This is a genomic window from Clostridium sp. RTP31139st1_H3_RTP31139_211217, assembly GCF_040227035.1.
GTDB classification, from domain to species: domain Bacteria; phylum Bacillota; class Clostridia; order Clostridiales; family Clostridiaceae; genus Clostridium; species Clostridium saudiense.
Window position 1 is genome coordinate 1 of the sequence record NZ_JBCOAB010000005.1, and the last position, 115,343, is coordinate 115,343.

At 28.2% G+C, this 115,343-nt stretch carries 87 protein-coding genes, 1 other RNA gene, 1 riboswitch and 1 other annotated feature (1 of these 90 running past the window's edge); of the genes, 80 read left to right on the plus strand and 8 right to left on the minus strand.

Translation table 11 applies throughout. The features are described from left to right. Positions 1 to 258 precede the first annotated feature (258 nt). From ABUA17_RS03510 to ABUA17_RS03520, 3 genes are all read left to right on the plus strand, one after another. Positions 259 to 1,431 carry an AGE family epimerase/isomerase gene (locus ABUA17_RS03510; RefSeq protein ID WP_042398400.1) on the plus strand — a complete coding sequence of 391 codons (1,173 nt, stop codon included), beginning with the start codon at positions 259 to 261 and terminating at the stop codon, positions 1,429 to 1,431. A 3-nt stretch (positions 1,432 to 1,434) separates the two neighbouring features. Beyond that, the gene (locus tag ABUA17_RS03515; protein WP_042398397.1) at positions 1,435 to 2,613 is read left to right on the plus strand and encodes a glycoside hydrolase family 130 protein; all 1,179 of its coding nucleotides are present in this window, start codon (positions 1,435 to 1,437) and stop codon (positions 2,611 to 2,613) included. Positions 2,614 to 2,860: 247 nt separating this feature from the next. Next, on the plus strand, positions 2,861 to 3,448 hold the full coding sequence (locus ABUA17_RS03520; RefSeq protein WP_042398394.1) for a protein kinase family protein: 588 nt from the start codon (positions 2,861 to 2,863) through the stop codon (positions 3,446 to 3,448). Between the two features lie 141 nt (positions 3,449 to 3,589). Here the strand turns inward: ABUA17_RS03520 and ABUA17_RS03525 are convergent, their stop codons facing one another. Further along, a complete protein-coding gene (locus tag ABUA17_RS03525) occupies positions 3,590 to 3,904 on the minus strand; it encodes a PTS sugar transporter subunit IIA (protein WP_055276791.1) in 315 nt (104 codons plus the stop codon). A gap of 147 nt (positions 3,905 to 4,051) precedes the next feature. On the opposite strand from ABUA17_RS03525, the gene ABUA17_RS03530 reads away from it, so the two are divergent. The 15 genes from ABUA17_RS03530 (at position 4,052) to smpB (ending at position 21,655) form a co-directional block, all read left to right on the plus strand. Further along, the gene (locus tag ABUA17_RS03530) at positions 4,052 to 4,762 is read left to right on the plus strand and encodes a GntR family transcriptional regulator (RefSeq protein WP_042395671.1); all 711 of its coding nucleotides are present in this window, start codon (positions 4,052 to 4,054) and stop codon (positions 4,760 to 4,762) included. Positions 4,763 to 5,047: 285 nt separating this feature from the next. Next, positions 5,048 to 6,445, plus strand: a complete 1,398-nt coding sequence (gmuD, locus tag ABUA17_RS03535) for a 6-phospho-beta-glucosidase GmuD (protein WP_042395674.1) — start codon at positions 5,048 to 5,050, stop codon at positions 6,443 to 6,445. A gap of 87 nt (positions 6,446 to 6,532) precedes the next feature. Then, complete coding sequence (locus ABUA17_RS03540) at positions 6,533 to 7,477, plus strand: ROK family protein (RefSeq protein WP_055276788.1); 945 nt, start codon at positions 6,533 to 6,535, stop codon at positions 7,475 to 7,477. Between the two features lie 56 nt (positions 7,478 to 7,533). After that, positions 7,534 to 8,469 carry a type I phosphomannose isomerase catalytic subunit gene (locus ABUA17_RS03545; protein WP_042395678.1) on the plus strand — a complete coding sequence of 312 codons (936 nt, stop codon included), beginning with the start codon at positions 7,534 to 7,536 and terminating at the stop codon, positions 8,467 to 8,469. A gap of 175 nt (positions 8,470 to 8,644) precedes the next feature. Continuing rightward, positions 8,645 to 9,940, plus strand: a complete 1,296-nt coding sequence (eno, locus tag ABUA17_RS03550) for a phosphopyruvate hydratase (protein WP_042395681.1) — start codon at positions 8,645 to 8,647, stop codon at positions 9,938 to 9,940. Between the two features lie 250 nt (positions 9,941 to 10,190). After that, positions 10,191 to 11,297, plus strand: a complete 1,107-nt coding sequence (locus ABUA17_RS03555) for an SGNH/GDSL hydrolase family protein (RefSeq protein WP_055276784.1) — start codon at positions 10,191 to 10,193, stop codon at positions 11,295 to 11,297. Positions 11,298 to 11,504: 207 nt separating this feature from the next. After that, positions 11,505 to 12,611, plus strand: a complete 1,107-nt coding sequence (locus ABUA17_RS03560) for an SGNH/GDSL hydrolase family protein (RefSeq protein WP_055291802.1) — start codon at positions 11,505 to 11,507, stop codon at positions 12,609 to 12,611. A 10-nt stretch (positions 12,612 to 12,621) separates the two neighbouring features. Continuing rightward, positions 12,622 to 13,704, plus strand: a complete 1,083-nt coding sequence (locus ABUA17_RS03565; protein ID WP_349817910.1) for an SGNH/GDSL hydrolase family protein — start codon at positions 12,622 to 12,624, stop codon at positions 13,702 to 13,704. A gap of 272 nt (positions 13,705 to 13,976) precedes the next feature. Next, complete coding sequence (locus ABUA17_RS03570; RefSeq protein WP_042395691.1) at positions 13,977 to 14,996, plus strand: glycoside hydrolase family 130 protein; 1,020 nt, start codon at positions 13,977 to 13,979, stop codon at positions 14,994 to 14,996. Between the two features lie 419 nt (positions 14,997 to 15,415). Beyond that, positions 15,416 to 16,498, plus strand: a complete 1,083-nt coding sequence (locus ABUA17_RS03575) for an MGDG synthase family glycosyltransferase (protein WP_055291806.1) — start codon at positions 15,416 to 15,418, stop codon at positions 16,496 to 16,498. A 2-nt stretch (positions 16,499 to 16,500) separates the two neighbouring features. Further along, complete coding sequence (locus ABUA17_RS03580; protein WP_042395697.1) at positions 16,501 to 17,184, plus strand: polysaccharide deacetylase family protein; 684 nt, start codon at positions 16,501 to 16,503, stop codon at positions 17,182 to 17,184. Then, on the plus strand, positions 17,177 to 18,253 hold the full coding sequence (locus ABUA17_RS03585) for a lysylphosphatidylglycerol synthase transmembrane domain-containing protein (protein WP_042395698.1): 1,077 nt from the start codon (positions 17,177 to 17,179) through the stop codon (positions 18,251 to 18,253). Before ABUA17_RS03580 ends, ABUA17_RS03585 begins: the two co-directional genes overlap by 8 nt. 109 nt (positions 18,254 to 18,362) lie before the next feature. Next, positions 18,363 to 18,593, plus strand: coding sequence for a preprotein translocase subunit SecG (gene secG / locus ABUA17_RS03590; RefSeq protein ID WP_042395700.1), 231 nt, complete (start codon positions 18,363 to 18,365; stop codon positions 18,591 to 18,593). A gap of 229 nt (positions 18,594 to 18,822) precedes the next feature. After that, a complete protein-coding gene (rnr, locus tag ABUA17_RS03595) occupies positions 18,823 to 21,078 on the plus strand; it encodes a ribonuclease R (RefSeq protein WP_055276777.1) in 2,256 nt (751 codons plus the stop codon). 106 nt (positions 21,079 to 21,184) lie between these two features. Then, positions 21,185 to 21,655 carry an SsrA-binding protein SmpB gene (smpB, locus tag ABUA17_RS03600; RefSeq protein WP_042395960.1) on the plus strand — a complete coding sequence of 157 codons (471 nt, stop codon included), beginning with the start codon at positions 21,185 to 21,187 and terminating at the stop codon, positions 21,653 to 21,655. Positions 21,656 to 21,684: 29 nt separating this feature from the next. Here the strand turns inward: smpB and ABUA17_RS03605 are convergent, their stop codons facing one another. Continuing rightward, entirely contained in the window at positions 21,685 to 22,596 is a 912-nt protein-coding gene (locus ABUA17_RS03605; RefSeq protein WP_042395705.1) for an amidase domain-containing protein, read from the minus strand. 388 nt (positions 22,597 to 22,984) lie between these two features. Between ABUA17_RS03605 and ABUA17_RS03610 the strand changes: the two genes are divergently transcribed. The 8 genes from ABUA17_RS03610 to ssrA all read left to right on the plus strand — a co-directional run bounded on the left by ABUA17_RS03610 (position 22,985) and on the right by ssrA (position 39,902). Further along, positions 22,985 to 23,983 carry a LacI family DNA-binding transcriptional regulator gene (locus tag ABUA17_RS03610; protein WP_195958882.1) on the plus strand — a complete coding sequence of 333 codons (999 nt, stop codon included), beginning with the start codon at positions 22,985 to 22,987 and terminating at the stop codon, positions 23,981 to 23,983. A gap of 339 nt (positions 23,984 to 24,322) precedes the next feature. Next, a complete protein-coding gene (locus ABUA17_RS03615) occupies positions 24,323 to 25,702 on the plus strand; it encodes a sucrose-specific PTS transporter subunit IIBC (RefSeq protein ID WP_195958883.1) in 1,380 nt (459 codons plus the stop codon). A 145-nt stretch (positions 25,703 to 25,847) separates the two neighbouring features. Then, on the plus strand, positions 25,848 to 26,504 hold the full coding sequence (locus ABUA17_RS03620; protein ID WP_349817911.1) for a MarR family winged helix-turn-helix transcriptional regulator: 657 nt from the start codon (positions 25,848 to 25,850) through the stop codon (positions 26,502 to 26,504). A 206-nt stretch (positions 26,505 to 26,710) separates the two neighbouring features. After that, a riboswitch (cyclic di-GMP riboswitch) is annotated at positions 26,711 to 26,795 on the plus strand. A 197-nt stretch (positions 26,796 to 26,992) separates the two neighbouring features. Then, positions 26,993 to 34,342: an NPCBM/NEW2 domain-containing protein gene (locus ABUA17_RS03625; RefSeq protein ID WP_195958885.1), complete on the plus strand. Its 7,350-nt coding sequence runs from the start codon at positions 26,993 to 26,995 to the stop codon at positions 34,340 to 34,342. A gap of 258 nt (positions 34,343 to 34,600) precedes the next feature. Further along, entirely contained in the window at positions 34,601 to 35,572 is a 972-nt protein-coding gene (locus ABUA17_RS03630; protein WP_042395712.1) for a carbohydrate kinase family protein, read from the plus strand. Between the two features lie 2 nt (positions 35,573 to 35,574). Beyond that, entirely contained in the window at positions 35,575 to 37,002 is a 1,428-nt protein-coding gene (locus ABUA17_RS03635; RefSeq protein ID WP_042395714.1) for a glycoside hydrolase family 32 protein, read from the plus strand. A gap of 380 nt (positions 37,003 to 37,382) precedes the next feature. Next, positions 37,383 to 38,900, plus strand: coding sequence for a WG repeat-containing protein (locus ABUA17_RS03640; protein WP_042395715.1), 1,518 nt, complete (start codon positions 37,383 to 37,385; stop codon positions 38,898 to 38,900). A gap of 668 nt (positions 38,901 to 39,568) precedes the next feature. After that, positions 39,569 to 39,902: a transfer-messenger RNA gene (gene ssrA, locus ABUA17_RS03645) on the plus strand. Positions 39,903 to 40,218: 316 nt separating this feature from the next. On the opposite strand, the gene ABUA17_RS03650 is transcribed toward ssrA, so the two are convergent. Together ABUA17_RS03650 and ABUA17_RS03655 are read right to left on the minus strand one after the other, a co-directional pair. Continuing rightward, a complete protein-coding gene (locus tag ABUA17_RS03650) occupies positions 40,219 to 40,467 on the minus strand; it encodes a hypothetical protein (protein WP_341478662.1) in 249 nt (82 codons plus the stop codon). Next, complete coding sequence (locus ABUA17_RS03655; RefSeq protein ID WP_311776461.1) at positions 40,445 to 40,633, minus strand: hypothetical protein; 189 nt, start codon at positions 40,631 to 40,633, stop codon at positions 40,445 to 40,447. The genes ABUA17_RS03650 and ABUA17_RS03655 overlap by 23 nt, the downstream gene beginning before the upstream one ends. A gap of 756 nt (positions 40,634 to 41,389) precedes the next feature. Here ABUA17_RS03655 and pflB point away from each other — a divergent pair. The 7 genes from pflB to ABUA17_RS03690 all read left to right on the plus strand — a co-directional run bounded on the left by pflB (position 41,390) and on the right by ABUA17_RS03690 (position 51,361). Beyond that, positions 41,390 to 43,642 (plus strand): formate C-acetyltransferase, encoded by a 2,253-nt coding sequence (gene pflB, locus ABUA17_RS03660; protein ID WP_042395864.1) that lies wholly within the window; start codon positions 41,390 to 41,392, stop codon positions 43,640 to 43,642. Beyond that, positions 43,608 to 44,402: a pyruvate formate-lyase-activating protein gene (gene pflA, locus ABUA17_RS03665; protein WP_042395867.1), complete on the plus strand. Its 795-nt coding sequence runs from the start codon at positions 43,608 to 43,610 to the stop codon at positions 44,400 to 44,402. Before pflB ends, pflA begins: the two co-directional genes overlap by 35 nt. Before the next feature lie 196 nt (positions 44,403 to 44,598). After that, a complete protein-coding gene (locus ABUA17_RS03670) occupies positions 44,599 to 45,552 on the plus strand; it encodes a glycoside hydrolase family 53 protein (RefSeq protein ID WP_349817912.1) in 954 nt (317 codons plus the stop codon). Positions 45,553 to 45,813: 261 nt separating this feature from the next. After that, positions 45,814 to 46,794 (plus strand): LacI family DNA-binding transcriptional regulator, encoded by a 981-nt coding sequence (locus ABUA17_RS03675; RefSeq protein WP_055276736.1) that lies wholly within the window; start codon positions 45,814 to 45,816, stop codon positions 46,792 to 46,794. Positions 46,795 to 47,010: 216 nt separating this feature from the next. Next, entirely contained in the window at positions 47,011 to 48,468 is a 1,458-nt protein-coding gene (locus ABUA17_RS03680) for a sucrose-specific PTS transporter subunit IIBC (protein ID WP_195955420.1), read from the plus strand. 97 nt (positions 48,469 to 48,565) lie between these two features. Continuing rightward, positions 48,566 to 50,047: a glycoside hydrolase family 32 protein gene (locus ABUA17_RS03685; RefSeq protein WP_349817913.1), complete on the plus strand. Its 1,482-nt coding sequence runs from the start codon at positions 48,566 to 48,568 to the stop codon at positions 50,045 to 50,047. 417 nt (positions 50,048 to 50,464) lie between these two features. Next, a complete protein-coding gene (locus ABUA17_RS03690) occupies positions 50,465 to 51,361 on the plus strand; it encodes an MFS transporter (protein ID WP_195955435.1) in 897 nt (298 codons plus the stop codon). 157 nt (positions 51,362 to 51,518) lie between these two features. Here ABUA17_RS03690 and ABUA17_RS03695 read toward each other — a convergent pair whose 3' ends face one another. Next, positions 51,519 to 51,878 (minus strand): metal-dependent transcriptional regulator, encoded by a 360-nt coding sequence (locus tag ABUA17_RS03695; RefSeq protein WP_042395883.1) that lies wholly within the window; start codon positions 51,876 to 51,878, stop codon positions 51,519 to 51,521. Between the two features lie 18 nt (positions 51,879 to 51,896). After that, positions 51,897 to 52,691, minus strand: a complete 795-nt coding sequence (locus tag ABUA17_RS03700) for an AraC family transcriptional regulator (RefSeq protein ID WP_042395885.1) — start codon at positions 52,689 to 52,691, stop codon at positions 51,897 to 51,899. Between the two features lie 199 nt (positions 52,692 to 52,890). On the opposite strand from ABUA17_RS03700, the gene ABUA17_RS03705 reads away from it, so the two are divergent. From ABUA17_RS03705 to ABUA17_RS03805, 21 genes are all read left to right on the plus strand, one after another. Then, positions 52,891 to 53,985 carry a FecCD family ABC transporter permease gene (locus tag ABUA17_RS03705; protein WP_349817914.1) on the plus strand — a complete coding sequence of 365 codons (1,095 nt, stop codon included), beginning with the start codon at positions 52,891 to 52,893 and terminating at the stop codon, positions 53,983 to 53,985. An 18-nt stretch (positions 53,986 to 54,003) separates the two neighbouring features. After that, positions 54,004 to 54,777: an ABC transporter ATP-binding protein gene (locus tag ABUA17_RS03710; RefSeq protein WP_042395891.1), complete on the plus strand. Its 774-nt coding sequence runs from the start codon at positions 54,004 to 54,006 to the stop codon at positions 54,775 to 54,777. A gap of 25 nt (positions 54,778 to 54,802) precedes the next feature. Further along, on the plus strand, positions 54,803 to 55,831 hold the full coding sequence (locus ABUA17_RS03715) for an ABC transporter substrate-binding protein (RefSeq protein WP_349817915.1): 1,029 nt from the start codon (positions 54,803 to 54,805) through the stop codon (positions 55,829 to 55,831). Positions 55,832 to 55,855: 24 nt separating this feature from the next. Continuing rightward, positions 55,856 to 56,593, plus strand: coding sequence for an alpha/beta hydrolase (locus ABUA17_RS03720; RefSeq protein ID WP_052330610.1), 738 nt, complete (start codon positions 55,856 to 55,858; stop codon positions 56,591 to 56,593). A 256-nt stretch (positions 56,594 to 56,849) separates the two neighbouring features. Further along, positions 56,850 to 57,671: an N-acyl homoserine lactonase family protein gene (locus ABUA17_RS03725; RefSeq protein ID WP_042395898.1), complete on the plus strand. Its 822-nt coding sequence runs from the start codon at positions 56,850 to 56,852 to the stop codon at positions 57,669 to 57,671. A gap of 29 nt (positions 57,672 to 57,700) precedes the next feature. Further along, a complete protein-coding gene (locus tag ABUA17_RS03730) occupies positions 57,701 to 58,093 on the plus strand; it encodes an ArsR/SmtB family transcription factor (protein WP_042395901.1) in 393 nt (130 codons plus the stop codon). A gap of 12 nt (positions 58,094 to 58,105) precedes the next feature. Then, positions 58,106 to 58,786 (plus strand): nitroreductase family protein, encoded by a 681-nt coding sequence (locus ABUA17_RS03735; protein WP_196048561.1) that lies wholly within the window; start codon positions 58,106 to 58,108, stop codon positions 58,784 to 58,786. A gap of 193 nt (positions 58,787 to 58,979) precedes the next feature. Further along, entirely contained in the window at positions 58,980 to 60,290 is a 1,311-nt protein-coding gene (locus ABUA17_RS03740; protein WP_196048560.1) for an MATE family efflux transporter, read from the plus strand. Positions 60,291 to 60,307: 17 nt separating this feature from the next. Beyond that, complete coding sequence (locus ABUA17_RS03745; RefSeq protein ID WP_042395909.1) at positions 60,308 to 61,123, plus strand: MerR family transcriptional regulator; 816 nt, start codon at positions 60,308 to 60,310, stop codon at positions 61,121 to 61,123. Positions 61,124 to 61,317: 194 nt separating this feature from the next. Further along, on the plus strand, positions 61,318 to 61,881 hold the full coding sequence (gene ahpC, locus ABUA17_RS03750) for an alkyl hydroperoxide reductase subunit C (RefSeq protein ID WP_042395912.1): 564 nt from the start codon (positions 61,318 to 61,320) through the stop codon (positions 61,879 to 61,881). Between the two features lie 210 nt (positions 61,882 to 62,091). Beyond that, on the plus strand, positions 62,092 to 63,753 hold the full coding sequence (locus ABUA17_RS03755; RefSeq protein WP_195958887.1) for an FAD-dependent oxidoreductase: 1,662 nt from the start codon (positions 62,092 to 62,094) through the stop codon (positions 63,751 to 63,753). Positions 63,754 to 63,991: 238 nt separating this feature from the next. Then, positions 63,992 to 65,500 (plus strand): carboxypeptidase M32, encoded by a 1,509-nt coding sequence (locus ABUA17_RS03760; RefSeq protein ID WP_195958888.1) that lies wholly within the window; start codon positions 63,992 to 63,994, stop codon positions 65,498 to 65,500. A gap of 280 nt (positions 65,501 to 65,780) precedes the next feature. Continuing rightward, a complete protein-coding gene (locus ABUA17_RS03765) occupies positions 65,781 to 67,712 on the plus strand; it encodes a BglG family transcription antiterminator (protein ID WP_195948478.1) in 1,932 nt (643 codons plus the stop codon). A gap of 179 nt (positions 67,713 to 67,891) precedes the next feature. Then, complete coding sequence (locus ABUA17_RS03770; protein WP_243276511.1) at positions 67,892 to 69,340, plus strand: PTS fructose transporter subunit IIC; 1,449 nt, start codon at positions 67,892 to 67,894, stop codon at positions 69,338 to 69,340. A gap of 30 nt (positions 69,341 to 69,370) precedes the next feature. Further along, positions 69,371 to 69,817 carry a PTS sugar transporter subunit IIA gene (locus ABUA17_RS03775; protein ID WP_042395928.1) on the plus strand — a complete coding sequence of 149 codons (447 nt, stop codon included), beginning with the start codon at positions 69,371 to 69,373 and terminating at the stop codon, positions 69,815 to 69,817. Between the two features lie 202 nt (positions 69,818 to 70,019). Next, positions 70,020 to 70,871, plus strand: coding sequence for a DegV family protein (locus ABUA17_RS03780; protein ID WP_349817916.1), 852 nt, complete (start codon positions 70,020 to 70,022; stop codon positions 70,869 to 70,871). Positions 70,872 to 70,883: 12 nt separating this feature from the next. Beyond that, complete coding sequence (locus ABUA17_RS03785) at positions 70,884 to 71,378, plus strand: DUF1836 domain-containing protein (protein ID WP_055277434.1); 495 nt, start codon at positions 70,884 to 70,886, stop codon at positions 71,376 to 71,378. 301 nt (positions 71,379 to 71,679) lie between these two features. Next, positions 71,680 to 73,521 (plus strand): 1,4-alpha-glucan branching protein GlgB, encoded by a 1,842-nt coding sequence (glgB, locus tag ABUA17_RS03790; protein WP_055277436.1) that lies wholly within the window; start codon positions 71,680 to 71,682, stop codon positions 73,519 to 73,521. Positions 73,522 to 73,848: 327 nt separating this feature from the next. Next, on the plus strand, positions 73,849 to 74,025 hold the full coding sequence (locus ABUA17_RS03795; protein ID WP_156327476.1) for a hypothetical protein: 177 nt from the start codon (positions 73,849 to 73,851) through the stop codon (positions 74,023 to 74,025). 71 nt (positions 74,026 to 74,096) lie between these two features. After that, entirely contained in the window at positions 74,097 to 74,741 is a 645-nt protein-coding gene (locus ABUA17_RS03800; protein ID WP_042395940.1) for a hypothetical protein, read from the plus strand. Positions 74,742 to 74,809: 68 nt separating this feature from the next. Continuing rightward, complete coding sequence (locus ABUA17_RS03805) at positions 74,810 to 74,983, plus strand: hypothetical protein (RefSeq protein ID WP_156327477.1); 174 nt, start codon at positions 74,810 to 74,812, stop codon at positions 74,981 to 74,983. Positions 74,984 to 75,151: 168 nt separating this feature from the next. On the opposite strand, the gene ABUA17_RS03810 is transcribed toward ABUA17_RS03805, so the two are convergent. After that, on the minus strand, positions 75,152 to 76,546 hold the full coding sequence (locus ABUA17_RS03810; RefSeq protein WP_195958889.1) for an ArsB/NhaD family transporter: 1,395 nt from the start codon (positions 76,544 to 76,546) through the stop codon (positions 75,152 to 75,154). A gap of 233 nt (positions 76,547 to 76,779) precedes the next feature. On the opposite strand from ABUA17_RS03810, the gene ABUA17_RS03815 reads away from it, so the two are divergent. From ABUA17_RS03815 to ABUA17_RS03920, 22 genes are all read left to right on the plus strand, one after another. Continuing rightward, the gene (locus ABUA17_RS03815) at positions 76,780 to 77,739 is read left to right on the plus strand and encodes a hypothetical protein (protein WP_195958890.1); all 960 of its coding nucleotides are present in this window, start codon (positions 76,780 to 76,782) and stop codon (positions 77,737 to 77,739) included. 94 nt (positions 77,740 to 77,833) lie between these two features. Further along, positions 77,834 to 78,976 (plus strand): glycerate kinase family protein, encoded by a 1,143-nt coding sequence (locus ABUA17_RS03820; RefSeq protein ID WP_195955411.1) that lies wholly within the window; start codon positions 77,834 to 77,836, stop codon positions 78,974 to 78,976. A gap of 173 nt (positions 78,977 to 79,149) precedes the next feature. Beyond that, complete coding sequence (locus ABUA17_RS03825) at positions 79,150 to 80,265, plus strand: deaminase domain-containing protein (RefSeq protein ID WP_195955410.1); 1,116 nt, start codon at positions 79,150 to 79,152, stop codon at positions 80,263 to 80,265. A gap of 77 nt (positions 80,266 to 80,342) precedes the next feature. After that, positions 80,343 to 80,569: a binding site (T-box leader), on the plus strand. A 118-nt stretch (positions 80,570 to 80,687) separates the two neighbouring features. Further along, a complete protein-coding gene (gene thrS / locus ABUA17_RS03830; protein WP_195958891.1) occupies positions 80,688 to 82,592 on the plus strand; it encodes a threonine--tRNA ligase in 1,905 nt (634 codons plus the stop codon). A 212-nt stretch (positions 82,593 to 82,804) separates the two neighbouring features. After that, positions 82,805 to 83,380 carry a TetR/AcrR family transcriptional regulator gene (locus ABUA17_RS03835; protein ID WP_055277444.1) on the plus strand — a complete coding sequence of 192 codons (576 nt, stop codon included), beginning with the start codon at positions 82,805 to 82,807 and terminating at the stop codon, positions 83,378 to 83,380. Positions 83,381 to 83,568: 188 nt separating this feature from the next. Next, positions 83,569 to 85,338: an oleate hydratase gene (locus ABUA17_RS03840; RefSeq protein ID WP_195948472.1), complete on the plus strand. Its 1,770-nt coding sequence runs from the start codon at positions 83,569 to 83,571 to the stop codon at positions 85,336 to 85,338. Positions 85,339 to 85,559: 221 nt separating this feature from the next. Next, entirely contained in the window at positions 85,560 to 88,031 is a 2,472-nt protein-coding gene (locus tag ABUA17_RS03845; protein WP_195951212.1) for a DUF7948 domain-containing protein, read from the plus strand. 212 nt (positions 88,032 to 88,243) lie between these two features. Then, positions 88,244 to 88,960 (plus strand): YczE/YyaS/YitT family protein, encoded by a 717-nt coding sequence (locus ABUA17_RS03850; protein ID WP_042394671.1) that lies wholly within the window; start codon positions 88,244 to 88,246, stop codon positions 88,958 to 88,960. Positions 88,961 to 89,118: 158 nt separating this feature from the next. After that, positions 89,119 to 89,763, plus strand: coding sequence for a YczE/YyaS/YitT family protein (locus tag ABUA17_RS03855; protein ID WP_195948471.1), 645 nt, complete (start codon positions 89,119 to 89,121; stop codon positions 89,761 to 89,763). A gap of 250 nt (positions 89,764 to 90,013) precedes the next feature. Further along, a complete protein-coding gene (licT, locus tag ABUA17_RS03860) occupies positions 90,014 to 90,850 on the plus strand; it encodes a BglG family transcription antiterminator LicT (protein WP_042394664.1) in 837 nt (278 codons plus the stop codon). Between the two features lie 370 nt (positions 90,851 to 91,220). Next, positions 91,221 to 93,083: a beta-glucoside-specific PTS transporter subunit IIABC gene (locus tag ABUA17_RS03865; protein WP_349817917.1), complete on the plus strand. Its 1,863-nt coding sequence runs from the start codon at positions 91,221 to 91,223 to the stop codon at positions 93,081 to 93,083. A 22-nt stretch (positions 93,084 to 93,105) separates the two neighbouring features. After that, positions 93,106 to 94,545: a 6-phospho-beta-glucosidase gene (locus tag ABUA17_RS03870; RefSeq protein ID WP_055277454.1), complete on the plus strand. Its 1,440-nt coding sequence runs from the start codon at positions 93,106 to 93,108 to the stop codon at positions 94,543 to 94,545. 156 nt (positions 94,546 to 94,701) lie between these two features. Then, on the plus strand, positions 94,702 to 95,562 hold the full coding sequence (locus ABUA17_RS03875) for a Cof-type HAD-IIB family hydrolase (protein ID WP_042394657.1): 861 nt from the start codon (positions 94,702 to 94,704) through the stop codon (positions 95,560 to 95,562). A gap of 808 nt (positions 95,563 to 96,370) precedes the next feature. After that, a complete protein-coding gene (glmS, locus tag ABUA17_RS03880; RefSeq protein WP_042394654.1) occupies positions 96,371 to 98,197 on the plus strand; it encodes a glutamine--fructose-6-phosphate transaminase (isomerizing) in 1,827 nt (608 codons plus the stop codon). 107 nt (positions 98,198 to 98,304) lie between these two features. Further along, positions 98,305 to 99,654, plus strand: coding sequence for a glucose-6-phosphate isomerase (locus tag ABUA17_RS03885; RefSeq protein ID WP_055277455.1), 1,350 nt, complete (start codon positions 98,305 to 98,307; stop codon positions 99,652 to 99,654). A 122-nt stretch (positions 99,655 to 99,776) separates the two neighbouring features. Continuing rightward, on the plus strand, positions 99,777 to 100,052 hold the full coding sequence (locus ABUA17_RS03890; protein WP_055277457.1) for a DUF4176 domain-containing protein: 276 nt from the start codon (positions 99,777 to 99,779) through the stop codon (positions 100,050 to 100,052). Between the two features lie 239 nt (positions 100,053 to 100,291). Beyond that, a complete protein-coding gene (locus ABUA17_RS03895) occupies positions 100,292 to 102,406 on the plus strand; it encodes a BglG family transcription antiterminator (protein WP_055277459.1) in 2,115 nt (704 codons plus the stop codon). Positions 102,407 to 102,408: 2 nt separating this feature from the next. Beyond that, positions 102,409 to 104,247, plus strand: coding sequence for a PTS mannitol transporter subunit IICBA (locus ABUA17_RS03900; RefSeq protein WP_195948469.1), 1,839 nt, complete (start codon positions 102,409 to 102,411; stop codon positions 104,245 to 104,247). Positions 104,248 to 104,262: 15 nt separating this feature from the next. After that, positions 104,263 to 105,258, plus strand: coding sequence for a mannitol dehydrogenase family protein (locus ABUA17_RS03905; RefSeq protein ID WP_055277464.1), 996 nt, complete (start codon positions 104,263 to 104,265; stop codon positions 105,256 to 105,258). Then, entirely contained in the window at positions 105,258 to 106,418 is a 1,161-nt protein-coding gene (locus ABUA17_RS03910; protein WP_055277466.1) for a mannitol-1-phosphate 5-dehydrogenase, read from the plus strand. The genes ABUA17_RS03905 and ABUA17_RS03910 overlap by 1 nt, the downstream gene beginning before the upstream one ends. Before the next feature lie 214 nt (positions 106,419 to 106,632). Continuing rightward, positions 106,633 to 108,450 (plus strand): PTS mannitol transporter subunit IICBA, encoded by a 1,818-nt coding sequence (locus ABUA17_RS03915; RefSeq protein ID WP_341484941.1) that lies wholly within the window; start codon positions 106,633 to 106,635, stop codon positions 108,448 to 108,450. Positions 108,451 to 108,553: 103 nt separating this feature from the next. After that, entirely contained in the window at positions 108,554 to 109,993 is a 1,440-nt protein-coding gene (locus tag ABUA17_RS03920) for a glycoside hydrolase family 1 protein (protein ID WP_349817918.1), read from the plus strand. 241 nt (positions 109,994 to 110,234) lie between these two features. Here the strand turns inward: ABUA17_RS03920 and zupT are convergent, their stop codons facing one another. After that, positions 110,235 to 111,014, minus strand: a complete 780-nt coding sequence (gene zupT, locus ABUA17_RS03925; protein ID WP_042394642.1) for a zinc transporter ZupT — start codon at positions 111,012 to 111,014, stop codon at positions 110,235 to 110,237. Between the two features lie 119 nt (positions 111,015 to 111,133). Between zupT and ABUA17_RS03930 the strand changes: the two genes are divergently transcribed. The 4 genes from ABUA17_RS03930 to ABUA17_RS03945 all read left to right on the plus strand — a co-directional run. Beyond that, positions 111,134 to 111,817, plus strand: a complete 684-nt coding sequence (locus tag ABUA17_RS03930) for a DUF554 domain-containing protein (protein ID WP_042394638.1) — start codon at positions 111,134 to 111,136, stop codon at positions 111,815 to 111,817. Positions 111,818 to 111,874: 57 nt separating this feature from the next. Continuing rightward, entirely contained in the window at positions 111,875 to 112,582 is a 708-nt protein-coding gene (locus ABUA17_RS03935; protein WP_042394635.1) for a LiaF transmembrane domain-containing protein, read from the plus strand. Positions 112,583 to 112,772: 190 nt separating this feature from the next. Then, positions 112,773 to 114,107, plus strand: a complete 1,335-nt coding sequence (locus tag ABUA17_RS03940) for a CoA-disulfide reductase (protein WP_042394632.1) — start codon at positions 112,773 to 112,775, stop codon at positions 114,105 to 114,107. Between the two features lie 302 nt (positions 114,108 to 114,409). Beyond that, positions 114,410 to 115,343, plus strand: the 5' portion of a protein-coding gene (locus ABUA17_RS03945; RefSeq protein WP_042394629.1) for a DUF1846 domain-containing protein. 569 nt of this gene lie beyond the right edge of the window; the window shows 934 of its 1,503 coding nt (coding positions 1–934); its start codon is at positions 114,410 to 114,412; its stop codon lies off the right edge, out of view.

Genomic DNA, 115,343 nt, shown 5'->3' on the forward strand with positions numbered 1-115,343 from the left:
CTTTAACATGAACGTACCCGTATGGGTTATTTTTTTTGCAATTAATTAGTGTTGCACTTGATATTGTAATTTATCATTTATAAAAAATAAAAAACATACAAATATTATTAAAAATTAGCAATTAATAAGATTTTAATATAGATTAATTGAATAGATGAAAATGTTAACATATTATAATTGTGTAACCCACTATATAGTGAGTTTATTTTGAAAGAAAATTATTTCGAAATTAATATATAGGAAGTGGAGGATATTTAAATGATTTACGATTTAAGGAAGAAGGCAGAAGAAGAATTATTAAATAATTTAGGACCATTTTGGCTTAAGTTAATTGATAATGAAAATGGTGGATTCTACGGAGAAGTAACTTATGATCTTAAAGTTAATAAGACAAGTGAAAAAGGTGGAATTCAAACATCAAGAATATTATGGTTCTTCTCAGCGGCTTATTGTGCAACAAAAAATGAAGAATATAAAAAAGCTGCAACACATGCTTACGAATTTTTAAGAGATAAATTAATAGATAAAGAATTCAAAGGTGTGTATTGGATGGTTGATTACTTAGGAAATCCTATAGACACTAGAAAACATGTATATTGTCAATCATTTGCTATATATGCGTTAAGTGAATATTATAAAGCAACAAAAGATAAACAAGCCTTAGATTTAGCAATGAATTTATTCTCATTAGTTGAAAATATTGGGTTCAACAAAGAAAATTCAGCGTATTTAGAAGAGTTTGATAGAGAGTGGAATATAACTCCAAATGAAATGTTAAGTGAAAATGGTGTCATCGCTGAAATTACAACTAATACACATTTACATGTTTTAGAGGGTTATACTAATCTTTATTCTGTAACTAATAATAGAGTTGTAGGTGAGCGATTAAAGGAACTTATATATACTTTCTATAATAAAATTTATGATAAAGAGCAACACCTATTAAAGATATTCTTTGATAGTGAATGGAATACAATTATTGATGTTAAATCATATGGTCATGATATTGAGGCAAGCTGGCTTATAGATGATGCTTATAAGGCATTAAATTTAAAAGATGAATCTATTGAAAAAATGATAATTGACATAGCTTATAACATTAAAGCACAAATTCAAGAGGATGGTTCTTTAATTAATGAATCAGAAAATGGAGTTAAAGATTATACAAGAGTTTGGTGGGTTCAAGTTGAAGCTATGGTAGGATATTTAAATGCTTATGAAAGAACTCATGATGAATCATTCTTAAATATAGTTAATAATTTAATGACATATACTATGAAAAATATGGTTGATCCAAGAGAAGGTGGAGAATGGTATTGGTCTATAGAACCAAATGGTAAGCCAACTGAAAGAAGTGTTATTGAACCTTGGAAAACACCTTATCACAATGGAAGATTTTGTTTAGAATTTATGAAGAGAATAGGAGAATAAGAAATGATACATGAAAAATATTATGCATTAAAGGAAGAACAAGAAAAATTAATAACAAGAAAAAATGAAATAGATACAACTTGGTATAACGGTGTTTATGATAGATATAAATATCCAGTAATAACTAGACATCATGTACCAGTTGAATGGAGATTTGATTTAAATAAAGAAACTAACCCTTACTTCATGGAAAGATTAGGAGTAAATGCAACTTTAAATGCAGGAGCTATTTATTTAAATGGAAGATATTATTTAGTTGTAAGAACTGAAGGTTTAGATAGAAAATCTATTTTTGCATTAGCATCAAGTGAAAATGGTTTAGACAATTTTAGATTTGAATCATTAATACAATGGGAAGATACCTGTAAAGAAGAAACTAATATTTATGATATGAGACTTGTTAAACATGAAGATGGGTATATCTATGGAATTTACTGTTCTGAAAGGAAAGATCCAGATGCAGAACCAGGAGATACATCTTCAGCAGTGGCCCAAGCAGGTTTAGTAAGAACTACTGATTTAAAAACTTGGACAAGATTACCAGATATAAAAACTCCATCTCCACAACAAAGAAATGTTGTATTACATCCAGAATTCGTAAATGGTAAATACCTTTTATACACTAGACCACAAGATGGATTTATTTCTACAGGATCAGGTGGAGGAATTGCTTACGGATATTGTGATGATATGACTAATCCTGTTGTTAGTGAAGAAAAAATAATGCATGAGAAGAAATATCATACAGTTTATGAAGTGAAAAATGGACAAGGCCCAGCTCCAATTAAAACTGAAAAGGGATGGATACATGTAGGACATGGCGTTAGAAATACTGCTGCAGGATTAAGATATGTTCTTTATACTTTTGCAACAGATTTAGAAGATCCAACAAAGATTATTGCATTACCAGGAGGTCATTTTATTGCTCCTTATGATGATGAAAGAGTTGGCGATGTTTCTAACGTAATCTTCTGTAATGGACTTACAGTTGATGAAAATAATAATGTAAATATCTACTATGCATCAAGTGATACTAGATTACATGTTGCTACAACTACAGTAGATAAATTAATAGATTATACATTCAATACACCAGCAGATCCTTATAGAGCACTTCTTTGTACAGCACAAAGACAGGAGCTTATAAACAAAAATGAAGAGCTGCTAAAGAATGAAAAATAATATATCTAACAAAAATAAAGGCGATTACAGAAATGGAGTTGCCTTTATTTCTGTAATAAGTTAAATATGAATATATAAATAGTAATGGATAATGAAAAATAAAATTGAAAATTTTATTTAATTATTTTTACTTATTATTTATTTCGTTATAAATTTGAAAGGTGAAAATACGTAACTAGCAATAGTTGTTATAAATGCATACACTAATTAATATAATAGTATAAATATTAATAAAGGGTAGGGGACAATGGCTAGGACATATGCATATTCAGCAGACTTTGATAAAGAGTTAGAAAGTCTATTTAAAGATGCTAAGTTATTAGGTGAAGGTCATAATGGTATTGTTTATGAAGTGCCAGGAAATAAAGCAATAAAAATATTTACTGATAAAAATATTTGTAAAAGCGAAGCAGATATATTATATAAAGTCAAAAAGTCTAAGTATTTTCCTAGGATATATAAAAATGGGGAGTATTATATATTAAGAGAAATGGTAAATGGTAAAAGGCTTGACCACTACATTCAAGAAAATGGATTAAGTCAGCAATTAATCTATAATTTGTATAGATTAATTAATGAATTTAAAGCTTTAAAGTTTACAAAGCTTGATGCGAGATGTAGAGATATATATGTAAATGAAAATGAAAGAGTAAAGGTAATAGACCCAAAACAATGCTATAAAAGAAAGGTTGATTATCCAAGGCATTTAATGAAAGGGCTTGAAGGAATAGATTGTTTGGAAATATTTTTAAGTGGGATATATAGTATTGATAAAAAAACAGCACAAGAATGGAATAAAAAAATAGATCAATATTTTAAGAAAATTAGGATATAAAATTAAGGGGCTATTAATTATTAAGCCCCTTTTTCTTGTAAAAAAATATATGTAGATTAAAATTGTAAGAGTTATTAACTTTAGCTTTTTTTATATACATAAAAAAATAAACTAGCCATAAAAGCTAGTTTAAAGAATAATTTATTTAGAATATTTTTTGTGTGTCAAAATAAGTTCTTCTACTAACATTTTTAAAGTTTCAGTTGTCATTAATTGATCTTCTGCATGCATTAAAATTAGTGAGAAAGGTAATTGTTCACCATTAGCTTCTTGTTGAACTAATCCAAAATGACTATGATGAGCTTTTGATAAAAATTCTCCCGCTGTAGCAACTTTAGCATCAGCTTCATCAAACTTTTCTTCTCTAGCTAGTACTAAAGCTTCCATTAGCAAAGATTTTGCTTCTCCCACATTACTTATTAATTCAAATGATATTAATTCCATATTGTTTTCCATAATATAACCTCCTAAAAAGTATATACTTATTATACTACAAAGCATTACATTTTATAATAAAAAATATATTTTATTTAACTTGTATAAAATATAAATAATTAGTAGAATAGTGTATAAGAAATTAAATTTGAAAGCGAGTTTTTAGAAATGTTAAAATATGAAAAAATAGCTTTTGATATAAAGGAAGACATATTAAGTGAAAAATATAAACCTAATGAACAACTTCCTTTTGAAAAAGAATTATGCGAAAAATATAATGTAAGTAAAATGACAGTTAAAAAAGCTTTAGATCTATTAGTTAATGATGGTTTAATAATAAAAAGAAGAGGTTCTGGAACTTTTGTAAAAGATATAACTGAAAAAGAAATTCAAAGGATTATAGAAAAAAAACAATTTTCAGGATTAACAACTACTAGTATAGGTCATAAAGTTACTAGTAAAGTTTTAGAATTTAAGATTATTAATGCAACAAAGGAAATTGCTGATATATTAAAAATTGAAGAAGATGAATTTATTTATTTTGTACATAGGGTAAGATATGTAGATGATAAAGCTGTAGTTATTGAAAAAACATACATCCCATTAAATCTTATTCCAGGGATGAAATTAGCAGATGTAAAAAAATCTATATATGGATATATTAAAGATAAACTAGGTTTAAATATTCAAAGTGCTCATTCAACTGTGAGAGCTATGAAAAGTGATGAGTTAGATAGAAAATATTTAAATTTAGAAAAAGATGAGCCAATTTTAGAAGTTGAAAGAGTTGCATATTTAGATAATGGAAAAGTATTTGAATATTCATTTTCTAGACATAGATATGATAAATTTGAATTTAAATCAATTACAGTAATATAATAATTTAAATAAAAGATGCTTAATTAGCAAAATAAATGCTAATTAAGCATCTTTTATTTTTTTTTATAAAGTTTATAAATGAAAAAACATCATTAAATACTGATAATAAGCTGGATTAACTTTTAATATGGAAGTAAAAGGAGATACTAAAAAAATAAAAGATATAACTTGTTTTATAAAAGTATAGACGTATTAAAAAAGAAAATATATAATATAAGTGTAAAACGGCTTAAATATTAAAAATAAAATAAATTTTGAATAATGAAACTCTAAGGGGGAAAAGAAATGGACAAGAAGTATATATTTCCGAAGGATTTTTGGTGGGGCTCAGCTACATCAGGACCACAATCAGAAGGTGATTTTAATAAACCACATAAAAGTGTATTTGATTACTGGTATGAAGTAGAGCCAGAAGCATTTTTTGATAGAGTAGGACCATCAGTTACATCTAATTTCTATAATAGCTATAAAGAAGATTTAGCAATGTTAAAAGAAATAGGGTTAAACAGTTTTAGAACATCAATTCAATGGACTAGACTTGTAAAGGATTTAGAAACAGGAGAGCCAGATGAAGATGCAATAAGATTTTATAATGATGTTATAGATGAAACAATAAAAAATGGAATGATTCCAGTAATGAATTTACATCATTTTGATATCCCGGTTGAGTTATATAATAAATATGGTGGATGGGAATCAAAACATGTTGTTGATTTATTCATAAAATTTGCTGAAACAGCATTTAAATTATTTGGTGATAGAGTTAAGTATTGGACAACTTTCAATGAACCAATAGTTGTTGTTGAGGGAGAATATTTATATCAATTCCATTATCCAAAATTAGTTGATGGTAAAAAGGCTATGCAAGTTTTATTTAATTTAAATCTTGCGTCTGCAAAGGTAATCAATAAGTTTAGAGAACTTGGATGTGATAAAGATGGTGGGAAAATTGGTATAGTTCTAAACTTAACTCCAGCATATCCAAGAAGTAATAGTGAAGAAGATTTAAAAGCTGCTAAAATTGCAGATGATATATTCAATAATTCTTTCTTAGATCCAGCTGTAAAAGGACACTTCCCAGAATCATTAGTTGAATTATTAAAAGAAAATGGAGTTATGTGGGAAGCTACAGAAGAAGAAATGAAAATAATATCTGAAAACACTATTGATTTCTTAGGGGTTAACTATTATCAACCAAGAAGAATACAAGCTAAGGAAAGTGAATTTGATAACTCAAAGGGTTGGTTACCGGATAAGCATTTTGATTATTATGATATGCCAGGAAAGAGAATGAATCCTTATAGAGGATGGGAAATATATCCACAAGCTATGTATGATATAGCTATGAATATAAAGAATAATTACAATAATATTCCTTGGTACATTTCTGAAAATGGAATGGGTGTTGAAGGTGAAGAAAAATATATAGATGAAAATGGTGCAATTCAAGATGATTATAGAATTGAATTCTTTGAAGAGCATTTACAATACTTACATAAAGGTATTGTAGATGGATCTAATTGTTTTGGATATCATTCATGGACTCCAATTGATTGTTGGTCTTGGTCAAATGCATATAAAAATAGATATGGATTTATAGCTGTAGATTTAGCAACACAAAAGAAGACAATTAAAAAATCAGGTAGATGGATTAAAGAAGTAGCCCAAAATAACGGATTTTAATTTTAAATAATAGTAAATATTATAGGGGAAGATTTTAAGTATCTTTCCCTATAATAGATTTTTAAAAAGTAGAAGGGATAAAATAATATGAGTAAAGAATACGTTGTTGCTGTAGACTTAGGTGGAACAAAAATTTATACAGCATTAGTTGATTTAGATGGAAATATGGTAAACGAAAAAATTGTTGGCACTGAAGCTGATAAAGGTGTTGAAACAATAGTAAACAATATTAAATCTACTATAAATTATGTTATAAATGGAATAGATAAAAATAACATAAAAGCAATAGGAATTGGATCACCAGGTCCTCTTGATGTAAAAAAGGGGTTAATAGTAGCACCTCCAAATTTACCTTTTAAAAATTATAATATAGTTGAGGAATTGAAAAACACATATGAACTTCCAACTTTCTTAGATAATGATGCTAATGCTGCAACTCTAGCTGAGTATATGTTTGGAGTTGGTAAAGGTACAGAAAATATGGTTTACGTAACTGTAAGTACTGGAATTGGTGGCGGAGCTATATTAAACGGGAAAATATATAGAGGAAGCACTTCAAATGCACTAGAAGTAGGACATACTACTGTTTCTGAAAATGGACAAAGATGTGGATGTGGCAATAAAGGATGCTCAGAAAGAATGTCTTCAGGAACAGCTATAATGAAGAGATCAGTAGAAGCTGTTAATAGTAATGTAAAAACATCACTTAAAGATTATGAAAATGTAAGTGCTAAGGAAGTATTTATAGAAGCAGCTAAAGGTGATTATGTTGCTAATGATATCTTAAACGAATTATTATCATATTTAGGATTAGTAGTTTCTAATGTAATGAACACATTAGATCCAGATATGGTAGTCCTAGGTGGTGGAGTTATTAATGGTGGAGATATTGTAATTGAAAAAGTGAGAGAAGTTGTTAATAGTAGATGTTTAGATATAATAGCAGAGAACTGTAAGATTGAAAAATCAAATTTAGAAGGAAAATCTGGTGTTTTAGGAGCTGCTGCATTAGCTATAAGTGAATTAAAATAATAAATTTTAAATATTATGTTTATAATGTAAATTTTATATAAAAGGAGAGTAAAGAGATGTATCCAATAAGATTTGAGAATATTTATTATGATAAAATATGGGGTGGAAGAGATTTAGAAGAGTTCAGAACAAATTTACCAGAGGGGGATATTGGTGAAAGTTGGGATATAGCTTGCCATCCAAATGGAACAGGAATAGTTGCAAATGGTGAATTAAAAGGAAAATCATTTACTGAAATAATTGAAGAGTTTGGACATTCATTAGTTGGTACTAAGGTTAGCACAGAAAAATTCCCTCTATTAGTTAAATTAATTAACTCAAGAGAAAAACTTTCTGTACAAGTTCACCCTGGTGATGAATATGCTAAGAGAGTTGAAAATGAATTTGGTAAAACAGAAGCTTGGTATGTTGTAGCAGCAAAACCAGGAGCTAAATTAATTGTTGGGACAAAAAATTGCGATAAAGCTGTATTTGCTAAAGCAATTGAAGAAGGAAAATGTGAAGATTACTTAAATGTTATTGATGTTAAAAAGGGTGATTGTTTCTTAATTAATAGTGGATTAGTTCATGCTATTTGTGAAGGGTTAATAATTGCTGAAATTCAACAAAATTCAGATGTAACATATAGAGTTTATGACTATGGAAGACCAAGAGAAATTCATGTTGAAAAATCTCTTGATGTAATTAACTTTGATTTAGAAGCAGCAAATTTATCTAATAACGAAGTTGTTAAATTTGATGGATTCTCAAAAGTTGATTTCTGTGAAAATGAATATTTTGGAATGCAAAAAATTAATGTTGAAAATCAATGGAGCGATTGTAGCAATGAAGAAAAGTTCTTTATTTTAACATTTGTAGAAGGTAATGGGATTATAGAGGGAGAAGGTTTCTCAGAAGAAATCAAAATGGGAGATAGTTATTTAATTCCAGCTACTTTAGGAAAATATGTTGTAAAAGGAAATATTGAAGTAATTAAAAGCTACCCAATGTAATTATATAATCACCTCTAGGTAAAGTTCGTTATATGAACTTTATCTAGAGGTGTATTTTTTATAGAAAAAGTGATTTAGTTGAATATTATTTCTTTTCACTGTAAAAAATAATTAGGTAGATATTTTAGAAGAAAATAAAAATTTCATTTATTTCTAAAAATAAGGAGGATTTGAAATGAAAAATTTTGTTGAGATTGTAGACGTTGTTGCAAGACAAATATTAGATTCAAGATGTTTTCCAACAGTTGAAGTTGAAGTTTATCTAGAAGATGGAACAATGGGTAGAGCAGCAGTTCCATCAGGAGCATCAACTGGAATTTATGAAGCAGTTGAATTAAGGGATGGTAAAAAAGATTATTACATGGGAAAAGGTGTTTTAAAAGCTGTTGAAAATGTTAATGATACAATAGCAGAAGAATTGATAGGATGTAATGTATTTGATCAAACATACATTGATAAAATGCTAATAGAACTTGATGGATCAAATAATAAGGGAAACTTAGGAGCTAATGCTATATTAGGAGTTTCATTAGCAGTAGCACAAGCAGCTGCTAATTATTTAGGATTACCTTTATATCAATATGTTGGAGGAGTAAATGCAAAGGTACTGCCAGTTCCAATGATGAATATTATTAATGGTGGTTCACATGCAGACAATTCGGTTGACCTTCAAGAATTTATGGTTATGCCAGTTGGATTTGATAATTTTGATAAAGCAGTTCAAGCTTGTGCAGAAGTTTATCATGCATTAAAGAAAACTTTAAATGATAAAGGATATTCTACTGGTGTTGGTGATGAAGGTGGATTTGCACCAAACTTAAAGAGTAATGCAGAAGCTATTGAAGTAATTTTAGAAGCTATCAAGAAAGCTGGATATGAACCAGGAAAAGATATATTTATAGCTATAGATGCTGCATCATCTGAATATTATAAAGATGGTAAGTATGTGCTAGAAAATGAAGGTAAAACTTTAACTGCATCAGAAATGGTTGATTTCTTTGAAGATTGGGTAAATAAGTATCCTATTATATCTATTGAAGATGGAATGGCCGAAGAAGATTGGGAAGGTTGGAAGCTACTTACTGATAGATTAGGTAAGAAAGTTCAATTAGTTGGTGATGATTTATTTGTTACTAATACTCAAAGATTAGAAGAGGGAATTAAGAAAGGTGTTGCTAATTCAATTCTTATTAAGTTAAATCAAATAGGTACTTTAACAGAAACTTTAAATGCTATAGAAATGGCTAATAGAGCTGGATATACAGCAGTTATTTCTCATAGAAGTGGTGAAACTGAAGACACTACTATTGCAGATTTAGTTGTTGCTGTAAATGCTGGTCAAATTAAAACTGGTGCTCCTGCAAGATCTGAAAGAGTTGCTAAGTATAATCAATTAATTAGAATTTCTGAAGAACTTGATGATGTTGCAGAATTTAGAGGTAAAAAAGCATTCTTCAACATTAAAGAATAATAAATAAGTTGCGGTATAAGGTCGTACTTTTTAAGAGTACGACTTTTGTATTATAAATATACAAATTAATTATAAAAATTTACATACTTTTATTAAGATTTATTAGGTATTTTTAAGGTAAAGGGTATTTTATAATTATTGTATGAAGAAAGAAAGTTATACTTATACTACTGAAAACCTATGAGTTTGATTAGTTTAGATTACTCTAAGCTAAATAGTAAGCTATCTGTTAAGATGGAGGTAGATGTGAATGAATTTTACTATTACTAAAGAAATGATAAAAAATTCATTAGTGAATAAAGGAGATGTAGCTAGAATAGTAGAAGTTATTAGAAAAGCTAATAGCGGTCAAGATATAAGTATAGCATTTTTAGGTGGGTCCATAACTGAAGGATGTAATGCAACAAGTTTTGAAAAGTGTTATGCAAGTAGGGTTTATTCTTGGTTTAAAGAAAAATTTAAAAACATAAATATTAATTATATAAATGCAGGTGGAGGAGCTACAGGTTCAATAATAGGTGTTCATAGAGTTCAAAAGGAGGTATTATCTAAAAATCCAGATATTATATTTATAGATTTTGCTGTAAACGATACAGAAAGTATGTGGGATAAGATAGGATATGAGAGTTTAATTAGGAGAATATTATCAGTAAAAAAAAATCCAGCGCTTATAGAAATATTTATGAGTGATTGCAATTTTAATAATGTTCAAGAGCAGCAAATAGAAATAGGAAAAAGATATAATTTACCCATGGTTAGTTTTAGGAATGCAATTTATCAAGAAATTAAGGCTAATAAATTAGAATGGAATCAAGTTTCTGATGATGAAATTCACCCTAATGATTATGGACACTTTATAATTGCAGAATTATTAATAGATTTTATAAATAATATTATAAATAATTTAGATGGACAAGGTAAGGATAAAGTAGAATTAGGTGCTCCATTGTATGGAGATAAATATATAAGTGGTAAAATATTAAATAATAAGAATTTACAAGTAAGTTATGTTAATGATTTCTTGGAAGATAATGAAGGTTTTCAAGTATTTAAAGAGGGATGGAGGTATATTTCAGATAATGGGGGGAAAGCAACCTTAATATTTGAAGTGGAAGGGAAAAATATATTTTTATTGTATAAAAAATCAATTAAAAAAACTGCAGGTAAACTACACGTTAAGGTTGATGGAACTAAAGCTATGTTAGTAAATACTTACTTTAAAGGTGGTTGGGGAGAGTATGCAGAGACTAGGATATTAGTAAATGATTTAGAAATAGGAAAACATAAAGTAGAGATAAGAGTAGTTGATGAAGAAAAACCTGTGGAAGTAAGAGTAATGGGACTTTTGGTATCATAGATAATTAAAATATTAAGCATTAAAAACCATGTTAAAACAAACATGATTTTTTTATGAATTATTTGATGAATAAAACTATTTTTCAGATTTATAGTAAATTTTTAAGATATATAATTATATATATCAAAAAAGTATAAAATTATAATGTGAGAAATATAAACTAATTTTAAATATTGATTTTAATATAGCAGATATAGGAGGCGTATTATGGGGTTTAAAATAACTGATGAAATGATTAAAAACTCTTTAGTAAGTAAGGGGGATATTGCAAGAATTGTACAAGTAATTAAGAAAGCTAAGAGTGGACAAGATATTACAGTAGCATTCTTAGGTGGATCAATAACACAAGGATGTAATGCAAGTAATTTTGAACAATGCTATGCAAGTAGAACTTATAGATGGTTTAAAAATACATTTAGTGATATAAACGTAAAATATATAAATGCAGGAGTAGGGGCAACAGGTTCGGTAATAGGAGTTCATAGAGTTGAAAATCAAGTATTATCTTATAATCCTGATATAGTATTTATCGATTTTGCAGTTAATGATAAGAATATAATTTATGATAAAAAAGCATATGAGAGTTTAGTAAGAAGAATATTATCAATGGAAAATCCACCAGCAATAGTAGAAGTGTTTATGACAAATTTTGATGGTAGTAATGTACAAGACCAACAAATAGAAATAGGAAGAAAATATAATTTACCAATGATAAGCTTTAGAAATACTGTTTATACTGAAATGATTGAAAATAGATTAAAATGGGATGAAGTTGGAAGTGATGAAGTTCACCCAAATGATTATGGACATTTTATAATATCAGAATTATTAATAGATTTCATGAAAAATATATATAACAATTTGGAAGAGTTAAAAGTTAATAAAATAGAGCTTGGAGAACCGTTGTTTGGAGAAGATTATATAAATGGTAAAATATTAAATAATAATAATTTAATATGTAAAGAGGTATCTGGATTTAATTTAGATAATGAAGGTTTTCAAGTATTTAAAAATGGATGGAAGTTTGATTCTACACAGGGAAAAGAAGCTTTATTAAAAGCTTCAATAGAAGGTAATAATATATTTTTACTTTTTAAGAAGTCTATAAAAGATACGGCAGGAAAGTTAGAAATAAAAGTTGATGGTAATAATGTAATTACGGTAGATACATTTTTTGGAAAAGGATGGGGAGATTATTCTGCAACGCAGGTTTTAGTAGAAAAATCATTAAATACAAAACATGAAATTGAAATAAGAGTAATAAATGAGGATAAACCAGTTGAAGTAAATATAATGGGATTTTTAGTTTCTTAGGAGGATAATTATGTACTTAAATGAGTTAGATAAAGAAAAATATATATTAATAGAAGCAGATAATTCAAATTATCAATATATGGGAAGAGTGGACTTTGAAAACCCTAAATCACCAACAATTATTTATGCTGGAAGTATGATTAAGACAAAATTTACTGGGACAAGTATTAAAGTTGCTATTAAAAATATACATGCATGCTATGAGAATGCTATTGGGTTTATCATAGATGGAAATATAACAGGTAAAGCTGTTATAGAAGAACATGATAAGGATATTGTTTTAGATATTGCTGATGAATTAAGTGAAGGGCTTCATGATTTAATTTTATTTAAGAGGTCAGATGCTGCTCATTATTTTGATTTTTATGGTGTGGTGCTAGAAAAAGGATGCCATTTAGAAAAGCCAGAGGCTAAAAGTAATAGAAGAATAGAATGTTTTGGTGATTCTGTATCAGCAGGTGAGGTTTCTGAAGCTATTGATTATGTTGGGAAGGTTGATCCAGAAGGGCATGAAGGAATATATTCTAATGCATGGTATTCTTATTCTATGATGACTGCAAGAAATTTAGGGGCTGAGATTAATAATAATGCTCAAGGTGGAATTGCAGTATTAGATGGCACAGGATATTTCAATCCAAGCTTAGGTTATAGAGGATTAGAATCTACTTACGATAAATTAAGATATAGTGCAGAGCTTGGAGAGTGTAATAAGTGGGATTTTAATAGATATACTCCACATGTAGTTATTATGGCTTTAGGTCAAAATGATTCACATCCAGTTGACTATATTAATGATGATATGGAAAAAAGGGAACATTGGAAATCTAAATATAAAGAAATTATTCTTGATTTAAGAAGCAAATATTCTAATGCACTAGTTGTTGTTATTACAACTTTATTATGTCATAACGAAGGTTGGGATACTGCGTTAGATGAAATGACAAAAGATATTAATGATGAAAAAATTGTTAGATTTAAGTTTAAAAGAAATGGTATAGGAACACCAGGACATTTAAGAATTCCTGAGGCAGAAGAGATGGCAGAGGAATTGACTGGATTTATAGAAAGCTTTGGAGAAGAAATTTGGAATTAATTATCTAGTATAAATAATGTAAAAGTAAATTTTTATTATTAAATTAAAATTTTTTATACTTTTCAAACATTTTTACAGATATATATACAAAAACAAAGATAAAGTAGTAAATGTATAGAAATTAAATTTAATACATAGTAAATTAAGTATGTAATTGTTAACAAGGTTTTTGAAGAAATATTTTTTGTTAAGTAAATTATTAAACTCAGATACTTTGTATTAAGAAAAATAGTAAATAACTTTATATTTTTAGATATAAGATGGAGGGTATTATGGAAAAAGTTAAGATTTACGGTGATGCAGTAAAAAACATGCCATGGCAAGAAAAACCAGAAGGATTTGATGGAGTTGTTTGGAGACATGATAATAATCCTATAATTGATTGGAATCCAACAAAGAAGAGTGCAAGAATATTTAATAGTGCAGTACTTCCATATGAAGATGGATTTATAGGTGTATTCAGAGCAGATCATAAAAATGGTAGACCACAATTACATTTAGGAAGAAGTACAGATGCTTTAAATTGGGATATAGAAGATGAAGAAATTCATTGGGTAGATGAACAAGGAAATGATTATCAACCAAGTTATGCTTATGACCCAAGATTAGTTAAGATAGAAGATACTTATTATATTGTTTGGTGTTGTGACTTTGGTGGAGCAGCATTAGGATTAGGAATGACAAAAGATTTCAAGACATTTGTAAGACTTGAAAATCCATTTATTCCATTTAACAGAAATGGTGTTTTATTCCCAAGAAAGGTTAATGATAAATTCTTATTATTAAGCAGACCAAGTGATAGTGGACATACTCCATTTGGAGATATATTCTTAAGTGAAAGTCCAGATTTAGTTCACTGGGGAAGACACAGAAGAGTTATGACAAAAGGTGGCCAAGGTTGGTGGCAAGGAACTAAAATAGGTAGTGGTGCTACACCAATTGAAACATCTGAAGGATGGTTAATGTTCTATCATGGTGTTTCTGGAACTTGTAATGGATTTGTATACAGCATGGGTGCTGCTATATTAGATAAAGAAAATCCTTCAAAAGTTCTATATAGAACAAGAGATTACCTACTAACTCCTGAAAAAGAATATGAAACAACAGGATTCGTTCCAAATGTAGCATTCCCATGTGCAACACTTCAAGATCCTGAAACAGGAAGAATAGCAATTTACTACGGAGCAGCAGATACTTATGTTGCAGTAGCATATGCTCAAGTTGATGAGTTAGTTAAATATATAAAAGAAAATTCAGAATTAGTTGACGGTGATGATGTAGAATATAAGTAAGGTTCTAAATCTTCGATTTAGTTAATCGAACTTGCTTGAAGCTCCAAATTTTAATTTGGCTAGTTGAAAGTACACTTTAGTGTACTCAGCGACTGAAGGGAGTCGAGTTTCCTTTAATTAAGCTTAAACGATACATTTTTATAAATTTTCCTCAAGAAGGTCTGTGCACTTAGGTGTACGGCCTTTTTTCATTTCTTACGAAAATGTAATTATAATGCAATATTAATCGATGTTGCAAGCTTTCATATTTTTATAAAATTAATATTGTAAGAAAAGTTAAAATAAACTGTTTTTAAAATGTTAATAAAATTTTAATAAATAAGTAGATTTACGTAAGCAAATATTAAGATTTAGGTTTGTAAATTCTTAATATTTAAATTTTATAATGTGAATATAGTAAGAAGGTTGGGGGATAAGGTATGAATATATTAATTTTAACAGGAAAATTTGGAATGGGGCATTATTCAGCGGCGGAGGCGATAAAGCAAGAAATAGAAGAAAATTATAAAGATATCAATGTAAATATAAAAATAATTGATATTATAGATTATTCATTTCCAGCCATAAGTAGTTATGTTTATAAAAGTTTTGATACTTTAGTTAGTAAATGGGCTAACCTTTATAATTTTATAAATACTAATAATGAAGAGCGGAATATAAAGACATTTAATTATTTATTTATTAAAAAATTGGATAAATTATTTGATAAATATAATCCAGAAGTTGTTATTTCAACTTTGCCAATAAGCTCTCAATATATTTCAAAATATAAATCAATAAAAAAATCTAATGTACCATTACTAACATTTATTACTGATATATCAAGTCATAGTGAGTGGATTCATAAAAATACAAATTATTATTTTGTTGGAGATGAAAAAATAAAAGGTAGTTTAGTTAATAAAGGTATTAGTGAAGAAAAAATAATTATAACTGGAATTCCAGTGAGAAAACAATTTAGAGAAATTGATATGGATTTAAACAAAAATAATAAGAAAAAAGAAGTTCTTATTATGGGCGGAGGATTAGGATTAATATCAGTAAATGATGAATTGTTTGAAGTACTTAATAATGTAAAAGATATAAAAACAACAATTATAACAGGAAATAATAAAAGTATGTATGAATACCTTAGAGACAAATATAAAAATATTAAGGTTATAGGATATACGGAAGAAGTAAGCAAATATATGAAAAATTCAGATTTAATAATTTCAAAATCAGGGGGAATAACTTTATTTGAAGCAATTTATAGTGAAGTTCCAATGTATGTTATAAATCCATTTTTAGTTCAAGAAATTAAGAACTCAAAGTTTATAGAAAAAGAAAAAATAGGAAAAGTAATTAGAGACAAGGATTTTGATATAGTTTCAGATATTTTAAATCTTATTAATGATGATGATGAAATTACGAAGATGAAAAATAATATGAAAAATATAAAAAGCAGAATTAATCAAAATGAAATTATAAATGTTTTAGATAAATTTATGAAGGGGGCATAATCATGGGAATTATAGTTGTAATACTATTTTTAATATTATCATATAGTGTTATTCCAACTTTTTATTTTAAGATTAAGGGCACACCGATAATTAAAAATATTAATGAAGAAAAATATTTAGCATTAACCTTTGATGATGGACCAGATGAAAATTATACAAAACAATTATTAGATTTACTTAAAAAATATGATATAAAAGCTACATTTTTTTGTGTAGCAAGCTTTGCAGAGAAAAATAGTGAAATAATTAATCGTATGAAAGAAGAAGGACATACTATTGGATTACATTCCTTTGAGCATAAAAATGCCTTAATAAAGGGACCTTTATATACTAATAAGGATTTTAAGGAAAGTTCAAAGATAATGAAAGAATTAGATATAGATATTAAATCTTTTAGACCACCATGGGGGCATTTGAATTTAATGACATTATTTAATATAAGAAAATATGATTTTAAATTAGTTCTTTGGGATGTGATTATTGGCGATTGGAAATCAGATATAACTGCTGATGAAATTTCAAGACGATTATTGAAAGAGTCAAAAAATAAAAATGTTATTTGCCTTCATGATGGAAGAGGTAGCAATGGGGCTCCAGCAAGAACAATAGTAGCATTAGATAAAACAATACCAATATGGTTAGAAGAAGGGTTTAAGTTTTTAAATGTAGGAGAACTTTATGAATAGTATGAGTTTAAAAAAGATTTTAAAAAGCAGTTTGCTTTTTATTGCACTTATAGGCGTTACTTTTTTTGTAGTTTTTAAAGATAATAGTTTAAATAATATAGTTGAAACATTAAAGTCTGTAAATTTAACATATATATATGTAGGAATTTTATTTATGTTTCTTTTTATATGTTGCGAAGCTATTAATATAAGACGTATGTTAAGATTACTTTCATATGATATAAGTATTGTTAATGGATTAAAATATGCATTTGTAGGTTTTTTCTTTAGTTCAATAACTCCATCTGCTTCGGGTGGACAACCAATGCAAATTTATTATATGAAGAAAGATAATGTTGATATTTCACATTCATCACTTGTATTGTTAGTAGAGTTGGCTAGTTTCCAATTTGTTACTATAGTTATTGCATTACTAGCGTTCATAGGAAATTATAAATTTATTATAACTTTAAATCCAGCAATTAAGGTTTTAATCTGGGTAGGAATTATATCTAACACTATAGTATTTCTATTTATAGTTTTAGCTATATTTTCAAAAAAGTTTATATCAAAGACGATAGAATTAATTTTTAAGTTAGTAAGTAGGGTTAAATTTATAAATTTAAATAAGTTAATTAAGAACATTGATGAGGAAATTAATCAATATCAAGAAGGAGCTAAATTTATTAAGGAAAATAAGATGGTTATTGTAAAAGTAATTTTAACAACATTTGCACAAATATGTTTCAATTACAGTATTACCTTCTTTGTATATAAAGCTTTTAACTTATCAACATATTCATTTTTGACTGTTTTTTCTTTGCAATCTATATTGTTTATATCAGTATCAGCAATACCTCTTCCAGGTTCTGTTGGGAGTAGCGAAAGTAGTTTTTTAACACTATTTAAGACACTTTTTCCAGTAAGTACGTTAAGCTCAGCTATGTTATTAAGCAGAGGAATTAGTTTTTATTTATTTGTAATAATTAGTGGTATCGTAGTATTATTCATAGGGATATTTAAGAAGAATTTAAAAGAAAAGTATATGAATAATATGACTTTAAACGATAAAATAGCAATAAGTAAGTAAATATGTTTAATAATGGGGCTATTTGTAAATAATCTTGATATATAGTATATATTATGTTATGATGAAGTATATGAATATGCACGAAAAGTACAATATGGGAGGTGTAACCGTGAAAACTTTTTTATTTGTTTTAGAAGCGGTTTTAGGATTAATAGTTGTTATTTCAATATTAATGCAAAAAAGTAAAGCTGATGCTTTAAGCGGGTTAATTCAAGGTAGCAAAAGTGAAACGTTCTTCACTAAGAATAAATCAAAGACAAAAGAAGCAATGCTAGTTAAAGTAACAATAGTTTCAATGCTTTTATTTGCAATAAATACGATAGCATTAAATTTAGTTTAAGATATTTAGGGAGTGTATCGATAAGTAATTTGATACACTCCTTTTATTAATGTAAAAAGTAAGTTGTAAATTTGCTTTTAATATGTTTAAAGATAAAATTATTGAATAAAATTATAGTATAAGATATTTAATTCGCTGTATTGAATAAAAAAACAAACATGTGGTAGTATAATAAATAGTGTGTATAAGAAAAAAATGGAGATATTATAAGTTAGACGGAGGAAATTAAATGGGAATAAAAGAAACCCTACTTAGCTTCATGAGAGAAGAAGCATATAGACCGATGGATATTCAAGAATTGGTTACAGTTTTTGATATTAATCCAGATGAATATAAAGCTTTTAAGAGAGCTTTAAAAGTAATGGAATTAGAAGGTTCAATTGTTAGAACTAAAAAAGATAAATTTGCAGTGCCTGAAAGACTAGGATTAATAAAAGGAAAACTTCAAGCACATAAAAAAGGATTTGGATTCTTAATACCAGAAGAAGAAGGCGAAAGAGATGTCTTTATACCAAGTTCATTTATTAATGGTGCAATGAATAATGATAGAGTTCTTGTACAAATTACTAGAGATGATATCAACGGTAAGAAAAGAGAAGGGGAAGTTATAGAAATACTTGAAAGGGCAAATACTAAAATAATTGGTGTTTATGAAGATAATAGAAATTTTGGATTTGTTGTTCCAGAGGATACTAGATTAAATCAAGATATTTTTATTTCTAAAAAAGACAAAAATGGTGCAACGCATGGTGATGTAGTTATTGTTGAAGTAACTAGATGGCCAGATAAAAGAAGAAGTCCAGAAGGAATAGTTAAGGAAGTTCTAGGTAAAAAAGGTGAAAAAGGATTAGATATTTTAACTATAATTAAAAAGCATGGGCTTCCAGAAGAATTCCCTCCTAAGGTACTAGCATATGCTGAAGGTATATCTGAGGAAATAGAGGAAAAAGAAATTAAGAGAAGAAAAGATATAAGAAATCTTAGAATGGTTACAATAGATGGAGAAGATGCTAAGGATTTAGATGATGCTGTATCTATTGAAAAATTAGATAATGGTAAGTATAAATTAGGGGTTCATATAGCAGATGTAACTCATTATGTTAGAGAAAAGAATCCACTAGATAAAGAGGCTTTAAAAAGAGGTACTTCTGTTTATTTAATAGATAGAGTTATTCCTATGCTACCTAAAAAGCTTTCAAATGGAATATGTTCTCTTAACCCTAAAGTCGATAGATTGGCATTAAGTTGCTTTATGACTATTGATAGTAAAGGGAAGGTTTGTGAGCACGAAATAGCAGAAACAGTTATAAGAACTTCAGAAAGAATGACTTATACTGATGTAACTAAGATATTAAGAGATCATGATGAAGAGCTTATTAAGAAGTATGATTATTTAGTTGATGATTTTAAAACAATGGAAGAGCTTTGTTTAATTCTTAGAGAAAAAAGAATGAAAAGAGGCGCTATAGACTTTGACTTTGAAGAATCTAAGATAATATTAAATGAAAATGGTAAACCAATTGATATAAAGCCATATGAAAGAGAAATTGCTAATAGAATAATTGAAGAGTTTATGCTTGTTTGTAATGAAACTATTGCAGAGCACATGTTCTGGACTAATTTACCTTTTGTATATAGAGTTCACGAAAATCCAGATGAAGAAAAATTAGATAAATTTAGAGATTTTATATATAACTTAGGTTATACAATGAAAGTTACTCAAGATATTCATCCAAGAATTCTTCAAGAGGTATTAGAAAAGGTAAAAGGTAAGAAAGAAGAAACTGTAGTAAGTACTCTTTTATTAAGAAGTATGATGAAAGCAAAATATACGCCAGAATGTTCAAGCCACTTTGGATTAGCAGCAACTTATTACTGCCACTTTACTTCACCAATAAGAAGATATCCAGATTTACAAATTCATAGAATAATTAAGGAATATTTAAATGGTAAGATTGATGAAAAGAGAGCTACTAAACTAGCACCAATAGTAGATATAGCAGCTAAACAATCATCTGAAATGGAAAGATTAGCTGAAGAGGCAGAAAGAGAAGTTGATGATTTAAAGAAAGCTGAATATATGATGGATAGAATAGGAGAAGAATTCGAAGGAATTATTTCTTCAGTTACATCATTCGGAATATTTGTTGAACTTCCTAATACAGTAGAAGGTCTTGTTCATATTACTGACTTAGATGATGATTATTATGTTTATGATGAGCAGCATTTAATGTTATTAGGTCAAAGAAATAAAAAAGTTTATAGACTTGGAGATTCTGTAAAAGTTAAATGTTCTAGAGTTGATATAGATAATAGAGAAGTTTTCTTTGATATTTTAGATAGCGAACAAAATCTTGAAGAAATTGTACCAAGTGAAGAAACAGCATCAATAATAGCTGAAGTAAAAAAAGAATTTGGAACAAAACCTGAAGAAATAGAAAATACAGAAACTACAACTGAACCAGAAGAGGAATTTAACGAATAATATTTATTTTTTTCGTAATTACATGAGGTAACTAGATATATTGTGATTATTGGTAGTTCTTGATATAATTAAGAAAAAACGTGTAAGTAAAAAGTGGGTGAGAAGATTGGCAAGAGTTAAGAATAGTAATTCTTTAGCTGAAAATAGAAAAGCTCGTCATGATTATTTTGTTGAAGAAACAATTGAAGCAGGAATTGAGTTAGTAGGAACAGAAGTTAAATCTATTAGAGGTGGAAAGTGTAACTTAAAAGATTGTTATGCAGATGTAAGAAATGGTGAAGTATTTATCTTAAATATGCATATTAGTCCTTATGAGCAAGGTAATATATTTAATGTTGATCCTTTAAGAGCAAGAAAGCTTTTACTTCATAAAGAACAAATAGGAAGATTAGCAGGATTAGTTTCACGAGATGGTTATACATTAGTTCCGTTATCTTTATACCTTAAAAATGGTAGAGTTAAAGTAGCTCTTGGGATTTGTAAAGGTAAGAAAAATTACGATAAGAGAGATTCAATGTTAGAAAAAGCAGCTAAGAGAGATATTGAACGTCAAATGAAAGCAAGTAATAGATATTAATAAAAGGTTAGGCAGTGCCTAACCTTTTATTAATATGATAATTTTATATTTTTCTCTTTCCAACCTAAATCAAATGGCATATTGGTTATATTAAATAAATTACTATCTATTAAAGGATATCCATTTGAATCGTATCCAGATATTATAGCTTTGTGATCAGTAAATAGTGATTTATCAAATCTTATGACATCATCTTTATTAAAACTACTAGAAACATTATAATCAGGATTTATTCTTTTAGTATAAGGTAAAGAAGTTTCGGTTAGTGTGAAATCATAATCATTTAAATCATCATTGAAAATATCACTATAATAATCTTTATCAATAATAAAGTTTTCTTCACCATCTTCATTATTATAAGAATAAATAGTCATTATGTGAGGGATAGTAAAGGAAAATTTATTTGAAGTTACTTGTTTATTATGAAGATAATTAAAATTATAGTATTCATCTAAGTTGACTATTATTTTATTATCATTTCTATTTATTTTATTAATAATAACAGATGAACTAATAGAAGTAAAAATTATAGATCTTTCTATTGACCAATCTCTCAAGTAAGCTATTCTCTTAAATTCATATTCTAATGAATATTTCCCATTGGCTTCTGAAGTTCCATAATAATTGTATAATCTTGATACATTACCGTTTAAAAAGCTATTATTACGTTCATTAAAAGCTGATGAAATAAACTTAGTTAGAGCTTCTTCATCAGGGGTAGTAGTTTTAGTATAAAGGTTATTTCTTGATTCAATGCTATCAATATCAGCGCTAGCAGCAACACTACTTAAAATGTTGTTTTGTGAAATATAGTTACTAGGAGGAATCTTACCTATGCAAAAGAAGAAGTAAGCAAACAATCCAATTACTAATAAGTAATATCCTATCATTAAAATATTATTTCTAACTTTGACTTTATTGTTTTTATCTATGGGAAGCATAAAATCACTCCTTTAAGTAAAAATACATAAGCTTAATTATTATAAACAATTACCAAATATACATATATAATTAAGGTAATATAAGTACATTTAGCAAAAAGATCTATTTATAGTATTATCAATTTATAAAAGAATTATTTACCAAACAAAAAAGAACAATTATTTTAATATATAAGAATAATTTTGAAAATATTCCTATAATAAATATATATCTAAATATTAAGTTTACTTAGGTAAAGTTATATAGGTAATTTAGTAAAGTAAAGCAGAAGTAGTTTTATTTATAATTATTACTGAAGAATATTAAGAATAATGTGATAAAATTCTTAAAGAATGTTAAAATGTAATAGATAATTTATAAATATTCATTATATAGGGAGGATAGCTAATGGCGTTAAACATAATTGATATTGCAAAATTAGCAGGTGTTTCAAAATCTACAGTATCTAGATATTTAAATAATGGATATGTAAGCGTTGAATCTAGAGAAAAAATAAAAAAAGTACTTGAAGAAACAGGATTTACACCTCAAAGACAAGCAAAAGGTATGAGAACTAAAAAGACGAACTTAATAGGGGTAATAGTTCCTAAAATAAGCAGTGAAACTCCGGCAAGAGTAGTTGAAGGTATTACAGAGGTTTTGTCTCCTAATGGATATGATATTTTGATAGCAAATACAAATTTATCTATAGAAAAAGAATTAGAATACCTTAATATATTTAAATCAAATCAAGTTGATGGAATAATATTTATGGCAACGAAGGTAACAGATAAGCATATAGAAGTTATAAGAGATTTAGAGGTTCCAATAGTTGTTGTTGCACAAGATATTGAAAAATTTCCATCTGTATATTTTGATGAATTTCAAGCAACAGAAGATATAACTAATTATTTGATTGCAAAAGGTCATAAAAAAATTGGATATATTGGAGTTTATGAAGAGGATAAAGCTGTTGGGCTTTATAGAAAGCAAGCTTATATAGAGACATTAAAAAATAATAATATTGAGATAAATTATGAAAACATTAAGAGTGGTGATTTTGATGAGAAGAGTGGATATATATTAACTAGAGAGATGATGGAGAGGGAAGATGTTCCAACAGCCATTGTTGCTGTAACTGATAATTTAGCTTTAGGTGCAATAGAGTATCTAATAGACAACGATTATAAGGTTCCGGATGATGTAGCAGTGGTAGGAATGGGAGATTCTAAAATTTCTAGAGTTATAAGACCGAGACTTACAACTGTACATTATCATTATAAAACGGCTGGAAGAAAATCAGCAGAGATAATTTTAGAAGAGCTTGATAGTAAGATAGAAAAAAATAATTCTGTAGTAAAAAAAGTAAAATTGAAATGTTTACTTGTCGAAAGAAATAGTGTATAATAAAAATATGAAAAGGTTTTACAAAGGGATTATATGGGAATATTCCCCTGTAAAACTACTTTTAATTAATAATAAGGTAAAAAGTTCTAGTATAAAATTATAAATAAACTATGGACTTATACAAAATAAAATTATATAATCATATTAAATTTTGAATTAATAATAAATTTAATCACAATGCACAAGATGATATGAAAACGAGAAATATTTATTTATGGAAAGAGTGGGAACATTACCACATTTTTTTTATGAGTGTCGTGGGAACATTACCATAAAATGAATAAGGCCTTTATGGCAAGGTAAATATAAGAACATAAAAATATTTAAGAGGATTAAAAAATGGGATCTAACAAGTATTATGATGCTGCTCAAGATATATTAAAATATATCGGTGGCTCAGAAAATATTGCAAGTGCAGCACACTGTGCGACAAGATTAAGAATGGTATTAAAAGATCAAAGTTTAGCTAACAAAGAAGAGTTAGAGAAGTTAGATATCGTAAAAGGTGCATTTATTAATGGTGGACAATTTCAAGTTATTATAGGACAAGGTACTGTTAATAAAGTTTATGCTGAATTAATTAAAATTTGTGGGATAACTGAAATGAGTACTCAAGATGTTAAACATTCAGGAGCAGAAAAATTAAATCCACTTCAAAAATTAGCTAAATTATTATCAGATATATTTGTACCAATAATTCCAGCAATCGTTGCTTCAGGATTATTAATGGGAATTATGGGATTATGCTCTAAGTTTGGTATTTCTGCTGAGGGAACTTGGTGGTGGACACTACTTGATATGTTTAGTAGTGCAGCATTTAACTTCTTACCAATATTAGTTGCTATCAGTGCAGCAAAAGTATTTAAATGTAATACTTACTTAGCAGCAACTGTTGCTGGTATAATGATTCACCCAGCATTAATGAATGCTTGGGAACAACAATCAGGTGCTGTAGCTCAAACAATGTCTGTATTTGGAATTATTGATATGCCTCTAAAGGGGTATCAAGGAACTGTATTACCAATATTATTTGTAATATTCCTAATGTCTATAATAGAAAGAAATGTTAGAAAAATTGTTCCTAATATGTTAGACATATTATTAACTCCATTAATAACAGTAATACTAAGTGGATTCTTAGCTTTAGTAGTTGTTGGACCATTTGCTAACTGGATTGGTGATGGAATAAGTATATTCTTACAATATGCATTAAATAATTTTGGTATATTTGCAGGTATAATCTTTGGTGGATTATATTCAGCTATAGTTATTTCAGGTATACATCATAGCTTCCATGCTATTGAGTTAGGACTTATTGCTTCAACAGGATTTAATACATTACTTCCAATATGGGCAGTTGCTAACTTTGCACAAGGTGGAGCAGCTTTAGCAGTATACTTCAAAACTAAGAATAAGAAGATGAAAGCTATATCATTACCAGCAGCAATAAGTTGTACAATGGGTATAACAGAAGCAGCTATATTTGGAGTAAACTTAAGATATAGAAAACCATTTATTGGTGCGGCTATTGGTGGAGCAGCAGCAGGTGCTTATGTAGTATTTACACATGTTAAGATGACAGCTGTTGGTGTTACAGCTTTACCAGCTATAGCAATTACTACAGCAGATACAATGGTTAACTACTGTATTGGTTTAGTTATTGCGGGTGCAGTTGCATTTATAGCTACTTGGATAATGGGAATTAAGGAAGAAGCTTAATAAATTAATATAAATAGAGAAAGAAGAAAATGTAAAATGCATTTTCTTCTTTTTTGCTTTTAAATTAATTAGGTACCTTGATAAAAATATATAGAGGATGTATAATGAAAATAACAAGGTACCTAACTAAAAGGAGTGAATATATATGAATAAAGAAATTAAATATGAAAAATGTCAAATATGTGGTAAAGGTTGTGACGTAAATGAACTAAAATGCTGTAGGGGAAAGAAGTTCATAAGATTATTAAATAATGGAGAAATAACAGAAGAAAAGGTAAAGGAATTAAAAGAGCAGTCTAAAAAGCGTGAAGAATTTAAAAAATTACCTCAAGAAGAGAGACTTATGCTAATGATAGGGAAATGTGGCACTATTTTAAATAATAAACATTGTGGTCACCATGGAAGAGGACGTATATTAAGAGTGCTTTTGGAAAAGGGCACAATGACACAAAGTGAATTACAAAATATTATTGATATTCGTTCAGGATCTTTAAGCGAAATTTTAAGCAAGATAGAGGAAAAAGAATTAATAATAAGAGAAAAAGATGAGAATGACAAGAGAAAAGTAAATATATCAATAACTGAAAAGGGTAAAGAAAGTATTTTACTAAAGGAAGAAGAACTTAAAAATAGGTCAAAGGAATTATTCAATGCGATAAATGAAGAAGAACAACAGCAATTAGAAGTAATATTATCAAAGTTGCTAAAATCGTGGAGAGGAAACATTGCACATGGAGAACATATGAAAAGTCATGGCAGATGTAAACATAAAAAACACATGAAAGAAAAAGAAATAGAATAATTTAAAAAATAATTAATATTAGTTAAGTATGCATAGTATAAATGGAATATAAGTCGAATAAAAGGAAAATAAATATTTATTAATGAAAATTGTGTTGAAAAATATGAAAGTTAATACTTTTTAATAGATTGCTAATGAGAATGGGATATAATTTATATAGTAATTATTTTACTGTAAATAATATTAAGGATTATCAATATTATTGAAAATTTAATAGGCAAACTTAAAGAAATTTAAGGACGCAAAGCTATAGGGACTAAGGTTTAATTACTATGTCAGCCAGTTGCCAAAGAGTACATTAGACTTTTTGTTTTTAAGTAAATAAAGTTTTTATATTTCATTGAAGTGCTTTACTTTCAAGTAAATGCACCCTTACAGCATTTTCGATAAATATTAATCTTTATTAAGACTTATTTTTAGCTACTCTTTAGAGAGTAGCTTTTTTTAATGTACTTCTCTTGGGAAATAATATTTCGGGGGGAAAATAAATGTTAAAAAGAAAATTATCAACACTAATTTTAGCTGCAACAATAACAAATTTACTATCTACACCTGTTAATGTATTTGCAGAGACATTAAAACAAAATGATACTATCCAAGTTGATGGAGCGGTGGAAGAAACTGAAAGTAAGGAGGCTACTGTAACTAAATTTAGCTTATATGGTAGCGATTTATTGGAGCGTTATAATGAAGTATTTAAAATGGATAATTCTAATATTGAATCTATAACTAATAATGGTGGGAAATATGGAAGTAGCACCATAGATAAAGCTATAGATGAAAACTTCAAAACTCATTGGGAAACAGGCTCACCTAATAGTTCAAGTTTTACTAATGAGGTCATAATTAATTTAAAAGAAGCAACTACATTAAATAGAATAGTTTATGCAGCAAGACCAGATGCAGGGGGAAAAGGCTTTGCTGAAGAATTTGAAATATATGCATCTAATGATGATAGTGATGATTTTCAATTAGTAGCTACTGGTGAGTATAAAGATTCAACAAGAGATGTTGTAGAAATAAAATTTGATGCAACTGAATTTAAGAAAATAAAGTTTGTATTTAAAAAGGCTAATCAAGGTTGGGCAAGTGCATCTGAATTTATGTTTTATAAAGAAGATAACATAATAGATAAAATGAATAATATATTCACTAATAATTCAAAGAATGAGTTAAGTGAAGAATTTAATACACTAGAAAAATTAGAAGCTTTTGATTTAGAAGCAAGTACACATCCTTTATATAGTGAAATAGCAGAAGATATTAATAATGCTAGAATAATATTAGAAGGAAAGGTATTAGAATTTACAGAGGCTAAGGTATCTAACTTTAAGTCGTTTAATGATGAAAGGTTAGCAAGTTATGATGAATTATTCAAGGTACCATTAGAAAAAGTTACAAGTATAACAACTAATGGTGGACAATATGCCTCTAATGATATATCAAGAGCCATGGATGGAGATGTAAACACAAATTGGCATTCAGGTAAGCAAAATACATCTAGCCATACAAATGAAGTGGTAATAACTTTAGATGAGTTAACTACGATAGATAGAATAATGTATACAAGCCTAGTTTCGAGAGGGTTTGCACAAGAGTTTGAAATATATGGATCTAGAACTTCTGAAGGGGATACATTTGAGAAAATATCAGATGGATCTACAAGTATAACGACTAAAGATACTTTGCAAATAAAATTTAAAGAAACAGAAGTAAGAAGAATAAAGTTTGTATATAAAAAGGGATATGAAAATTGGGCATTAGCTTCTGAATTTGGTTTATATATGCCAGATGAATTAGATCAAAAAATAGATATATTATTTGTAGATGAAAAAATGAATGAAGTTAATCCTGAATTTGGAACAATTGAAGCTATTAATAATTTAATAGCAGAATCTAATGGACATCCATTTAAAGATGAATATATTGAAAAGTTAAATTTAGCTAAAGAGTTAATTGAATTTGGGCAAGTTGAAAGTGGTACTGCAAATGTATCTAAATTTGAACCATTTTATACAGATTATATAAATGAATATGATGATGTATATAGAGTTAAAAACTTAAGTATAAGTAACAATGGAGGACAATATGCTAGTTCTGCAATAAAGTATGCAATAGATGAAGATGCTAATACTCATTGGGAAACAGGAAAGCCTAATAGTGATTCATTTAAGAATGAAGTTATATTAACCTTAGAAGAAGCAGAAGTAATAAGTAGATTAACTTATAAATCAAGATCTGGTGGAAAAGGGTTTGCAGAGCAGTTTAGTATATATATATCGCCAGTTGACTCAGGAGATAATTTTCAAAAGGTGACAGAAGGTAGTTATACAGTAACTAATGATATGTTAGAAATACAATTTGATGCAACTAAAGCTAAAAGAGTAAAATTTGTATTTGATAAGGCGCGTGAAAACTGGGCATCAATTTCAGATATAAGATTATATAAAGAAGATTTAGTATCTAAAAAAATGAAAACACTATTTACAAATGGATTAATGGATACTGTTTCAAATGAATTCAATACTATAGAAAAATTAGCAGAACTTGAAAGTGATATTAGTGAACATCCATTAGCACCAGTTTATTTAAAAGATATACAAGTGGCTAAGGATATTGTAAATGGTACTTTACAAACTGTTAAAACTGTTGTCGCAGAACAGTATGGGGATAGAAATGCACATGCCAATAGTAATTTAAAGTTTGGATTTGGTAATAATAATCAGCCTACTGGAGTAGTTGCTAGAGCAGGGGAAACAATAACAGTATATGTTGATGCAGAACCAGGGCAACCATTACCACAGTTAATGTTTTCACAACAAGAAGGAAGTTTTGCAAGTTGGGGAAGGACAGTAAGTTTACATATAGGTAAAAATGTAATAACTGTACCTGCTGTTAGTCAAAATGATGGATGGTATAGACATGATGTAACTCCAGGTGGAGCTGTATATATAGTAAACCCTTATACTGAAGAACAACAAAGTAAAGCTCCAGTTATAAGATTTGCATCTGGTTGTGAACAGTTCCCTATGATGGATAAAAATACTGATGAAGAAGAGTTCTTAGAGCTTCTAAAAGATTATAAAGCAAGAATTGATGCGGACAAGGCAGAAAATCCTAATGTTATGGATAGGAAAATGATAGATGTTGTAGAGATAGTTTCAGATCATCTTGTATTTACAGGAACTGCAACAGGGGCATATGAGGCTTATATAAACCAAGAATTTGGTCCAATGAATACTGTAAATATGTATGATGATCATATGGATATGATATTTGAATATTTAGGTATGGATGGAAGTAGCATAAAGAATGATATTAAGTATACTAGAGAGAATATAAGATTAGCTCAGCCATTTGGATATATGTATGCTGCATCTGGGCATATAGGTGTTCAAAGTGATGTAATGGTATCTATGTTAACTAGTGTAGGAGGCTGGGGTGTTGATCACGAAATGGGTCATAAGCTTGATATAGGAGTAAGAACTATAGGTGAGGTTACAAATAATATGATACCTCAAAATTCTTCTTATTATTATAATAATCCAAATAAAAGAATACCTTTCGAAAGTCATGTTTTCAAAAATGTTATATCAACAGATAGTAATTATTATTATGATGGAGGATATTTTGAAAACTTAGCTGTTTATTGGCAATTAGAAATGATATATCCAGGATATTGGGGGAAATTAAATAGCCAGTACAGAGAAAACAACATAGTTTTAGATTCAACAAATTCAGCAAATGATAAGTTAAATCAGTTAGCTAAATATTCTAGTATAGCTTTAGAATTAGATTTAAGCGAGCATTTTGAAAGACATGGATTCTGGGTTTCTGACGAGACAAAAGAGTTATTAAGTCAATATCCAAAACCTGATATAAAAACTTGGTATGCTAACTATGATTATATAGAATATGATGGTGAAGGATTTACTAGTAATCCAGAGTTAAATGTTAATGTGCTTAAAGAAAATGAAAATATAAAATTATCTTTTAGCGTTAATGAAGAGTTTAAGGATGATGTATTAGGTTATGAAATATTTAAAGATGGTGAATTAATAGGATTTACTTCAACTAATAGTTTTGTTGATACAGAATCAAATATAGGAGAGTCAGTAAATTATACTGTTGTACCATATGATAAAAAACTAAATATTGGAGAAGAAGTAGTAGTAAATTCTTTAACACCAAGTTTAAGCGTAGAACAAGAGTCAATAAGTATAAAACTTAGAGAAGAATTCGATCCAATGAATTTAGTTAAAGCATTAAATTACAATGGAGAAGATATAAGCTCAAATATAGTTATAAATGGAGAAGTTAATGTAAATGAAAAAGGGACTTATCCATTAGAATATACTATTGAAGATAATGGAGTGGTTGTTACAAAAACAGTAAACGTACAAGTGGTAAGTAATTATGATTATTTATCAGATACAGCTTGGACAAGCATTACAACTCAATATGGGACTCCAAGAAGAAATAGTAGTATAAAGGGTAGAGTAAATAATGAAATAAAAACTTTTGATAAAGGGTTTGGAATACATGCAAATGGTAAGATAACTTATGATTTATCAAATGTAGATTATGACTACTTTGAAGCATTAGTTGGAATTGATATGGGCATAGAATCTCAAAGCAATTCAAGTGTAGTATTTAAAGTTATTGCTGATGGTGAAGTTCTAGCTACTACAAGTGTAATAAAACATGCAGATAATATGGTTGCTATAAATGTTCCAGTTAAGGGCGTTCAGGAATTAGTTATAGAAGTTAGTGATGGAGGAAATGGAAATACATCTGACCATGCAGTAATAGCAAATCCAAAATTAACTACTAATAATGCAAAACCAGATTTAACTGTTACAGATAAAACTTATAAGCTAGGAGAAGTAGTAGATTTTAATGAAGGTATATCTGCTACTGATATTGAAGATGGAGATTTAACTTCAAGTATCGAAATAGTTTCAAATACTTATGAAGCAGAAAAGGTTGGTAGATTTGAAGTTACTTATAGAGTTTCAGATAGTGATAATAATGTAGTTGAAAAGATTTCATATATAACAGTGTATGAAGAGCTAACTACAACTAAATCAAAGTATGGGGCATTTAATAATTTAGAAGCATATAATGAAGAATTCAAAATACCAGTAGCTTCAATTTCTAATAATGGTGGAAACTATGGAAGCAGTGTTATTGGATATGCAATAGATAATAATAGAAATACTCATTGGGAAACTGGAAATCCAAATAGTCTATCATTCCAAAATGAAGTTGTGTTTGATTTAGGTGAAGTTAATGAGATAGATAAAATTGCTTATGCAGCTAGAAATGGTGGGAAAGGATTTGCAACCAAATTTGCAATTTATGTTTCTACCGAAGCAGAAGGCAATGACTTTAGATTAGCAGGTACTGGTTCATATAATGGTAGTGTAAATGATGTTATTGAAATTGATATAACTAAAACAGAAGCAAGAAGAGTTAAGTTTAAATTCATTGAAGCAAATCAAAACTGGGCAAGTATAGGTGAAATGTCATTCTATAAAACTGATGAATTATCAGATAAAATTAAGAATGAATTATTTACTGACGATAATAAAAATGAAGTAAGTGAACAATATAATACTTTAGAAAAGTTAAATGCATTAAGAGAAGAGGTTAGTGCTCACCCAGCAGAAGAACTTTTCCAAGATGATTTAAATAGGGCTGAAGAAATTATAAGAAATAAATTCCCAAGCTTAACTGTAGGTGAAACAGAATATGTTAAGTTAAGAAGTGAATATGATTTAATGTCATCTGTAAATGCCAGCGATCAAGAAGATGGAGATATAACAAATAAAGTAGTAATTAATTCAAATAATTTTACAACTAATAAAACTGGTGACTATAAAGTATCATATACAGTAACAGATAGTGATGGAAATATTGCTACTTCAGAAAAAACTATTGTAGTTTATAGTGATTCAGAGTATTTATCTGATATCGATTGGGATTCTGCAAGAACTGACTATGGACAAGTAAGAAAAGATTTAGCATCAGGTGGAGCTAAAATTAAGTTAAGTGTAAATGGTGAAGAAAAAGTATTTGATAAGGGTATTGGAACTCATGCAAATTCAGAAATAGTTTATAACTTAGAAGGTAAAAATTATGAATACTTTGAAACTTATGTTGGTATAGATAGAAATATTGCACAACAAAATAATTCAAGTGTAATATTTAAAGTTTATGCTGATGACGTAGAAGTTTATAATAGTGGAATAATGAAATGGGCAGATGATGCTAAGTTAGTAAGAATCCCATTAGAGGGAGTATCAGAGTTAAAGATTGTTGCAGATAATGCTGGAAATGGAAATGCATCAGATCATGCTAGCTTTGGTGATGCTAAATTCTTAATATTAAATGCGGCACCAACACTTTCTATACCAAAGTCAGTGTCTACAAAGGTAGGATATCCTATAGAGTTAAATGAAGAATATTCTGCAAGTGATGCTGAAGATGGAGATTTAACAAATAATATTGAAGTAGCAGGAGAAGTTAATTTTAATAAAGCTGGAAAGTATGAATTAACTTATAAAGTAACCGATAGTGATGGGAATACAACTACAAAAACAAGAACTATTGCAGTAGTTGATATGAATGATTACACTTACTTAACAGAATATGATTGGAATTCAACTAATAACAGTTATACTGCTCCAAAGAAAGATATATCAATAAGTGGAAGAGCTTTAAGATTAACAGGTGAAAATGGACAAGAAGTATCTTATGAAAGAGGTATAGGATCACATTCAACATCTACTATAATTTATAATTTAAGTGATAAAGATTATGCATATTTCACTTCATATATTGGTGTAGATAGACAAATGTATGGAACTGTTGGGTCTGTAAGCTTTGAAGTTTGGGTTGATGGTGAAAAGAAATTTGATAGTGGATTAATGACATCAAGAGATTCACAAAAGTATGTTGAAGTAGATATTAATGGAGCTAAGGAGTTAAAACTTGTTGTAACTGATGGTGGAAATGGTAATGGTTCAGACCATGCAACATGGGGTGATACTAAATTACACTTTGCTAATAATAATGGTTTTGAAATAAATAGAGCTGAATTAGATTCATTAATTGAAACTATAAATAACTTAAATAAAGATATTTATACAGGAGAAAGTATTGATAATCTACAAGAAGTGTTAGAAGTTGTTAATGTAGAGTTAGCTAATGGATATACTCAAGAAGAAATTGATAACTTGTTCATTAAATTAAATGAAGCATATGAAAAGTTAGAAAAAGCTGTTGATTTATCAGAAGTAGTTAATATTTCAGATGAATATTTAAAAGAAGCTATTAAGTCAGAATTAAATATATCATCAAATGATATAACTATAGGGGATATGTATAACCTTACTGAATTAAATGCTATGGGTTATGGAATTTCAGATTTAGAAGGGTTACAATATGCTAAAAATTTAGAAACATTAAATTTAGATTATAATGAAATAAATGATTTATCTAAACTTAAGGGGTTAGAGAAATTATTTAATTTACAAGCTATGTACCAAAATATAGTGATAGGAAGTCTTTATAAAGAAGATAATAAAATAACTGTGAAATATGATGCTGTTAATAGAGAAGGAAAGACAGTAGAATTATCAGCTATAGTAGTTAGAAATAATATAACATTAGAAGATGTTTCTCTTCATATAGATGAGTGTGTAGATGAAAATGGAGTAGTATCATTTGATACAACTAACTTTAATAAAGCTTATCATACATTATATTTAGTATATGAAGATAAAGAAAATAATTATTTAGCTCAAGTGACATATATGTTTGACAATAGATAAATAAAAAATAGATACCTATAATTTATAGGTCTTTATAGTTAGAGTTTTATGTTTTAACTTTATACTATAAAGGTCATATAAGGATAATAGGTATCTTTTTTTATTAAATCAGGATATTTATTAGAAAAAATATATAGACTAAGAATGAATAAATGTTATAATAATATCGTAGAAAAATGATATAAAAATATTTATTTAAATTAATATATTTTTTAAATAATGAGGGAACGTTCCCGTAAGTATAGAGGAGGAAGATTTATGAAAAAAGTAATTTCAATAGGTGAAGCTTTAATTGACTTTATACCACATGAAAAAGGACAATCTTTAAATAATGTAAGTAATTTTTTAAGAGTAGCAGGAGGAGCTCCGCTTAATGTAGCAGCTGCAGTTGCAAAGTTAGGTGGTAATGCACAAATGCTTACTAAGTTAGGTGTTGATAGCTTTGGAGATCACATCTTAGAACAAGTTGAACCTTTAGGAGTAGATATATCAAAGGTTTTAAGAACAAAAGAAGCAAATACTGCATTAGCATTTGTTTCATTAAGAGAAGATGGAGAAAGAGATTTTTCATTCTACAGAAACCCAAGTGCAGATATGTTATTAAATGCAGAAGAAATAGAAGAAGAAGTATTTGCACAAGGTGGAATATTACACTTCTGTTCAGTTAGTTTAATAGATGCACCAATAAAAGAAGCCCATAGAAAAGCTATAGAATTTGCTAAAAGGAATAATTGCTTAATAAGTTTTGACCCAAATGTTAGATTACCATTATGGGAAACACCAGAAGCTTGCAGAGAGGCAATTTTAGAATTCTTACCATTTGCTAATATAGTTAAAATAAGTGATGAAGAATTAGAATTCATAACTGGAATTGCAGATGAAACTGAAGCATTAAACTTCTTATTACAAGGAGATGTTGAAGTTATAATCTACACAAAAGGAACTAATGGTGCAGAATTTATAACTAAGGAAAGAAAAGTATTTTCTCCATCATTTAAAGTTGAAGCTCAAGATACAACAGGAGCAGGAGATTCATTTATAGGATCATTCTTATATCAAGTTGCTGAAGGCGATAATACTTTAGAAAGTTTAGTTAATTTACCAGAAGAAAAGGTAAAAGAAATATTAACTTTCTCAAATGCAACAGCTGCATTAACAGTTTGTAAAAGAGGAGCTATAGGTGCTTTACCGACTAAAGAAGAAGTTTTAACATTAGCACAAGGGAGATAGTTATGTTAAGAGTTGATTTTGATAAGCAAATAAATGAATGTATGAACAAGAATTTAGATGCTGTAAATAGTGACAAATGGAGAAATAAATATCATATAATGGCTCCAATAGGATGGATAAACGATCCTAATGGATTATGTGAATTTAATGGAGAATATCATTGCTACTATCAATACTCACCATTAACGCCAATGGGAGGATTAAAGTTTTGGGGGCACGCAGTTTCTAAAGATTTAGCTAACTGGGAAGATAAAGGAGTTGCTCTTTATCCAGATATAAATGAAGATAAGGATGGAGTATATTCAGGATCAGCTTTTGTTAAGGATGATACAATTTATTTCTTCTATACAGGTAATGTAAAGCATGAAGGAAATCATGATTATATATTAACTGGAAGAGAGCAAAATGTTATTTTAGTAACTAGTAAAGATGGTATAAACTTCTCAGAAAAGAAAGTGCTTTTAAGAAATACAGATTTCCCAGATGATATGTCGCTACATGTTAGAGATCCTAAGGTTTGGGAAGAAGATGGAGTTTATTATATGGTTCTAGGAGCTAGAACTACTGATAATAAAGGTTGTATTTTATTATATAAATCAAATGATCTTTATAATTGGGAATTCCACTCTGTACCAGCAGGTAAGTTAGATGATATGGGATATATGTGGGAATGTCCAGATACATTTAAGTTAAGTGATAAAGATGTATTAATGTTTTCACCACAAGGTATGGAAGCAGAAGGATATAAATATAATAATGTATATCAATGTGGATATGCTGTAGGGAATTTTTTGAATGATAAAAAAGAACTTAAACTTGGCGAGTTTGTTGAAATAGATAGAGGATTTGATTTCTATGCTCCGCAAACTTTTGAAGATTCTAAGGGAAGAAGAATAGTTATAGGATGGATGGGAGTGCCAGATGCTGTAGAACATAAGAATCCAACTATAAATAACTTCTGGCAACATCAATTAACAATTCCAAGAGAGTTAGTTTTAAAGAATAATAAGGTATATCAAATTCCTGTTGTTGAATTAGAGGCTTTAAGAAAAGGTGATTCAATAAAAAAAGAGGTTTCTTTAAATGAAGCTAATACTTTAGAAATATTTGAAAGCAATACTTTTGAATTAAATATTGATTTTATAAACACTACAGAGTTTGAAATAGCTTTAAGAGAAGATTGTAAGCTTTCATTTAATAATAAGGTATTTAAATTAGAACTTGGAAGATCAGGCTATGGAAGAGATATGAGAGCAGTAGAAATTGAAGCTGTTACTTCAATGAGAATATTCTCTGATAATTCTTCTTTAGAAATTTTCTTGAATAATGGAGAAGAAGTATTTAGTACTAGAATCTATAATGATTTAGTTGATTCTACTTTAACATTAAAGGGGAATGGTACTGCAAGAATTGAAAAATGGAACTTCTAAAAATATATTTAGAAAAGAGATATTTTTAGAAGATATTCATAGATTAAATTAGAAAATGAATTATTTATAAAATTTATTCAGTAATTTGTACTAACTATAATGGATAGAACCTTTTAGCACTACTTAGTTCACTATATATTAAAAATAAACTTCTAAAATTTATTGAACTTTTACTACCACTATTTGTTTATTTTTTATTTTAGAACATTTACAATAAATTTGAATAGTATATATTATCTAAGAATAAGAGATGGTAAGGCTTACGAACGCATAGGTCTTATCATTTTTTATTTTGAAAGAAAATATAAATAGTATTAAAATAGCTAATTGACATATATAATATAAAATGTAATTAATTATAATAAGAAGGTGAACTGCAAATGGGCAAAAGTGATGAAACTCATCGATGTGATGTGCAGAAAATTGCAGAGGAAAAATATATAACTCAAAAAGCAGCTAGCAAAAGAGCTGTTATTATTTTTATTACTGCTTTTTTAATAGTAGGAATAGTAATAATAGGTATAGTATATTATTTACTTAGTGTGAAATTTATAAGTAGTAATATGGGGAGAACTTTAGGAAGTGTTGAAATAAAAATTGAAGATAAGCCACAAGTAGAAACTGATGGTAATAATGTTTTTGTTAATAATATAAAATTGTATCAGTATGAAGAAGAGAAGGAACTAGATTTATATCCATTTGTTGATGAAGAAGGAAGGTATGGTTATATTGACAGTAGTGGAGAAGTTATAATTGAACCACAATATGGATATGCAAACTTTTTTTCTGAGGGGATGGCCTTTGTAGTTATAGATGAAAAAGGTGCGTACATAAACGAAAAAGGTGAAGTGATTACTAGTGGTGATTATTTTTATGGAGATAGTTTTTGTAATGGATTAGCAGTTGTATACTATTATGATATTAAAGGTAATGAAGAGGATGATGAAATTAGTGCTGTTATTAATAAGGATGGAAAAGAAGTTTTAAGGGATAAATATGATTATGTTACTACAGAATATAATGGGTTTATTGTAGCTGAAAAAGATAATAAAGAAACTTTATATGATGTAAATGGTAATGAAATTTCTTTAAGTAATAAGTGCTCTATATATAGAGGATATATCGATGGATATGCTGTTATACAAGATAATGAAAGTTATGACTATTATATTTTAAACGAGGATTTAAAAATTATTAATTTTAACGAGTATAATATTACTGATATATCTAATAGTTTTTATGAATTATATAATGAAGATAAAGGAGAATATGTATATTTAAATAATAAACTAGAACCAATATATTTAAAGGATGATTATAGCTATTTAACTTGTTTTGATAATGAGAATGAAATTGCATGTGTATATTATTATGGAAGCAATGAAAGAGTATATACCTATATAGATTATTGTGGAAATAAGTTATTTGATTCTAAATATGAAATTGATAGTTCTTTTGTAGATGGAATTGCTAGTGCTTATTTAGTTAATGAGGATAATTATAGTTATGGGATAGTTGATTCAAAAGGAAATTTAATAGAAGAGGGATTTTATTATGTAGAGGTTGCAAATAAAAATAGATTAATAGTATATGATGAAAATTATACTAATGTTGGAGTAAGAGATTTAGAAGGAAATTGGATTATTGATGATGAATATGATTCAATTACAGCTTTTAATAATGTATTTATTTGCAAAACTATAGATGGTGATAATGAAAGTTATGATGTATATACTATTAATGGGAAAAAGATAAATGATAAATCTTTTGGAGCTTCTTTTTTTAGTTATTCTAAAATGATATATATTTATGATATTAATAGAGATGATTATGAAAATGACTATTATATAAACTCTGAAAATTATGATGTAATACAGTTTGAAACTAAAGATGATTAGAATTTTAAGCAATGTCTTAATGATGTTGCTTTTTTTATTTTACTAGTATGTATATGAGTATATAAAAGAGCTAGTTTTGTGCACTTATGAACAGTTAAATGGGAAAAATATGAATAAAAGTGTGAATAGTTTTTTATTTCATGTGTATAACTTTTTAAATTTTATTGTAAAAATAAAGTAGAGCCTAGCATCCGGCGAAGGACAAACTAGACTCTACGGTAATTAGCACTTTACGTACCAACTGCTAATTTAGAATAACACCTTTCGACAAAGAATGCAAGAGTTTTTATTTATAACTTAAAATTATATTGAGTATTAAGGTTATAATAATAAAAGATTAGTATATAATATAAAAAGTAATTAGTTTATAAATTCTATTTATATTTATGATCTAAATAATTAATTGTAAATTATAAAGAAGTTAAGTTTAATAATTGGAAAAGAACTATTAAATTTAAAAAATTTTATGGTAGATTTAGAAAATTTGTTTTAAGAATAAATAAAATTTCTTGTAAAAGAATAATATTATCAGTTTACCAAAGGTTTAATAGAATAGTTAAGTTGACAGTTCAAACTGTATGTTTTATAATAAAATCACGATGTTAATCATCGATTGAAAATTTAATAGGTAAAGGTGTTTATGACCTATTAACCTTACATGGGGGCGTTTTGGCTTCGACGGGGGTGTGATGGGTTTGATAAGCGGGCCGAGTAAAGCATGGACGACTCGTTAATAAGCTATGCATTAAATATAAACGCAGAAGACAATTTTGCATTAGCAGCTTAATATAGCCGCTCATCCGTCCAGGTTCCCCATGACTTGGGTAGCGGGTGTCATAGAAGTGGGAAACGAAGTTTAGCAAAGCTTTGAGCTAAAGGGGTATTTATGAAGCTAGGGAATTAGGAGTTTGTTTGTGAGCGAACTAAGGACCGAAAATTTAGTCACTAAACTACGCTCGTAGAAAGTCAGGCTGGTCTGCTTTCGGACAGGGGTTCGATTTTGAAAGAAAGTCGCCTTAAACAGTGATGTTTAAGTGATAACTTGGCTTTATCGGTGAAACCGTAACAGAGAATGCTGACGGCAATACCGAGAGGTATGTGAAGAAATTCAACAGCCTCGTATCGACTCATAGGTTCCTAAGGAGTAATCTCTATGGAATACTAGGATAGAAGATATAAACTATACTAAGCTTCTATAATATGCCAGGCTACTATTTAAGTAATAGTAGAAGATATAGTCAGTGCCATATAGAAATAATGGATGCACATGACCCCTCGCCTCCACCAAACAAAAACCGTACAAATTATTTGTACGGTTTTATTGCTTAATAGAAATAAATTCATTATAAAAATCAATCTTAGATTTAAGCATTTCTTCAGAATACCTACCATTTCTAGGGGTTAAAGCCTTATATTTTAAAAGTATTAATTGAGCTCTACTCTTTTTAGTTGGAATAATTAGATAAGGATAAATATCTTCAAGTAATTTAATGGCATCATTACGTTTTACTATGTAACTATAGCAGTTTTGATGTCTTTTAGTATCATAATTTTTTTTTCTTAACAATAACACCTTTTCCAATAGTTTCTTTTATCCATTTTAATAATTCGAGTGTAGTTGAAGCTATTGATACACAAAGTGATGGGTATTCTTTTTTGTGAAATTTTTGAAGCATTATACTTCCTTCACTATCGATTATTCCAGCTATATAGGCTTTTTCTGTTTCTGTCATAATTTATAGTTCCTTACTTGGTTTTATAATTATAATCAAAGTATTACCTAATATTAAAAAAGTATGAACTAAAATGCTAACTAGAGTAAATGATAGTAAAACTATTATAATAGAGAAAATAGGGAAAAGAAGAAAGGATGATGAGTTCCCTTTAAAATAAGTTGTTTTAAAGAGAATTTTAGATTCTAGGTACCTTTAGTAAGTTTGAGTATTTGTATACCATTTAGTTAGATCTTCGTTAGTTAGTGTACATTTTTACTGGTTAATGAACTAATGAAAAAAGGAAAGCTTTTTATATTAAATTTCACATAATTGCTATTAAGCATAGGGTTTCATGAAAAATATATACAATGTAATCGGTATAAGAGTTAATATTAATAAAAAAAATAGTAATATTTTTACAAAAAATGAAAATATAAAACTTTTATCAAAAAATTGACAATAAATATATAATAAGGTAATATATTTATTGAAATCAATTTTCCAATCATATGTTGTATAGTTTTATGAAATGCATAGGCTACAATGTTAAAAAAATAACAAAGTGAATTTGTTTTATAGCGACTCTTTTGAATCATTTTGTAATAATATTTGTACAAGTATTTTTATATGGATAATCAATTAAGAATTATTTTTAAATACTAGAGCATTTTATAAAACAATCTACATAGATTATCAAAAATTTAAGTTTACATTATACCAAATTAATAGTTAAATTGTAAAAATATATGTATATACGTACAAGGAGGAATGAACATGTTAGAAAATGAACAATGGGCTGGTTTTGAGGGCAGAATATGGAAAGAAGAAATAAATGTTAGAGATTTCATTCAAAAAAATTATAAACCATATGATGGTGATGAAAGTTTCTTAGCAGATCCAACAGATGCTACAAATAAGCTATGGGGCAGATTGCAAGAATTACAAAAAGAGGAAAGAGCTAAAGGCGGAGTACTTGATATGGAAACAGAGGTTGTTGCTGGACTTACAGCTTATGGCCCTGGATATATTGATGAATCTTTAAAGGAATTTGAAAAAGTAGTAGGTCTTCAAACAGACAAGCCTCTTAAGAGAGCTTTCATGCCATATGGTGGTATTAAAATGGCTGAGCAATCTTGTGAAAACTATGGATATACACCAAATCCAGAATTACACAAGATATTTACTGAATACCATAAGACACATAATCAAGGAGTATTCGATGCTTATACACCAGAAATGAGAAAAGCTCGTAGCAGTCATATTATAACAGGACTTCCTGATACTTATGGACGTGGACGTATAGTAGGTGACTATAGAAGAGTTGCTCTTTATGGTATTGATTACCTTATGGAAGAAAAGGCAAAAGATCTTGCTAACTGTGGTGATGGAACTATGACAGATGAAGTTATCCGTCTAAGAGAAGAAATTACAGAACAACATAGAGCACTTGGAGAAATGAAAAAAATGGCTGCAAGCTATGGCTATGATATTTCAAAACCAGCAAAGGATGCAAGAGAAGCAGTTCAATGGTTATACTTTGGATATCTTTCAGCAATCAAGACACAAAATGGTGCAGCTATGTCAATAGGACGTGTATCTACTTTCCTTGATATCTATATACAAAGAGATATTGACAACGGAGTTCTTACTGAAGAAGAAGCTCAAGAGTTAATCGACCATTTAACAATGAAATGCAGAATGGTTAAATTTGCAAGAATAACTTCTTATAATGAGTTATTCTCAGGAGATCCTTCATGGGTTACTATTGCATTAGGTGGTATAGGTGTTGATGGACGTCATATGGTAACAAAGAACGACTATCGTTTCCTTCATACATTAGAAAATATGGGACCTTCACCAGAGCCAAATCTTACTGTACTTTACTCTTCTGCACTTCCTGAAAACTTCAAGAAGTATGCAGCAAAGATTTCAGTAGATACAAGCTCTATCCAATATGAAAATGATGATGCAATGAAACCAGAATGGGGAGATGATTATTCAATATGCTGCTGTGTATCTGCTACTCAAACAGGTAAAGAAATGCAGTTCTTTGGAGCTAGAGCTAATCTTGCTAAATGTTTACTTTACGCAATTAATGGTGGTATTGATGAAAAATCAGGTAAACAAGTTGGACCTGAATATAAAGGAATTACATCAGAATATCTTGATTATGATGAAGTAATTGAAAAATATGAAAGAATGAGTGACTGGTTAGCTGGTCTTTATGTAAATATATTAAACCTTATTCAATACATGCATGATAAATATTATTATGAAGCAGCAGAAATGGCTCTTATAGATACAGATGTAAGACGTACATTTGCAACAGGTATTGCAGGCTTCTCACATGTAATTGATTCACTTTCTGCAATTAAATATGCAAAAGTTAAAACAATCCGTAATGAAGAAGGTATTGTTACAGATTACGAAATTGAAGGAGACTTCCCAAGATACGGTAATGATGATGATAGAGCTGATGAAATTGGTATATATGTTCTTAAGTCATTCCTTGACAAAATTAAAAAGAGACACACATATAGAAACTCTGAACCTACTACATCATTACTTACTATTACATCAAATGTAGTATATGGTAAGTATACAGGTAATATGCCAGATGGACGTGAAGCTTGGACACCACTTGCGCCTGGAGCTAGCCCATCTTATGGAGCAGAAAAGAATGGATTACTTGCTTCATTAAACTCTGTAGCTAAGCTTCCTTATGAATGGGCTTTAGATGGTATTTCAAATACACAAACTATTAACCCAACTGCATTAGGACAAGATAAAGAAGAACAAGTTGATAAACTTGTACAAGTATTAGATGGTTACTTCGATCAAGGACCACATCATTTAAATGTTAATATATTTGGTATTGAGAAATTAAAAGATGCTATGGAACATCCTGAAAAAGAAGAATATGCTAATTTCACTATCCGTGTATCTGGTTATGCAGTTAAGTTTATAGATTTAACAAGAGAACAACAACTTGATGTTATTTCTAGAACATGCCATGCAGAAATCTAATTTAGATAAAAATATAGCAAGAATTCATTCAATAGAGAGTTTTGGATCTGTTGATGGACCAGGAATTCGTTTTGTTGCTTTTCTTAAGGGCTGCAATATGAGATGTCAGTTTTGTCATAATCCGGATACTTGGGATATGAATGGTGGTGAGGCAAAAACTTCAGATGAGCTTTTGTCTCAAGCATTAAAATATAAAAGTTATTGGAAGAAACAGGGGGGAATCACTGTAAGTGGTGGTGAACCTCTTCTTCAAATAGATTTTCTGATTGAATTCTTTAAAAAGGCTAAAGCAAAGGGCGTTCATGTTACACTTGATACGTCTGGAAGTATATTTACAAGAGAAGAACCTTTCTTTAGTAAATTTAATGAGCTTATGAAAGTAACAGATCTTGTAATGTTAGATATTAAACAGATAGATGAAGAGAAGCATAAAAAACTTACAGGATGGAGCAATTCAAATATTCTTGATATGGCAAGATATTTATCAGAAATAAATAAACCGGTATGGATTCGTCATGTACTCGTACCAGGTGGAAGTGATAATGATGAACAATTAAGAAAACTTAATGAGTTTATCAACACTTTGAATAATGTAGATCGTGTTCAGGTACTTCCATATCATAGTCTTGGAACTTTCAAATGGGAGCAACTTGGTATTGATTATCCTTTAAAAGGGGTTGAACCTCCTACTAAAGAGAGAATAGAAAATGCCCAAAAGCTTCTTCATATAAGTGAATATAATGGATATTTATCACGATAATTTTGTGATATGTAATTAAATTATATCCATACCAATCATGTTAAGTAAAACCCGTACAAATAATTTGTACGGGTTTATTGCTTTGATAGGAATATTAACAATATTTTACTATAATCCAATAATATTACTTAAAAATTTTATTTATATAGATGTTATTATTTTAATAAAATAAAAAGTTTTATTAGGAGAGAATAGTATGTGTGGTTATAATAGAGAAATATGTTTTGCAAAAGGAGCTGATGTAGGTTGGCTTAAGCAAATGGAAGATGAAGGATATAAATTTTATAATGAGAATGGAAAAGAAGAAGATTGCCTTAAGATATTACAAAGCTATGGGATAAACTCTATAAGATTAAGAGTTTGGGTTAATCCAATAGATGGACGCTGTGGTAAAGATGAAGTGGTAGAAATGGCAGAACGAGCTATTAATATGGGCTTTAAATTAATGATAGATTTTCATTACAGTGATTATTGGGCAGATCCGGAAAAGCAATTTAAACCTAAAGCATGGGAAAGTCATAGTTTTAAAGAATTGGTTAATGATGTGAGTACTCATACTAAAGAAGTTTTAATTGCATTAAAAGAAAAAAATATATATCCAGAATGGGTACAAGTAGGTAATGAAATACCTAATGGAATGTTATGGCCAGAAGGAAAGATAGAAAACTTTGATAAACTTTCAAAACTTTTAAATAGTGGATATGATGCTGTTAAAGATGTATTACCAAGTTCAAAGGTAATAATACATTTAGACCAAGGTGATGATAGAAAAAGATTTATAGAATTTTTTGATAATCATACAGCTAATGGTGGCAAATATGATGTAATTGGAGTATCTTATTATCCATATTGGGTCAATAAAAACTACAAAGAGACAATAGATAATCTTATGAATAATTTAAATGAATATATAGATAGATATGAAAAAGAAGTTATGGTTTGTGAAATAGGTGGAGAAGATACAGAGGTAGAAGACACTTACAATATGTTAAAAGAAGTAATAGAAAGAGTAAGGGAAATTCCACAAGGAAAAGGATTGGGAGTTTTTTATTGGGAACCAGAAGGTGCATTTAGTTGGAGTAAATATAAATTAAGTGCATGGGGAAATGATGGAAAGCCTTCAAAGGCATTAGATGCATTTATAGACTAATATAGTTTATTAGAAATAAGAAGAGGGAATATATTATTTATAAGATAAAAATATGAAAAAAAGTTTATTATGAATTATTTTAGCCTAGGTTTTTATAGCCTAGGCTTTGTTAATATATAGAGAAGAGTCAAAATAAAAGTATATTTTAAGTATGTATTACGATTGAGGAAATTATTATAATTGTATATAATAAAACCAAGGATTTAAACAAAATTTAAAAAGAGAAGTTTATGATTAATAAATAGCTAAGGAGAAAAGTATATGGTAACAATTAAGGATGTTGCAAAAGAAGCTGGTGTATCCGTAGGAACAGTTTCAAATGTAATAAATAATGTACAAGTTAAACCAAGTACAAAAGAAAAAGTAGAAGAAGCTATTAAGAAATTAAATTATGAACCTAATATTTATGCAAGAGGTTTTAAGATTAATAGAACTAATACTGTTGCACTTATTTTACCTACAATATGGAATCCGTTCTTTAGTGAATTAGCATATAATATAGAGAAGAATCTTAGAAAAGCCGGAATGAAGATGATACTTTGTAATTCTAATAAAGAGGATAAGGCTGAAATAGAATATATATCTATGGCAAAGCAAAACAAAATGGATGGAGTTATTGCTATAACATATAGCGATATAGATGAATATGTTTCTGAAAAAATTCCATTTGTAAGTATTGATAGATATTTTTCTAAAGATATAACATATATATCAAGTGATAACTTTGAAGGTGGAAAGCTAGCTGCAGAAAAATTAGTTGAATTTGGATGTGAAAAAATTGCATATATAGGTAGAGGTTCAAAGATAAATAATGCAACAAGAAAAAGAAAAGATGGATTTATAAGCTACTGTAAAGAGCATAATATAGATTATGAAATATGTGAAATTTTAGGTTCATCTAAGGAATTTGATAAGTTATTAAATGAATTTATAGCTAAGAACTTTAAAGACCATATAAAAATACAAGGCGTTTTTGTTGTAACTGATGAGCAAGCATTAGATTTTATACATAAGTTAGAAGAATATGATATAGAAGTTCCGAAAGATGTTCAAGTAATTGGATTTGATGGAAGTAAGGCATCGGCTAAAGATACTATAAAAATATCAACTATAAGGCAACCAGTGGAACTTATAGCAGAAAAAGCTGTTAGATCATTAATAAATATTATAGAAAATAATAAGGTTGAAAAAGAAATAATTTTACCTATTAGTTTTATAGGGGGATATACAACAAGGAAATAGAGAATATTTATAAAACAAAAGTTATGGATTTTACATAAATGAGATTTTAGGGAAGAGATATTTGAAAAAAGAGTATCCTAAAATTCATAAACGTAAAATCCTATTTTTTTTATAAAAATATATTGACGAATTTGTGAAAACGTATTAGTATAATAAACATAGAAAATGAAACGTTTCAAAAGTGTAAAAATATAAAAACCGGGGGGTTGGACTAAAATGAGTAAGAATTATAAACAAATTAGTGAAAACATTTTACACAATATAGGTGGAAAAGAAAATGTTGTTAGTGCAGCACACTGTGCAACACGTTTAAGATTAGTACTTAAAGATGATGAGAAGATAAATGTTAAAGAAATCGAAGAAATGCCAGCGGTTAAGGGAAGCTTTAATACATCAGGTCAATTTCAAGTAATTTTAGGTTCAGGTGTTGTTGATGAAGTTTATAAAGAGTTTATAAACTTAGCTAATATTAAAGAAGGAAGTAAGGATGAACTAAAGAAAGAAGCAGATAAAAAACTAAATCCATTACAAAGATTATTAAAATCTTTAGCTGACGTTTTTGTTCCTATACTACCAATATTAGTTGCAGCAGGATTATTAATGGGAATAAATAATATATTAACATCTCAAGGATTATTTATTGAGGGACAATCTATAGTAGAAGCATATCCACAATTTAAGGATTTAGCAGAATTAATAAATACATTTGCTAATACAGGATTTGCATTTTTACCAATATTCTTAGGATTCTCAGCAGCAAAAGCTTTTGGAGGAAATCCGTATTTAGGTGCTTGTATTGGTGCACTTATGATACATTCAGATTTATTAAATGGTTATAGTTATGGTGCAGCTGTTGTAGAAGGAACTGTGCCAGTATGGAATATATTTGGATTAACTATAGCTAAGGTTGGATATCAAGGAACTGTGCTTCCAGTTTTAGCAGCAGCTTTCGTTTTAGCTAAGGTTGAAAAGACATTGCATAAGATTATACCTTCAGTACTAAATAATTTATTAACACCTTTATTTACAGTGTTTATTACTGGAATATTAACATTTGTTGTTATAGGACCTGTAATGAGAGGATTAGGTGATGGAATAACATCAGGATTACTATGGTTAATAAATACACTAGGACCAATAGGGGGAGCAATATTTGGATTCTTATATGCACCAATAGTTATTACAGGTATGCATCACAGCTTTGTAGCTATAGAAACTCAATTATTAGCAGATATAGCAACTACAGGTGGCTCATTTATATTCCCAGTTGCAGCAATGTCAAATGTAGCTCAAGGTGCAGCAGCATTATCAGTACTTCTTATTTTAAGAAAAGATAACAAGATGAAAGGAATAGCATCAGCATCAGGTATATCTGCTTTACTTGGAATAACTGAACCAGCAATATTTGGTGTTAACTTAAAGTTACGTTATCCATTCTTTGGAGCAATGATAGGATCAGCAGTTGGATCAGCTTATGTAATGCTTACAAAAGTTCTTGCAATATCTCCAGGAGCAGCTGGATTACCAGGAATTATATCAATTAGACCTACATCTATAGTAAACTATATAATTGCAATGATACTTTCAATGGTTGTAGCTGTTGTATCAACAATTGTTATAGCAAAGTTTATGAATAAAAAACAAGTAGTAAATGATGAGCAAATAGCTGCATAGAAGTGTTTTATAAAATAGGAGGAATTAGTATTATACTAATGCCTTCTATTTTGTAATTAATAAATAATTATAAGATATTAAACGAGGAGAAATAATAATGAAAGAGTGGACAAGAGAAGAAAGATATAGAACAATTTTAGACGCATCAAATGAAGAAATAACGAAATTAAAAGAAATAGTAGATAGTTGTCCATATAGACAAAAGTTTCATATTCAGCCTACTACAGGACTGTTAAATGATCCTAATGGATTTTCTTATTATAATGGTGAATATCATTTGTTTTATCAATGGTTTCCATTAGGGCCTGTTCATGGGATAAAGCATTGGTATCATGTTTCTTCAAGGGATTTAGTTAATTGGAAAGATTGTGGAGTTGGAATAATTCCTACTGAACACTTTGAAAGTCACGGAGCATTTTCAGGAAGTGGTATAGTTGAAAATAATAAACTTCATTTATTTTATACAGGAAATACAAGAAATGAAGAATGGATAAGACATCCGTATCAATGTTTAGCCATAATGGACAGTAATGGAGAAATAACAAAGAATAGTGAAGCTGTTATAAAGGATTTACCAAATGGATATACAGATAATTTTAGAGATCCTAAAGTGTTCAAAGATAATGACAAATATTATTGCTTAATTGGAGCTGAAAGAAAAGAAAATTTAGGAACTATAGTATATTATGAATCAAATAATTTATTAGATTGGAAGTTTAAAGGAGAAATAAAAACAGATTTCTTTGGTAATGGATTTATGTGGGAATGCCCAGATTATTTACGTTTTGATAATAAGGGAGTAATTATATTTTCTCCACAGGGATTAGAAGCAGATGGAGATAAATATCAAAATATATTCCAATCAGGATATTTAATAGGAGATAAAATTGATTTTTCTAATGGTGAATTTAAGCATGGGGAGTTTAATGAGTTAGATAGAGGATTTGATTTTTATGCACCTCAAACTACTGAAGATGAACAAGGAAGAAAAATATTAGTTGGTTGGATGGGGTTACCAGAAATAGATTACCCTACTGATAAAAATGGATGGGCTCATTGCTTGACTATACCTAGAGAATTAGAGTTAAAAGGCGATAAATTAATTCAAAAACCAGTAAAAGAATTAGAGCTTCTTAGAGGAGAAAAGATTGAGTGCTCATATACATTGAGTAATGAGGAAAAGGATATAGATGGATTTAATGAAAAAGTATATGAATTAATTTGTAACTTTAATAATATTACTGGTAGATATGTAGGAATAAAATTAAGAAAAGGAATGGATAGTGAAACTGTATTTTATTACGATATAGAAAATAAAAAGCTAGTATTAGATAGAAGTAAATCAGGAGAAGTATTTGCAACTGAATATGGTACAGAAAGAAAATGCGAATATAATGAAAAGAATTTAAAGGTGCAAATATTTGTAGATGTCTCCTCAGTTGAGATATTTGTTAATGATGGAGTAGAAGTATTTACTTCAAGAATATTTACAAAGGATTCAAGTAATGGGGTTGCTGTATTTGCTGATGGACAAGCAAATGTAGATATTGATTTATGGAAGATTAATTACTTAAAATAATTAATATATAGGTACTAATACAATCCATTGATTGGCTAATAGATAATATTTAGTATATAAAAGAAAAGTAAGAGGTTATCGCAAGTATATTTTTTATCTACTAATGCGAAAACCTCTATTTTTAAAAGAATAATATTATTATCTTATAGTGTAAACATACATATGATACTTTGTTATACGCTTGTGTGGATTTCTTATAGGGCATTTTTAGATAATTTATTATTTGTTTTCAGATTTACTATACTTATGATTTATATTAACACGACAGTGTACTATTAATGTCAAGTCAGTAATAAGTGTATAAAGTCCGGCATTGAAGAGTCTATTATTAGTAAATATAATATTATAGGAATATTTAAGAAATATAGATAAAATTTATGAATTAAATACTATATTTATATTAGTTGAATGCTATAAATATTATCAGTATTTGCAGGACTATCACATGCTTTTGTAGATTCTTCAAGTTATCCTTCCTTAATGGAATGTTTTCCAAAAACTCCAGGAACAGCAACTGTTGTAGTAAAGGCCTTCATAGCAATTGGTGGTATAATGTTACCAATAATAATAGCATTTTTTGTCAATAGAAATATGTTTTATGGAAATACATTTTTCTTAATTGGGATAATGTATCTTATAAATGGTTTATTTTTGTTTACTAGAAAATTTCCTAAGGCAAATCAAACAGAAGTATCTGAAGATGGAAAAATATTAAATAAAAAGAATTTTATTTCAGAACCAGTGTTAAAAAAAGAGGGAATAACTATTATAATAATAGGATTTACATCTAATGCTATATATACAGCATTTCAAATATGGATGCCTACTTATGGTCAAAATATTTTAGGGATGAGTCAAATAAATTCTTTAAAATTAATAACATATTATAGTATAGGATCTCTTATCTCAGTTTTTATATTAGCAAAACTTTTACAAAAGACAATAAAGCCGGTATTAGTACTGGTTATATATCCAATAATAGGAATAATTTCACTTGTGTTGGTATTATTAATAAGAATAGAAATAGTTACAAAAATAGGTTTTACTTTAATTGGATTATCGTCAGCCGGAGTGTTACAAATGGCTCAAACTACAATGGGTGAATTTTTTTGGGAAAATAAGGGTGCAACAATAGGGATGGTTTCTACAGCTGGAGGAATAGCATCAGCAGTTATTCCAGCATTAACAGGAATAATTCTAAAATATTATGATATCTTACATGTATTTTATTTTCTTATGATCATATTTGCAGTTGGAATATTTTGTGCTATTTTTACAAAAATAAGATATGATAAAGTTATTTCAAATAATTAAATATTATATATAAAGGAAGAAGATAATAAGATGTGTTTATAACATTTACTTATTATCTTTTGATTTTTTTATTCGATTATGGGTAAGAATATTAATTTAATTACTAGTTATAAGGAATGTAATAAATTAGCGGTTATTCAAGAATATATAAAGAAATTTATAAGTTTATAAATTTCTTTATAGCATTAAATAATTCATCACTAATTATATGTTCCATTTTACATGCATCTTTTTCAGCAATGTCATGAGGAAGTCCTAAAATTTTTACACAAAAAAGAGTAAGGACTTCATGTCTCTCATATATACTTTGAGCTTTTTTAAGACCAACTTCATTTAATATAATAGAGCCATCGTCTAGAACATCGAGGTAACCACTAGATTTTAATAGGCCTACGGCTCTACTAACACTAGGTTTACTAAAACCAAGTTCTTTAGCAATATCTATAGATCTTACTTTTCCATTTCGTTTATTTAATATAAAAATTGTTTCTAGATAATTTTCTCTTGATTCATGCATATTAAATCTCTCTTTTCACTAATAAGTTTTTGATTTGATGATCTGGCTTGGTGATAAACCAAAATGTTTTTTAAATAATCTACTAAAATAATATGGATCGTCGTAGCCAATATATGAAGCAACTTCATGAACCTTATAGCCACCTTTTAGCATCTCAAAAGATTTTTTTAGGCGACATTGGATAATATAGTCAATAGGCCTAATTCTCATATACTTATAAAAGAGATAAGAGAATTGTTCAGGACTTTTATTATATCTATCTGCTAGACTTTGTAATGTAATATGGTAACAGTAGTTTTCTTTAATATATTGAACAGAGTTTTCAATCATCTCTTTTTGTGAATTAATAGAATTGGGAGTAGAAAACATAGTAGAAATTAATGATTGAAAAACTACTTCTTTTTTTAATTGTTTCTTTAAATTAGAACTACTGCAAATTAGGTAAAATTCTTCTAGCAATGAAGTGAGTTGAATAAAGTTATCAATAAAAAATTCAAATGTAGAATTAGAATAATTACCTTTTTCAGAGTAGTTAGAATAATAAATATTTATATGATGAAAAGGATCATCTCCAATAACATTAAAGGATACCTTTTTATGTGGACATCCATGTATAATTTTACCAGGCTCTGCTATAAATTTTTGGTTAGAAAAGCAAATTTCAGATTTTCCACTAATGGGAATTATAAAAGCAGAACGCGTAGTTTCATAAGTCATGGTATCATTAGGTAACTTGATAAATTTACTTATATTAATATCATCAGAGGATAAAAATAAAAATTCTTTTGCTAATAAATGCTTATCATTAACCATCTTAAGTTCCCCTTTCTCTATATAGTTAGCATATGCTAACTGTATTAGAATTATAGATAATGTAAAAATTTTTGTCAATAAATTTAATAATTGTCCATTATATTATAGAATTATGTATTCTTTTTTTAAAAGGGTAGATATATACTAATTTAAGGTTAGCGATTGCTAACTTAAGAAAATATGTTTTGAATTGGAGGTTATGATTATAGATTATTTATATGAAAATAGTTTAAAAGACTTGAAAGGTAATAAAAGAAGATATTATTTCATATTAATCATGCTTATTATTGCCTTAGTTGTATCTGTAGTATTTGCTGTTTCAATAGGAGCATTTAAGGTAGATATAAAAACAGCATATGAAATTTTATGTTATAAAATTTTGGGTATTGGGGCAGAAAATGCTGAAATATTAACTAAAGGTTCTGCATACAATGTAATTTGGTCTATACGTTTTCCAAGAGTAATTTTAGGGGCAGTAGTAGGAGCAGGTTTAGCACTATGTGGATGTATTATGCAAGCTTGTGTTCAAAATCCGTTAGCAGAACCATATATATTAGGTATATCATCTGGAGCATCATTAGGTGCCACTTTTTCAATTATGCTGGGGGTTAGGGCTTTTTCTTTATTTAATGTATCTGGTGTGGCATTTTGGTCCTTTTTAGGAGCTATGGTAGCATCATTTATGGTGTTAAGATTAGCATCAATTAATAAAAAAACATCTTCAACTAAGCTAATTTTGGCAGGTACAGTAATAAATGCCCTTTTTACAGCTTTTTCAAACTTTATAATATCTATTGCAAGTGATGCTGAAGGAATGCAAAGTGTAAAATTTTGGACTATGGGATCTTTAGCATCGGCTAAATGGGAGTCTATAACAACTCCGTTGATAATAACTATCATTTGCTGTGCATATTTTTTAACTCAGACAAGATTATTAAATACTATGCTAGTTGGTGATGATGCAGCTATTACTTTAGGAATGAATTTAAATAAAAAAAGAAAGATATACATGGTTTTAATTTCTATACTTACAGGAGTATTGGTTTCAGCTTGTGGTGTTATTGGATTTGTAGGATTAGTTATTCCTCATATTGTACGTTCATTAGTAGGAGCAGATCATAAAAAGTTATTGCCAATTTGTATTTTATCAGGAAGTATATTTTTAGTGATAGCTGATACTGTAGCAAGAATCATTATACCAAATTCGGAAATGTCTATTGGAATAATAACATCATTAGTTGGTGCACCATTTTTTGCTTATATATTAATTAAAAAAAGTAACAGTTTTAAATAACAAATAGAGGTTGAAATTATGAATTTATCTATTGAAAATGTAACAGTAAAAATTGATAAAGTAGAAATAGTAAAGTCATTATCATTACATGCTAAAAAGGGTGATTTTATAGGATTAATAGGACCAAATGGAAGTGGTAAATCTACTTTACTGAAATCAATATATGGGGTTTTAAAGTATGATAAAGGTTCTATTAAATTTGATGATAAAGATATAAAAACTATTAGCTTATCAGAGATAGCAAAGGAAATGGCTGTAGTGGGACAATTTAATACGATTAATTTTGAACTTAGTGTATTAGAAATTGTATTAATGGGAAGAAGTCCTCATTTAGGAGGTTGGGAAAGAGAAAAGGAAGAAGACTATAAAATTGCATTAGATGCAATAAGAAAAGTTGGAATGGAGAAATCCATTAATAGAAGTTTTTCAACATTATCTGGTGGAGAAAAACAAAGAGTAATTTTAGCAAGGGCATTAACTCAAGAACCACAAATACTTATTTTAGATGAACCTACAAACCATTTAGATATTAAATATCAAATTGAAATTTTATCACTAGTGAAAAGTTTAGATATATGTGTAGTTGCAGCATTACATGATTTAGCATTAGCAGCACAGTTCTGTAATGAAATATATCTAATTAAAAATGGAGAATTAAGGGCTTGTGGAAAACCAAAAGATATAATTACTACAGAGATGGTAAAAGAAATATATGAAATAGATTGTGATATTGTATATAACGAGAGGACAAGCACTATAATGATTAGCTATTATCCTTTGGAATATAAATAAAAAAATATAGTTAGGAGATTTAACAGTGAAAAGAAAGATTATACTTCCACTAATAGTGGCAACAACACTAGCATTAGCTTTAGCAGGATGCGCTAAAACAACAAATAAAGCAGAAGAATCAGAGTCATCAACGACTGCTAATGAGCAAACAATAAATTATCCATTATCATTAGAGGTATATGATAATGAAGGGAATAAATATACAGAAACTTTTAATGAAGCACCATCGCATGTAATAACAAATAATCAATCATCATTAGAATTATTATTAAAGTTAGGATTACAAGATAGTATTATAGGAACTATAGCATTAGATAATGAAATTCCAGAAGAACTAGAAGAGGAGTTTTCAAATATTAATATAATAACTGAAAGTAAAACTGAACCGGCTAAAGAAGTAATTGTAGGTATGAGTCCAGATTTAGTTATTGGTAGAGCTGCTACATTTATAGATGATAGATATGGGACAATCGAAAGCTTAAATAGTATGAACATAAATGTTTATACACAATTAGCTAGTTTAATGAACGGAGAACAATCATTAGATAATATTTTTGAAGATATAAAAAATGTAGGAAAAATATTTAATGTAGGAGATAAAGCTAATACTTTAGCAACAGAATTATCAGAAAGCTTAAAGTCAGTAGAAGATGAAGTTTCAACATTAGAAGGAGAGCCTTTAAAAGTTTTAGTTATGACAGCTTATAATGATGGTTCGTATAATGTATTTGGAGCAAACTCTACGTTGCAAAATGAAATTTTAGAAGTTCTAGGTGGAACTAATGTAAATGAAAAAGGTGGGGCTCAATCATTAGAAAATTTAATGAGTCTTAATCCTGATGTTATATTATATGTTTATAATAATAAGAATTTAGAAACTGATTCAGTAGCAGTAGAATCATTATATAATAATAGTTTAATACAATCTGTACCAGCAATTGAAAATAAAAAGGTTTTTGAAGTTTCTTATACTGAGTTCATGGGCTATGGATATAGAACAATTGAATGTATAGAAAATCTTGCAAAGGAAATGTATCCAGAGTTATTTAAGTAAATATAAAATAGGAGATTTATATTGATGTTAGGAAGTATTAAGCATGAACATATATTAGGCAGAGAGATATTTATATATCTTCCTCCATCTTATAAAAATAATAACAAAAGATTTCCTGTATTATATGGTAATGATGGGGCAGAACTTTATAGGTATTCAGATAGACTAATTGAGAGTTTTGAAAAAGGATTTAAAGAAGGAAAGTTAAATGAATTTATTTGGATAGGAATTTATTCTGAAAAGAGAATTCATGAATATACACCGTGGCCAGCACCATCACTAGCACCTAAATTTGATGATTTTGGTGGACAAGGAAGAGAGTATATAGAGTTTGTTGTAAATGGAATAAAGCTATATATTGATAAGAATTATAACACTAAATATGATAAAAAAAATACTTGGATTATGGGATATTCATTAGGAGGATTAATTTCTGTATATTCATTATATGTAACTAATGTATTTGGTAAAATAGCTAGTGTTTGTGGATCTTTTTGGTATAAGGGTATGGTTAACTGGATTACAGAGAATAATATGTTGAATGAAGATTTTCAATTATATATTCATTATGGCAGAAAAGAAGGACAAGATAAAAAGACACTTCAACAAAATGCTGTTATTTGTACTGAAAGTATAATTGAAATTTTTAAAGATGAGCTAGGATATATAGAAGATATAGATGTATCCAGCGATGATGGTGGACATCATCAATATATGGAGCAGAGATATATTAATGCTATTTATTGGTTAGCTAAGAAATAATATTTAATATGCAAAGAATGGTAAGGTATTTACAGTAATAAGTACCTTACCATTTTTTAATTTAGGTGATTTTAAAAAGTTTATTATGATGTTTAATATTGTGTATTTAATACAATATAATGGTATCGATTTTCTTTACCATTAAACAATAAAAGAATATTAGTGATATAATTGTTTAAAAATATAAACAATTGAACCATAGAAAATATAAATAAGTGAGTAAATAAAAAAAAAGATGTTATGAGGGAGTATAGGTATGAAAGAGAAAATAAAAATTAATATACTAAATTGTGGTGAGGTTGGAGTTGATCTTGCAGTGCCTTTTAGAGATGTATCTAAAAATCCCATAGCATATACAGGAATTGGCAGGAGTAAAAAGTTGCGAGTATGGTTGCCAGTTACTTCTTATTTAATAGAGCATCCAAAAGGAAATATATTAATAGATACTGGATGGCATACAGATGTTAGAAGTAAACCTATAAAACATTTGTCACCATTATTATATATAGCAAGTAAACCTAAATTGCCTAACGGAAAAGCTGTAAATGAGCAGCTTGAAAAATTAAATATACAAACTAAAGACTTAGACTATGTATTTCTTACTCATATGGATTGTGACCATGCAAGTGGATTAGAGTTAGTTAAAGATGCTAAAAGAATTATGATATCAAAAGAAGAGTTAGAGGCAATAATAAAAGGAAATGTTAGATATTCTAAAAGGTTTTGGAGTGGAATAAATATAGAAGGTTTTACAATGGAATACTCAGAGTATGGACCATTTAATAGAGGGTATGATGTTTTTGGCGATGGAACTGTAGTATTAATAGATACAAAAGGTCATACTGAAGGTAATGTTGTAGTTATGGTGAAAAATAATAATAAATTTATATTAATTACAGGTGATTGTGGGTATGCCAAGGATTCATGGGAGAATCTACGTATACCAGGGCCATTAGTTAATAAAGAGGATATGATAACATCTTTAAAATGGATTAGGAATATGGCTAATAAAAAAGAGTGTATGGGGGTATTTGCAACACATGATTTAAAGGTTAAAGAAGGAATAATAGTTTTATAGAAAATATCAAGAAAGGTAGAGGTAAACACATGAAAAAATGCCATGAAAGAAGATTGAAGCTTGCAGAAGAGTTAAAATCATGTCAAAAGGCTTTTATAGCTTTAGGGGATGAAACTAGACAGCAAATTATAATAACATTGCTTGAAAGTGAAGTTCATGGAATAAGAGTAGGAGAAATAACAGATAAAACCCATCTTTCAAGACCAGCAGTATCACATCATTTACGAATATTAAAAGAGGCTGGAATAGTAAGTATGTATAGAGAAGGTACTAGAAATTATTATTATGTAAGTGCAGAAGAAACTATATGGAAGCAGCTTGGAAATTTGTTTTCTAGAATAAATGAAATAGTTGATGAGATATCAGAAAAGGAATGTTCAAAAAGCCAAATAGAAATAGAATCCAATAAGGATTTTATATAAGAATATATATAAATGGGGAGGTTAATTAAGAATATTATTGAGGCAATTAATAATCGTCATTCAGTTCGTAGATATACTGATAAGAAGATTGATGAAAATATTAAAAGTGAGTTATTGGAAACTATTGATGAATGCAATAGGGAAGGAAATTTAAATATTCAGTTATGTATAGAAGAACCTAAAGCCTTTGATAGTTTTATGGCTCATTACGGCAAGTTTTGCAATGTTAGAAATTACATTGCTATAGTTGGAAAGAAAGGCAATGATTTTTATGAAAAGTGTGGATATTATGGTGAAAAGGTAGTTATTAAGGCAACTCAATTAGGTTTAAATACTTGCTGGGTGGCGCTTACGTTCAGTAAGGGTAATGCAATGTGTAGGATTGAAGATGGGGAAAAGTTATGCTGTGTAATAGCTTTAGGATACGGGGAAACTCAAGGTGTTGCGCATAAAAGTAAACCTATAGAACAACTTTGCGGGGTAAAGGGAGATATGCCAGATTGGTTTAAAAGAGGAATGGAAGCGGTAGTTCTAGCCCCTACGGCTATGAATCAACAAAAGTTTCTTATTAGTTTAGATGGAAATAAAGTAAATGCTAAGGCGTTAACTGCATTTTATAGTAAGTTAGATTTAGGAATAGTTAAATATCACTTTGAAGTAGGCGCTGGAAAAGAAAACTTTGAATATATCTAAATAGGTGCTATAACTACACTAGTATATATAAACACATACATTTTTAGTATGTGTTTTTTATAATTAAATTATAGATTTGGTTATGATTTATTTAATGATGCATACATTATAAACTCATATTATAAATAACTATTGACCCTATAGTTACTATAGACTTTATTATGGTTAGAGAAACAAAAATGGAGGTAAAATCATGATAAAAGAATTTTTAAAATATGCAGTTCCTTCAGCTTTAGCCATGTTTGTTTCATCTCTATATACAATAATTGATGGAATTTTTGTTGGACAAGGTGTTGGAGATTCTGCATTGGCAGCAGTTAATATAGTTATGCCATTTACTATAATGCTATTTGGAATAGCAACTATGTTCGCGGTAGGTGGTGGAGATCTAGTATCTAAAAATATAGGTGCTAATAATAAGGAAAAGGCTGTAAAAATATTTAGGCAAGTATTTAAGTTTTTGTTAATTATAAGTATAGTTATAAGTCTAGTTGCAGTTGTATTTTCAAAATATATAGTAAGAATATTAGGAGCTACAGATACATTGGTGCCTTTAGCATCAACTTATTTAAGGTATTATAGTTTATTTTGTATTCCAAATTTAGTTGGTATTGCATTAAATAGCTTTGTTAGAAATGATGGAAGACCAAAGCTTGCCATGATATCAACATTATTAGGGGCGGTAACTAATATAATTTTAGATTATATATTTATATTCCCATTAGGGTTTGGAATAAAAGGTGCTGCAATAGCTACTGGTCTTGGTCAAATAGTTACTATAGCGATATTATTACCTCATTTTATAATGAAGAGAGGTATATTAACTTTTGGAAATATAAAATTAGAAAGTAAAATAATAAAGGAATTTATTATTATAGGATTTCCATCTTTCTTTGCGGAAGTAAGTTTTTCCATAATAATATTCTTTATGAATTTAGCATTGGTTAAAACTGGTGGAGAAATAGCTTTATCATCTTTTGCAATAATTAATTATATAACAACAAATATTTATATGGTATTACTAGGTCTATCAATAGGAGTACAGCCATTATTAAGTTATAATTATGGTGCAAAAAATTCAAAAAAAATGTTAAAATTTTATTCTATAACAATGAAATCAGCATTTATAATAAATATAGTATTTATGACTGTATGCTTTGTATTTGGAAAAAATATGATAGCTATATTTACTTCAGATATTACAATAGCTAATTCAGCATATATAGGTTTAAATTTAATAAATATTGCATTTATTATGGTTGGGTTTAATTTAACAAGTACAGTTTATTATCAAGCAATAAATATGCCTGAAATTTCTAATATTTTTTGCATTTGCAGAAGTATAATATTACTTCCTATATCATTATTTATTTTATCTAAATTGTTTGGAATCAATGGTATATGGATTAGTTTATCTATATCAGAGTTGATAACATTTATAATATTAAGTTATTCTATTAATATTAAGACGTATACTACAAAGTCTATTGCTAAGGCTAGTTAACATAGGAGATTTTTTATATGGAAACTTATTTTTCAGTTGGAGAACTATCTAAATTAACTAATGTTCCAATTCAAACATTAAGGTATTATGATAAAATGGGACTACTTAAACCAGCTTATATAAATAAGCAAAATAATTATAGGTATTATTCAATAAATCAATTTATAAAGATTGATTTATTAAAGCAATGTAAGCTTATGGGACTATCATTAAAGGAAATAGAAGATTTATTAAAAGATGAAATAACTGCAGATTCTATGATAAAAATACTTGAACAGCAAAGAGTGGTCTTAGATAAAAAGATAAAGGAACTTGAAGCTGTTAAATCATATATTGACTTTTTAGATTTTAGAATAAAAGAAAGTAAGAAAGTAGAGAAAGCAGAAATCTTCATTAAAGAAAATGATGAAAGAGTAGTTGAGAGATATAATTGTAGAATGGAGAATGTAAAAGAAATTGAGCTTAATTTGAGAAAAGTTTTACTTGAGGCAGAAAAAGATGATTGTATGTTGAATTCTGAGTTAGCATTCGAAGCTTCTTTAGAGAAATTGAAAACTGAAGATAAAGTAGTTTATACTGCAATAATGTTATATAAGCATGGAAATTTAAGTGGAAATTATGAAAAGATCATACTACCAAAAGGTAAATATTTAACAATGTATTATGATGATGGATATAGAAATAACTTAAAGTATTATAAAAAAATGCTGAATTATATTGAAAAAAATAATATAGAAATAGTCGGGGATTTTAATGAATTTTCAATATTATCAAGGATAAATACTAATGAGGCAGAAAAATCAATAATTCAACTAGAAATAAAAATTAAATAGATTTTTATTAATGAAGTAGTCTTAACCTTTAATTTACATAGGTTAAGGCTATTTTCTATTTAAGAATAAAAAAATAAAAGAGAAATTTTTTTAAAATAAGTGTTGACAAATTATTAGGTAATAATTATTATTAATTACAAGAAGTAATTGATAAAAAATATCAATTGAAATTAAATTTCAGGAGGAGAAAGAATATGTCATTAATAAATAAAAAGGTTTCAGATTTTACAGTTCAAGCTTATCATAACGGAGAATTTAAGGAAGTAACATTAGAATCAATGAAGGGCCATTGGTCAGTAGTTGTATTCTATCCAGCAGATTTTACATTTGTTTGCCCAACAGAATTAGGAGAACTAGCAGATAACTATGCTAAGTTTAAAGAAGCTGGTTGTGAAGTATACTCAGTATCTACAGATACTCATTTTGTTCACAAAGCATGGGCAGATGCTTCAGAAACAATTGCAAAAATTCAATATCCAATGTTAGCAGATCCAACAGGTAAGTTAGCTAGAGACTTTGAAGTTATGATTGAAGAAGAAGGATTAGCATTAAGAGGATCATTTGTAATCAATCCAGAAGGTGAAATCAAAGCATATGAAGTTCATGATAATGGTATTGGAAGAAATGCAGAAGAATTATTAAGAAAAGTTCAAGCAGCTCAATTTGTTGCTGAACATGGGGATCAAGTTTGCCCAGCTAAATGGCAACCAGGTGAAGAAACTTTAGTACCAAGCTTAGATTTAGTTGGTAAGCTATAAGATTTGCTATTAAGGCTTTATCTAAACTAATTGGGTTTAGATGTAGCCTTTAATATTTATAGATACTAAATATTTATATGATGATAAGTAGTAAATTTTATGCGTGTTTATTTACTGCTTATCATTATAAAAAAATTTAAAGTATTAATAAATTTTTATAAAGATAAAGCTTTATTAATGCTTTAAAAAATAAAGAAGGAGGAAATGAGTATGGAAAAAATATATGATTTACTAGTAATTGGGGCAGGTCCAGCAGGACTTTCAACAGGAATATATGCAGGTAGGGCAAAATTAAATACTTTAATTATAGAAAAGGCTGAATTTGGTGGTCAAGTAAATAAAACTTACGATATATCAAATTATCCAGGAGCTAGAAATAGTAATGGACCAAAACTTATGGAAGAAATGAGAAAACAAGCTGAAGACTTCGGGGTAAACTTCATGTCGGCTGAAGTTTTAGAAGTTGCTCTAGAAGGCGATGTGAAAACCTTAAAAACTGATAGAGGAGAAATAAAGGGAAGAAGTGTGGTTATAGCCACAGGAGCATCACCAAGAAAGTTAGGCTTTAAAGGCGAAGAAGAATTTACAGGTAGAGGTGTAGCTTATTGTTCGACTTGTGATGGTCAATTCTTCGAAGGGTTAGAAGTATTTGTTATTGGAGCTGGATTTGCAGCAGCTGAAGAAGCAATGTTCTTAACTAAGTTTGCAACTAAAGTTACAGTTATAGCTAGAGAGCCAGAGTTTACTTGTGCAAAATCAATAGCAGATAAGGTTTTAGAACATCCAAAGGTAGAAGTTAAGTTTAATACTGAAATATTAGAAGCAAGTGGAACTGAAATGATAAACTATGCTAAGTTTATCAATAATAAAACAGGTGAAACATTTGAATATCATGCTAAAAAGGAAGATGGTTCATTTGGTATATTTGTATTTGTCGGATATGCACCACAAAGCCAATTATTTAAAGGTATTTTAGAACTTGATAAGTTTGGATATATAATGAGTAATGAAAATATGGAAACTAATGTTGAAGGTGTATATGTTGCTGGTGATTTAAGACCCAAAGCTTTAAGACAAATAGTAACAGCTGTATCTGATGGTGCTATTGCAGCAACTTCTGCAGAAAGATATGTCATTGAATTAAAAGAAAGACTTGGAATCAAAGATGAATATGGACCTAAAAAGGTGGAGAAGAAGGAAGAAATTAATACTGATTTAGGAGATATACAAAAAAGAAGTAATCTTTTAAATGATGGATTAAGAACTCAATTAAAAGGGATATTAGCTAGATTAGATAAGAGTGTTACACTTGTATCTGTAGTAGATGAAAGTAATAGTAAGTCTATAGAGTTAAGAGATTTAGTATTAGATATTGCAGAGTTGGGTGAAAAAGTTTCTGCTGAAATTTATACTAAAGGTGAAAATATAGAAGTTGAAAATAAGATAAATGCAGACAAATATCCTATAGTTGCATTATTAAATTCAGAGAAAAGTTATAGTGGAGTTAAATTCCATGGGGTACCTGGGGGACATGAGTTAAATTCATTTATATTAGCTATATATAATCTTGGAAGTGAAGGTCAACAAATATCTGAAGAAACATTAAATAATATTAAGAAAATAGACAAAGGGATAAATATTAAGGTGTGTGTATCATTGGCTTGCCATTTATGCCCAGATGTAGTAGTTTCATCTCAAAGAATTGCTATAGAAAATAAAAATGTAGAAGCAGAAATGATTGATATATCTAATTTTAAAGATATAAAGGATAAATTTAAAGTAATGAGTGTACCAGCGATAATAGTGAATGATGAACAAATTTATTTTGGTGCTAAAAAGATTGATGAGATTATAAATATAATAAGTAAGTAATTATATTTATAATCTTGAGAGAAAGTAGTCTAGAAAATGTTAGATGCTAATTGTAGATTTATAATTTAGCATAAAACATTGAAAAGACTACTTTTTTATATAAAGTTAAATAATATTTGTGATACAATTATTGATATATAAATTAATAAAAAGTGAATTAATATACAAAAAAGACTAAGTATGTTATTTAATAATATATTTAATAACGAAGAGTTTTTAATATATATGGGGGTATATTATGAAAGAATTAGAAAGTAAATTAAAAGAATACGCAGAATATTTAAAGGAAATAGAGCATTATAGAACAGCAGAAAGCCTTATGTATTGGGATATGACTACAGGTATGCCTGAAAATGTGGCAGAAAGCAGAACAGAAACCATGTCATTTATGAGTTTACAACAACATAATTTACTAGTTGGGGCAAAAAAGCAAGAATTTATAAAGTTCTTTGAAGAACATATAGATGACTTAGATTTAATTCATAAAAGAATGTTAACAGAAATGAAAAAAGAATATGATAAGCAAAAGATATATCCTGAAGAGTTTGTAAAAGAATTTTCGTTAGCTGCAGCTAAAGGACAATTATCTTGGGAAAAGGCTAAAAGTGAAGATAATTTTGAAATATTTAAGCCAGATTTAGAAAAAATAGTGGAATTAACTAAGCAGTCAATAAAATATAGGGGATATAAAGGTAATAAGTACAATACATTACTTGACGATTATGAGGCTGGATTAACAGTTGAAAAATTAGATGTAGTATTTACAGAATTAAGAGATGGAATAGTCGAGATTTTAAATAAAATTAAAAATAGCAAAGTAAAAATTAATAATAAATTTGAAGGCAAGGAATTTCCAAAAGAAAATCAAGAAAGATTTTGCATAGAATTGTTAAATACTATGGGATTTGATTTTAAATCAGGAAGAATGGATGAAAGTGAGCATCCTTACACTATGGATATGACAAATAAAGATGTTAGGATCACAAATCATTATTATTTAAATGATTTTACATCAGCAATGTTTTCAGCAATACATGAAGGTGGACATGCTATATATGAGCAGGATATTCCAAATTCATTAGATGGAACAGGTATAAATAAAGCTGCATCTATGGCAATTCACGAATCTCAATCAAGATTTTATGAAAATATAATAGGAAGAAGTAAAGCTTTTTGTAACTATTTATATAAAGAAGCAAAAAAAGAATTTCATAATCAATTTAATCATGTAACAAAAGAGGATTTTTATAAAATTATCAATAAAGTAGAGCCTTCATTAATAAGAACTGAAGCAGATGAATTAACATATAGTCTTCATGTAATAATAAGATATGAAATAGAAAAACTTCTTATAAATGACAAGATAAAGGTTAGTGAGCTTCCAACAGTGTGGAATGAAAAGTATAAGGAGTATTTAGGAGTAGAGCCAAAGAGTGATAAGGAAGGGGTTCTTCAAGATGTTCACTGGTCAGATGGTTCATTTGGATATTTTCCAAGTTATGCTTTAGGAAATCTTTATGGAGCGCAAATGTTAAATAAAATGCTTAAGGATGAGCCACATATTTATGATGAAATTTCCAAGGGGAATTTAAATTCAGTACATCAATGGTTAAATAAAAATGTACATGTATATGGAAACCTTTATGATCCAAGTGATTTAATAAAGAAAATTACAGGTGAAGAGCTTAAAGCTAAGTATTTCCTAAAATATTTAGATGATAAGTATAAAGAAATTTATAAATATTAATATAAAGAAAATGCAGTAATTCTTAGAAATAAGAAGCTGCATTTTTATTTATTCAATAGATTAAAAGTATGTAAACACTGTTCAAATATGCTTTTATTGAAAAGCTAATTATAGTGAAAAAATAATTTCAATACTATAGTTAGACTTTTAGAAGAATATAGGATTAAAGATTTCCTTTAATAAAGGAAAAAATATACCTGTGAAAACATATTCATAAGCGGTAATATGAGATATGAATAATTGTATATAAAATTAGGATAAAAAGATTAGGGTGATTTAAGTGATAAAAAGTCCAAGATTACAAAAAATATTAGAATTATTATTTGAAAATACTGAAATAATTACGGGGGAGTTTTTATGCAATAACCTTGGGGTTTCATCAAGAACTGTGAGAAGTGATATAAAAGAATTAAATAAAATTCTAGAAAGAAATGGTGCAAGTATAGTTTCTGAGAAAGCAAGAGGATATAAATTAAATATAAAAAATGAAGTGTTATTTAATAGCTTAATTAATAATAACAAAAGTAAAGGTGAAGATAGCAGTACAGCATTAGGAAGAGCAGAGAGTATAATTTCACAATTTTTAATAAATAACTTAGATAATATTGAAGGAATAACACAAATTGAATTGGCAGATAGATTATTCATAAGTGTTTCTTCATTAAAAAATGATATGAAAATAGTAAAGGATATTTTAGAAAAGTATCATCTAAATATTGAGAAAATAAGTAATAAGGGTCTAAGAATTATAGGAGAAGAGGAAGATATAAGAAGTTGTATAAAGAAATATAATAAGGGTAATACAGAGCTCAGTGAAAGGATACAAGAAAGTTTAAATTTAATATTAGGAAATAATAATGAAGAGATAATAACTACTATTGTAAAAAGTAATATAGATAAATTTGATTTTAAATTATCAGATAAGGCATTAAGAGATATTATTTCATTGATTTTAATCATGATTGTTAGAAATAATAATCATAATAATGTTAAATATAGTGAAGAAACAAAGAAGAAATTAAGTGAAGCATGGAGATATGGAGTAGCAAAGGTTATTTGTGATGATATTTATGAACGCTTCGGAATTGTTTTAGAAGAAATAGAGATTCTTTATTTAACAAAATATATGGTTTCTAGCAGTTCTATTAAAATTAAAACAAAAGATGGTATGAAGCTTAATAATGAATACGAGCTAGTTAGAAAAATACTTTTAAAAATTAAGGATAAATTTAATATTAATTTATTAGAAGACAATGTTTTAATAGATTTTTTAGTACATCATTTAAAAGCTTCAATTTATAGAGCTCAATATGGAATTATTGTTGAAAATTCATTATTAAGTGCTATAAAAAATAATTATCCATTTGCTTTAGAACTATCTGTTTATTCAAATGAAATAATAAAAGAAGCTATTGGATGTGATTTAAAGGAAGACGATATTGGATTTATAGCATTACACTTTGCTGCTGCAATAGAAAGGCTTAAAGATAATTTAAATAAAAATAAGAAAAATGTAATGATTGTTTGTGAAAATGGTGTTGGAACCTCTTTATTATTAAAGGTAAAGTTAGAAGCTAAATTTAAAGATAGAATCAATATAATAGATACTATTCCAAAATATGAATTTAATGAAGAGATTTTAAATTCTTATGATTTAATAATTTCAACAATTAATCTAAAAAGTGATTCAGAGAAAATTATTTATGTTAAAAGTCTCTTAGATAATGGAGAAATAGCATTTATTGAAGATAAATTTAATGGAAATTCTTTAGGTAATAATGTTTTAGTTAGTAAATTTAAAGAATCCTTATTTTTTAATCATTTAGATGTAGATACAAGGGATGAAGCATTAGAAAACATAACAAGTAAATTAATTGATGAAGGCTATATAACACAATGCGTTAAAGAAAATATTTTTAAAAGGGAAGATTTAGCTAGCACAGAAATTGGGGAATTAGTGGCAATACCTCATGATATGAATGAAGAGATTAAGCAATCGTTTATTTCAGTATCTGTGTTTAATAAAGCTATTACATGGGATAAAGAAAAGGTGCAGGTAGTATTTTTTATTGGGATGTCTACGGTAGATAAGGAAGAGTGGAAATCTTACTTGGAGCAAATCTATAAAAATATAATAGATGGTGAAATTATAAGAAAAATAATTAAGTGCCAAAACTTTGAAGAATTAAAGATGCTAGTATCAAAATTTTAAATGCATGTAGGTAATATATTTCCTCTTAAAAAGGAAATGGAATGTCTGATATATTATTTCCTTTTTAAGAGGAAAAAGTATAACTGTGAATATGTTTACATTAACTCTATAATTAAGTCATAAGGTGAGTGAAAGAAACTCAAGAAGACGAATAAATAATTAAATGGAGGCGTTAATATATGAAATTACTAGCAATAACTTCATGCCCAGTAGGTATAGCTCATACTTACATAGCTGCAGAAAAGTTGAATAAAATGGCAAAGAAAATGGGAGTTGATATTAAAGTCGAGACTCAAGGTTCAACAGGAGCTGAAAATGTTATTACGGAGCAAGATATAAAAGAAGCAGATGGAATTATCATTGCAGCAGACAAAGCTGTTAGTTTAGAAAGATTTGAAGGAATGGCAATGATAGAATGTCCAATAGCTAGAGCAATAAAAGAGCCAGATGTTTTAATTCAAATGTTCTTAGATGGAAAAGTTGAAAAGAAAAAATCAAATATAAATTCAGCAAAAAAAATAAAAAGTGTAGAAGAAGAAAAGAAAGCAATAAAAGCTAAACAGCCAGCATTTTATAAGCATTTAATGGGTGGAGTTTCTTACATGATTCCAGTTGTAGTAGTTGCAGGATTGTTAATTGCTTTAGCATTAGCATTTGGTGGACAACCTACAGAAGCGGGCTTAGTAGTTCCAGATGATTCATTGTGGAAGAGTGTTGAACAAATTGGAGCTGCAGGCTTTACATTCATGGTACCAATTTTATCAGGATTCATTGCATATTCAATTGCAGATAGACCAGGTTTAGTACCAGGATTAATTGGCGGATATATAGCAGCAAATGGTTATTTCTATGGATCAGAAGCAAATGCAGGTTTCTTAGGTGGTATTGTAACAGGTTTCTTAGCAGGTTATATAGTTAAGGGATTAAAGTTAATAAAAGTTCCAAATATGATTAAACCAATTATGCCAATCATAATTATTCCAATCATATCAACATTAGTAACAGGTTTAGCATTTATATTCGTTTTGGGTGGACCAATTACAATTGTATTTGAAAGTTTAACTAATTTCTTAGCATGTTTATCAGGTACTAGTTCAGTAGTTTTAGCAACAATTTTAGGTGCGATGATAGCGTTTGATATGGGTGGGCCAGTTAATAAAACAGCATTTTTATTTGGTGTATCAATGATTACAGCAGGTAACCCAGAAGTAATGGGACCAATTGCAGCGGCAGTAGCAATTCCACCAATTGGTATGGGAATCGCAACATTCATAGGAAAGAAGTATTATAGCAAAGAAGAATTAGATGCTGGTAAGGCTGCTTTTGCAATGGGGCTTTGTGGAATAACAGAAGGGGCAATCCCATTTGCATCAATGGATCCATTAAGAGTTATACCATCATTAATGGTAGGTTCAATAGTTGGAGCTAACATTGCAGCACTAGCAAAAGTAACAGATATAGTACCACATGGTGGTCCGATTGTAGCGTTAATGGGTGGTATTGAAGGAATTTTAATGTTCTTTGTAGCAATTATTGCAGGATCAGCAATAACTGCAGTAATGGTAAATGTATTGAAGGCAAATAAATATAAAAAAAGTGAACAAGAAAATGAAAAAGTAGCCGCATAATAGATAATAGAAGTTTAAGGAGTGATAATTATGAATAAATTATTTGATATAAAATATGTAGATTTAGATTTAAACACAAAAGAAAAATTTGAAACAATTAGACATTTAGCAAAATTAGCACAAGATAGATTAATAGATGTTGATAAGTATGTTGAAGATGTAAAAGCTAGAGAAGCGATGTCAACAACAGGAATTGGTGATGGAGTAGCAATTCCACATGCAAAATCAGCTTATGTTAAATTTCCAACCGTAATAGTTGGGAAAAGTTCTAAAGGAATTGATTGGGAATCGCTAGATGATGAACCAGTTAACTTAGTGTTCTTAATAGCGGTGCCAGAAGGCGAAGGAAATGAACATTTAAAGATACTTCAAGTATTAGCTGTAAGTTTAATGGATGATGAATTCAAAGATGAAATTATAGCAGCAAAGGACAAAGAAACAATTTGTGAAATGCTTTTAGCTAAAACAAATAAATAGTAAAAATAGAGCTGAATCAAAGGCAGATTCAGCTCTATTTTTATGTTTTTTTATGTGAGATGAATGTGAACAATGAGTGAATAATATTGACAAAATATATTTAGGGTGATAATCTAAAACAAATAGTTTTCAAAACTATGTCTTTTAGAATGAAACTCAAAATAGTTTAGAATAATATATTAAATGATTGGAGAGAGGATTTATGATAAGAATAGTATCTGATTCATCAGCATTATATTCAAAAAAAAATGGACAAGCAAAGGGAGTTACAATTGCACCATTGATAGTAACTATTAATGGTAAAACTTATAGAGAGTATGAAGATATAAACACTGAGGAATTTATTAATATAATTAATGAAGGACATATTCCAGTTTCATCACAACCTGCTATAGGGGAAGTATTAAATATTTATGATGAAAATATAGAAGATGAGATAATTAATATTTCAATGGCAGACGGATTGTCTGGGACTTATAATTCAGCATGTGTTGCAAAAGATATGGCGACTAACCCGGATCGTATTGAAGTAATTAACTCAGAAACTTTATGTGGTCCGCAAAATTATTTAGTTGATTTAGCAGTGGAGCTTGTTAAATTAGGAAAAACTAAAAATGAAATAGTTAGTGAAATAAAAAAGGCAATGGAAGAAACAAAATCATTTTTAATACCACATGATTTTGATTATTTAGTAAGAGGGGGAAGATTATCTCCTATTGTTGGGAAAATAGGAAGTGTAATTAAATTAGTACCTGTTATGACTCTTGCTGAAGATAAAAAATCTTTAGTGAAATTTACAACAAAACGTACACTTAAAAAGGCAATACAAAAAATAAGTGAAGAAATGATTAATAATAATGTAGATTCAAATTATAAAATTTATATTTCACATGCATGTAATGAAAAATTGGCAAAAGATATAAAAAATATTATACTAGAATATATAGAAAATGCAGATATAGAAATTAAAATGTTAGGACCAGTATTTACCACTCAAGGAGGTCCAAGCTGTATTTCTGTACAATACATTAAAAAGCATGATGCATTAAAGTAGAGAGGAGGAAACATGGAGTCTTTTGATTTTTCTATACCAAGATTTAAGGAATTACCAAAGGTTCCACTTTATAAAGAACAAGTAATTACATATTTAGAGGAATTAGCAAAAACGTTAAATATTGAAAGTGATGAAAAATTATTAACACCAACTATGTTGAATAATTATGTTAAACAAAAAGTTATTTTGCCGCCTAAGGATAAAAAATATAATGAAGAACATTTAGCACACTTAATAGTTGTTTGTGTATTAAAACAGGTATTTAGTTTACATGAGATATGTGATTTAATAAATATTCAAATGGAAAGTTGTCCAATTGAAGTTGCTTATGATTATTTTTGCGATGAAACTGAGCAAGCAATTAAGTCAGTATTTTTCACAAGAGATTTTTCAAAGACTTCTAAATCAAGTAATTATACAAGGGAAAGTGAAATATTAAAATCAGCAGTTATGGCATTTGCACATAAATTATATATTAAGCAACAATTAACTTATATATATAAATGACAGAAAAAATATTAGCTTTCTGAAACTTAATGAAATCTAGTAATAAAGAATAGATAAATGGAGTACCTCTAGGAATTGTTATAATTCCTAGAAGTACTCCATTTATTTTTTACTTCTATTATAATAAATAATATTTTGTTATTAATATTTTATGAGAAGATATCTTTTATTTTATATGTCTACTAAAAACTATAATAAATTTTATTTTTGTGAGAATTTATTATAGTTTTTATTTTACAAATAATGTAAAATAAGAAGTGATTGATAAAATCACTATATTACAATAAAAGGAGATTGCAATATGGACATGTATGGATTTTACACAGGAAAAGTTTTTGATGCCTATAAATATATGGGGGCACATATCGAGGAAGATGGAGTTGTATTTAGAACTTATGCACCAAATGCTTTAAAGGTAGAATTGGTTGGGGATTTCAATAATTGGGAAGGGACAGAGATGAAAAGGATAGAAGATGGTAAATTCTTTGAATGTAGAGTCTCAAATTTAAAGGAAGGAATGTTATATAAGTATAGAATATACAGTAAAAATGGAGATTGTATTGAGCATTGTGATCCATATGGATTTGGAATGGAATTAAGACCAAACACAGCTTCAATAATTAGGGATTTAAATGAATATAAATTTGATGATGATGAATGGATTAAGAATAGAACAGATTGTAAAGATAAACCATTAAATATTTATGAGGTTCATTTAGGATCATGGAAAAAGAAAGAAGGTAATACTTGGTATAATTATAGGGAATTAGAGGACAAATTGATTCCATATGTAAAAGAGTATGGATACAATTATATTGAGATTATGCCGTTAAGTGAACATCCATGTGATGAGTCATGGGGATATCAAAATACAGGATTTTTTAGTCCGACGTCTAGGTATGGAACTGCAACAGATTTAAAAAGCTTAATAAATGCGTGTCATAAGAATAATATTGGTGTATTAATGGATTTTGTTCCAGTACATTTTGCAGTAGATAGTTTTGCATTGGCTAATTATGATGGAGAGCCTTTATATGAATATTCATATGATGATATTGCAATTAGTCAATGGGGAAGTAAGAACTTTATGCATTCAAAAGGAGAAGTAAGAAGCTTTTTACAATCAGCAGCAAATTATTGGATTGAAGAATATCATTTTGATGGATTAAGAGTTGATGCATTAAGTAATATTATTTATTGGCAAGGGGATTCAAATAGAGGAGAAAATAAAGATGCAGTAGATTTCATTAAAGGTATGAATCAGGGGTTAAAATATATGCATCCAAATATAATTTTAGCTGCAGAGGATTCAACTGCATATCCAAAAGTTACAGCTCCAATAGAAGAAGGCGGGCTTGGATTTGACTATAAATGGGATATGGGATGGATGAATGATACATTAGAATATTTTAAATTACATCCTTATGACAGAAGAAGAGCTTATCATAAGCTAACTTTTTCTATGATGTATTTTTATAGTGAACATTTTCTAATGCCTTTATCTCATGATGAAGTTGTTCATGGGAAAGCTACTATAATCCAAAAAATGCATGGAGAATATGATGATAAGTTTAAGCAGGCTAGAGCATTATATATGTATATGTATGCTCATCCAGGTAAAAAACTGAATTTTATGGGAAATGAAATTGGTCAATTTAGAGAATGGGATGAAAAGAAAGAGCAAGATTGGAATCTTCTAGAGTATCCGATGCATAATAAGTTTCATAGATTCATGCGTGATTTAAGTTTAGTTTATATTAATCATCCAGCATTATTTGAAAATGATTATGAAACAGAAGGATTTAATTGGGTAAATTGCCATGAAGAAGAGAAGTGTATATATGTTTTTGAAAGAATATGTAAAGATGAAAAGATATTAGCTTTATTTAATTTTTCAGATGCTTATCATAAAGGATTTGAAGTTCCTATTGAAGATAAAACATTAGAAATCCTTATGGATAGCAGTATAAGTGAATATGGTGGAGATGGAAAAGCAGATTATAGAATATTAATTGAAGAGTATATTAAGTATTATGAAAATGGTAATAAAAATGATTCTGCTTCAATAGTTTCAAGTAGTAATAGAAGGTTATTATCAATTGATATGAGGCCATATTCAGCAGTATACTTTATATTAAAATAGTAAAGATGAAATTTATACAGAGAATATTAAATATATGTGCTGAAGTTAGTATTGTGTAATATAACTTAATTAAATAGTATAAGTTGTATTAAAAAAGAAGTTGATATATGTAATGTAAATTACTTGTATCGACTTCTTTTTTTATAATTATTAATCATTTGTGAATACTTAAAAGTTAATATATTTTATTTTTTAAATGGATTATGAGGAACAAAAATAATTATGTTTTAATACTATGTACTATAAGAAAAAAATATATATTTGTCGTATTAAGGCGTACCTAGAAAGGTTGCTGGTATGGAGAGGAATCATTGGAGGATAAAAAATATGTATGATTTAATAACAAATAATTTTCAAGGAACAAATATAACTATAGCTCTTACAGGATTACCAATAGTGATTACAGGTGAAGTAATTGGTGGAGATGGATCTATAATAACTCTAAGATTAAGGGATGGTAGTAGCGTTTATATAGAATCAAGTCTAATTGCTTTCTTCTATTAATGATAAGAAGTTTAAGATAGATTATAGTTCTATGATAATTACTACAAAGGGTGAATAAAAGGAGGTTCAAAATGAAAGAGAAAGCAACTGGATTTGAAGCACTAAAAGGTGTAGGTGCTCCATTGAAGGAATTAATTGATAAAAAAGGCAAATCTTTTAGTGGATTTGGAGAATTAAAAGATTTAGGACCAGGTTTTCAAACTTTAAAATCATTAACAGATAGGCCAGATGATAAAGGAAAAAAGCCAGGACCACCTAAACCTATAGCAGAAATTAAAAAAGAAGAAGGATTTAGTGAATTAAAAGGACTAGGATTAGGATTTTCAACCTTAAAAGATCTTACAGATGAGCAAGATGGTAAAGATCATAAAAAAGATGATGGAAAAGGTGGAAAAGACAATAAAGACGGAAAAGACGGAAAAGACGAAAAAGACAATAAAGATGGAAAAGACAAATCAGATGAACAAGCAGAGAAAAAAAATGATAAAGAAGATCATGGCGGAAAAGAAGATAATCATAAAGAAGATCATAAAGAAAAGAATGAAAAAAATTCTGAAGATCATCATAAAGAAAATCACCATGAAGAAAAGGATAATAAAGAAGATCATCATAAAGAGGATCATGATGATGAAAAAGGACACGATAAGAGCGATCATCATAAAGAAGGTCACGATGATGAAAAAGGACATCATAAGGACGAAGAACATCATAAATAATAGTACTGTATGACAAAGGTATATTTAAAAATATTATAAAAATGAAAAACAGGGGGATAAATAAGAAAATGGAAGAATTAATTAGAAATTATACAGGAGTTACTTTAACAATAGGAATCACTGGATTACCAATATTAATTACAGGTGAAGTTGCTTATGTAAATAATGGAATAGCAGCAGTAAGATTAGAAGATAAAAGAACTGTATATGTAAATACAGCTTATATAGCTTTCTTTAATTAATAGTTATTATAAAAAAGTGGTATAGATAAATGTCTATGTCACTTTTTTTTATGTATTAGATAATTATTGTTTTTAATAATAATTACCTAATACATTTAATTAAAGGAAATTTCTCTTTTCAGTAGGATGAGTAACTTCATCTAACCAAATTAAAATTTGTAGTTTTCCTTAAAAGATGAAAACATATGATATTAAGAATAAAGCTGATATAGATAGTATTATTAGTGAAAACGGAATAGAAAAAGAAATATATTTTTTTAAATTATAAACTTGATTTATTTTAACTTTATAATTGGATTCAATAATATGGTCATTTTGATATCGTCCTACTTCACTAAGCATTATTGGTCCTCCCGTAGCTGACCAAGGTAACATACTACTGCCAGCTAATATTCCTAATGCTAAGGCAGCATATACTAAATTACTTCCTACAATAGGATTTAATTGTAAGCAAATAGGTAGTAGTGTTGCAGCTGCAGGGCCAGCAGATAAAAATGTTGCTATAATAAAAGCTGAAAAAAGTATAGCTAAAAGAATTAAAAATACGTTATCAGAAGTAAATGAGATAATATATTTAACTATACTATCAAGTACACCAGATTTTTCTAAAACACTAGATAAAATAAATAATGTTGAAATAAAAACTAATGAATCAAGTACTGGAACTGTATTTAATATATTATCAGGTTTATCTATAGTAATTAATAAAAGCAATCCTATATAAATAATAGAAATAAATGAAATAGAAATAGAATAAAAAGGTGAAATACATATAGCAATTATAAAAGAAATAAATAAAATAATTGGGCAATATATCTTTTTAAATTTACTTGCATTAATATGCCTATCATGAAGTATAGGGGGGGTAGGTGGCGGAATATGATTTGGATGATGTGGAGGTGGTGGATCAGTAAATTTATTTTTTAAATACGCATCATCGGATATATTCATAATGTCATTTTTCTTATCATACTTTTTTACCCACCAAAGTGTATATGGAATTAAAAGCCCTGCCAATAGAGCACATGGAATAAATAATTTTGTTAGAAAATCCATAAGGCTAAAACCTGAATAGAGTGTTAAAATTACTGCAGGTGTATCAGCCCAAGGAAGTGGACAGCCACCTATATTTGAAGCAATTAAGCCAGAAACTAAAATTGGTAAAGGTGAAAGTTCTAACTTTATAGATAACTCTAGGCATATAAAAGTAAATAATAGAACTACACTTAAATTATTCATGAAAAGTGAAGTAAAATACATGACTAAAGGCAAAAGAATATATATGAGTGTTTTTTTACCTTTAGAAATGCTTAGAAATTTATCGCCAATATATTTAAAGAATGAGTTATTCTCAAAAGTCTTAGAAAATAGCCCTAAAGCAAGAATAAGTGTGATTATTTCTATAGGAAAATTTGAAAGAACATCGGATAGGGTGAAGGTATTAGTTACAGTTCCATATATTAATATTACTCCTAATCCAATGCTTGTTATAGCAGTACGATACTTAATAGAAAAAATCATTGCAATATATACTATTAAGGCTACTATTATTGCAAATGTCATATTATCCCTCCTAATTTTTTCTTAGGTTGTTTTTAGATAAATACTATGGACACATATTACATAATATGATTTTTTAGTGAAAGTGTTAATTAATAATTGATTAAAAATAAGCTATAGTATGTTGTAAGGAACAAAAAGTATAATTATTAATAATATATAATATAAATTGAATCCATGATTATCTAAATAAATGAATTTGATATGAACATAGAAATTTTAAGAAGGGAGCGAAAATGGATTATATATTATTAGTTCTTCTTATTATTTTATTTTTGAATAAGCAAAATAAAGATAGATTAATAAAAGTTAATCATAAAGAAGAGTCTTATGATGAGAATAAGTTAAATAATATAATAGGAAATAAGTATAAAGAATTAAGTAATTATAAGTATTCAAAAAATGAGATAGTAAGAGCTAAAAAGTATAAAGAGAAGGAATATGGCATTGATAATTGTGATAATACAATGCAAACAAGGAGTAATAACTATAAGGGATATTATGAATCAGATAATAATATAAAAAATAATATAATAAATAAATCAGATAAAATTGAGATAAATAATAACATAGATAGTAAAAATAAACATAAGGATCTAGAAGAGATTATAGAAACAAAAGAAAATGATAGTAGGTATAATAAAGAGATATTTAGCAAAGAAGAAAAAAAGATGGATGAATTAGATGAGAGTAAAGAAGAAATTTATAGTGAAGAATCAACTTATAATTCTTATGATGCGAGTAAAAATTGTGAGAAAGAGTATATTGATTTGAATGATAATAAACAATATAGGATTGTAGATATTTCTGAAAGTAATCAGGGGCTTAAAGAAAGTCTGGAGTTATATAAGGAAAGTGTAATAAATAATATAAGTAATAAAACAATTGATAATATAAATGAAGTTATAACATATAGGGAAGATGAAGAGATTCATACACAAGATAAGCAAATAGATGAGAACGATAAAGATATACAAATAGACGAAATAAATAAGATGGGTAACGTTGAAAAGAACAAAAATAAATTTAATAAATTAAAAAAGAGGTATAAGGGGGTTAATGTTTCAGTTTTAGTATCAGGAGTAGGAATTATAGAGGGAGAAATTGTATTTGATTTTCCAAATATAATTGCAGTTAAAAACAAAGAAGATATAATTATATTTATTGATGAATCTAAAATATTAGGTATATATTAAGGGGCAAGTTTTATAGCTTGCTCTTTAAATAATTATTAATTTATATTGGAAAAAAGAGGAAATTTTAAATATGCGGTCAAATTGGGAGAAAAGAATGAAGAATGATTTTGTTATTGTATTAGCACCTGATTCTTTTAAAGAAAGTATGAGTGCAAAAGAAGTTTGTATTGCAATGGAAAAGGGAATAAAAAAAGTAGATGCTAGTATAAAATGTATACATGTTCCTATGGCAGATGGTGGAGAAGGTACAATGCAGTCTTTAATAGATGCAACTAATGGAGAAATATATGATTTAGAAGTTACTGGACCTTTAGGAAATAAAATTAACGCTAATTTTGGAATTTTAGGCGATGGAGAAGTGGGAGTATTAGAGATGGCTAGTGCAAGTGGAATACACTTAGTTCCATTAGATAAGAGGAATCCATTAGTTACTACTACTTATGGTACTGGTGAACTCATTAAGGCTTGTTTAGATAAAGGGGTAAAGAAGTTATTAATAGGTATTGGAGGAAGTGCAACAAATGATGGTGGAGCTGGGGTTATTCAAGCTTTGGGTGGAAAGCTCTTAGATAAAGAAGGAAATGAATTGGGATTTGGTGGCGGAGAGTTAGATAAATTACATACTATAGATTTAACTAATTTTGATTTTCGATTAAAGGATGTTGTTGTTGAAGTAGCATGTGATGTTAATAATCCTTTATGTGGGGAAAATGGAGCATCACATGTATTTGGACTACAAAAAGGAGCAACCTTAGAAATGGTTAGTATTTTGGATAGAAACTTGAGGCATTATGCTGATATAATTAAAGAACAACTTGGAAAGGATATTTTGGATATACCAGGTGCAGGTGCAGCAGGTGGCTTAGGTGCAGGGCTTATGACATTTTTGAATGGAACATTAAAAACGGGAATTGAAATGGTAATTGAATATACTAGTTTAGAAGAAAAGATTAAAGATGCAGATATGGTTTGGACAGGTGAAGGAAGTATAGATTTTCAAACTCAATATGGTAAAACTCCATTAGGCGTTGCAAAAATAGCTAAAAAATATAACAAACCTGTTGTAGCTTTTGCTGGAAAAATTGGAGACGATATAGATATTTTATATGAAAAAGGAATAGACTCTATATTTGGAATTATGAAAGAGGTAACATCTATTGATGAAGCACTTAAACATGGAAAGAAAAATATAGAAAAAACAGCTGAAAATGTAATACGACTTATTAGATTAATATAAGTATATTGCTTAATAGAACTATTATTTTAATCAATTTGGAAAGAGTAAAAGCAAGTAATACAGTGAACTAGTATATTACTTGTTTTTTATTATTATATAGTATTAAATAATAAATTGTTATCTTATAATATTAAAGGTAATACTGAAGTAGTCACTCGAGATAAGAGGTAAATATGCAAATAAAAGATAAGAAAAATAAAAGAATAAAAATTAGTAATATAGATGATTTAAATAAAGAACTGAAGTTAAAGGGATATAATCTTGAAATATCAGATTATGATAAATTTAAAGAAGGTTTTATAAAAACTTTTAATATAAGTAATGAATTATTTAATAAGATTTATAAAACTATAAATGAAGAAAGTATTAGTTATAAGGTAAGTGATATTAATGATTTTATAAGATATATAAAAAATATTACGATATTTGAATATGAGCATAAGAAATTATGTGAGAAAATAAGTAAAATGAAAAGACTCCATATTGATAGAGTTGAATATGATAGAATACCAAGTACTCAAGATGATGTTGAACATATATTAAAGGTAATAGAAGAAACTAAAAAGTTTATATCGAAAAGAATTAATGATGAAGGAAAGAGAAAATTAGAATTTTTAGAAGAGGAAATTAATAAAGATTATGTTTATGCAAAAGATATTGAACTGTTAAAAAGAATGTTGATTTTTAATAATGAAAATGTAAATGAAGAGTATGATGAAAATAATCAAATAAAAACTTTATTTATTGAAGTACCTGAAGAAATAGGATTTGCTTATGTAAAAGCAGAAAAGGGTACTGTTGAATATCACCAGCATATAAAAAGTTATATTCCTAGGATGAAGAGATTAATTAAAAATTTAGATAAATATATTATAGAAGAGGAGAAGGGTACATTTAAAATAAATCAAAGTATAGCAATACAGGATTCGGTAAATATGGCAGTTGCATTATTTAATGATATGGAGTTTAGAGCTGTTAGTGGGAAGAATGATATTGAAAATAGTTGTACATTAATACCGTTAGGACAAGATTATTTTAAAAGTTGTAAGGTTAATAAGCTTGGTAAATTAGGAATTGGATATAATAGAGTTAATGATAGTGAAAAAAAAATAATTGAAGAGATACATAAACTTATAACTAAGGGAAAGTTAAAAGCAGAAGGTGATTTTACTTTATATAGTAAATGGGAACCATGTCCTAGCTGTTATTATGTTATTAGTCAATTTATTGAAAAGTACCCTAAGATAAATTTAAAGGTTATGTATTATAAAGAGTATGGAGAAAAATAAAAATATTTACAAATAAATGAAAAAGTAGTAGTATTATTTTAATGTAATTGTATATAATAGTAAATGAGATTAATATTAGTTATACGTTGATAGGGAAAAGTATTATAGAATACAGTTTTAAGAGAGAAAGTGTTATAAGCTGGAAGCACTTTTAAATATGACTATAAGAAAACTACCCTGGAGTTATGGTTTAGTATCATTAAGTGAGAAATACCATCGGTGAAGATCGATAAAACTTTTAAAGATGAATTGAATTTTTTAATTCAATTTGGGTGGAACCACGGATATAGCATTCGTCCCAAGAGTTGGGATGGATGTTTTTTTTATATCAAAAAATATATATTAATAAGGAAATACCTTCTCATAAAAATGAAGGTATAAGTTAAAACTTGGAATATCAGTTAAAGGAGGTAGAAAGTTAAATGATTAACGTAAAATTAAAAGATGGATCTGTAAGAAGAATTGAAGAAAATTCGACTATTTTAGATCTAGCTAAATCAATTAGTAAAAAGTTAGGAAAGTCCGCAGTAGTAGGTGAAGTAAATGGAACCTTAGTTGACTTAGCTTATAAGCTTCAAAATAATGATGAGGTTAATATAGTAACTTATGATGATGAAGCTGGGATTGAGGTTATGAGACATACTACCTCACATGTAATGGCTCAGGCTGTAAAGAGACTTTATAAAGATGTAAAACTAGCTATAGGACCAACAATAGAAAATGGATTTTATTATGATTTTGATATAGAAACTCCATTTAATAATGAAGACTTAGTTAAAATAGAAGAAGAAATGAACAAAATAATAAAAGAAGATATTTTATTAGAAAGAATGGTAGTAAGTAGAGAAGAGGCTTTGAAATTAATGGAAGGTAGGGGAGAGCCTTATAAGGTAGAACTTATAAAAGATCTTCCAGAAGGAGAAACAATTTCACTTTATAAACAAGGTAATTTTATAGATCTTTGTAGAGGTCCACATCTTTTATCTACTAAAGGAATAAAAGATTTTAAATTAACTAGTGTTGCAGGAGCCTACTGGAGAGGTAATGAAAAAAATAAAATGCTACAAAGAGTTTATGGAGTAGCATTTGCAAATAAAGATATTTTAAAGAGTTATTTAAATAATATAGAAGAAGCAAAAAAGAGAGATCATAGAAGGTTAGGCAAAGAGTTAAAGTTATTTACTTTTGTTGATGAAGGACCTGGATTCCCATTTTTCTTACCAAAAGGGGTTATTCTTAAAAATAATTTAATTAATTATTGGAGAGAATTACATCAAAAAGCTGGATATGTTGAAGTAGAAACTCCAATAATGTTAAATAAAAAGCTATGGGAAACTTCCGGGCACTGGGATCATTATAAAGAAAATATGTATACTTCAATGATTGATGAAGAAGAATTTGCATTAAAACCTATGAATTGTCCAGGTGGAATGCTTATTTATAAAACAGAAACACATTCTTATAGGGATTTTCCAATGAGAGTTGGGGAGCTTGGAAGAGTTCATAGACATGAACTTTCTGGTGCTTTACATGGTCTTATGAGAGTAAGGGCATTTACTCAAGATGATGCTCATATATTTATGTTGCCGGATCAAATAAAATCAGAAATTAAAGGGGTTGTTGCTTTAATTGATGAAGTTTATTCAAAGTTTGGATTTAAATATAGTGTTGAGTTATCTACAAGACCAGAGGATTCAATGGGAAGTGATGAAGATTGGAATATGGCAGAAGATTCATTAAAGGCAGCTCTTGAAGAAATGAATTTACCTTATAAAATTAATGAAGGTGATGGAGCATTTTATGGACCAAAGATAGATTTTCATCTTGAAGATAGCTTAGGTAGAACATGGCAATGTGGAACTATTCAATTAGACTTTCAATTACCACAAAGGTTTGAATTAGACTATATTGGTAGTGATGGTGAAAAGCATAGGCCAATAGTTATCCATAGAGTTATCTTTGGAAGTATTGAAAGGTTTATTGGTATATTAATTGAGCATTTTGCAGGTAAATTCCCAACATGGCTTTCACCAGTTCAAGTTAAGATTTTACCTATTTCGGATAAATTTGTAGATTATGCTAGTGAGGTTAAGAGAAATCTAGAGTCAAATGGATTAAGAGTTGAAACTGATTTGCGTACTGAAAAAATAGGATATAAAATAAGGGAAGCAAGAAATGAAAGAGTACCTTATATGATTATTATTGGTGAAAAAGAAGAAAATGATAAGACTATTTCAGTAAGAAGCAGAGATAATGGTGATGAAGGAGCTGTTGATTTAAATAGCTTTATTGATAGAGTAACTAGTGAAATAAAAAATAGAAAATAAAAAATTATGTTAGGAAAAGGGGATTGAATTTATAGCAAATCTTCTTTTCCTTTTTTTATTAAATTAAAATATAGAGAAATTATGAATTTTAAATTACTATTTTTAATTTTCCTAGATAAGGAAAGTTACAGATGATATAATGACTATTAATATAAGAACGTTTAATATAAATAAAAGAGTGTACAAGAGAGATATATAAGGGGTGAAGTTATATGGCACAAACAACTAAAAAGGCATTTGCTACATCTTTAAAAAAATTATTATCACAAAAGCCATTAGATAAGATTAAAATTACGGATATAACAGAGGATTGTGAAGTAAATCGTCAAACGTTTTATTATCACTTTAAGGATATATATGATTTATTAGAATGGGTTTATACAAATGAAGCAACAAGGGCTTTAGGAGATAAAAAGACATATGATACATGGCAAGAAGGGTTTTATGAAATATTTGAATATATTTTAGAAAATAAAACTTTTGTTTTAAATACTTATAATTCTGTAAGTAGAGAATATTTAGAAAGATATTTATATAATGAAACATATTATTTGCTTTTGGGTGTAGTTGAAGAAAAATCAAAGGACATGTCTGTTAGAGAGAAAGATAAGTCATTTATTGCAGATTTCTATAAATTTGCTTTTGTTGGATTAGTAATTGATTGGATAAGAAAAGGCATGATGGAAGAACCAAAAGATATTATTAAGAGATTAAATACATTAATTTCAGGAAATATTGAAACCGCATTAGAAAGATATAGAAATGATAAACATAATAAATTAGAATAATAAAATTTGGACAAACTTAAAGGTTTGTCTTATTTTTTTACAATTTTAAAGGTTTGTTTAAAAATAGGACATAGGCATAATTTTGTCTATAGAAGATGTTATTAGAAAGTAATACTATAAGCATATAAGATAAATCTACGAAATTTAATAAAAAATAAATTGTTTTTATATAAGAGGGAGGAATTTATATGTATTATAGTAATGGTAATTATGAGGCATTTGCTCGCCCAGAAAAACCAGCAAATGTAGATAGAAAATCAGCTTATTTAGTAGGGGCAGGACTTGCATCTTTAGCAGCAGCATGTTTTTTAGTTCGTGATGGACAAATGAAGGGTGAGCATATTCACATATTAGAAGAAATGAATATTGCAGGTGGAGCTTGTGATGGAATTAATGATCCAACAAAAGGTTTTGTAATTCGTGGTGGACGTGAAATGGAAAACCATTTTGAATGTTTATGGGATTTATTTAGATCAATTCCATCATTAGAAACAGAAGGCGTATCTGTATTAGATGAATATTATTGGTTAAACAAAAAAGATCCTAACTATTCTTTAATGAGAGCTACAGTAAATAGAGGTGAAGATGCACATACAGATGGTAAATTTGGTTTATCAGATAAAGCATCTATGGAAATAATAAAATTATTCTTTACTAAGGATGAAGATTTATATGATAAAACAATAGATGATGTATTTACAGAAGAGTTTTATAAATCAAACTTTTGGTTATATTGGAGGACTATGTTTGCATTTGAAGAATGGCATAGTGCATTAGAAATGAAACTTTATATTCAAAGATTTATCCATCATATTGGTGGACTTCCAGATTTCTCAGCATTAAAGTTTACTAAGTATAATCAATATGAATCTTTAATATTACCAATGGTTAAATATTTAGAGTCACATGGGGTTAACTTCCAATACAATACACAAGTTACTAATGTAATATTTGAAAAAGAAGGTAAGAAAAAAGTAGCAAAACAAATTATTTGTATTCATGATGGAAAAGAAGAAAAAATAGACTTAGTAGAAGATGACTTAGTATTTGTTACAAATGGTAGTTGTACAGAAAATGCTACATTAGGTGATCATGATACTGCACCGGTTTTAAATACTGAAGAAGGTGGTTGCTGGAGATTATGGAGAAACATCGCAGCTCAAGATCAGGACTTTGGACATCCAGATAAGTTTTGTACAAATATTAAAGCTACAAACTGGGAATCAGCTACAGTTACAACTTTAGATGATAGAATACCACCATATATTGAAAAAGTATGTAAGCGTGATCCATTTAGCGGAAAGGTAGTTACAGGAGGAATAATAACAGCAAAAGATTCTTCATGGTTAATGAGCTATACATTAAATCGTCAGCCACATTTTAAAACACAACCTGGAGATCAATTAGTTGTGTGGGTTTATGGATTATTTACAGATGTTCCTGGTGACTTTATTAAAAAGCCTATGAAGGAATGTACAGGATATGAAATTACTCAAGAATGGTTATATCATTTAGGTGTTCCAGTAGATGAAATTCCAGAAATGGCTAGAAATTCTGCAAGAGCTATACCTTGTATGATGCCATATATAACAGCTTTCTTTATGCCAAGAACAGCTGGTGATAGACCCAAAGTTGTACCAGAGGGATGTGTTAACTTTGCATTTTTAGGTCAATTTGCAGATACAGTTCGTGATACAGTATTTACAACTGAATATTCTGTAAGAACAGCTATGGAAGCAGTATATACATTATTAAATATTGATCGTGGAGTTCCAGAAGTATTTAATTCTTGTTATGATATTAGAGTATTACTAGATTCAACTTCTAAAATGATGGATGGTAAGAAGATTACAGATATAAAACTTCCATTAAAAGCTAAGATGGTTGAAAAGAAAGTATTTAAAGAAATTCAAGGAACTGTAATTGAAGAGTTGCTAGAAAGGTATAAATTAATATAAAAAAATATTAATTATTATTAAGTAAATATATAGGTTTAACTTACTATAGAAAATTGTAATTAGAGTTATTTATTGATAAAGAAAAGAGATTATCATAATTGATAGTCTCTTTTTATGCATTTAAATCAAGTTATATATAAATAGAAATGTAGTGATAATTAAAAATTAAGGTACATAAGTTAATATATAGTAGAAATAATGTTATAAAAGGAGGAGAGATTATGAGCAATGTTAAGATAGCAAATGTATTAAATAATTTACCGTTGATATTTGAAAGAAATATAGGTCAATATGATAATAAGGTACAATTTGTATTAAACAAAAAAGAATGTACAACCTTTTTTACTGATAAGGAGATAGTATTAGCATTTAGAAGTAATGAAAAAATACAAGAGTTGAAAGAGTTAGATAGTAGTAACTTATATAATACATCACTAAGAAAAATGGAAGAGTATCAAATTAATGTTTTGAGAGTTTGTTTTAAAAGTTCAAATAAGATTCCTCAAATAATAGGTAAAAATGAATTTAATTGTACATTAAATTATTTTAAGGGAGAAGATATTTCAAATTGGAAATGTTCTATACCATTATATGAAAAGCTATTATACAAAGAAATATATAATGGAATAGATATATTATATTATGAACGTGAGGGGGTTATTAAATGGGACTTTATAGTTGAACCTAATAAAAATATAAACAACATATTATTAAATTTAAATGGAGCAAATAACATAGAGTTAGATGATAATGGAGATATAAATGTTAATATAAAAGAAAGAATATTAAAAATATCAAAACCTGAAGCTTATCAAAATAATAATGATGAAAAAATAGAAAGTAGCTTTGGAATAGATGAGGACGGTAATATAAAATTTAATATAAGTAATTATAATGAAGAAGATAGTTTAACAATTACCATATCAGTATCATTTGATAATTTTAATTCTACTTGTGTAGTTGATAGAGCAAATTCAATAGCTGTAGATGAAAAGAACTGTGTATATATTACAGGAGAAGTAGGCTTTCAAAACTTTCCAGACAAGAAGATTTATAAAAATGTTTTAAGTGGAAAGGATTATGGTGCTTTTTTGGTAAAGATAGATACTACTAAAAAGGGACAGTCGGCACTAAAGTATGCAGCTTATATTGGTGGGGAAGGCATTGATGAGGCTGTTGGAATAGCTGTGGATAATGAAAAAAATGCATATATAGTAGGAGCAACTAATTCAATATATGAATTTCCAGTAACAGAAAAATCATATGCATATAGTTATCCAGGGGGAAGTAAAACAGGTTTTTTAATTAAAATAGACACTAAAAAGGTTGGATTAAGTAGCTTAGTTTATGGAACATATTTAGGTGGGAATTCGTATGATTATGCTTATTCGGTGGCAATAGATAAGGAAAAGAATGTATATGTAGTGGGATTAACTAATTCAAATTTTGGATTTCCTATAAGTGAAAGTGCTTATGAAAAAAATAATGATGATGCTGTTGATGTTGGATTTTTATTAAAACTAGATATAAATAAAGAAAGAAAAGATGCATTGTTATATGGAACATATTTTGGTGGAAATGACTCAACTAGTTTTTCAGCATTAGCAGTAGATGACAATGGTTATGTATATGTTACAGGTGTTACTCAATCAAAGGATTTTCCTGTAACACAAAATGCTTATGAAACTAAATTTAAAGGAGGATTAAGTAGTGCTTTTATATCTAAATTTAATTTGAATAAAACAGGAAAAGAGAGCTTAATATATTCCTCATTTTTATGTGGAGATGGGGAAGAAGCTGGATATGGAATTGCAGTTGATTCAAGAGAATGTGCTTATATAACAGGAGTAACAAATTCTTTGAATAATTTTCCTATAACCCAAAATGCATTTCAAAATAGTATATCTAACATAGAGGGTTCGGGGTTTCTTATTAAGATAAATACACAATTATCAGGAGAAAAAGGACTAGCCTATGGAAGTTATATAGATGGAAATGGAAGTGATGTATGTTCAGATATAAAAATTGATTATAATAATTATGTATATATATGTGGGTTTACAACATCAACTGATTTTCCAGTGAATAGTTATGAAAATGGTTGGGTAAAAAATGGATATAATTCTTTTTTATTAAAATTAGATATAAACAAAGAAAGAAGAAAAGCTTTATTACTTGGAACATTCTTAAGAGAAAATATAAATGATTTTGCATTAGGGCTTGCATTAGATAATGAATTAAACACATATATTACTGGATATGCTCATTCAATTTCTGAAGATAGAAGTAAAGAAAAAGAAGGCTATTATGAAGAGAGTTCAATATCTATAATGAAAGTAAGCACTAGAATATGCAATTTAAGTATAGAAAAATCACAATATAATATTGATGTTGAACCCGGAGGAAAAACTCAATATGAAATAAATATTATAAATAATGGTCCAGATGTAGCAACGGATATTAGAATTACTGATGTTTTAGGAAGAGGAATAACAGTAAAAGAAATAAGTGTATCAAAAGGATCAATTCATCAACTAGGAAAGGAAATAATATGGAAAGTTAGCGAGCTAAATATTGGTGAGAGCGCTAAAGCAACTATTAAGATCAGAGTTTTAATAAATAGTGAAATATCAGAAAAAGAAACTTTTATTAATGTAAATGACAATATATATTGCTCAAAGAGTAGTATATAAAAAGTGTCCTTAGTTATCTATAAATAGTATTACGATTATCTTATTTGTTTAGATAATTAGTCAATAAGATAGTCGTAATAATATAATTGATATTTTTTTGACAATACATATAATTTCTTATAAAATGGAATATGTGCACTTAAATTACATAAATATTAAATAGTCACAGCACTTAGTCGAAGAAAAAAACATAATAGTAAAGGGTGAAAAAATTGAAAAAAGCAATTAATTTGATTAAAAGATTAGTAATGTTTTTTGTTGGAATGAGTATAATTCAATTTGGTGTAGCTTTATTTTTAAAGACAAGCATTGGATCAGATTCATTTACTGTTTTTACAGAAGGATTGGCAACGGTTCTAAATAAAACTGGATTAAAAGATTTATCAATAGTTCATATGATTACAGGAAGAGCTGAAGTTACTCCAGGTGTAGCAAATATGATAATACTAATAGTATTATTTATTGGAATACTGATAGTTGATAGAAAACGTATAAAGATAGGAACATTAATATGTGTTATTGGGGTAGGACCAATAATTGATTTAGGTGTAAAAGCAGTATCATATTTTCCTATAGAATCTGCAAATATATTTGTAAAGATGTTATTAGTATTAGGTGGATGCTTTATAATTGCAGTAGGATTTTCAATAATGTCTGAAAGTGATATAGGAGTAGCACCAAATGATATTGTTCCATTTATAATTAAAGACAAGCTAAACTGTCAATATAGATGGGTTAGAATAGCATTTGATGCAACTTTTTTAATTGTTGGATTTATTCTTGGTGGAAAGGTTGGAATCGGTACTATTATAGCAATGTTGGCGATAGGACCATTCATTCAATTCTGCTTACCTTATGGTAAAAAGTTTGTTGGAATTGTTCTTAACGGTAAAGAAAAATCAAATAATGAATCAACTGTGATTGCATAATTAAGTTGACAATTTTATGTGTAAATGATAATAAATAGATAGTAGTAATATAAGAAAATATTGGTACTATCTATTTATTTTTTTATGATCATATCTATAGGAGAATTTATAATGAGAAATTTTTTAATAAAGTAAATATAAATTTTTGGGGGATATAGATGAAGAATGCAAACAGAATAGCTATTTATATTTGTGGTATATTTTTATTGGCTTTAGGTGGAGTATTAGCAATAAAATCTAACTTAGGAGCATCACCTGTAAGTTCATTACCGCTAAGTATAAGTAAGGTTACTAGTATTAGCTTAGGGAGAGCGGCAGCAATATTATTCATTATTTATGTAGGAATACAAATACTAATATTAAGAAGGGATTTTAAAATAGTTCAATTATTACAAATAATATTTGCTATATTATTTGGTCAAATAATGAATTTTTTTAATGCAATTATTAATATAAATATTGATAGTTTTTATATTAGAATAGTAATTTGTATATTAAGCTTTTTTATCACAGCTTTTGGTGTTACATTTACTATTACAGCAAATATTGTACCAGTAGCTCCAGATGGATTAGCACAAGTTATAAGTAAAAAGGCAAAAATAGAATTTGGAAAGGCAAAAATATACTTTGATTGTGTTGTAGTAGCACTATCAGTAGGAATATTACTTATAAACAATAAAGGATTAGATGGATTAGGTATTGGAACTGTTTTATCGGCGTTATTAGTAGGAAGAATAGTAGCTTATATAAATAAAAATTTAAAGCATAAAATTGAAAATATATGCTTTGTAGAAGCTGCATAAAATTTAAATAAATATATTGACAATGTTTACATTAGTTGATAAAATTAAGACAAGTTAATAGTGGAATCCATTTTGGGATTGTTACTGAGTAAGCAGGCAAAACCTAAATTGATACCAAATATATGTATATTAATTATTTTTATATGATAATTATATGCATTATTTGATATTGATTTAGGTTTTTTGTATAACTTTAATTAAGTTTAATATCTTAAATTAGTAAATATAAAAATGAGGGGATTATACTGATATGATCATAAATAAAGTATTAAATAACAATGTTGTGACAATTATAAGTGAAAATAGTGAAGAAGCAGTTGTTATGGGAAGGGGTATAGCTTTCCAAAAGAAAAAAGGCGATGAGATTGATGAGAGTAAAATAGAAAAAATATTCGTCTTAGAAAATAAAAGTATAAATGAAAAGTTGCTTACTTTAGTGAATGATATTCCAGCAAAGTATTTAGAAGTTGCAGAAAATATAATAAAATATGCAGAAAATAAGTTGGGTACAAAGTTAAATGAAAATATTTATTTAACACTTACAGATCATATTAGTTTTGCAATTAGTAGAGCAGAAAAAAACTTAGAAATAAAAAATGCAATGCTTTGGGATATTAAGAGACTTCATAAAGTTGAATTTGAAATTGGAATCCATGCATTAAAGATTATTGAGGAGAATTTAAATTTTGAGTTACCAGAAGATGAAGCAGCATCAATAGCAATGCATATTTTAAATGGTGAACTTGATCAAGAAATGCCAGAAATAGTAGATATGATTAAATTAATTGAAGAAATATTAAAGATGGTAAAGTATCATTTTAATATTGAATTTGATGAAGAGTCGATTAATTATTATAGATTTATTACTCATTTAAAATTCTTTACTCAAAGACTATCTAGTGGAAGATATTATGAAGATAATGATAATGACTTATTTGACATGATAAAACTTAAGTATCCAAATTCTTATGAGTGTGTAAAAAGAATTGAGGGATTTGTAAAGCAAAAATATGGTACTCAATTAACTAAAGAAGAAATGCTATATTTAATAATACATACAGCTAGAGTAGTACATGAAAATTGTTAAAATTAAATATAACTTTAATACTTTCCATTAGGATTGTTACTGATTCGATCAGGCAAAACCTAAATTAATAATTAAAATTAAGCAGTAGATATGATAATTCATTAGAATGATTTATTAAAGTATTTATCATTTTATTTGAAGTATAATGCTAGAAGTAAGTATATCTGTAGTTTTAATTTTAAAAGTTAGTTTAGGTTTTTTTATATAATTTTTATTAACTGATAAGTAAATTGTGGAGGTGATGATCAGGAAAATTAATATAACCTTAGAAGTTTCATAGGATTGTTACTAGGTTAGGCTAGGCAAAACCTTAATTCTTCAAAATTTTAAATTTGAGAAAATTAAAATATTGAAAGCGAGGAATTAAGCTATGAATTATGAAAATTTAGCAAAACAAATATTAAAAAATGTCGGTGGACAAGAAAATGTATCAAATTTAACACATTGTGCAACAAGATTAAGATTTAATCTTAAAGATTTATCAAAAGCCAATACAGAAGCAATAAAGAAAACAAAAGGTGTTATGGGTGTTGTAGATAAAGGAGCCCAATATCAAATAATTATAGGTAGTGATGTTGCTAATGTATATAAGGAGTTATTAAAGATTGGTAATTTCCAAAGTTCTAGTTCTAAAAATGATGGTGAGAAGAAAGGATTGGATAAGATATTTGATATAATTGCAGGTACTTTTACTCCAATATTACCACCACTTACGGCAGCTGGAATGTTAAAGGCTGTTTTAGTATTATTAACCACTTTTGGATTAATGTCTAAAGAAAGTCAAACTTACTATATATTAAGCTTTATGGCAGATGCAATATTCTTCTTATTCCCAGTAGCACTTGGATATACTGCGGCAGTTAAATTTAAGTGTAATCCATTTATGGGTATATTGATGGGAGGAATAATGATTCATCCGAACTGGACAGCTTTAGTAAATGCAAAAGAAGCTGTAACTTTATTTGGATTACCTGTTAAGTTAGTAAGTTATACATCTTCAGTTATTCCGATTATACTAGTTGTTTGGGTAATGTCATATGTTGAAAATTTTGCAGATAAAATATCACCAAAACCAATTAAATTTTTCTCAAAACCTTTAATTACTATATTGGTTATGGGGCCATTAGCTTTAATAGCTTTAGGGCCTATAGGATCAGTTTTAGGCGAAGGTTTAGCTGATATTGTAACAGCTATAAATAATGTTGCACCTTGGTCAATACCAATGATAATTGGTGGAGTATCTCCATTGCTTGTTTTAGTTGGTATGCATTATGCATTTTTCCCATTAGCATTTAATGATTTAGCATTAAAGGGATCAGAAAATGTTTTAGGACCAGGTATGCTTGTATCTAATATAGCTCAAGGTGGCGCAGTTTTATGTGTTTCTTTAAAAACTAAAAATAGAGATTTAAAACAATTAGCAGGATCAGCAGGACTTACTGCATTGCTTGGAATTACAGAGCCAGCGATGTATGGTGTTACAATGAAGCTTAAAAAACCTCTTATAGCTGTTTGTTCAGGAGGAGCTTTAGCTGGATTATATATTGGACTTATGGGAGTTGTTCGTTATTCATCAGGAGCACCAGGATTAGCATCTATTGCTATATTTATAGGGGAAAATCCAATGAATATTGTTCATGCATTAATTGGTTGCGCTATAGCATTTGTATCTGCATTTGCTTTAACTTGGATAATTGGATTTGAAGATCCTGCAAATGAAGATGATCAAATAGAAGATGAATCTTTAGAAGAAGTTGCAGTAGATAAAGCACCATTAATGAATAAAATTACTATTGCTAGCCCATTAAAAGGAAATATAGTTCCTTTAAATGAAGTTAAGGATGAAACATTTGCATCAGAAATGATGGGGAAAGGTATTGCTATTAATCCAACAGAAGGAAAGGTAGTATCACCAATAAACGGTACAGTTCAAATGATATTTAAAACAAAGCATGCAATTGGATTAAAATCAGAATATGGAGCTGAAATTTTAATTCATATTGGTATGGATACAGTTCAATTAGATGGTAAGCATTTTACTGCACATGTTAAAGATGGAGATAAGGTTAAAGTTGGAGATACTTTAGTTGAATTTGATATGAATGCTATAAAAAATGAAGGTTATGAATTAATTACACCTGTTATTATCACAAATACTATGGAATATTTAGAAATAGTACCAAAGGACATTAAATCAGTTAATACAGGAGAAACATTGATTACAATACTTTAGTAAATAAAAGGGGAGGATAGTTATGAATAATAATTTTAATAAATTTCCAAAAGATTTTCTGTGGGGAGGAGCTTTAGCTGCAAACCAATGTGAAGGTGGATACAAAGAAGGCGGAAAAGGATTAACAACTGTTGATCTTTGTCCAGCTGGAGAAAATAGAAGAAAAGTTATGGAAGGTAAAATTGATATTTTAAGACCTATTGAAGGAGAGTATTATCCATCACATGAGTCTATAGATTTTTATCATAGATTTAGAGAGGATATAGCATTATTTGCAGAGATGGGATTTAAATGTTTAAGAATATCAATTGCTTGGTCAAGAATATTCCCTCAAGGAGATGAAGAAACTCCAAATGAAGATGGATTAAAATTCTATGATGAAATGTTTGATGAAATGATTAAACATGGAATAGAACCAGTAGTTACAATATGCCATTTTGATACTCCAATTGGAATTATCGAAAAGTTTGGTGGATGGAAAAATCGTAAATTTGTAGATTTCTATTTAAATTATTGTAAGGCTATCTTCACAAGATATAAGGATAAAGTTAAGTATTGGATGACATTTAATGAAATTAATATGATATTACACCTACCATTTATGGGTGCTGGTGTTAGATTTGAAGAAGGGGATAATGAACTTCAAATTAAGTATCAATCAGCTCATCATGAACTTATAGCAAGTGCATTAGCAACTAAAATGGCACATGAAATAATTCCAGGATCTATGGTAGGATGTATGCTTGCTGCTGGAGCAACTTATGCATATAGTTGCAATCCAGAAGATGTCCAAAAAGCTATGGATAAAGAAAGAGAAAATTTATTCTTTATAGATGTTCAATCAAGAGGAGAATATCCTGGTTATGCAAAGAGATTCTTAAGAGAAAATGGAATTGAGCTTGTATTTGGTGAAAATGATGATGAGATATTAAAGAATAATACTGTAGATTTTATTGGATTTAGTTATTATTCAAGCAGATGTGCAAGTGTTGATCCAGAAATAGTTAATGGAAAAACTTCAGGAAATGCATTTAAAACTGTTAGAAATCCATATTTAAAGGCATCAGAATGGGGATGGCAAATAGATCCCCTTGGATTAAGAATAACAGCAAATCAACTATATGATAGATATCAAAAGCCATTATTCATAGTTGAAAATGGATTAGGTGCTGTAGATATTCCAGAAGAAGATGGAACTATAAATGATGATTATAGAATTGAGTATTTAAGTGAACATGTTAAAGCAATGAAAGAAGCAATTGCAGATGGAGTTGATTTAATAGGATATACTCCATGGGGATGTATAGATTTAGTATCAGCATCAACTGGAGAAATGAAAAAGAGATATGGATTTATTTATGTCGATAAAGATAATGAAGGAAATGGTACTTTAAATAGAAGTAAAAAGAAGAGTTTCTATTGGTATAAAAAAGTTATAGCAACTAATGGTGAAGAACTTTAATAATTAGGGAAATGGACTACATTTTATTTATAATATGTAGTCCGTTTTTTTATACCACTTATAAATTTAACTTTATTATTTATATTTTATATAATAAAGTTTGGTATAATAAATAGTATAAAATAACATTAAAGATAAGGAGTAGGAGAATAAGATATGATAAAATTAATTGCAAGTGATATGGATGGGACTTTACTAAATGATGATCATATGATATCTGAAGAAAACTTAAAGGCTATAAGAAAAGCTCAAGAAATGGGAAGACACTTTACAATTGTAACAGGAAGAGATTATGGTGCTGTTAAGTCATATTTAGAAGAATGTAATTTAAAATGCGAATGTATTTTAAGTAATGGAGCAGAGTACAGAGACGTAAATGGAAATGTTATTGAAAGTGTTTATATGAATAAAGATAGCGTAAAAATAGTATTTGATATATTAAATGATGCTGGATTATGTATTCAATTAATGACTAATAAGGGATCTTATGTAACTAATAAAGAAAGTGATAAAAAAGCTATTATTGATAGATTTAAATTGTTTAACCCTAAGATGAATGAAGAAGAAGTAATAGAATTCGTTGAAAAGTTCCATACTGAAAGAGGAATGAAATATATAGATGATGTTTATGAAATTTTAGAAAGTAATGTAGAGGTATTAAAAATAGTTACTTTTGATAATGATGAGAAATTAATAGCAAATTTAAAAGAAAAATTAAAGAAAAGCACAAGTGATTTAGCAGTAGCATCAACTTTCTCTAATGATATTGAAATAAGTGATATTGAGGCCCAAAAAGGATTAATATTAGCTAAGACAATTAAAAAAATGGGAATAGATAAGAGTGAAGTAATAGTTCTTGGCGACAGCTTTAATGATTATTCAATGTTTACTGAATTTGAAAATTCTTATGCTATGGAAAATGCAATTCCAGAGATTAAGGAGATAGCTAAATATATTACTGATAGTAATAATAATGATGGAGTAGCTAAGGCAATTTATAAGTCTTTAGAAGTATAATTTAAAAAAGCAACCATTTTACAAATAAAAGTGTAAAATGGTTGTTTTTTGTTTTATGCTAAATTAGCACTTTAAATTTATGACTTATACAATTTTTTTCATATGATTGATGGATAAGTTTAAGAAGAATTGTTTTGAAACTTATCATTGTTTTTTTATATTTAATTTTGTCACTAACTCTTTAGTGACATTTATGTAATATCTATTAATTGAAGGAATAATTTTACTGGTATAAAATTAATCTTGGTTATATTTATAAAAATTAAAATTAAAATTTTAATTTTATTTGTTATACATTATACGACTAAGGACTATTACTGCTATTATAAAAATTTTATCTTTAATGATTTATAAATATAACTTAGTACTTCAAAAAAAGGAGGAATTAGTAAGAAGTTTAATTTTAAATATAAAGCGCCAGAACTCTTATGAGTTGACGAGGATGGGGAGTATCGAATTCTTCGGCGGGTGCCCCACGGTATCGCACTACCGTTAGCGACTAGTAAAACTATGAAGCGATTTGTAGGACAGGTCTAGTCTGGTGTTAAAACCTTGATTGTATTTTTTTAATGTCACAGCATTTGTATGTAGTTTTACAATGTTTGAATTAAATTATTACAATAAATTTTTTATGATGGATAGCTGTTACAACACTACTACCTCTTTAGGTAGTAGATAACAAAAGACACGCCCTTAGACTAAGTGTACTTGGGGTATAACCAATTCTAACCTAAAGGTTGAATTAAAGTTCCATCTTAAACTAATAATTCGGTTTATAAAAAATAAAAGTAAGGAAGGAAGAAAATATATGTGCGGAATAGTTGGTTATGTAGGAAAGAAGAAAGCAAGTGATTTCTTAATAGAAGGATTATCAAAATTAGAATATAGAGGATATGATTCAGCTGGAATAGCAGTTATTAATAATGGTAAAGTTGAAATAAGAAAGCATAAAGGTCGTTTATCAAATCTTGTTGAAGAATTATCAAATAACTCAGCAGAAGGAACAATAGGAATTGGACATACAAGATGGGCAACTCATGGAGAGCCTTCAGATGTAAATTCACATCCACATCAAACATCAAAAGGTGATATTACTGTAGTTCATAATGGAATTATTGAAAATTATAGTGAGCTTACCCAATGGTTAAAAAGCGAAGGGTATGAATTTAAATCTGCAACAGATACAGAGGTAATACCAAACTTAATTCATTATTATTATAATGGCAATCTTTTTGAAGCAGTAGTAAAGGCTACTGAAAAATTAGAAGGTAGTTATGCTTTAGGAGTAGTTTCTGGGCAAGAACCAGATAAGATAGTTGCTGTTAGAAAAGATAGTCCATTAATAGTTGGAATAGGACAAGGTGAAACATTTATAGCATCTGATATACCAGCAGTATTAAATTATACTAGAGATATTTATCTTTTAGAGGATAATGAATTTGTTGTATTAACAAATGAAGGTGTTGAAGTATTTGAAGCAAATGGAGATAAAATAAACAAAGAAATATATAAAGTAACATGGAATGAGGATGCAGCAGAAAAAGGTGGTTATGATTCTTTCATGTTAAAAGAAATTCATGAGCAACCAAAAGCAATTAAAGATACAATGGCAGGAAGAGTAGCTTTAAATGAAAAAGTTAATTTAGGTGATTTTAAGCTTACATCAGAAGAATTAGAAAATATGGATAGAATATATATTGTTGCATGTGGAACTGCATATAATGCAGGTCTAATGGGAAAGGTAGCTATTGAAGATTTAGCAAGAATACCTGTTGAAGTAGCAATTGCATCTGAGTTTAGATATAGAAACCCAATAGTAACTAATAAGACACTTATAGTTACATTAAGTCAGTCAGGAGAAACAGCTGATACATTAGCAGTTCTTAGAGATGCAAAGAAAATAGGAGCTAAAACATTAGCTATAACTAATGTTGTTGGAAGTAGTATTTCTAGAGAAGCAGATAGTGTAATATACACTATGGCTGGACCAGAAATTGCAGTAGCATCAACTAAAGCTTATACAACTCAAGCTGTTGTAATGAACCTATTAGGAATGTATTTAGCAGATTTAAAAGGATTATTAAAATCTGAAGAAGAAGCTGAGATTAAAAATGCATTATTAGAGTTACCAAGTAAGGTAGAAGAAGTGTTAAATCAGAAAGCTCAAATTGCTAAGATTGCTAAACTTATATCTCAAGAAAAAGATTTGTTCTATTTAGGAAGAGATGTTGATTATGCATTAGCAATAGAAGGAGCTCTTAAGATAAAAGAGATAGCTTATATTCATTCAGAAGCATATGCTGGTGGAGAGCTTAAGCATGGAACTATAGCATTAATAGAACCAGGAACAAAAATAATAGCATTATTAACTCAAAGTAATTTAAAGGATAAAATGATTAGTAATATCAGAGAAGTTAAATCTAGAGGAGCTGAAATTATTGGTATAGCATATGAAAATCAAGAAGTAGATTTATCTGTTTTTGATGAAATTATAAGAATACCACAAATTTCAACTAGAATAGCACCTATATTAGGAGCTGTTGTATTACAGTTATTAGCATACTATGTAGCAACTGAAAGAGGTTGTGATATAGACAAGCCAAGAAATCTTGCAAAGTCAGTAACTGTTGAGTAGTAAATAAAATTTAAAAGTAAATGAATGGATTATATCGAATTGTAATGTAAATTGATTTTGATATAGTCCATTTTATTAAAAATAAATTATTATGGGAGAGTGTGAGTATGAGAAGTTTATCGTTAGATGTGTCAAAATTAGAAGGATTTATTAATGAAAATGAAATTGGATATATGAAAGCAATGGTTAATAGTGCACATGAAGTTATTCATAATGGAACAGGTGCAGGAAATGACTTTTTAGGGTGGTTGGACTTACCTAAAAATTATGATAGAGAAGAATTTGAAAGAATAAAGGTTGCAGCAGAGAAAATAAGAAGTAATTCAGATGTATTGATAGTAATTGGAATTGGCGGTTCATATTTAGGATCAAGAGCAGCTATTGAAATGCTAACTAGTAATTTTAATAATATGTTGCCTAAGTCAAAAAGGAAAGCTCCAAAAGTATTTTTTGTAGGAAATAATATAAGCTCTACTTATATATCAGAATTATTTGAGGTTATTGATGGTATAGATATTTCAGTAAATGTAATATCTAAGTCAGGAACAACAACAGAACCAGCTATAGCTTTTAGATTATTTAAGAAGTATATGGAAGAGAAATATGGAGCTGATGAAGCTAGAGAAAGAATATTTGTAACAACAGATAGAGAAAGAGGAGCATTAAAGGGATTATCAAATGAAATGGGATATGAAACATTTGTTATACCTGATAATGTAGGTGGTAGATTTACTGTATTAACAGCAGTTGGATTATTACCGATTTCAGTGGCTGGTATTAACATTGATGAAATTATGAAAGGTGCAGCAGATGCAAGAGAAAAATATTCTAGTAGTTCATTAGAAGAAAATGATTGTTATAAATATGCAGCATTAAGAAATATTTTATATAATAAAGGAAAATCAATTGAGGTTTTAGTTAATTACGAACCATCATTACATTATTTTAATGAATGGTGGAAGCAATTATATGGAGAGTCAGAAGGAAAAGATAAAAAGGGAATTTTCCCAGCTGCAGTTGACTTTTCAACAGATTTACATTCAATGGGACAATTTATTCAAGATGGTAGTAGAATAATGTTTGAAACAGTTCTTAATGTTGAAAAGGTCAATAAAAATATAGTTATTGGTGAAATGGAAGGTAATGTTGATGGATTAAACTTTTTAAAAGGGAAAACTATCGACTATGTGAATAAAAAGGCATTCGAAGGAACTGTATTAGCACATAATGATGGGGGAGTGCCTAATATTATTATAAATATACCTGAATTAACTCCATATTATTTTGGGCAATTAGTTTATTTCTTTGAAAAATCATGTGGAATCAGCGGATATTTATTGGGAATAAATCCGTTCAATCAACCAGGAGTAGAAGAGTATAAAAAGAATATGTTTGCACTTTTAGGTAAACCAGGATATGAAGAACTTAAAGAACAATTAGAAAGTAGATTAAGATAAAACTTTATTATTAGATATAAAAGCTATAGATATTTATTAAATAGCTATTATAATTTAATAGAAATATGTATAATCTATAATGATGATATATAAGAAGTATTATATTATAGGGGGTACATAAATTGGAGAATAATAAACAAGAACTTTTAGCACTAGGATCTATTGTAGTTTTAAAAGGTGGGTATAAAAAGCTAATGATAGTGGGCAGAATGCAGTTACAGGGTGAGGAAGAAAAACTTTGGGATTATCTTGGGGTTTTATATCCAGAAGGCTATTTAGGGAATGATTATACGTTTTTATTTAATAATGAAGATATAGATGAAGTTATTTTTAAAGGATACTCAGATTTAGAAGATGAAGCTTTAAAATTAGCAATAAGGAAGTATAATAAGGAATAGAAGTGTTTTAGGGCACTTCTTTTTTTCTTCAATAACTATAAATAAGGGGGATAATTTAAAATATATAAAGATAAAGGTGCAATAAAGTTATATCTGTAATAAAATATAAATATTCTCAAATTTGTCACTAAGTGATGGGGACATTTATGACATATGAATAGATTGATGTAAACGAATAATAGAGATAAAATAAAATTGTAAGTAGTTGATATTTAAAAATGTCACTAATAGGAGAGCCTATGAGAAAGAAAAAATTAATGTCTAGACAAAAACAAATTATACAAATTTTAACTAAATCAACTAGTAAAAATCCTATAACTATTTCGACAATTGCTGAAAGCTTAAATATAAGTTCAAGAACTGTATTAAGAGAGATGCCTAAAATTGAAGAATGGTTAGATGAAAATGGATTTAATTTTATTAAAAAACCAGGTGTTGGTTTAATAATAGATGAAAATCTAGAGAATCAACAATTAATATTAGAACTTCTAGAAGTTGAAAGTATTCAAAAAGAATATACCAAAGATGAAAGAAAAAGAATTATTTTAGGTGAGCTATTAGTAAATAAAGAACCATTAAAATTATTTTACTTTACTAATCAATTAAAAGTTTCAGAGGGAACTTTAAGTAATGATTTAGATGGAGTTGAAGCGTGGTTAAAAGAATTTGATATAAAGCTTATTAGAAAACAAGGTTTAGGGATTTATCTAGAAGGTAATGAAAATAATTATAGAAAAGTATTAGCAGATATTTTGTACAAGACTCTAGATGAAAAAGAGTTAATAAAGCTTTTAAAAAAATCGTTGAATAATCCAAATACTGAAAATAGTATAGAGTTTTCAATAGAAAATAGAATGCTTAATTTTATTGATAAAACAATAATTAGAGATATAGAAAAAATCGTATCAGATTTAGAGGATAAATGTAATTTTAAACTTATAGATAGTGATTATATTGGATTAGTTGTTCATATATCGTTAGCAGTTCAACGAATAAAAAATGGTGAAAAAATTTCAATGGATAAAGATTCATTAAGTGAATTAGAATTATTACCTGAATTTGCAGTTGCAACTGAAATAACAAATGAATTAGAAAAAATATTTATTATTGAAATTCCTAAAGATGAAATTGGTTATATAACAATGCATTTAAAGGGAGCAAGATTAAGATTAAATAAAGTAAAAAATGATATTGATTTAGATAACTTAGATATTAAGCAAATTTCTAATTATATAATATCAGAGGTTGAAAAAGACTTTAATATTGAAATACTTAATAAGCAAAAATTAAGCAAAGATATATATAATCATTTAGTTCCTGCAGTTAGTAGAATGACTATGAAACTTAATATTAGAAATCCATTATTAGAAAATATAAAGGAACAGTATAAAGAAATTTATGATTCTTGTGAAAATGCTTGTGAAATATTAAAGAAAATTACTAAAGTAAATAAAATACCAGAATCTGAAGTTGCGTATATAGCAATGCACATTGCTGCTGCAATAGAAGAAAATATAAAAAGTGAAAACTTATCAGTTGTAATAGCATGTCCAACAGGTATTGGAACATCAAGGTTATTAGCTGTAAATATAAAAAAAGAATATCAAAACTTGGATATTAAAAGTAGTATATCAGCTATAAATATTGATACAGATAAGTTAAAAAATGAAGGTATCGACTTTATAATATCAACAGTAGAGTTAGATGTAGATTATAAGCATATTTGCTTAAATCCAATGTTTCTACAAAAGGATAAAATAAAGTTAAAAGAATTTATTCATAGATATTCTAAGGATAGAATATTTAAAAAAATAGCAAAAAAAGAAGTTAAGTGTGACAAAGATAAAATAAAAAGTATAACAAATTTGGGCACTGAAATAATTTCAATAATAGAAGAAGTAAAAGTAAGAGAAATTAACTATGTAGAATCAGTAAACGATTTGATAGGAATAGCTAGTAGTATTTTTGCTAATAATGTAAATCATTCAAAGCAAATAAAAAAGTCATTGATTGAAAGAGAAATGAAATCTAGCACCTATTTAAAAGGATTCAATATGATGTTACTACATTGTAAAGATGAAAATATTACTTCTTGTAAATTTGGAGTTGTAAGATTAAAAGAAAAGTTAATAGAGAATAATAAAGAAATTGATTTTGCAATTGTTTCTTTAATTCCTGAAAAAAATACACAAACTCAGATAAATATAATGAGCTACATAAATGGAGAAATAATAGAGAAGGAAAGCTTTAGGGAATCCATTAAAAAAAGTAGTGAAGAAGAGTTAACTAATATTATAGAAAAGGTTTTAGGTGATTTATATAGGAAGGAATTAAAGAGTATTATGGAGGAGTAGAGATGATCAAGGAGAAAGTTCAAAAATTTGGTAAGTTCTTAAGCGGAATGGTAATGCCTAATATAGGAGCGTTTATAGCTTGGGGATTAATTACTGCATTATTCATCGAAACAGGGTGGTTTCCTAACGAGCAATTAGCGAGTTTAGTTGATCCAATGTTAAAGTATTTACTTCCATTATTGGTTGGATATACTGGTGGTAGAGTAGTTGGAGATGTAAGAGGTGGAGTAATAGGTGCAATTGCAACTGCAGGTGTTATAGTAGGTGCAGATATTCCAATGTTTATTGGAGCTATGATAATGGGTCCACTAGCTGGATATACTATTAAGAAATTTGATAAAGCTATTGAAGGTAAAGCTCCAGCAGGATTTGAGATGTTAATTAACAATTTTTCAGTTGGAATCATTGGTTTAATACTTGCAATAGTTGGATTTTATGCTATAGGACCAGTAGTTGTAATTTTAACTGAAGGTCTTAAGTTAGGGGTTGAAGTAATAATTTCTAAAGGATTACTTCCTTTAGTAGCAATATTTATTGAGCCAGCTAAGGTATTATTTTTAAATAATGCAATAAATCATGGTATTATTGGTCCAATTGGTATTGAGCAGACGAAAGAACTTGGGCAATCTATAATGTACTTATTAGAAGCAAACCCAGGTCCAGGTCTTGGAGTATTATTAGCATATTGTTTCTATAGTAAAGGTGGAATGAAACAATCGGCACCAGGTGCAGCAATTATACATGCACTAGGTGGAATTCATGAAATTTACTTCCCTTATGTATTAATGAATCCATTATTAATAATAGCACCAATAGTTGGTAGTGCTGCAGGTATATTAGTATTTTCAATTTTTAATGCTGGATTAGTAGCAACTCCATCACCAGGAAGTATATTTGCTTTAATGGCATTAGCACCAAAGGGTGGAATGATTGGAATCCTAGCAGGGGTTGCGGTTTCTACAGCTGTATCATTTGTTGTTGCAGCACCATTAGTTAGAAAAGCTGCTAAAAAGTTAAGTGATAATAATGATGAAACTGTTTCTGAAAATGAAGAGGTAGTAATTAATAAAGAAGTAATCAATAAAATAGTATTTGCTTGTGATGCTGGAATGGGATCAAGTGCAATGGGAGCAACAAAGTTTAGAAATAGAACAAAAGGTTTTGCTTCAAATATAACGGTTATTAATTCATCAGTTGATACAATACCATCTGATGCAGATATAGTTGTAAGTCATAAAAAGTTAGAGGAAAGAGCAAGAAAAAATTCTCCACAAGCAGATCATGTGTTTATAGATAATTTCTTACAAGATAGCAAGCTGGACAAGCTGTATTCTATATTAGAAAACAGAGCAGATGGAAATAGAGAGTTAGAAGAAGTTGCGGTGGCAGAAGTAGCAGCATCAGTACAAGCTAGAGAAACTTCAATATTAAAGAGTGATAATATAATTTTAGGATTATCAAGTGAAAGCAAGGAAGATGCTATAGAGAGAGCTGGTAAGATATTAGTTAAAGAAGGGTACGTTAAGAATAACTATATAGCTGCAATGCAAGAAAGAGAAAAAATAGTATCTACTTATATAGGAATGGGAATAGCAATTCCGCATGGAGTTGGTGAAGCAAAAAAAGAAGTTGAGAAATCGGGAATAGTTGTTCTTCAGTATCCAGATGGTGTAGTCTTTGGTGATGATTTAGCATACTTAGTTATTGGTATCGCTGGAGTTGGAGATGATCATTTAGAAATATTATCTAATATCGCAATATCATTAGAAGATGAAACGTTAGTAGACAAGCTTAAAAATACAAGTGACAAATTTGAAATATTAAAAACTTTTAACAAATAATAAGAGGTATTTCTTATGAAAAAGGCAATTCAATTTGGAGCAGGAAATATAGGTAGGGGAGTTATAGGACCATTACTTTCAAAATCAAATTATCAAGTAGTTTTTTCTGATATAAATAATGAAATAATTAATAAGCTTAACGAAAATAATCAATATTTAATTCATGTAAAAGATATTGAGTGTACAGAGGAGCAGGTTAATAATATAAGTGGTGTTATGTTAACAAGTGATAAAATAATAAATGAAATAGTTGATGCTGAAATAATAACAGCAGCTATTGAATCAAGATATATACCACAAGTTGCATTAATTATAGCAAAAGGAATAAAGATTAGAAATAAAAATGAAAGTAAGCTAAATCTAAATATAATTTCATGTGAAAATATTATAGAATCTAGTACAAAACTTAAAGATGAAATAAAAAAACACTTAAATAGAGATGAAATAAATTATTTGGATGAGTATATTGGATTTCCAAATTGTTTAGTTGATAGAATAGTAATGCCAAATATAAATGAAAACGATTTCTACACTCAAGCAGAGAAATATTGCCAATGGATAATAGATAGAAATGGATTTAAAGGTGATATATCAAGTATAGAAAGTGCCAATTTTGTAGATGATTTAAATGCCTATATTGAAAGAAGTATATTTATAATAAACACAGTGTATGCTATGACCTCGTATTTTGGAAAGCTAAGAGGATACACATCTATAGAAGAAAGTGTAAATGATAAGTTTATATATGATTTAGTAAAAGACTTAGTAAAAGAAAGTGCATCAAAAATAGCAGTTAAATATAAATTTGATGAAAAAAGCAATTTAGGGTATATAGAAAAAACAATTGATAGATTTAAAAATCCATATTTAAAAGGTAAAGAAATAAGAACAGGAAAAAATCAATTAAAAAGATTAAATGAATACGCTAAGATGACTAATAATTTTAATAGTTTTACTAGTAATTTAGAGATATTTAATATGTTAAATGATGATATGAGGAGGAGTTATTAATGAAAAAAGCAATTCAATTTGGAGCAGGAAATATAGGAAGAGGTTTTATAGGATCATTATTATATAAGGCAGGATATCATGTAGTATTTGCAGATGTAAATACTGAAATAATTGATAAGATTAATAAAGATAAAGAGTATACAATTCATGTAATGGATACTGTGTGTTCAGAAGAGAAAGTTAATGATATAAGTGGTGTTATATCAATAAATAATGAAATATACAAAGAAATAGTTGAAGCTGAAATTATAACTACTGCAGTTGGGCCGGTTGTTTTACCAAGAATAGCACCAACAATAGCAAAAGGTATAGCTCTTAGAAAAGAAAATGGAGTAAAGAACTATTTAAACATAATTGCATGTGAAAATGCAATTAAGGCTAGTTCACAACTTGAGGAAGAAGTTAAGAAGTATTTAACTAAAGATGAAGTTGATTATTTAGAAGAATTTGTAGGATTCCCAAATTGTTCTGTAGATAGAATAGTTCCACCTGTGAAAAGTGAAAATATTTTAGATGTTGTAGTTGAGAATTACTATGAATGGAATGTTGAAGAAAAAGCATTTAAAGGTGAAATACCTAAGATAGAAGGTATGAATTTAGTAGATAATTTAATGGCTTATATCGAAAGAAAGCTATTTACATTAAATACTGGACATGCAATAACTGCTTATTTTGGATACTTAAAAGGATATGAAACAATAGAAGAAAGTATTAAAGATGAAGTTATTTACGATTTTGTTAAAAAGGCAATGATTGAAAGTGGAAAAGGATTAATTGCTAAATATAATTTTGATGAAGAAGCTCATTATAAATATATAAATAAAATAATAGATAGATTTAAGAATCCATATTTAAAAGATGATGTGGCAAGGGTTGGAAGAGAACCTTTAAGAAAACTAAATGAAAATGATAGATTAATAAAACCATTAATTACAGCAAGAGGCTTTAATATTAATACAGATAACTTATTATTAGGCGTAGGGGCAGCACTTCATTATGATAATAAAGAAGATGCTCAAAGTGTACAATTACAAAGTTTAATTAATGAAAAAGGTATTAAAGAATCTTTAGCTGAAATATCAAAAATATCAGGTGATACTGATGTATTAGATAAGGTAGAAAAATATTATGATGAAGTTAAGAAATTAATAGGCGCATAATATTTTTATATAAATATTTAAAACTCAAAATTTAATCTCTAAAAGTCTAACACCAAAAGTAAAATTCAAAATGCTTTTGGTGTTATTCTTTATATAATATTTTGAAGTGAATACAATTTTGAATAATAGTTATAAAATAATTGATATAAAAGAAATATAAGGATAAAATTAGCATATGGAATATAAAAGGAAACTAGAGAGGAGAAAAAAGGTAGTGATTAAAGAAAAAGTACAGAGCTTTGGAAATTTTATAAGTAGTATGATTATACCCAATATAGGTGCATTTATAGCATGGGGATTCATAACTGCTATATTTACTCCTACAGGATGGTTTCCAAATGAAAAGATAACATTACTAGTAGAACCCTTAACACAATATTTATTACCATTATTAGTAGGCATTACGGGAGGTAAAGTTACTGGGGGACCAAGGGGAGGAGTTGTTGCAGCAATATCAACAATTGGTGTAATAGCTAGTACTAGTATACCAATGGTTTTAGGAGCAATGGTAATGGGACCTTTATCGGGATACATAATAAAGAAATTTGACAAAATAATAAAAGATAAAGTTCCAGCTGGATTTGAGATGTTAGTAAATAATTTTTCACTTGCTATTATAGGAATGATATTAGCTATAGTAGGATTGTTTGTAATTGGACCAAGTATGACTATCATTGTAGGAGTAATGAATATAGGGGTATCTTTTATTGTTAAAAATGGATTATTACCGTTATTGGCAGTATTTATGGAACCAATAAAAGTACTATTTTTAAATAATGCAATAAATCATGGAATAATAGGTGTAATAGCACTAGATCAAGTTAATGAATATGGAAAATCAATATTGTATTTATTAGAAGCAAATCCTGGTCCAGGATTAGGTGTAATATTATCTTACTTTATATATAGTAAAGGAACCATGAAACAGTCAGCTCCTAGTGCTGCTATAATTCAGTTTTTTGGAGGGATACACGAAATATATTTTCCATACATATTAATAAATCCATCATTGTTATTAGCAGCAATTATAGGAAGTATTGTTTCTATAATAACTTTTTTAACTTTTAATTCTGGATTAATAGCAACAGCATCTCCGGGAAGTATTTTTTCTATAATGATGCTATCTCATAAAAGTGATATTTTAACAAATTTATTAGGAGTTTGTGTTGGAGCTATAGTTTCATTTTTTATATCTGCGTTTTTATTAAAAAGAAAATATAGAGAAAAAGATGATAAAAATACTAATAGGGAAAATGTGCAGGAATTAGACTTGGATATTAAAGATATAAAGAAAATAGTGTTTGCATGTGATGTAGGAATGGGGTCAAGCGCTATGGGAGCAACAAATTTTAGAAATAGAATAAAAGATTTTAATTTAGATATAGAAGTAGTTAATTCATCTGTAGCTAATATACCTGATGATGCTGATATAATAATAACTCATAAAGGGCTATTGGATAGTATAAAAAAAGAGATTAATAAGGATAAAATTATTTTTATAGAAAACTTTTTAGAAGATGATAATTTAGAAGTTTTATATGAGAAGTTAAGTAAAAAGAATGAGGGCAATGAAATTAATGCTGTAGAAGATCTACTTGAAGTTGAAAATAATACATTATTAAATGAAGGGAATATTTTGTTAGGCTTAGAAAGCGAATCTAAGGAAGAAGCTATAATAAGAGCTGGTGAACTTTTATTTAATAATGGTTATACAAAATATGAATATATAGATTCTATGTTAGAAAGGGAAAATATAATATCTACATATATTGGCCTTGGAATTGCTATACCTCATGGTACGGAAAGTGGAAAGAGTGAAGTTGAAAAGGCAGGAATTATAGTTTTACAATATCCTAAAGGAATAAAATTTGGTACTCAAACAGCATATCTATTAATTGCTGTTGCGGCTAAGCATGATGAACATTTAGAAATAATATCAAGTATAGCAAAATCACTAGAAGATATTGAGTTAATAGAAAAAATAAAAACAACTACAAATCCAAAAGATATATTAAAAGCATTTAATCTCTAATTAGTAATATAAAAAGAGTGAAAATATTAATATAGAAATTAAATTAATGATTTGTTAGAATTAACTATAATTACAATTTTTTTAGAAATAGAGGGTGAGAAAAATGGGAAACTTTAAAATGCCTAAAGGGTTTTTATGGGGAAGTGCATCTGCTGCATATCAAGTAGAAGGTGCTTATTTAGAAGATGGCAAAGGACTTACAAATTGGGATAAATTTGTTAGAATTGAAGGTAAAACTTTTAAACATACTACAGGAGATGTGGCAGTAGATCATTATCATAGATTTAAAGAAGATATTAAGTTAATGGCAGAAATGGGACTTAAGACTTATCGTTTTTCAATTGCATGGGCAAGAATAATTCCGGATGGAAATGGAGAAGTAAATGAAAAAGGATTAAAGTTTTATGAAGAACTAATTGAGGAATGCTTAAAATATAATATTGAGCCAATGGTTACAATATTCCACTGGGATTTACCACAAGCATTAGTAGATCAATATAATGGATTTGAGGATAGAAAAATAGTAGATGATTTTGTTAGATATGCAAAAATATTATTCGAACGTTTTGGTTCAAAGGTTAAGTATTGGATTACATTAAATGAACAAAATATATTTACTTCTTTAGGATGGCTTACAGCAATGCATCCGCCAGGAAAATTTGATGATGTAAAAACTTTTTATCAAGTTAATCATCACGCATTTATGGCACATGCAAAAACAGTATTGGAATTTAAGAAACTAGTTCCAAATGGGAAAATAGGAGCAAGTTTTGCATATAGCCCAAGCTATGCTATTGATTGTAATCCAATTAATGCAATGTCAAAAATGGATTATGATGATATGAAGAATTTTTGGTGGATGGATATGTATGCTTATGGACATTACCCTAAGTCAACATTTATTTACTTAAAAAATAGCAATATGGAACCGAAATTTGAAGCTGGGGATGAAGAAATATTAAAAGAAGCAGCATCAAAAATTGATTTTATGGGTGTAAATTATTATCAAACATCTGTATGTGAATATAATCCAATTGATGGAGTAACTCCTTATGGAACATTTAACACTACTGGTGTTAAAGGATCTGGACAAGTTACAGGACAACCAGGATTATTTAAGAATCCATCTAATCCATATTTAAAAACAACAGATTGGGATTGGACTATTGATCCAATGGGCTTAAGATATGCTTTAAGAGAAATTACAAGCAGATATAATTTACCAATAATAATATCTGAAAATGGATTAGGTGCTTTTGATAAAAAGGAAGAAGATAATTCAATTCATGATCCATATAGAATAGCCTTCTTAAAGGCACATATTGAAGAAATGAAAATTGCGATTGAAGAAGGTTGTGAAGTAATTGCTTATTGCACTTGGTCATTTACTGATTTGTTAAGTTGGTTAAATGGTTATCAAAAGAGATATGGATTTGTATATGTAGATAGAGAAGAGGAAGAAGGTTCTTCGATGAATCGTTATAAAAAAGATAGTTATTACTGGTATAAGAAAGTAATAGAAACAAATGGTGATGAAGTATAAAGTTATAAAATAATTATGCCATTCAAATTAATCTAAGATTTAGGTTAATTTGAATGGCAATTTTTTAGGGAATTGTAATATTATTTATAAAATTATATGCAATTTCAATTAAAGTATATCCAATTCCAACTAGTGCAATTGTGGCTAATAAAATCATATAATCCTCCTAAAAACAATCTTATATTATTATAATTATAAAAGATGAAAAAATATACATTTATTTAAATAGTGTATATTAAACTTAAACGAAAATATGGGTTAAAGGCATTACACAAAAGCCTAGAAAAATTGATATTAATGCAATTTTAGAATAACCATACTTTTGGGAGGAGGGAATAAGCTCTGCAAAAGAGATATATAACATTATTCCACAAACAACAGCAAAGATGATTCCTAAAATAAGATCATTAATAAATGGTTTTAAACATATGAATGCAATTAAAGCTCCAAATGGCTCTGCCATACCAGAAATAAAAGAGTACTTAAGAGCCTTGGCTCTACTTTTGCTTGCAAAATAAATTGGCATGGCAATTGCGATACCTTCAGGTATGTTATGGAGTGCAATTGCAAGTGTTACAGTGATTCCAAGTGTAGTATCTTGATAACCAGAAACGAAAGTTGCTATACCTTCAGGAAAGTTATGTATCATCAAAGCGATAGTTGATACTAAGCCAACTCGGAAAATATCAAAGTTATTATCATATTGAGCAATTTTGTTGCTGTTACCTTCTGGAATTAAAAGGTCTATTAAATAGGCCATTATAGCACCAATCAACATGAATAAAATAGACCATAGTACTCCAGGTGTATTTCCATGATATTTAGATATAGCGGTTTGGGCAGTAGGAAATAAATCAGTAAATGATACGGCAATCATTACACCGGCAGAAAAGCCAAGAGCAAATGTTAAAAATTTTTCATTTCTTGACTTAGTAAAAAATATGATGATAGCTCCTAAAACAGTAGATAATCCTGCTATAGTAGAAAGAAGCAAGGGAAATAATGAGTTGTTATCAAACATTTCACACCTCTCAAATTATTGTTACATAATTATTTTATGAGAGAGAGTATATAAAAAGAATATAAAAAATTACAAAATATTGGTATAATTATATGAAGTAAACTAATAAGGGGGTAAATATGTTAGGAACTATAGTAAATTCAATAGCAGTAATGGTTGGTTGCTTAGTTGGTCTTTTGCTAAAGGGAAGATTAACAGAAAAAATAAGTACAACAATAATGAATGGATTAGCATTATGTGTACTATACATAGGGATATCAGGAGCTTTAAAAGGAGAAGATACTTTAATAATGATTATATCAATAGCTATAGGGGCTTTAATTGGAGAAGTTATAGATATTGATAAATGGTTAAATAAACTGGGAGATTACTTAGAAAGTAAATTTAAAAGTAAAAAAGGTAATAATATATCATTAGCGGAAGGATTTGTAACATCAAGTCTTTTATTTTGTGTTGGAGCTATGGCCATAGTTGGGGCATTAGAAAGTGGACTTAAGGGTAACCATGATACTTTATTTACTAAATCAATTTTAGATGGAATATCATCTATTATCTTTACATCATCTTTGGGAATAGGTGTAATATTCTCTGCAGTAACTGTATTTATATATCAAGGGGCAATAACGTTAGGAGCAGGAATTTTATCTGGAGTTTTAAGTACTACAGTAATTACAAATATGAGTGCAATTGGTGGATTATTAATTGTAGGACTTGGATTTAACATGCTAGGAGTAACTAAAATAAAGGTAGCAAATTTACTACCGGCTATATTCTTGCCAATACTTTTTCAAATATTTATTTAGATTGTATTATAATATATGCTATTATATAGGTGGGAGTAAAATATTGGGAGGTAAATGATGAAAAAAGATTATTCAGCGCTTATTTGGGGATTATTATTTGTAGCGGTTGGTATTATATTTGGTGGAAATGCACTTGATATCTGGGATATAGATATATTTTTCCCGGGTTGGTGGACTTTATTTTTAATTATACCTGGATTAATATCTATGGTTAGATATGGATTTAATTGGGGATCAGGGGTACTAATTATAGTAGGAATTATATTACTTTTTGATAGTTTAGATATTATAAGTGGAAGAGTTATGTGGAAATTAGTTTTTCCATTAATATTAGTAGCTATAGGTATTTCTATACTAGCAACATTTTTTAGATCAGGGAAAAAAAGAGGAATTGAATCAGATGAAGATATTAAGAGTAAATCTTATATGTATGATTCAACTCAATATCCAAGATATACTGCAATTTTAGGTGGAGGAGATTATAAGAATACATCTGAAGATTTAAAGGGAATTGTTGCAGAAGCAATACTTGGTGGCTTAGGTATAGATTTAAGAGAAGCTAAAATAACAGAAGATATAGTATTAGAGCTTACTGCAGTTTTAGGCGGTATAGATATATTTTTACCTGATAATGTTAGAGTGGAAATAATTTCAGGGACACCTATACTTGGTGGATTTGAGCATAAAATAAATAGAAATGCTTTATCAGGACCAAAAGTAAGGATTAAGTATACTGCAGTTTTAGGTGGAATTGAAGTTAAGTAAAACTAAAAAATAATTAAATTATTACAAATAAAAGTAATGGTTCTAAATTTAGGACTATTATTTTTTTTTATTTCATTTATAATGATAATAAATATTACTTAATATGTGGTTTATTTTGATATTAACATAAGATAAAGAGTAAACTATAAATAATTAAGATTTTAATTGTAATAAGAGGATGGTGTTTTAGATGAAGGTTGTAATCATCGGTGGTATAGCAGCAGGAATGAGTGCTGCAGCTAAATTTAAAAGACTTTCACCAAATGATGATGTAGTAGTTTATGAAAAGGGAGACATAGTATCTTTTGGAGCATGTGGGCTTCCATATTATGTTGGAGGATTCTTTGAAGATTCAAATGAAATGATAGCAAGAACTCCAGAAGCATTTAGACAATCAGGTGTAGAAATACATACAAAGCATGAAGTAACAAATGTAGATTTCGCTAATAAAAAGTTAACAATAAAGAAACTTGATAGTAATGAAATAATAGAAGAAAGCTATGATAAGTTAATGATTGCAAGTGGTGCAAGAGCAATTATACCACCAATAAAAAATGTTAACTTAGAAAATGTAGTTACATTAAAATCAATGGATGATGGTAATAAATTAAGAGAATTAATGGCAAATGAAGAATATAAAAAAGTTGCTATCATAGGTGCTGGTTTTATTGGACTTGAAGCTGTTGAAGCTGCAAAGCATAGAGGTAAAGAAGTTACTGTTATTCAACTTCAAGACAGAGTTCTTCAAGAAGTATTTGATAAAGATATAACTGATCTTTTAGAAGAAGAGTTAAGAGAGAGTGGAGTTAATCTTTTATTATCAGAAACTGTAACTGAGCTTATTGGTGATGGAAGAGTTTCTAAGGTTAAAACTGATAAAAGAGAAATAGAAGCAGATATAGTTATACTTGCTACAGGTGTAAGACCAAATACTGACTTCTTAAATCCAGATGAAATAAAAATGATTAGAAATGGTGCAATCGTAGTTGATAAATATGGAAGAACATCAGTAGAAGATGTATATTCTGCAGGAGATTGTGCAACTATAAACAGTTTAATTACTGATAAAGAAGTATATGTACCTCTTGCAACAGGAGCTAATAAGCTTGGAAGAATAGTTGGTGAAAATTTAGCAGGTCAAAATAACTCATTCCAAGGATCACTAGCATCTAGCTGTATAAAGGTTATGAATATGGAAGCAGCAAGAACTGGACTTTCAGAAAAAGAAGTTTTAGATTTAGGGTTTAATTATAAAACTAAATTTATAACAGATATGAATCAAACTAGTTACTATCCAGGTAGAGAAAGAATTTATGTTAAGTTAATATATGATGCACATACTAAAGTAATTTTAGGTGGTCAAGTAGCAGGATATAAAGATGCAGTTCAAAGATGTAATGTATTAGCTGCTTGTATTTATGCAAAGATGACAACAGATCAATTAGGAATGTTAGATCTTTGCTATTCACCACCATTTGCAAGAACATGGGATGTTTTAAATGTTGCAGGTAACGTAAGTAAATAAAGTTGTACCTAAGTGGGAGATAAAAATGACAAGTTAAAGACTTGTCATTTTTTGTGTAATTAGCTATAAATCAATGTCAGATTAGAGTATTTCACAACTAGCGAATTATAAAAAAAATTTATAATAAAAAATTCGTATTTTATGATTTACTTTATCAAGAATTTGTGTAATAATATTATAGATTTTGTGCCTAAATAATAATAAAAACAAAATTTTATTATTAATAGTTACAGCTAGTATGAGTGGTTTCATAATAGAAACAATTCATACTAAAAAAAAACTATAAAATTAGGAGTGGACATATGAAAATAGGATTTGATCATGAAAAATATTTAGAAGAGCAATCTAAGTACATATTAGAAAGAGTTAATAACTACGATAAGCTATACTTAGAGTTTGGTGGAAAACTTTTATTTGATTTACATGCAAAAAGAGTTTTACCTGGATTTGATGAAAATGCAAAAATTAAATTATTACATAAATTAAGAGAAAATGTAGAAGTAGTTATTTGTGTTTATGCAGGAGATATAGAAAGAAATAAAATAAGAGGCGATTTCGGAATTACTTATGACATGGATGTTTTAAGATTAATTGACGATTTAAGAAGCTATGATCTAGAAGTAAATTCAGTTGTAATAACTAGATATAATGATCAACCTTCAACTACTGTTTTCATTAACAAATTAGAAAGACGTGGAATAAAAGTTTATAAGCATAGAGCTACTAAAGGGTATCCAACAGATGTTGATACTATAGTTAGTGAAGAAGGATATGGTAAGAACCCTTATATAGAAACTAGTAAGCCAATAGTGGTTGTTACTGCACCAGGGCCAGGAAGTGGAAAGCTTGCTACATGTTTAAGCCAATTATATCATGAAAATAAAAGAGGAAATGTTGCTGGATATTCTAAGTTTGAAACATTCCCAGTATGGAATGTTCCATTAAAGCATCCATTAAATATAGCTTATGAAGCTGCAACAGTTGACTTAAAGGATGTTAACATGATAGATTACTTCCATTTAGAAGCTTATGGAGAAACTGCAGTTAACTATAACAGAGATTTAGAAACATTCCCTGTACTTAAGAGAATTATTGAAAAGATAACAGGAAAAGAATCAGTTTATAAATCACCAACTGATATGGGAGTTAATAGAGTTGGTTTTGGTATAGTTGATGATGAAGTTGTTAAAGAGGCTTCAAGACAAGAAATAATAAGAAGATATTTTAAGACTGGTT

What these genes read in the sequence shown, in the direction of transcription:
- ABUA17_RS03510 (WP_042398400.1), top strand. Translation starts at nt 259, where the DNA reads ATGATTTACGATTTAAGGAAGAAGGCAGAAGAAGAATTATTAAATAAT.
- ABUA17_RS03515 (WP_042398397.1), top strand. Translation starts at nt 1,435, where the DNA reads ATGATACATGAAAAATATTATGCATTAAAGGAAGAACAAGAAAAATTA.
- ABUA17_RS03520 (WP_042398394.1), top strand. Translation starts at nt 2,861, where the DNA reads ATGGCTAGGACATATGCATATTCAGCAGACTTTGATAAAGAGTTAGAA.
- ABUA17_RS03525 (WP_055276791.1), bottom strand. Translation starts at nt 3,904, where the DNA reads ATGGAAAACAATATGGAATTAATATCATTTGAATTAATAAGTAATGTG.
- ABUA17_RS03530 (WP_042395671.1), top strand. Translation starts at nt 4,052, where the DNA reads ATGTTAAAATATGAAAAAATAGCTTTTGATATAAAGGAAGACATATTA.
- gmuD (WP_042395674.1), top strand. Translation starts at nt 5,048, where the DNA reads ATGGACAAGAAGTATATATTTCCGAAGGATTTTTGGTGGGGCTCAGCT.
- ABUA17_RS03540 (WP_055276788.1), top strand. Translation starts at nt 6,533, where the DNA reads ATGAGTAAAGAATACGTTGTTGCTGTAGACTTAGGTGGAACAAAAATT.
- ABUA17_RS03545 (WP_042395678.1), top strand. Translation starts at nt 7,534, where the DNA reads ATGTATCCAATAAGATTTGAGAATATTTATTATGATAAAATATGGGGT.
- eno (WP_042395681.1), top strand. Translation starts at nt 8,645, where the DNA reads ATGAAAAATTTTGTTGAGATTGTAGACGTTGTTGCAAGACAAATATTA.
- ABUA17_RS03555 (WP_055276784.1), top strand. Translation starts at nt 10,191, where the DNA reads ATGAATTTTACTATTACTAAAGAAATGATAAAAAATTCATTAGTGAAT.
- ABUA17_RS03560 (WP_055291802.1), top strand. Translation starts at nt 11,505, where the DNA reads ATGGGGTTTAAAATAACTGATGAAATGATTAAAAACTCTTTAGTAAGT.
- ABUA17_RS03565 (WP_349817910.1), top strand. Translation starts at nt 12,622, where the DNA reads ATGTACTTAAATGAGTTAGATAAAGAAAAATATATATTAATAGAAGCA.
- ABUA17_RS03570 (WP_042395691.1), top strand. Translation starts at nt 13,977, where the DNA reads ATGGAAAAAGTTAAGATTTACGGTGATGCAGTAAAAAACATGCCATGG.
- ABUA17_RS03575 (WP_055291806.1), top strand. Translation starts at nt 15,416, where the DNA reads ATGAATATATTAATTTTAACAGGAAAATTTGGAATGGGGCATTATTCA.
- ABUA17_RS03580 (WP_042395697.1), top strand. Translation starts at nt 16,501, where the DNA reads ATGGGAATTATAGTTGTAATACTATTTTTAATATTATCATATAGTGTT.
- ABUA17_RS03585 (WP_042395698.1), top strand. Translation starts at nt 17,177, where the DNA reads ATGAATAGTATGAGTTTAAAAAAGATTTTAAAAAGCAGTTTGCTTTTT.
- rnr (WP_055276777.1), top strand. Translation starts at nt 18,823, where the DNA reads ATGGGAATAAAAGAAACCCTACTTAGCTTCATGAGAGAAGAAGCATAT.
- ABUA17_RS03605 (WP_042395705.1), bottom strand. Translation starts at nt 22,596, where the DNA reads ATGCTTCCCATAGATAAAAACAATAAAGTCAAAGTTAGAAATAATATT.
- ABUA17_RS03610 (WP_195958882.1), top strand. Translation starts at nt 22,985, where the DNA reads ATGGCGTTAAACATAATTGATATTGCAAAATTAGCAGGTGTTTCAAAA.
- ABUA17_RS03615 (WP_195958883.1), top strand. Translation starts at nt 24,323, where the DNA reads ATGGGATCTAACAAGTATTATGATGCTGCTCAAGATATATTAAAATAT.
- ABUA17_RS03620 (WP_349817911.1), top strand. Translation starts at nt 25,848, where the DNA reads ATGAATAAAGAAATTAAATATGAAAAATGTCAAATATGTGGTAAAGGT.
- ABUA17_RS03625 (WP_195958885.1), top strand. Translation starts at nt 26,993, where the DNA reads ATGTTAAAAAGAAAATTATCAACACTAATTTTAGCTGCAACAATAACA.
- ABUA17_RS03630 (WP_042395712.1), top strand. Translation starts at nt 34,601, where the DNA reads ATGAAAAAAGTAATTTCAATAGGTGAAGCTTTAATTGACTTTATACCA.
- ABUA17_RS03635 (WP_042395714.1), top strand. Translation starts at nt 35,575, where the DNA reads ATGTTAAGAGTTGATTTTGATAAGCAAATAAATGAATGTATGAACAAG.
- ABUA17_RS03640 (WP_042395715.1), top strand. Translation starts at nt 37,383, where the DNA reads ATGGGCAAAAGTGATGAAACTCATCGATGTGATGTGCAGAAAATTGCA.
- ABUA17_RS03655 (WP_311776461.1), bottom strand. Translation starts at nt 40,633, where the DNA reads ATGACAGAAACAGAAAAAGCCTATATAGCTGGAATAATCGATAGTGAA.
- pflB (WP_042395864.1), top strand. Translation starts at nt 41,390, where the DNA reads ATGTTAGAAAATGAACAATGGGCTGGTTTTGAGGGCAGAATATGGAAA.
- pflA (WP_042395867.1), top strand. Translation starts at nt 43,608, where the DNA reads ATGTTATTTCTAGAACATGCCATGCAGAAATCTAATTTAGATAAAAAT.
- ABUA17_RS03670 (WP_349817912.1), top strand. Translation starts at nt 44,599, where the DNA reads ATGTGTGGTTATAATAGAGAAATATGTTTTGCAAAAGGAGCTGATGTA.
- ABUA17_RS03675 (WP_055276736.1), top strand. Translation starts at nt 45,814, where the DNA reads ATGGTAACAATTAAGGATGTTGCAAAAGAAGCTGGTGTATCCGTAGGA.
- ABUA17_RS03680 (WP_195955420.1), top strand. Translation starts at nt 47,011, where the DNA reads ATGAGTAAGAATTATAAACAAATTAGTGAAAACATTTTACACAATATA.
- ABUA17_RS03685 (WP_349817913.1), top strand. Translation starts at nt 48,566, where the DNA reads ATGAAAGAGTGGACAAGAGAAGAAAGATATAGAACAATTTTAGACGCA.
- ABUA17_RS03695 (WP_042395883.1), bottom strand. Translation starts at nt 51,878, where the DNA reads ATGCATGAATCAAGAGAAAATTATCTAGAAACAATTTTTATATTAAAT.
- ABUA17_RS03700 (WP_042395885.1), bottom strand. Translation starts at nt 52,691, where the DNA reads ATGGTTAATGATAAGCATTTATTAGCAAAAGAATTTTTATTTTTATCC.
- ABUA17_RS03705 (WP_349817914.1), top strand. Translation starts at nt 52,891, where the DNA reads ATGATTATAGATTATTTATATGAAAATAGTTTAAAAGACTTGAAAGGT.
- ABUA17_RS03710 (WP_042395891.1), top strand. Translation starts at nt 54,004, where the DNA reads ATGAATTTATCTATTGAAAATGTAACAGTAAAAATTGATAAAGTAGAA.
- ABUA17_RS03720 (WP_052330610.1), top strand. Translation starts at nt 55,856, where the DNA reads ATGTTAGGAAGTATTAAGCATGAACATATATTAGGCAGAGAGATATTT.
- ABUA17_RS03725 (WP_042395898.1), top strand. Translation starts at nt 56,850, where the DNA reads ATGAAAGAGAAAATAAAAATTAATATACTAAATTGTGGTGAGGTTGGA.
- ABUA17_RS03730 (WP_042395901.1), top strand. Translation starts at nt 57,701, where the DNA reads ATGAAAAAATGCCATGAAAGAAGATTGAAGCTTGCAGAAGAGTTAAAA.
- ABUA17_RS03735 (WP_196048561.1), top strand. Translation starts at nt 58,106, where the DNA reads ATGGGGAGGTTAATTAAGAATATTATTGAGGCAATTAATAATCGTCAT.
- ABUA17_RS03740 (WP_196048560.1), top strand. Translation starts at nt 58,980, where the DNA reads ATGATAAAAGAATTTTTAAAATATGCAGTTCCTTCAGCTTTAGCCATG.
- ABUA17_RS03745 (WP_042395909.1), top strand. Translation starts at nt 60,308, where the DNA reads ATGGAAACTTATTTTTCAGTTGGAGAACTATCTAAATTAACTAATGTT.
- ahpC (WP_042395912.1), top strand. Translation starts at nt 61,318, where the DNA reads ATGTCATTAATAAATAAAAAGGTTTCAGATTTTACAGTTCAAGCTTAT.
- ABUA17_RS03755 (WP_195958887.1), top strand. Translation starts at nt 62,092, where the DNA reads ATGGAAAAAATATATGATTTACTAGTAATTGGGGCAGGTCCAGCAGGA.
- ABUA17_RS03760 (WP_195958888.1), top strand. Translation starts at nt 63,992, where the DNA reads ATGAAAGAATTAGAAAGTAAATTAAAAGAATACGCAGAATATTTAAAG.
- ABUA17_RS03770 (WP_243276511.1), top strand. Translation starts at nt 67,892, where the DNA reads ATGAAATTACTAGCAATAACTTCATGCCCAGTAGGTATAGCTCATACT.
- ABUA17_RS03775 (WP_042395928.1), top strand. Translation starts at nt 69,371, where the DNA reads ATGAATAAATTATTTGATATAAAATATGTAGATTTAGATTTAAACACA.
- ABUA17_RS03780 (WP_349817916.1), top strand. Translation starts at nt 70,020, where the DNA reads ATGATAAGAATAGTATCTGATTCATCAGCATTATATTCAAAAAAAAAT.
- ABUA17_RS03785 (WP_055277434.1), top strand. Translation starts at nt 70,884, where the DNA reads ATGGAGTCTTTTGATTTTTCTATACCAAGATTTAAGGAATTACCAAAG.
- glgB (WP_055277436.1), top strand. Translation starts at nt 71,680, where the DNA reads ATGGACATGTATGGATTTTACACAGGAAAAGTTTTTGATGCCTATAAA.
- ABUA17_RS03795 (WP_156327476.1), top strand. Translation starts at nt 73,849, where the DNA reads ATGTATGATTTAATAACAAATAATTTTCAAGGAACAAATATAACTATA.
- ABUA17_RS03800 (WP_042395940.1), top strand. Translation starts at nt 74,097, where the DNA reads ATGAAAGAGAAAGCAACTGGATTTGAAGCACTAAAAGGTGTAGGTGCT.
- ABUA17_RS03805 (WP_156327477.1), top strand. Translation starts at nt 74,810, where the DNA reads ATGGAAGAATTAATTAGAAATTATACAGGAGTTACTTTAACAATAGGA.
- ABUA17_RS03810 (WP_195958889.1), bottom strand. Translation starts at nt 76,546, where the DNA reads ATGACATTTGCAATAATAGTAGCCTTAATAGTATATATTGCAATGATT.
- ABUA17_RS03815 (WP_195958890.1), top strand. Translation starts at nt 76,780, where the DNA reads ATGGATTATATATTATTAGTTCTTCTTATTATTTTATTTTTGAATAAG.
- ABUA17_RS03820 (WP_195955411.1), top strand. Translation starts at nt 77,834, where the DNA reads ATGAAGAATGATTTTGTTATTGTATTAGCACCTGATTCTTTTAAAGAA.
- ABUA17_RS03825 (WP_195955410.1), top strand. Translation starts at nt 79,150, where the DNA reads ATGCAAATAAAAGATAAGAAAAATAAAAGAATAAAAATTAGTAATATA.
- thrS (WP_195958891.1), top strand. Translation starts at nt 80,688, where the DNA reads ATGATTAACGTAAAATTAAAAGATGGATCTGTAAGAAGAATTGAAGAA.
- ABUA17_RS03835 (WP_055277444.1), top strand. Translation starts at nt 82,805, where the DNA reads ATGGCACAAACAACTAAAAAGGCATTTGCTACATCTTTAAAAAAATTA.
- ABUA17_RS03840 (WP_195948472.1), top strand. Translation starts at nt 83,569, where the DNA reads ATGTATTATAGTAATGGTAATTATGAGGCATTTGCTCGCCCAGAAAAA.
- ABUA17_RS03845 (WP_195951212.1), top strand. Translation starts at nt 85,560, where the DNA reads ATGAGCAATGTTAAGATAGCAAATGTATTAAATAATTTACCGTTGATA.
- ABUA17_RS03855 (WP_195948471.1), top strand. Translation starts at nt 89,119, where the DNA reads ATGAAGAATGCAAACAGAATAGCTATTTATATTTGTGGTATATTTTTA.
- licT (WP_042394664.1), top strand. Translation starts at nt 90,014, where the DNA reads ATGATCATAAATAAAGTATTAAATAACAATGTTGTGACAATTATAAGT.
- ABUA17_RS03865 (WP_349817917.1), top strand. Translation starts at nt 91,221, where the DNA reads ATGAATTATGAAAATTTAGCAAAACAAATATTAAAAAATGTCGGTGGA.
- ABUA17_RS03870 (WP_055277454.1), top strand. Translation starts at nt 93,106, where the DNA reads ATGAATAATAATTTTAATAAATTTCCAAAAGATTTTCTGTGGGGAGGA.
- ABUA17_RS03875 (WP_042394657.1), top strand. Translation starts at nt 94,702, where the DNA reads ATGATAAAATTAATTGCAAGTGATATGGATGGGACTTTACTAAATGAT.
- glmS (WP_042394654.1), top strand. Translation starts at nt 96,371, where the DNA reads ATGTGCGGAATAGTTGGTTATGTAGGAAAGAAGAAAGCAAGTGATTTC.
- ABUA17_RS03885 (WP_055277455.1), top strand. Translation starts at nt 98,305, where the DNA reads ATGAGAAGTTTATCGTTAGATGTGTCAAAATTAGAAGGATTTATTAAT.
- ABUA17_RS03895 (WP_055277459.1), top strand. Translation starts at nt 100,292, where the DNA reads ATGAGAAAGAAAAAATTAATGTCTAGACAAAAACAAATTATACAAATT.
- ABUA17_RS03900 (WP_195948469.1), top strand. Translation starts at nt 102,409, where the DNA reads ATGATCAAGGAGAAAGTTCAAAAATTTGGTAAGTTCTTAAGCGGAATG.
- ABUA17_RS03905 (WP_055277464.1), top strand. Translation starts at nt 104,263, where the DNA reads ATGAAAAAGGCAATTCAATTTGGAGCAGGAAATATAGGTAGGGGAGTT.
- ABUA17_RS03910 (WP_055277466.1), top strand. Translation starts at nt 105,258, where the DNA reads ATGAAAAAAGCAATTCAATTTGGAGCAGGAAATATAGGAAGAGGTTTT.
- ABUA17_RS03920 (WP_349817918.1), top strand. Translation starts at nt 108,554, where the DNA reads ATGGGAAACTTTAAAATGCCTAAAGGGTTTTTATGGGGAAGTGCATCT.
- zupT (WP_042394642.1), bottom strand. Translation starts at nt 111,014, where the DNA reads ATGTTTGATAACAACTCATTATTTCCCTTGCTTCTTTCTACTATAGCA.
- ABUA17_RS03930 (WP_042394638.1), top strand. Translation starts at nt 111,134, where the DNA reads ATGTTAGGAACTATAGTAAATTCAATAGCAGTAATGGTTGGTTGCTTA.
- ABUA17_RS03935 (WP_042394635.1), top strand. Translation starts at nt 111,875, where the DNA reads ATGAAAAAAGATTATTCAGCGCTTATTTGGGGATTATTATTTGTAGCG.
- ABUA17_RS03940 (WP_042394632.1), top strand. Translation starts at nt 112,773, where the DNA reads ATGAAGGTTGTAATCATCGGTGGTATAGCAGCAGGAATGAGTGCTGCA.